This window comes from Streptomyces sp. NBC_01451, from assembly GCF_036227485.1.
Taxonomy (GTDB): domain Bacteria; phylum Actinomycetota; class Actinomycetes; order Streptomycetales; family Streptomycetaceae; genus Streptomyces.
Genome location: NZ_CP109479.1, coordinates 6645329 through 6760671, shown reverse-complemented (window position 1 = coordinate 6760671; position 115343 = coordinate 6645329). Strand labels below are relative to the sequence as shown.

Genomic DNA, 115343 nt, shown 5'->3' with positions numbered 1-115343 from the left:
GATCACGCACGGCTTCCAGGAGGCCGCGCTGATCGCCCTGCGCGGTCTGTTCCGCTCCCCGGACGACGTCCTGCTGTCCGTGTCGCCCGCGTACGTCGGTATCCGGGGCGCCGCCCGCATGCTCGACATCCCGGTCAGGGCCATCACCGAGGGCCCGAACGGACTCGAACCCGAGGCTGTGGCCGCCGCGGTGCGTGCCGTGCGGGCCGAGGGCAGGCGTCCCGCCGCGCTCTATCTGGTCCCCGACTTCTCCAACCCGTCGGGCACGGTCGTCCCGGTCGACGCCCGCAGGCGGCTGCTGGAGCTGGCCGCCGAGGAGGGCTTCACCATCCTGGAGGACAACCCGTACGGGCTCTTCGCCAAGGACGGCGAGCGGCTGCCGACGCTGAAGTCGCTGGACACCCGCGGCGACGTCGTCTACCTCGGTTCCTTCGCCAAGTCGGCTTTCCCGGGTGCCCGGTTGGGCTATCTGGTCGCCGACCGCGAGGTCGTCGGCGAGGACGGCACCAGGCGCACCCTGGCGGCCGAACTGTCCAAGGCGAAGGCGATGTTCAGCGTCGGCTCGTCCTCGCTCTCGCAGGCCGCGATCGGCGGCATCCTCGTCGAGGCCGACCATGATCTGCGCAGCGCCACGCGGGAGTTGACGGCCGTGTACCAGGAGCGGCTCGCGGCGACCCTCGACGCCCTCGCCGAGCACTTCCCGCCCGAGCGCTACGCCGAGCACGGGGTGCGCTGGAACCGGCCGCGCGGCGGCTTCTTCCTCGTCGTCGAGGTGCCGTTCGAGGCGGACCTGGCCGCGATGGGGCGCTCGGCGCGCGACTTCGCCGTCTCGTGGGCGCCGATGCGGATGTTCCACCTGGAGGGCGGCGGCGAGCGGGCGCTGCGCCTCGGCTTCAGCAACCTGCCGCCCGCCGCCGTGCGGGAGGGCATCGCCCGCCTGGCCCGCTTCATCGAGTCGGAGGCCCGTTCATGACCAGCAGCACCCGCCCCGTCGCCGTAGTGGTCGACGGCTACTCCGCCGGCAACTTCTACCCCGCCGCCTTCGCCGCGTACGGCGCGGACGTGGTCCATGTCCAGAGCACCCCGCGGATCAACCCGACGATGCAGGCCCCGGACCTGACCGCGTACTCCCGCAACATCATCTGCGCGGACGAGAGCGAACTCGTCGAACTGCTGCGCCCGTACGGCCCGTTGTGCGTGGTCCCCGGACAGGAGGGTGCCGTCCGGCTCGCCGACCGGCTCAGTGAGGCGCTCGGGGTGCCGTCCAACGGCTCGGCGCTGTCCCGGGCCCGCCGCGACAAGTACGAGATGATCGAGGCGCTGCGCGGGGCCGGTGTGCGCTGCGCAGGCCAGTTCAAGAGCGCGGACCCGGCCGAGATCGTCGACTGGGCGCAGGAGCAGGGCAGTTATCCGGTGGTGGTCAAGCCGCTGAGCTCGGCGGGATCGGACGGCGTCGTCGTCTGCGACAGCGCGGAAGCGGTGCGTACGGCGGCCGAGGCGGTGCTCGGCACCCAGGACATTTTCGGCGGCGCGAACACCGAGATCCTCGTGCAGTCCTACCTCAGGGGCACCGAGTACATCGTCGACACCGTCAGCTGCGCCGGCGAGCGCTATGTGTGCGGGGTGTGGGAGTACGAGAAGGCGCTGCTGCCGTCGGGCAAGAACATCTACAACCGGGACCTCCTCGCCGACCCGGACGCCGACCCCGTACCCGCCCTGACCGCGTACGTCGACGAGGTGCTCGCCACACTCGGCGTCCAGTGGGGTCCGGCGCACGCCGAGGTCATCGTCACCGACGAGGGCCCGGTCCTGGTCGAGATCGGCACCCGCCTCAACGGCAACATCAACGCCCCGTTCCACGACGTGTGCCTGGGCCACAACCAGGCGGCGCTCACGGCACAGGCGTACGCCGGGCCCGACGAGTTCCGGGCGGCGTACGCGGGCCGGGTCTACCGCAGGCTCCAGCCGGCGGTCGTCTACAACACCCCGACCGAGCTCGACGGCGTCGTGACCGCGGTCGACGAGACCGCCGTCGCCGAGATCCGCGGTCTGGAGAGCGTGTTCTTCACCGGCGTGAAGCTGGCGCCCGGCGCCCGCATCCGCCCCACGGTCGACCTGCTGACCAGCTCGATGAGGGTGTTCCTCACGGCCCCGGACGACCACGTCCTGGAGGCCGACTACCAGAAGGTCCGCTCCCTGAAGGACGCGGTGTACCGGGTCTCGTAGCCCGCCGCGACCGGCTCGCACCCCGCCCGACTCCCCGGCCACTCGCCCCGTTCGCCCCCTCGCACCTCTTCTCGCTCGTTCTCGCTCGTTCTCGCGCCCAACTTGCGCCCCATTAACGGTAATTCACCCCTTTCGCGCTCGCTTCCCGGAGGTCTGTTGTGCACAGCCGTATCGGACTCTTCCTCTCGCCCGTCCACGAGACCGGCCAGGACCCGCATCTCGCGATACGCCGGAACCTCGACCTCGTCGAGCTCGCCGACGACCTCAACTTCGACGAGGCGTGGTTCGGCGAGCACCACACGCTCGGCTGGGGCCTCGTCGGCGCCCCCGAGACGATGATCGCCGCCGCCTCGCAGCGCACCAGCCAGATCAAGCTGGCCCACGGTGTGGTCCCGCTCTCCGGCCACCACCCCTTCCACGTGGCCAGCAGGGCCGTACACCTCGACCACCTGACCCGCGGCCGCTACATCCTGGGCGTCGGCCCGGGCGTGCCGTTCGACGCGAAGATGTTCGGCCTGGAGCAGCCGGTGCAGCGCCGCCGTCTTGAGGAGGCGCTGCCCACCGTCCTCGAACTCGTCAACGGCGAGGGCCGGATCAACCAGAAGACCGACTGGTTCGAACTCAACGAGGCCAAGCTCCAGTTGCCCCGCTTCAGCCCGCAGGGCATCGAGGTGGCCGTGGCCACCTCCGGCACCTCGAAGACCAGCCCGAGCCTGATCGGCCAGTACGGCCTGAGCATGACGTCGTTCGCGCTGCCCTTCGCCCTGCTCACACCTGGCGCCCCCGCGCACATCAACCTCGCCCACCAGTGGAAGTACGCGGAGGAGTCCGCCGCCGAGCACGGCCGGACCCTGGACCGCGACAAGTGGCGGATCGCCCTGCCGGTGCATGTCGCCGAGACCCGCGAGGAGGCGTTCGCGGACGTCCGCGAGGGCTACGACCGCTGGCTGTTCGAGTACTTCGGCAAGGCGGCCGGGCGCGAGGTGATCAGCCCGGACACCCCGCGCGAGCGCGCCCTTGAGGCCCGTGTCGAGGCCGGCGGCGCGCTGGTCGGCTCGGTCGACGACGTGGTCAGCGGCATCGAGCGGCTGCAGGAGATCACCGGCGGCTTCGGCTCGCTCCTCGTGTACGTCGCCGACTGGGCGTCGTACGAGCGCACCAACCGCAGCATGGAACTGCTCGCCCGGTATGTCGCGCCGCGCATCACGGGCTCGGCGGCGCGTCCGCAGGAGGCCGTGGACTGGGCGATCGCGAGCCGCGCGAAGTAGTGCCGGCCGGCGTGAGGAGGGCCCCGCCCTCCGATTCGCCCCCCAAGACGGGTGCCGGGCCGGGATGTTCGTTCCCCCGTCCGTTCCGGCCCGGCGCCCTCCCCCGGTCGAGACCCACCCGAGCCCACCCCGGGCCCCACCCACACCTCACGCGAACGGATTCAACTCATGCTGGAGCAGCGCTCGTTCCGCGACATCCTCGGCCGGTTCACCACCGGAGTGGTGCTGGTCACCGCGCACACCGCCGAGGGCCCCAAGGGCATGGCGGTGAACTCCTTCACGTCCGTGTCCCTGGACCCGCCGCTGGTCGCCCTGTGCGCCGCGGACACCTCCACCACCTGGCCGGCCATCCGCGCGGCGGGCGGCTTCGCGGTCACCATCCTCGGTGACCAGCATGCCGAGCTGTGCCGCCTGTTCAGCGCCAGGGGTGCCGACCGGTTCGCCGTGGGCGACTGGACGTCGACCCGGGCCGGGCATCCCATACCGGCCGACGGTCTTGGCTGGCTGGACTGCCGTATCGCCACCATCCATCCGGCGGGCGACCACGAGCTGGTCATCGCCGAGGCCGTCGAAGGAGCCCTGACCGAGCAGGCGGGCCCGCTGGTCTTCCACGCCGGTCGCTTCACCGCCCTCGCAGCCGCCTGACCCGCCCGCCGACCCGGCCCCCTGCCCTGCCCCGGGCCCGCCATGCCCCGCCCCGCGACCCCTGTCGCCACCGGCACCACCGGCACCCGCACCGCCTGCCGAACCGCCGGGGCCCGCTCACCGCCGGACCGGTCCCTGGGCCCTGTCGCCCGATTCCCGTCTGCCCTGCGGCGTCATGCACGCTCACGCTCCCCCGGAGGGGAACCCCCAGAGCACGCACCCGACGCCGCGGGACCCGCCCTCCGGGCGCACGACGGGAGTGTGACGACAGGACCTGGCATCGTTGACCTCCAGAAAGGCAACCTGCGTGTCCGTCACCGATTCCTCACGCATCCTTCCTTCCCCGCCGTATGCCAGGGGCGAGGCCGATCTGCGATTCGTGCGGACCGCTCCGCGCCACCTGGTCGACCGCAGCGCGGTCGCCGAGGTGCTGATCACCGACTGGCTGCGGCTGGGCCCCGACACCTTCCGGCTGGGCGCGCAGTGGCCGCGCGGTCACACCTTCTACGCGCCCATCGCCGGTTCCTGGCACGACCCGCTGCTCGCCGCGGAGTCACTGCGGCAGGCGTCCGTCCTGCTCGGGCAGACGTACTACGGCGTGCCCGCGGACCATCGCTGCGACATCGCCGAGCTGGACGTCGACATCGTCCCCGGGGCCGTCCTCCTCGGCTCCCGCCCCGCCGAGATACGCCTGGACGTCTCCGCCACGGACGTCCGGCGCCAGGCCGGCGCGCTGACCGGGCTCACGCTGGAGGCCGACCTGCTGCGCGGCGAGGTCTTCGCGGGTGCGGGGCGTCTGGCGCTACGCGTGTCACCCATCGGCGACGGGCCCAACTCCCCGGTCGAACCAGGTGACTTCCCCACCCAGCCGGACCCGGTCCCACCCCCGATCGTCGGCCGCCTCGACGAACGGGACGTGGTCCTGGGCATCCCCCGCTCGGCCTCGGCCCGCCGGGGCCTCGAATGGGAGCTGCGGATCGATCCCAGTCACCCGGTCCTGTTCGACCACCCCACGGACCAGGTCCCCGGCATGCTGCTCCTCGAGGCGGCCCGCCAGGCAACCCAGGCCGCGTGCGCCCCGTACCGCGTGCTGCCCGTGGAACTGCGCAGCGCCTTCCACGCCCCGGTGGAACTGGACCTCCGCTGCCGGATCTCCGCGACGCGACTGCCCGTCGAGGACGCGGGCGAGGACGCGGTGGTACGGGTCACGGCGTCCCAGTCGGGCCGCCTGGCGTTCGACAGCCTGGTGGTGGCGAGCCTGTGCGACTGACGCCGGCGGCGGGGGGACACCCGTACGTCCGCCCGACATGACTCGGCCATGACAGCCACTCCTCCCGTCCAGGGACCGTCAGCGCGCCCCCGTCGCCGGCCGGGGGCGGGGCGGTCACGGCACGCCCTTGGAACGAGAGTGGAACGCCGTACCCTTCCGCGTGCGGCCGTCGTCGGCGGCTCGTCGGCCTCGGCCGTCGTCGGCGCAGCCCTGTGGCGCCGGCGTCACGTACCCCGCGCCCGCCCGGCCCGGCACGGGCCCCACGGAGCGCTCGGTTCAACGGACGCGACCAGCATCGGACTGCCGAGCGGGTTCACCGGCCCCGGAACGTCAACGGCCAGGCCGCGCTGGCGGCCCCAGCCGTCGCCGCGCACTTCACCCCGGACCAGGAGGGCACCCCTACTTGCCGCACCGGGGCACCGGTGAGACATGGTGGGCATGCCACTGGGGTCACGTTCCCGGCATCGTCCGGCTGGCGCGTCGCCGTCTCTCATTTCCGGGAGCCTGCCATGTGCAGCAGCGGCGAAATGGCCGTCAGGCCGTGTCGGCGGTCTCCACGATGAGCCCCTGAAGGAAGGTGGCTGTCGCGGCCTCGAAAGCCTCGGTGAAGGCCGGGTGCATGAACGCCAGGCTCGCGTCGGCCTGGAAGGCGGCGAGCAGTGCGGGGGCGGGACGGCTGCGGGTCCACAGGGCACCGACGAGGATGATGACCATGTGCGCGGCGCGGAGCGCCCGTTCGTCGTCGAGTTCGGGAAGCAGGTCGCGGAGCTGCTCCCCGAGCCAGTGGATGGCGTCACGCGAGGCTCTCTTGTACCTGGTCGCGACGTCGACGGAGATGTTGTGCTCCAGGATCACCTGTTGCACGCTCAGTAGTTCGCACAGCATCGGGTGGGCGGCGAACGTGGCGGCCAGCCGCGCCGCGATCTGGCGCACTCGCACCGGAGCCGGTGCCGACGGGTCGGCCCACTCGGAGAACTCATCGGCGGTCTCGGCCCGGTAGCGGACGGCGGCCTCCGTGAGCAGGCCCAGCAGCACCGCCTCGCGTGACTCGAAGTAGAGCGACATGGCGGACTTCGACAGCCCGACCCGGCGGCTGAGTTCGTTGAGGCTCACCGCCGCGACAGGCATCTCGTCGAGCATGCCGGCCGCGGTCCGCAGGATGCTCTGCCGCCGTTCGGCGCGCTGCTCCTCGCTCCGTGCGCGATGGAAGGTTGCCACCCCACGAGAATAACCGACCGCCGGTCCATTGACTGTGGACCGGCGGTACATTAATTTCAATGTACCGCCGGTCCACTATTGAGGAGCGGGCGGATCACGCCGTCGACGACCGAGGGAAGGGACACACCATGAAGGCCACGGAGGCTGTCGACTGGGTCGACCCCGCCCGCTGGCGGGCCACGCCGGCGGCAGAGCGGCTCAGGCTGCTCCGCCTGGTCCAGGCGAACATCGACCGGCACTTCGACGAGCTGGTGGCGGCGGACTGCCGCGCGAAGGGCATCGACCCCGCGAACCCGGCCGACGCCCACCAGGTCGGCACGAGCGTGCAGCGCGTCCTGGTACCGGTGCCCGTGAACGTCGCGGCCGCCATCGACCTGTACGAGGGCCTGGTCCGCGGCCGCCCGATCCGGCCGCTCGCGGTCACCCCTGCCGGGGACGGCCGCTTCGACGTCCGGGTCTCCCCGCGCGGGAAGGACCGCCTGCTCAACGGCGACCGGACCGACGTGCTGCGCGTCGTCGGCGAACCTCGCCGGGTGGACCCCTACGCGAAGCCCGGCGGCATCGTGGCCGTGCTCGGGGCGGGGAACGTCGCGTCGTCGTTCGAGATGATCCGGGCCCTCTTCGTCGACGGCTACGTGGCCGTCCACAAGCCCCACCCCCTCAACGAGGACGCCGACCGGGTGTGGGAGAAGGTCCTGCAACCGCTCGTCGACGTCCACGCCGTCGCCTTCTGCCCTGCCGACGAAGGGCGGGAGCTGACCCAGGACCCTCGCCTCTCCAAGATCTACTTCACCGGCGGGACCGGTTCCGCCAAGGCGATCATGGAGGCCACCGACACCGAGCTGGTCTCCGAGTGCGGCGGCAACAACCCGTGCATCGTCGTTCCCGGCGACCGACCGTGGACCGAGAAGGAGATCCGCCATCAGGCGCTCCAGATCGCCACCATCGTCACGATCAGCGGCGGCTCGATCTGCGGCCGGACGCAGACCCTGGTGACGAGCCTGCACTGGCCGCAGCGGCGGCAGCTCCTGGACGCGATCACCGTCGCCCTGCGGGACCTCACACCCGGCTCCAGCACCAGCTACCCCGGGGTCGACAAGACCTTCACGGCCTTCCGCGACGCCTATCCGGCCGCGCGGATCGTGCAGCCCACCGACGGCCGCCCCGCTTCGCAAGTCATGGTGATCGAGGACGTCGGCACCGAGGGCTTCGCCCTGGAGAACGAGGCGTTCTGCCAGGTCATGAGCGAGGTCGCGCTCGACGTCGCGCCCGACGCCGGGACATTCCTGCCCGCCGCGACGGAGTTCGCCAACGAGAAGCTCCTAGGCACCCTGGCCGCGACGATCGTCATCGACGAGGACACCAAGAAGGCCCACGCCGCCACCGTGGACCGCGCGGTCTCGGACCTCCGCTACGGCGCCATCGGCGTCAACACGATGCCGCCGGTGGTGTGGACGAACCCCTACCTCATCTGGGGCGGGAACGAGGAGGGCCGCGAGTTCGTCTCCGGCCGCGGCAACTTCGGCAACCTCCTGGGCTACGAGAACGCCGAGAAGTCGATCGTGGTCAGCGGCTTCACCTCGCCGGGCCACCTGATCATGACGAGCAAGCGAGGCTGGCTCGACCTGTCGACACGCTTCGCCCGGTACGCCGTCCGCCCCACATGGACACGGCTGTTCGCCCTCGCCTTCACCGCGACGCGCGCGGGCTTCCGTCGCGCCGGTTCCTGACCTCCCCGCCGTCCGCCGAGAAAGGCTTCCCATGAGCAACAAGATCGCCCTGGTCACCGGTGCCTCCTCGGGCATCGGCGAGAGCACCGCCCGCCACCTCCACGACGCCGGCTTCGTCGTCTACGGCGCCGCCCGCCGCGTCGACCGGATGGCTTCTCTGGCCGCCGCGGGCGTGCGCACCGTCGCCCTCGACGTCACCGACGAGTCCTCGGCCGAGAAGGCGGTCGCGGACATCCTCGCGGCGCACGACCGGATCGACGTCCTGGTGAACAACGCCGGATACGGCTCGTACGGCGCGCTCGAAGACGTCCCGGTGTCCGAAGCCCGCTCCCAGATCGAGGTCAACCTCTTCGGCCTCGCCCACCTCACCCGGGCCGTGCTGCCGGCCATGCGGGCCCAGCGCAGCGGCACCATCGTCAACATCAGTTCCATGGGCGGCAAACTCGCCACGCCCCTGGGCGCCTGGTACCACGCCAGCAAGTTCGCGGTCGAGGGACTCAGTGACGCCCTGCGCCTGGAGCTGCGACGCTTCGGGGTCGACGTCGTCGTCATCGAGCCCGGCGTGATCCGCACCGAGTGGGGCGGCATCGCGGCCCGCAAGGTCCGTGCCACTTCGGGCGAAGGGCCTTACGGCGACCAGGCCGAGGCCATGGCCGTGTCACTGGAGAACGCCTCAAGGCCGGACGCGCCCAGGACCTCGTCCCCCGACGTCGTGGCCCGCGCCGTGACCCGAGCCGCCACGGCCCGCCGCCCCCGCACCCGGTACACCGCCGGCTTCGGCGCCCGCCCGATCCTCCTCGTGCGCAGGATGCTGCCCGACCGGGCCTTCGACGCCTTCATCACACGCACCGCGAGCCTGCTCGCCTGACCTCAGCCGAAAGCATGGAGAAGGGCAATTCGCATGGGAACACCGGGACATGGGCGCGCGATAGTGATCGGGGCCTCGCTCGCGGGGCTGCTCGCCGCGCGGGCGCTGCACGAGACCTTCGAGGAGGTCGTCGTACTCGATCGTGACACGTTGCCGGAGCGACCTGAGCCACGCCGCGGGGTGCCGCACCCGGCCACGTACACGGGCTGCTGACGCGCGGCTTGCAGGAGATGGACGGGATGTTCGAGGGGCTGACGGCCGAGCTGATCGACCTCGGTGCGCCAACCTTCGACATGCAGGACGAGATGCAGTGGTGGGTGGACGGGCGGCCACTGGCCACGGGGCCTTCCGCCATGACCGTGCTGGGAGCTGGGCGACCTTTACTGGAGACGGCGATCCGGCGCCGGGTCGCCGCGCTGCCGAACGTGGACATACGTCCGGAGACCGCCGGCACCGACCTGCTGACGACGCCGGACGGCACAAGGGTCATCGGCGTGCGGGCGATCGCCGCCGGTGAGGAGATCACCATCGACGACGCAAGCATGGTGGTGAACGCTTCCGGGCGCGGCTCACGCACCCGCCACTGGCTCGGCCGACTCGGCTACCCCGAGTTCGAGGAGCAGCGGATCGAGACCCAGGTGACCTATGTGACGCGCCGTTACCGGCGCGCGCCGGACCAACTCGACGGCCGATACGGCACCGCCATCGCCGCCTACCCTGGAAACACCCGTGGTGGTTTCGCCCTCGCCCAGGAGAACGACGCCTGGGCCCTCAGCATCAGTGGCTCGTTCGGTGCGGTCCCGCCGATGGACGACGACGACATGGTCGCATGGGCGGGGGAACTGGACTGCCAGGATGTCGCCACACTTCTGCGCACCTGTGCCCCGCTCGGCGACCCGGTGAAGATGCGCTACCCGGCGAGCACCCGATGGCGCTACGACCGGATGAGTCGTTTCCCGGCCGGTTTCCTGGTCACCGGCGACGCGATGTGCCCGTTCAATCCGGTCTACGGCCAGGGCATGACCGTGGCCGCACTGGAGGCGCCCATCCTCGGCCGCCTGCTGAAAGACGGCTCCGACGACATGGCGGCCCAGTTCTTCACCGAGTCGGCGGCTTTCCTCGACGTGCCGCGGATCACGGCCGCGGCCAATGATCTGCGCTTCCCGGACGCGGTCGGCGACCGATCCGCACTCGACCCGGAACCGGGTGCCTACCTGGACCGCCTGCGCGCCACCGCGGTCTCGGATCCGGTACTGGCCACCACGTTTCTCCGGGTCCCCCAACTGATGGACACACCAGCGGCCCTCTTCAAGCCCGAAATCGCCGCACGCGTCCCGACCTGAGATTCGCAATCGGCCAACCAAGGAGTCGGAGGAGTGCGCGTGCGTGGTCAACTCGAACATTTGGAAGGCTGGAGCTTTCTGGTCCATGTGAGCCCGGGCGGAGGGGCCCGGGGCGGTCGATCGCGGACCAGGCCGAGCGGATGGTCGGATGGCTGAAGACAGTCGCAGGAGACTTCGCAATACCGGACCTGTACGTCGTGGACCGCGAAGACTGGGACGCAGTGGCGTCCTTCCCTGTCTACGGAATGCCCCACGAGGCGCCTGACCGCATCGTGGTGGGTCAGGAGCCGGCCGATTTCTGGGACGTGGTGCTCGACTCGATCGACCCGTTCCTCTCCCAGCCCGACCGGGCCGAGCTGGTTCGCGTCTACGGCGACCCGGTCACGCTCGGCAGCTTCGCGTACCTCCCAGGCCCTCGCCATCGCCCCGACCCAGCGGGAGGTGGGAGCCAAGACCAGCGAGACGGCCGCCTTCCGCCTACTGCCGGAACCACTCGACCTGATCGGCACCGTGGTCACCTTCGACGCCCTGCGGAGCGTCAAGGACCAGGTGTGCCGGCTGGTGCACCTCAAGTCCTGGCGGATCTTCCGTCACGCCGACTACAGCCCGAATCGCATGAGGTCACTCACCAAAGCCGTACTCACTCTGGAGCGGCACTGCTGGAGAAGCTCCGCACAGCTCAAGCGTGCGAGCCCCGGACGCACGGTCCGGGGCTCGCCGTGTGCGGTGGCGGTCCAGCGCGAGGCCTCACATCTCGGGCTCGCCTGCGGGGTCCAAGGCGTAGGTGACTCTTTCTCCGACCCGCACCGCGGCCTCGATCATTCTCTGGCGTTCGTCGCCGGTGTAGAGGTCGGCGCAGGCGCTGATCGCCGGGTACAACTCCGAGAGGATGAGGGCGGCGGATTTCGGAACGACCTCGGCCGTGCGCCACTGCTGCCCGAGCCGGTCGATCTGCTTGCACAGCTCGTCCAGCGCGAGCTGATCAAACCCGTCGTTTAGGCGCAGGGGAACGATGAATCCGTCAGCCGCGTCACTTAGTACTCCAGCTGCAGATCGTGATCTTCATGTCTGGGATGCGGCTTGTCGTAGGTAATGGCTGTTCCGTGACCGTGCCTGGTGGCGGCGTCGCCAGTCGGACCAGCCGAGCCGGTGGGCCAGATCGTGAAGAGGCCGGACGGCAACGGTGATGAACAGTCGCTGGATCTCATTGCAGGTCAGCGGGATCAGACCGTCGGGTCCCGGCCGGTGGGCATGCTCGTCGGCTCGGACGACGGCGAGGAAGGCGTGGGCGAGCATGGCGAGGGTGACCCAGCGGCTCCAGGAGGGGTAGCGGCGGACCTGGTGCTCGTCGAGCCCGGCCAGGCCCTTCCCGGTCTGGAAGGCTTCCTCCACTCGCCACCTGGAACCGGCGATCCTAACCAGAGTGTTCAGCGGCACCAACTGGGCGGAATGGCAGCGGTAGTAGGCCAGTTCGCCGGTGGCTCGGTTGCGGCGGATCAGCAGCTGGCGCCCTCCTGATCCCGTGGCGACCAGATCGATCACGGCCCAGTCGTAGAAACGCTGTCCCTTCGCTCCCTGTCCGGCGGACAGCTTCTGCCAGGCCCGCCGGGGCAACTTGGCAGCCAGGGCATCCGCACGAAACTTGCCTGCCCCGGTGGCCACTTCGGCCGAACACGCCACTGCAAGCACGTAGCCCATGCCGCGTTCCTCCAGAGCGGACCACAGTTTCGGGTTGCCGCCATAGACCTCGTCGCCGGTCACCCAGCCGACATGGTGTCCGGCGTCCAGGAATCGTTCGATCATCACGCGGGCCAGCTCCGGCTTGGTCGCGAAGTCGGTGTCCTCGCCGAGTCCGGCCGCCCGGCAACGGTCGGGGTCAGAGATCCAGGAGCGCGGGATGTACAGCTCGCGGTCCACCGCTGCGTGCCCGCGGGCGCCGGCGTAGACAAGGTAGACGGCGACCTGGGAGTTTTCGATCCGGCCGGCGGTGCCGGTGTACTGGCGCTGGACCCCGACGGTGTGAGTGCCCTTCTTCACGTCGCCGGTCTCGTCCACGACCAGCACCGCGGCCTCGTCGTGCAGATGCTCCACGACATACTCGCGCACGTCGTCGCGGACGGCATCGGCGTCCCAGGCCGCCCGGCACAGCAGATGCTGCATGCCATGCGGATTCGCATCCCCGACCCACTCCGCGATCGTCCAGCAGTTCTTGCGCGGCAGGTCCGCCAGCAGTCCCAACACCAATCGCCCGGCCCGCCGCCGGGGTTCGACCCGGGCGAACCGGCCCGCGATACGCCCCATGGCCACCTCGAACGCCTCCCGCCAACGGACGGGATCTATGCTGTGACCTACGGCCACCGTCTGATCTTCTGTCTTCACACACCGATGATCACCGGTGGCCGCACCTGCTCCCGCACCAGCCCGGACCTGTGTGACCGGCTGACGGACGGCGAACTGCCGGAAATCCGGGCGACGGCCACCGCCCCGGCTGACACGCTGGCGCACATGACCACGCCACCGACCGCGAGACAACGACTCGCCGCGCTCCACAGCTATGCGGCCGTGAACGGTGAGGACTTCACCGGCCAGAACCTTGCTTCAGCTCGCACGTCGCAACTGCGGTTCACTCGCTGCTCGTTCATCGGGGCCGATCTACGCCACGCCACCCTGGACGGGTGTTGGTTCAAGTTCTGTGACTTCAGCGGCGCAGACCTGCGCGGGGCTTCACTGCGCGAGGTCAGCCTGGCCGGATGCGATCTACGGGGTGCTGATCTGCGCGACACCGATCTGACCGACGCCAGGTTCGGAAGCGTAAACACTGGCGTGCCCCCGCTCGGGCTGACCAACATCACCGGTGCCCGGTTCGACGGAGCGTCCTTGCGCAACATTCAAGCGGAAGGCGTCATCGGGTGGCCACCCGGGCACGGCGCGAACGAGTAGGCCCTGCCTGGCGGCAAGATCACGATCTACAGCTGGAGTATTAGTTGCGACACGAGTTCCTCATACACTGGGTCATTCCTCATCTTCGACCAATCCGAGTATGGCGTTCGGGTTTATATATCTCTCGACCAGAGCCTCTTGCGATGATTGCGCGTTTGTATTCGCAGACCATCCTCGCAGGTACCTTGCCCTGTTTTCCGCCGAGGTGAGGTCGACCAGCCGCGCCTCGACTTTGTCGCCGTCGATGATAGCGACCCGTTGACCGGGTTGACGCCACTTCTTAATCACATCCCAGCTCTTCGTCACCGAAATCCACTGGGTTCGTACCCGACTCCCCTGACCGATCTGCACGTTGATGGTGTAGTCGCCGTCGACGTTCTTTGCGAACAGCCCCTCTGCTGGATCCTCGTCGGGGCGCAGATTTCTGTACCAGATTCCGGCAGCCGCCGCCGACGGGCCACCACGCAGAACGTCTTTGAGTGACTCTCCCGACGAATCTGACGTAGTCATCGGGAAATACCCGAAGTCGGTGGAGTTGTTGGGTCTGTAAAGCGAGCGGTGTAACTGGGGTTGGTGTGGCTAGAGTTGGCCTGCGGTGAGGCGGCCGTCGAAGGCCAGGTCGAAGGCGTTCATGGCGCCCTTCCAGCGCATGGTCCAGCGTTTGCGGCCGGCGCCGGTCGGGTCGAGGCTCATGACGGCCATATAGACGCACTTGAGCGCGGCCTGCTCCGTGGGGAAGTGCCCGCGGGCACGGACGGCCTTGCGGATGCGGGCGTTGACGCTCTCGATGCTGTTGGTCGTGCACACAATGCGGCGTATTTCCGCGTCAAACTGAAGGAAAGGCGTGAACTCCGCCCAGCTGGACTCCCAGAGGCGGACGATCGCCGGGTATTTCTTGCCCCAGGTCTCGGCGAATTCCAGGAACCGTGTCGTGGCCGCGTCCTCGCTCGGCGCGGTGTAGACGGGCTTTAGTGCCTTCGCGATCTTGTCCCAGTCCTGTCGGGCCGCGTAACGGAACGAGGCCCGCAGGAGGTGCACTACACATGTTTGCACCACAGTTCGCGGCCAGACCTCAGCGACCGCGTCCGGTAGTCCCTTCAGCCCGTCGCAGACCAGCATCAGGACATCATCGACGCCCCTGTTCTTGAGCTCGGAGAGCACTCGCAGCCAGTGTTTTGCGCCCTCACCGCCGTCGCCGGCCCACAGCCCGAGGATGTCGCGGTGCCCCTCGGCGGTGACCGCCAGGGCCACATAGATCGGCCTGTTCGCCACTTGGCCATCACGAATCTTGGTTCTGTCGACGATTTTGTGATCCGGACAGTTCAGACTCACCGTGCGAGTAGGACGCGTTTGCGTAGGAGATCGAGGCTGGCCCGGCCGAACATCTGGCGTTTCAGCATCTTCAGCCGGTTGATGTTGCCCTCGACGGCGCCGGAACTGTGGGGCAGGGACAGTCCGTTGCGGACGGCGTCGAAGTCGCGGCGGAGGTTGCGGGCGAAGCCTGCGAGCGGGGTTAGTGTGTCTTGCTCAGCGTTGGTGATCCAGTCTTCGAGGCGGTCGCCGTGGCGTCCGGTCATCATCGCGGCGAACTTCCTGACGTGGAGGGTGAGCCGGTCGAGCTCGGGATCTCGTTTGCGTAGGCGGTGGAGCTTGTCGGCGTCCTCGTCCCGGAGGTGCTCGGGGTGGGTCATGATCCAGGAGGTGACCTCGCGGACCGATGGCGGCTTGGGGCCGGGGACGGGTGCATGTCCGCGCCCGGTTCGGTAGCGCCGCAGATGACGCTGGACGGCTAACTCGCCACCGGGATAGCCCAGTTGCTGGATCTCGCGGTAGAGCTGGGCGGCGTTTCTGACACCTTCGTTCCAGCGCCGGTGCAGGTGGCCGACGTACGGATCGACGATATGCGCCCGTTGCAGGCTCTTGGCGACGACTTCGTCCGCGGAGCGGGCGTTGACCAGCTTGCGGACGGTGGCCTGGTGCAGCCCGAGTTTCCGGCCGATCGCCGCCTTGGACATGCCCTTCTCCCACAGTTCGTGGGCGGCGGCATGCTGCTCACGCAACCGCGTCACGATCTTCAGCTCCGTCGATGGCTGGACCTCCTCGGGCTCCGCCTCCAGGGCATCGGAGTTACCGTCAGTTGCGGGAACTGGTTCGCTCAGGCGGGAACGATGGGCGTTCACCGACTTCTCGACCGCCTGTCCGAGGTTGGCCCACAGGTGATAGCGATCAGCGACCTGCTCGGCCTGCGGTGCCCCGACCCGTGCACCTTCCGCGTATCCGCCGGAACGGTCACGGCAGATGACCTTCACCTCAGGGTGACCGCGGAGCCAGGCGGTCAGATCCTCTCCCTCACGTCCGTCGTAGAGGTGCAGTGGACGGTGGGTGGCCATGTCGATGAGCACAGTGCCGTAGTGGCGGCCTTTACGGAAGGCGAAGTCGTCGACACCGAGTACCTCCACCTCGCCGATCTCCGGGTCGGGCAGGGCTCTGACCAGCCGCAGCAGCGTGTCCTTGCCCACGGTGATACCGGCCGCGGCCGCGAGTCGGACTCCTGCCCTGCCGGCCAGCGCCAGCCCGACCCGCGTTAACACCCCACGCAGCAGCGGGCTGTAGCGACTGTGCGGGGTGGTCAGCCCCGCGATCTGTTCGGCGAACGTCACCGCTGTGCAGTCAGGGTTCTCGCAGCGGAATCGGCGCACGCACAACTCGATCACCACGCCGAGCCCGCCAACGGCGACATCGCGCAACCTCCGTACGTACCGACCGTGCACCCGAGCCGACCTCTGGCCGCACCGGCAGGCCCCAGCCGTGGCCCGCACCCGCGTCCTCAACACCACCTTTTCCGGCCGTCGTTCGACCTCCTCGATCAGCAGCGCGGACAGGTGCGGAAACAGCTCCAAGAGCACATCACGAGAGCACGCGATGCATGATCGCGAACAGTCGGCACGACCCGTTCAACCGTCCGGATCACAAGATCGTCGACAGAACCCGAATCTTGACGTTGATCGCGTCAATGAAGACGACCGGGTAGACGCGGTCGAGTGGCCTGTTCTGCCATTCGGCCATGCCGTCCATCACCTTGTCGGTGATCGTGCTGATGGTCGTCTTGGACACGCTGGCGCCGTAGACCTCGGCCAGGTGCGCGGAGATCTCGCCGTGGGTGAGGCCCTTCGCGGACAGCGACAGGACCATCTCGTCGACGCCGGTCAGCCGGCGCTGCCGCTTCTTGACGATGGCCGGCTCGAAGGAACCCTCCCGGTCACGGGGGACGTCAATCTCGACCGGCCCGATGTCGGTCAGTACGGTCTTGGAGCGGGTGCCGTTGCGGGAGTTGCCGCCGTCCTTGCCCGCCGGGTCGTGCTTGTCGTAGCCGAGATGGTCGGTGATCTCGCCCTCCAGGGCGGACTCCAGAACCGTCTTGGTCAGCTGCTGCAGCAGCCCGCCCTCGCCGGTCAACTGCAGACCCTTGCTCCGGGCCTGCGCGACGAGCTGGTCGATGAGCTTCTGCTCGACCGCCGCACTCTCCAGCGACGGTTCCGCCAGGTCATCGGCGGTCGCGGACTCGGTCACGGTGTCAGTCACTTGATGTCTCTTCCATGATCATCAATTACACCGGTGAGCGTACAGACCCGCGGGTGGACTCGAACCCACGGCCGACGGATTATGAGTCCTTTGAGGATCTTGGCGACCCTTGCCGATCCATGCTCATCTTGGGCGTTTTCCCAGGTCAGACACGGTTTGGCGCCTCAGTCCCTCTCGGCCCTTGTCAGTCTTTTCCGATCCTTGTGTCCAACCTGCGTCCAGAACGCGTCCCGGAAGGACAAGCCCAACCAGCTTCCGAGACGATCACCCCAGCCCGGGAGTGCGCCTCGAACTCGCCCGCAGCGGATTTCCCTACTGCGACCCGAAGGCAGGGGGAGCGTCCCCTCAAGTACGCAGACCCTCATTCTGGACTCCGTCCTGCCGATTGCCTGGGTGACCGCGGATGCGGCCTACGGGCAGGAGTGGCACTTCCGGCGGATGCTGGAGGAGGCCGGCGTCGGCTACGTCCTGGCGGTGCCGAAGTCCCAGCAGGTCAAGTCGCCAGCGGGCAGCTGAGGTTCCAGCCAGCGTTCGGCCATGGCCTCGGTGATGATCCGCTCCTGGCGCTCATAGTTGGAGTGCTCGCGGGCGGGAAGGGTCTCCGTCGACCGCATCAGCCGGTCGAGTGCTACCGGCTCGGCCGCTCGGGCTCCATCCGGAAGCAGACGAAGCGGGTCTTGGCGGCGGCCGTGCGTAGCTCGTCGTCGGTGGGTTGCCGGTCGCCTGGGAGGCCGAGCATCAGTCCCTTGGCGGCCTTGGGCCCTTTGCGCCGGCCGAACTCACCCAGCAGGGGGGCGACTTCCTCAGGGTCCTCGACGACCGTCGGGACGGCGGCGTGGTCCTGGCCCCGGATGCGCAGCCGGACGGCGGACCCTTCGCGCATGCTGGGGATCCAGCTGAGCTGGGAGGACATGGCGAGCACGGTGCCGGGATCCCAGTCGAAGTAGCCGATGGGGACCGTGAATTGACGGCCCGTCCGGTGCCCCTTGTACGTGAGCAGCATCAGGCGCCCGCTCAGCGGCTTGTGGAAGCGGGAGGCGAGCAGCGGCCGGACGACCTTGTTGGCGGCTCGGAAGATCTTCACCATGGGGGGCGTGGCCGTGTTCGCGGCGGGTGTGCCGGAGGTGCTCACCGGATGCCGCCGGGGACGGTGTGGACGATCTCGGCCTGGTCGCGCTTGGTGTACGCGTCCCAGTAGTGCTCGGCGATGGTCTCGGGCTCGGTGCCGGGACCGCTGCCGATGAACACCCCGATCGCCACGTGTGCGGCGTGCACCCCGTGCTCGGCGAGGTCGATGCCCAGGGCCATGGCGTAGTTGCGCAGGGCCGCCGCCGCGACGCCGACGCTGCCGAACGCGCCGCCGCTCGGCCGGATGGAGGAGGCGCCCGTGGAGAACAGCAGGGTGCCACTGCCGCGTTCGAGCATGGCGGGCAGCACCTGACGGACCGCGGCGACCGCTCCGTACAGGTAGTAGTCGAGCTGCTTGTGGAGGTCCTGCGCCGTGGCGTCGACGGCGGCGGCGCCGGCGAACGTGGGGTCGGCGGGCGAGTACTCCAGTACGTCGACGGCCCCGAACCGGTCGGCGACCGCGGCGAGCGCCGACTGCAGCGAGTCGGGACGCGTCACGTCCGCGGCGAAGCCCGCGGCCTCGATGCCGTCCTCGGCGAGCTGTGCGGCGAGCGCGTCGAGCTTGTCCTGGGTCCGGGAGACCAGGGCGACCTGGAAACCCTCCCTTCCGAAGCGGCGGGCGATGGACAGGCCCAGGCCGGGGCCTGCTCCGATGACGGCGATGACGGGCATGGGTGGTGCTCCTGTGGTCGGACGGGCTGGACGGATGAGGGCATCTCCCGCCACGTCAGCGGTCAGGACTGAAAGTCGAGGGAAGCCTCATGTTCTTGGATCGTAGCAGAGAACATGAGGTATCCCTCCGGTTGGTAGCCTGAGAGACATGGCCATCGACCCACCGTCCGCCTCCGCCGGGAACCCGGCCCCCGTCCGCCCCCTGCGGCGCGACGCACAGCGCAACCGCGAGGCCCTGCTCACCGCGGCCCGCTCCTGCTTCGCCGAGCAGGGCCTGGAGGCCCCCCTGGAGCAGGTGGCCAGGCGGGCCGGGGTGGCCATCGGCACGCTGTACCGGCACTTCCCCACCCGGCTGGACCTGGTGCAGGCGACCTTCGCGGAGAAGCTGGCCGTCTGGCGGGAGGCCGCCGAGAAGGCCGTCACCATGGATGACGCCTGGGCGGGGCTGTGTCATTTTCTGGAGACCATGTGCGAACTCCAGTCACAGGACCGGGGGTTCAACGATCTGGCCTCCATGCGGTTGCCGGAGAGCGCCTGCCTGGCGGGCGCCCAGACCCGCATCCGTGAACTCGGTGTACACATCGTCGAGCGTGCGCAGGAGCAGGGCAGCCTGCGCCCCGACCTCACGCCCGAGGACCTTGCCTTCGTCATCTGGTCGCACAGCCGCGTCACCGAGGCCACCCACGCCATCGCCCCGGACGCCTGGCGCCGCCACCTCTACCTTCTGCTCGACGGCTTCCGAACCGACCGCGCCCACCCGCTACCGGCGCCGCCGCTCACCGAGGAGCAGCTGTACCGCGCCATGATCAGCCTCGGCGGAAACGGTGCCTGCGGCGCCTGACCGTCGAGACGCGCGTTGTCTCAAGACGCCGCGGGGAGCCCCTTCCCAGCGACCAGGCCGAGCCGGTACGCCTCCGTCCCCGCGACGCAGAATTCGCGGAGGCGTTTGGTGACCTCCGCGTGCACCGGCGACACGGCGTGCGTCTCAAAGGCCGCCTCAGGGCTGACCTGAATAGCTCCCCCACAACCGTGCCGCCGATCGCCTCGTGGCCATGGGCCCGCCACCGGCGGGGATAGCTCCTCGAACTGCTTGTCGTACGCGGTCTGAACGGCGTTGGCCCCGCACACGCGGGAAGAGCTCTCCGCCCGTCGTCACCGTCACTGCGCGCACGTAGTGGACCCTGCGCATGCGGGGATAGGTCGTAGTGATGCACCCCGGAGACATCGATCACCGAGGCCAGAAGCCGACAGACGTGTTCCTGCCTCCGGACATCAGGCTCGTGCGTCTCGCTGCTGAACTTCCTTGAGGACTCCGGCCACCGTCGCGAAGTCATTGTCCACGTGGAGGACGGTGTGCCCATGGTGTACAGCTGTCGCACACACCAACAGGTCGATCGCTCCCGCCGCCCGATGCTGGCCCCTCTGGGTCAATTTGTACTGGGCGGTATCGACCCACCGCCAGGCGTTCTTCGGAACCGGAGAGAGCAGACAGAGCGCGTCCAGTTCCTCGGCCAGCTCATCTCGGTGAGACGGGCTGGTCGCCGAGTAGAGGAATTCGGCTCGTGTCGGCTCACAGAGGTGGAACACCCCGGCGGCGATGTGTCCCTCCCAGGGGCGCAGCGCACCTGGGGTACGGAACAGATGCCACAGAGCCGAGGTGTCGACCAGATACGTGATCACTCGAAGGCCTCGCGCCGCGCACGCTTCTCGGCTTCATGGACCGCTGCGGCCTGCTCAAACTCGCCACGCTCACCTCGCGCGGCCAGCTTCTCCGCGGCCTCAAGCCTCCTGATCCGCGCTACGTAGTCCCGAAGGGCCGCGTTGACGGTCTCCTTCTTCGTCGTGGCACCCATGAGCCGCATGGCCTCGGCCAGTGCCTCGTCGTCGAGATCAATCTGCGTGACGGACATCGCACACCTCCAACGTCCACGATGTATGCACCCAGGATACATCACCAACATCGACGCGCCCATAAATCACAAACAGACCACGCAGGGGATGCGCGCCAGCGTCAAGACGTTCACATGGACCCACTTCTCGCTGCGGGACGAGCCAGCGGGGACTTGTCCGACGCTGACACGAAACACCCCATAAGCGCGACGCCCGACTTAACCGGAATCGGCGTCCAGACTTTGTCCAGACGATCAAGAAATCATGATCACCACGGGCCGCCAGGACCCTCACACCCTCGCCCCGACCAGGAAAGTGCCTGGTCAGACGGCTTCTCCCCGCGTAGCGCAGAGTGGGGCGGGTGGGACTCGAACCCACGGCCGACGGATTATGAGTCCGCTGCTCTAACCGGCTGAGCTACCGCCCCATTACGGCGCGTCGCGCACATTTGTGCGCGCCGTCTGCCGCAGCATAGCCGCTCATACGATCTCCTGCTTCGGATGGTCGGCTTCGCATGACCATGAAGACCTCGACGCAGCTCAAGCGGTTCCCCCGGGCATGAAAAAGGACCCCAACGGGGTCCTCGTTCAAGCGCTCTCCCGACTGGACTCGAACCAGTAACCTGCCGGTTAACAGCCGGCTGCTCTGCCAATTGAGCTACGGAAGATCGAAGCTCCCCCGACTGGACTCGAACCAGTAACCTGCCGGTTAACAGCCGGCTGCTCTGCCAATTGAGCTACAGGGGATCGCCTCGTTGCATCGATCGTGACTCCCTGGGTATTCGCCAGGGGGCGTGCGGTCGCTGCGACACATACATTAGCGCAAGCAGGGGGGTGCTCCGCCAATCGGTTCCGCGCGCCTCGCACGTGGCGCCCCTCGTTCGCCGACCGCGGTCCGTCAGTCCATCCGTCGCCCCACCCACCATCCGTCACTCACCACTCGACACTCGTCAAGGAAAGGTGGCCGTCATGCGCTACCGGCTCACGTTCGTCGCCGGACTGGCCCTGGGTTACGTGCTGGGCACACGGGCCGGGCGAGAGCGTTACGAGCAGTTGAAGAAGTCCGCCCGCCGGATCTCGCAGAACCCGGCCGTCCGCAACACCGCCGAGTCGGCCGCGCTGCAGGGGCGGGAGTTCGCCGGCAAGGCGTTCCACACCGTGAGCGAGAAGGTCGGGGACCGGGTGCCCGACTCCGTGGCGGGCCGGGTGCGCTCCCTGCGTGAGCGCAACGCCACGGGAGGTGGCGAGGACGACTGGGGCACCAACAACACCTGAGTGCCAGGGTGTCTGCATGGACACATCTGCGGCACCCGCACGCCCCTGGTCACCCACAACGCACAGGTCACCGCCAACGGAGTGTCGACCCGGCGCGTTCACCTCTCCGCGTACGGCAGAATTTTCGCCATGGGGATAGTCGCCGGGTTGGACAGTTCGCCCGATTTCACTCGTATCGTCGTCTGCGACGCGGACACGGGGTCCGTGCTGCGGCAGGGCTATGCGCCGCATCCGATGGAAGGCGTCGAGGGCGGGGGCGGCGGGCGGCCCTCCGATGTCGATCCGCAGGCCTGGCTGCTCTCCCTCGGTGAGGCGGCCGGCGGCGGGCTGCTCGAAGGTGTGCAGGCCATCGGGGTGTCCGCGCAGCAGAACGCGCTGGTGCCGGTCGACGCGCAGGGCAACACCGTACGGCCGGCGATGGTCGGCGGGGACAAGCGGGCGCAGGTCGCCGCGGCCGATCTGATCGACGCGCTCGGCGGGCGGGAGGCGTGGGCGCAGGCCGTGGGGTGTGTGCCGCAGGCCGCGCAGCCGGTGACCAAGCTGCGCTGGCTGGCGCGCAACGAGCCGGAGGCGGCGCAGCGGACCGCCGTGCTGATGCAGGCGCACGACTGGCTGGTGTGGCAGTTGCTGGGGCGGCCCGTACGGCGGACCACCGACCGGGGCGGGGCCTCGGGGACGGGCTACTGGTCGGCCGCCATGGGGGCCTATCGCGGTGATCTCGTCGAGCTCGCGCTCGGGCGTCAGGCGATGCTGCCCGAGGTGCTCGGCCCGTCCGACGCCGCCGGTACGACGCCCGAGGGGCTGCTGATCTCCGCCGGGACCGGGGAGACCATGGCCGCCGCCTTCGGGCTCGGGCTGGGGCTCGGGGATGTAGTGGTGTCACTGGGGGCCTCCGGGTCCGTGATGGCCGTACATCCCGAGGCGCTCTTCGACTCGACCGGGATGATCACCTCGCTGGCCGACGCGACCGGGCTGCATCTGCCGGTCGTCACGACGCTGAACGCCGTACGGACCTTGCGGGGGACGGCCGAGCTGCTCGGGCTGAGTGATCTGGAGACCCTGTCCGACCTCGCGATGAAGTCGACCCCGGGCGCTCACGGGCTGGTCATGCTGCCCTATCTGGAAGGGGAGCGGACGCCCAATCTGCCGCACACCGCGGGGACGCTCGCCGGGCTGCGGCGGGAGTCCATGAAGGCCGAGCATCTGGCACGGGCCGCCTTCGAGGGGATGCTGTGCGGGCTCGCGGACGCCCTGGACGTGCTGCGGGGGCGTGGAGTCGACGTACAGCGCGTCTTCCTGCTCGGGTCCGCCGCCGAACTGCCCGCCGTGCAGGCCGCGGCGCCGCCGTTGTTCGGGGCGCAGGTCGTCGTACCGCAGCCCGCGGACTACGCGGCCATCGGTGCCGCGCGGCAGGCCGCCTGGGCGCTCGGGGTGTCGCAGGGCACGCTCGACCCGCGCACCCCGCCGGCCTGGCAGGGCGCCGCCGCGCAGGTGCTGGAGCCCGGTGAGGAGCTGGCGGTGGGACAGGCGGTGCGACAGCAGTACGTGTCCGTGCGGGAGCAGACGCATCCCGGGGCATTTCGTAGCTGAGGGGCGCGGGTCGTTCCGCGCGCCCGCGGTTCCTTGGTCCGCTGTTGGATTAATCGGTTGAAGTAACACGGGTGGAGTGTCGGACGATGGGTGCGTGGGGCACTCCCCATCGTCCGTCATGGACAAACCGCCGACTCCGAGAGATTCAGCGTGCTCATACAACTTCTGCGCACTTATCTGCGGCCCTACAAGAAACCCATCGGTCTGCTCGTGCTGCTCCAGCTCCTGCAGACCTGCGCGACCCTCTACCTGCCCACGCTCAACGCGGACATCATCGACAAGGGTGTGGTGAAGGGCGACACCGGCTACATCCTGCTCTTCGGCGCCGTGATGATCGGTATCTCGCTGGTGCAGGTCGTCTGCAACATCGGTGCCGTGTACTACGGCGCCCGTACGGCGTCGGCGCTCGGCCGGGACGTACGCGCTGCCGTCTTCGACCGGGTGCAGTCGTTCTCGGCGCGTGAGGTCGGGCAGTTCGGGGCGCCCTCGCTGATCACCCGTACGACCAATGACGTCCAGCAGGTGCAGATGCTCGCGCTGATGACGTTCACGCTGATGGTGTCGGCACCGATCATGTGCGTGGGCGGCATCGTGCTGGCGCTGGGTCTGGATGTGCCGCTGTCGGGCGTGCTGGTCGCCGTCGTGCCGGTGCTGGGCATCTGCGTGACGTTGATCGTGCGGCGGCTGCGGCCCCTGTTCCGGACGATGCAGGTGCGGCTCGACACCGTCAACCGGGTGCTGCGGGAGCAGATCACCGGCAACCGGGTCATCCGCGCCTTCGTGCGGGACGAGTACGAGAAGGAGCGGTTCGGGAAGGCGAACCACGAGCTGACCGAGGTGTCGCTGGGCACCGGGCGGCTGCTCGCGCTGATGTTCCCGATCGTCATGACCGTCGTCAACGTCTCGTCGATCGCCGTGGTGTGGTTCGGTGCTCACCGCATCGACAGCGGCGGGATGGAGATCGGCGCGCTGACCGCGTTCCTCGCCTATCTGATGCAGATCGTGATGTCCGTGATGATGGCCACCTTCATGTTCATGATGGTGCCGCGCGCGGAGGTGTGCGCCGAGCGCATCGAGGAGGTCCTCGGTACGTCGTCGAGTGTGGTGCCGCCGACCGATCCGGTCGTCGAACTGCGGCGGCACGGGCATCTGGAGATCCGGGGGGCCGGGTTCCGCTATCCGGGCGCCGAGGAGCCGGTGCTCAAGGCCGTCGACCTGGTGGCGCGGCCCGGTGAGGTGACCGCGGTGATCGGGTCCACGGGCAGTGGGAAGTCGACGCTGCTGGGGCTCGTACCGCGGCTGTTCGACGCGACCGACGGGGAGGTGCTCGTCGACGGCGTGGACGTGGCCACCGTGGAGCCGAAACTGCTGGCCAGGACGGTGGGGCTGGTGCCGCAGAAGCCGTATCTGTTCGCGGGGACCGTGGCGAGCAATCTGCGCTACGGCAACCCGGACGCCACGGACGAGGAGTTGTGGCGCGCTCTGGAGGTTGCTCAGGGCAAGGGGTTCGTCGAGCGGCTGGAGGGCGGGCTCGGCGCGCCGATCGCGCAGGGCGGTACGAATGTGTCGGGTGGTCAGCGGCAGCGGCTCGCGATCGCGCGGACGCTGGTGCAGCGGCCCGAGATCTACCTCTTCGACGACTCCTTCTCGGCGCTCGACTACGCCACGGACGCGGCCCTGCGGACGGCGCTCGCGCGCGAGACCGCCGAGGCGACCGTCGTGATCGTCGCCCAGCGGGTGTCCACGATCAGGGACGCCGACCGGATCATCGTCCTCGACGAGGGCCGGGTCGTCGGCACCGGCAGCCACCACGAGCTGATGGCGGACAACCAGACCTACCGGGAGATCGTGCTCTCCCAGCTCACGGAAGCGGAGGCCGCCTGATGGCCGGGCCCATGGGGCGCATGATGGCCGGAGGCGGCCCCGACCAGCACTCGCTGGACTTCAAGGAGTCCGGCAAACGGCTCCTCTCCCAGTTCAGGCCCGAGCGGGCCACGATGCTCGTGATGCTGTGCGCGGTGTTCGTGAGCGTGGGCCTGTCGGTGGTGGGCCCGAAGATCCTGGGGCGGGCGACCGACCTGGTCTTCTCCGGCATCATCGGACGGCAGTTCGACAGCGGCAGTACGAAGGCCGAGGTTCTCGCGTCCATGCGGGAGCGCGGCGAGGGCGGCATGGCCGACATGCTCTCCGGTACGGACTTCACGCCGGGCAAGGGGATCGACTTCGGCGCGGTGGGCGAGGTGCTGGGGCTCGCCCTGGTGGTGTTCGTGTTCGCCGGGCTGCTGATGCTGGTCGCCACACGGCTGGTGAACCGGGCGGTCAACCGGACCGTGTCCCGGATGCGCGAGGACCTGCAGGCGAAGCTGTCGCGGCTGCCGTTGTCGTACTTCGACAAGCGGCAGCGCGGTGAGGTGCTCAGCCGTGCGACGAACGACATCGACAACATCGGGCAGACGCTCCAGCAGTCGATGGGGCAGCTCATCAACTCGTTGCTGACGATCATCGGCGTGCTGGCGATGATGTTCTGGGTGTCCTGGCTGCTGGCGCTGGTCGCGCTGGTGACCGTACCGCTGTCGTTCTTCATCGCCACGCGGGTCGGCAAGCGGTCGCAGCCGCACTTCGTGCAGCAGTGGCGGACCACCGGCAAGCTGAACGCGCACATCGAGGAGATGTACACCGGGCACAACCTCGTGAAGGTGTTCGGGCGGCAGGACGAGTCGGCGCAGCAGTTCGCCGAGCAGAACGACGCGCTGTACGAGGCCGGTTTCAAGGCACAGTTCAACAGCGGCATCATGCAGCCGCTGATGTTCTTCGTGTCGAACATCAACTACGTGCTGGTGGCCGTGGTGGGCGGGCTGCGGGTCGCTTCGGGCGCGCTGTCGATCGGTGACGTGCAGGCCTTCATCCAGTACTCGCGCCAGTTCTCGATGCCGCTGACGCAGGTCGCGTCGATGGCGAACCTGGTGCAGTCGGGCGTGGCCTCGGCCGAGCGGATCTTCGAACTGCTGGACGCGGAGGAGCAGCAGGCCGATCCGGTGCCGGGGGTACGGCCCGAGGAACTGCGCGGGCTGGTCTCGCTGGAGCACGTGTCGTTCCGGTACGAGCCGGAGAAGCCGCTGATCGAGGACCTGTCGCTGGCGGTGGAGCCCGGGCACACGGTCGCGATCGTCGGACCCACGGGGGCGGGGAAGACCACTCTGGTCAACCTGTTGATGCGGTTCTACGAGGTTTCCGGGGGCCGGATCACCCTGGACGGGGTGGACATCGCGTCGATGTCCCGGGACGAACTCCGGGCCGGGATCGGGATGGTGCTCCAGGACACCTGGCTGTTCGGCGGGACCATCGAGGAGAACATCGCGTACGGGGCCGCGCGGGAGCGCGAGGTGACGCGCGGGGAGATCGAGGAGGCGGCGCGGGCCGCGCACGCGGACCGTTTCATCCGTACGCTGCCGGACGGCTACGACACCGTGATCGACGACGAGGGCACGGGGGTGAGCGCGGGTGAGAAGCAGCTCATCACGATCGCGCGGGCGTTCCTGTCCGATCCGGTGATCCTGGTGCTGGACGAGGCGACGAGTTCCGTGGACACCCGTACGGAGGTTCTGATCCAGAAGGCGATGGCCAAACTGGCGCACGGGCGGACGTCGTTCGTGATCGCGCACCGGCTGTCGACGATCCGGGACGCGGACACGATCCTGGTGATGGAGAACGGGGCGATCGTGGAACAGGGGGCGCACGGGGAGCTGTTGGAGGCGGACGGCGCCTACGCGCGGTTGTACAAGGCGCAGTTCGCGGAGGCGGTGGCCGAAGTGGATTAGCAGGCGCCGGGTAGCGGGGCACCGGGGATCCCCAAGGGGGGTGATTTGCAGCCCCCTTGGGGATTTTGGGTATGTTTCGGGTATGCGGGGAGTTCAGTCCAAGTAGCCGCGCAGCTGGTCCGCGAAGGCGTGGTCCCTCAGTTTGTTCAGGGTCTTGGATTCGATCTGGCGGATGCGTTCCCGTGTGACGCCGAAGATCCGGCCGATCTCCTCCAGCGTGCGGGGCCTCCCGTCCGCCAGTCCGTAGCGCAGCTGGACGACCTTCCGCTCCCGCTCCCCCAGCGTCGACAGCACCGCCTCCAGGTGTTCGCGCAGCAGCAGGAACGCCGCCGACTCGACCGGCGAGGCGGCGTCGCCGTCCTCGATGAGGTCACCGAGCGCGACGTCGTCCTCCTCGCCCACCGGGGCGTGCAGTGACACGGGTTCCTGGGCCAGGCGCAGCACCTCGCTGACGCGCTCGGGCAGGAGGTCCAGGTGGGCGGCGACCTCCTCGGGGGTCGGCTCGTAGCCGCGTTCCTGGAGCATCCGGCGCTGGACGCGGACGACCCGGTTGATCAGCTCGACCACGTGTACGGGCACGCGGATCGTCCGGGCCTGGTCGGCGAGGGCGCGGGACATGGCCTGGCGGATCCACCAGGTCGCGTACGTGGAGAACTTGTAGCCGCGCGCGTAGTCGAACTTCTCGACGGCGCGGATCAGGCCCAGGTTCCCCTCCTGGACGAGGTCGAGCATCGTCAGGCCGCGGCCCACGTACCGTTTCGCCACGGACACCACCAGGCGCAGGTTCGCCTCGATCAGGCGGCGCTTGGCCATCCGGCCCATGACGACCAGCCTGTCCAGGTCCAGGGCCAACTGGCTGTCCAGGTCGGAGGCGAGACGCAGCTTCTCCTCGGCGAACAGGCCGGCCTCGACCCGGCGGGCGAGTTCGACCTCCTCGACGGCGGTCAGCAGCGGGATGCGGCCGATCTCGCGAAGGTACTGACGGAACAGGTCGGAGGAAGGCCCGCTGGTGTCGGCGCGGGCCGGGGCGCGGGCGCGGAGCCGTTCGGCCGGCTCGATGGCCTCGATCGGCTCGATGGATTCGATGACCTCGATGGACTCGATCGGTTCAATCGGTTCCGCTGTCTCCGCGGTCTCCGCCTCGTCGGCCGGGGGTTCGTCCAGTTCGGGCGGGCTGTCGGGGTCGGCCGTCTCGGGGTGGTGCGCGGCTCGGCTCTGCGGCGGCACGGCCGCGATGACCTCGGCGACGTCCGTGACGTCGCTGACGTCCGCGATGCCGGTCTCGGCGCCGGGCTTCGTCGCCGTGGTGCTGCTGCTGTCGGTCTGGGCGAGGGTCTGGGTCTGCACGGGGGCGACCTCCAGGATGATCGCTGCTGAGGCGTACGGCAGCGGTACTCGGGGGGCGGAGTGGGCGGCCTCACCGCTGTCCGTCCCGTACGCGTTGAGCGGAATCGCGGGGGTGTCGGACCCGTTGGGGACGGGTCGGCCGCGCTCCGAGGACTCAGGCACCGGAACCCAGTGTGGCGTACGGCACATCGCCGCCACGAGGGGCGTGCGACGACTTTTTGGGTCCGGTCCGTGACCACGTGGTTACCGTGGCGTCAAACCCGAGTCCCTCTTCGGGGTCCGACCTGGCACGATCGGCTCGTGTCCGGTTCTCTTCGCTCAACTCACCTGTACGAAACGCATGTCACCGTCCGCCGCGAAACCTCCGCCGAGGCGGAACTGCTGGACCGCTGGGCGACGGCGACCGGTCTCAAACTGACCCGCATCGTCCTCGCCCGTGGCCGAATACCGGCCCAGCCGATGCTCACCCGCACGGGTTCCCCGTCGTACGCCGGCGAATCGGCCCGCGCGCGGAGCGGGAGTTCACGGACCGGTTGGTGCGGGCGGTGACGCCGGTGTTCGAGGAGCGGTGACTCGGGAGCATGTACTCAGGCATGCTCGGAGGCCTGGTCAGAGGGCTGCCGCGCCTCGTTCTCGGAGGGCCTGGTCGTACTGCTGGAGTACCCACAGCTCGTTCTGTACGGCGGCCAGTTCGGCCGGGTCGCCGTGGGTGGCCAGGCGGGTGTGGGTGACCTGGACCTCCTGGATCCGGCGTTCGACCGCTCTGCGGCGGACCATGACCAACTGGTCGCTCGCGTACACGTCGTCGACCGTCTTGCGCATGATCGCCTCGACGGCCAGCTCCGTGACCATGGAACGGACCGTGTTGTCCGGGGCCGCCTCGCGGACGCGGACCAGGTACTCCTGGGGGTCCTGGGCGCCGTACTCCACGCCGCCCACTTCCATGATCGCCTGGCGTACGGCCGCGTAGGGGGCTGCCGTGAACTCGTCGATGCCGTAGGCGTCGAAGGCCGGGGAGACCAGGTCGGGGCGCTGGAGGGCGAGTTTGAGGAGTTCGCGTTCGGTGGCGTAGACCGGGTTGCGGAGGTTCAGGGCGGGGCCGGAGGGGCCGCCGGGACGGGACGAGGCCGTCTCGTACGGGTGGGACTGGCGTTGCCGGCCGGTGGGGGCCGGGCCCTTGCCGCCGCGGTCGCGGGCCCAACGGGCCAGCTGGGCCACCCTCTTGACGACGAACTGGGTGTCCAGGATGCCGAGCATGCCGGCGAGCTGGACCGCGACCTCGTGCTGTGCGCCGCTGTTCTTGATGCGGGCGACGATCGGGGCCGCCTCGTCCAGCGCCGCCGCGCGGCCCGCCGGGGTCTCCAGGTCGTAGCGGACGGCGATCTGGCGCAGGGCGAACTCGAAGAGGGGGGTGCGGGGTTCGGCGAGTTCGGCGACGGCCTGGTCGCCCTTCGCGAGGCGCAGGTCGCAGGGGTCCATGCCGTCGGGCGCGATGGCGATGTAGGTCTCGGCGGCGAACTTCTGGTCGTCCTCGAAGGCGCGCAGCGCCGCCTTCTGGCCTGCCGCGTCGCCGTCGAAGGTGAAGATCACGCGAGCCGAGCCGTTGTCCATCAGCAGCCGGCGGAGGATCTTGATGTGGTCGGTGCCGAAGGCCGTGCCGCAGGTCGCGATGGCCGTCGTCACACCGGCCAGGTGGCAGGCCATGACGTCCGTGTAGCCCTCGACGACGACCGCGCGACTCGTCTTCGCGATGTCCTTCTTGGCGAGGTCGATGCCGTACAGGACCTGGGACTTCCGGTAGATCGCCGTGTCGGGGGTGTTGAGGTACTTGGGGCCGTTGTCCTCCTCGTACAGCTTGCGGGCGCCGAAGCCGACGACCTCGCCGCCGATGTCGCGGATCGGCCACATCAGACGGCCCCGGAAGCGGTCGATGGGGCCGCGGCGGCCTTCCTGGGAGAGGCCGGACAGCAGGAGTTCCTTGTCCGAGAAGCCCTTGCCGCGGAGGTAACGGGTGAGGTGGTCCCAGCCCTGGGGGCTGTAGCCGACGGAGAAGTGTTCGGCGGCCGACTGGTCGAAGCCCCGTTCCGCCAGGAACTTGCGGCCCGCGTCGGCCTCGGAGCTGGTGGCCAGCTGCTCCACGTACCACTGCGCGGCGATCTTGTGGGCCTCGACCAGGCGGATGCGCTCGCCGCGCTGGCCGGCGGGGTTGTAGCCGCCCTCCTCGTACCGCAGGGTGATGCCGGCCTGGGCGGCCAGTCGCTCGACGACCTCGGAGAAGGAGAGGTGGTCGACCTTCATCACGAACGTGATGGTGTCGCCGCCTTCCTGGCAGCCGAAGCAGTGGAACAGTCCCTTGCTCGGGCTGACCTGGAAGGACGGTGACTTCTCGTCGTGGAAGGGGCAGAGGCCCTTGAGGTTGCCGCCGCCCGCGTTGCGCAGCTGGAGGTACTCGGAGACGACGGCGTCGATCGGGACCGCGTCCCGAACCGCCTTCACGTCCTCTTCGTTGATCCTTCCGGCCACGCAGTGAGTCTACGGGGGCGGGCCGACAGTGCTGCGACAGCCGCGGGCGGTGCCGCCGCTACGGGACCAGGCTGTCCAGTGGTACGTGCGGGTTCCCCAGGGCCTCCGTGTCCACCCGGGACCGCGAACGGATGAGCTGCTGGACGGTCTCTGTGACGTCCCACACGTTCACGTTCATCCCGGCCAGCACCCGGCCCTCCTTCACCCAGAAGGCGATGAACTCCCGCTTGCCCGCGTCTCCCCGGATCACCACCTGGTCGTAGGAGCCCGGGGGCGCCCAGCCCGAGTACTCCATGCCCATGTCGTACTGGTCGGAGAAGAAATACGGCACACGGTCGTACGTCGATTCGCCGCCCAGCATCGCGCGGGCCGCCGCCGGGCCGCCGTTGAGGGCGTTGGCCCAGTGCTCGACCCGCAGCCTGGTGTCGAACAGGGCGTGGTGGAAGGCGGCCACGTCACCGGCCGCGTAGATGTCGGGGTCGGAGGTGCGCAGGCGTTCGTCGACCTCGATGCCGCCGCCGTACGCGCGGTCGGCGAGGGTCAGCCCGGCCGCCTCCGCCAGTCCCGTGCGCGGCGCGGCTCCGATGGCCGCCAGGACGTCGTGGGCCGGGTGCTCCTCGCCGTCGTCCGTACGGGCCGCGAGGACCATGCCGTCCTGGCCGACGATCTCCGTCAGGCGGGCGCCGAAGTGGAAACGGACGCCGTGCTCGCGGTGCAGCTCGGCGAAGAGGTTGCCCAGCTCGGGGCCGAGCACCGAGTGCAGCGGGGTCGACGACGGTTCGACGACGGTCACCTCGGCGCCGTACTCACGCGCCGCCGCCGCGACCTCCAGGCCGATCCAGCCGGCGCCGGCGATGACGATGTGGCCGTTGTCCCGGCCCAGGGCGGCCAGGACGCCCTTGAGGCGCTCGGCGTGCGCGAGGCGACGCAGGTGGTGGACGCCGGCCAGGTCCGTACCGGGGATGTCCAGGCGGCGCGGCTCGGCGCCGGTGGCGATGAGCAGTTTGTCGTAGTGGACGAGGGTGCCGTCGTCGCCGAACCGGACCGTCTTCGCCGTACGGTCGATGGCGTCGACGGTCTGGCCGAGGTGGAGTTCGATGTCGTTGCGCGCGTACCAGGCCGGTTCGTGGACGAAGACGCTGTCGCGTTCCTCCTTGCCGAGGAGGTAGCCCTTGGAGAGCGGGGGCCGCTCGTACGGGTGGTCGCGTTCGTCGCAGATCAGTATCACGCGGCCGGTGAAGCCCTCCGTCCGGAGCGTCTCGGCCGCCTTGGCGCCGGCCAGTCCGCCTCCGACGATGACGAATGTCTGATCCGCGTCGACCACTTCATGCCTCCTCGTAAGAACGGGTGCCACGTGTTGCTCGTGCCGCGTGTTGCTCGTGCCTTCTGTACGGGTGCCCCCTGGGGAGCGTCCCGCACGGAGTGTGATGGGGGAAGAGGGTGTGGCCCGATCAGGCCACGCAGGGTCACATCTGTGTCATATGCGGGTCATATGCCGCCCTTCAGGTGTGCGTGCAGCGAACGCGCCGACGCGTCGGTGAGGGACGCGATCTGGTCGACGATCACCCGCTTGCGCGCACGGTCGTCCGCCGCCTCGTCGAACAGCGCGCGGAACTGGGGGTCGAGGCCGTCCGGGGCGCGGGCGGTGAGCGCCTCGGCGAGTTCGGCGACGACGACGCGCTGGTCGGCGCGGATCAGTTCCTGTTCGGCCCGCTGCATCACGTACCGGTCGGCGACCGCCTTGAGGACCGCGCACTCCAGCCGGGCCGCGCGCGGGACGACCAGTTCCGCCGCGTACCGCGTGAGCCGGCCCGTGCCGTACGCCGCGCGCGTGGCGCCCTCGGCGGCCAGGCAGAAGCGGCCGATGAGCTGGCTGGTGGCGTCCTTCAGCCGGGCCTGGGCGACGGCCGTGCCGTCGTACCCGTGCGGCCACCACTCCTGGTCGAGGAGGCGGTCGAGGGCCTCGGCGAGTTCGGCGGGGTCGGTGTCCGCGGCCACGTAGCGGCCGGTGGCGACCCGGAAGATCTCCTGGCGTTCGGGCTCGGCGTGCAGGCAGTTGGGGTCGATGTGACCGGCGTGCAGACCGTCCTCGACGTCGTGCACCGAGTACGCCACGTCGTCCGCCCAGTCCATGACCTGGGCCTCGAAGGTCGTCCGGGTCCCGGGGGCGCCCTGGCGGACCCAGTCGAAGACCGGCCGGTCGTCGTCGTAGACGCCGAACTTCGGGGAGGCCGGGTCGGTGGGGTGCGCACCGCGTGGCCAGGGGTACTTGGTGGCGGCGTCGAGGGTGGCCCGGGTGAGGTTGAGACCCACGCTGACCAGTTCGCCGGCGGTGCCGGATCCACCCGTGGTCTCAAGGCGTTCGCTGCGCACGAAACGCTTCGGTTCGATCCGGGTGAGGAGCCGGAGGGACTGGGCGTTGCCCTCGAAGCCGCCGCAGTCCGCCGCGAACTCGTTGAGTGCCTGTTCGCCGTTGTGCCCGAAGGGCGGGTGGCCCAGGTCGTGCGAGAGACAGGCCGCCTCGACGAGGTCGGGGTCGCAGCCGAGGGCGGCGCCCAGTTCACTGCCGACCTGGGCGCATTCCAGGGAGTGCGTGAGGCGCGTACGGGGGCTGGCGTCCCAGACCCGGCTGCGGGTGCCGGGCGTCACCACCTGGGTCTTGCCGGCCAGCCGTCGCAGGGCGGAGGAGTGCAGTACGCGGGCGCGGTCGCGTTGGAAGGCGGTGCGGCCCGGGCGTTTGTCGGGTTCGGCGGCCCAGCGGGCGACTGCCGTCGGGTCGTAGGCGGTGGGGGTGGCGTCGTGCTCGGGGGGTTGGGGGGTGTGGGTCGTGTTGGTGCGTGTGCCTTCCATGGTTCGACAGTAAGGGCAGGTGCTGACAATTTGGGCTTGTATGTTTCGCCTGCGCGTCTGCCGAGGGCTGTTTCGTCGGCGGGTGCGGCTCGGTTGTGGCTTGTCGCGCGGTTCCCCGCGCCCCTATATGGCTGGCGCCAGCTCTCGGGGCGAGGACTTTACGGGGAACGCTACGGTCTCGTCGTAGCGGTGGAGGATCAGGTGGGCCATGGACGGGTGGGCGCCCAGGGGGGCCGCGGCGATCCAGGGGGCCGCCTCGGCGCACTCCGTGGCGAAGCGGCCCGGGGCGGTGAAGTACGAGGCCACGGCGACCCGGTGACGGCCACGGGCGGCCAGGGCGCGTACGGCCGCGGGGACGGTCGGCGCGGCGGTGGTGGCGTACGCCGGTACGACGGGCACGCCCAGGCGTTCGGCGAGGAGCCGGGCGGTGCGGCGGGTGTCGCTGTCCGAGTCGGGGTCCCGGGAACCGGCGGCGGCGAGGACGACCGCGCTCGACCGGCGCTGCTCGTCCGTCATCCGGGTGCGCCAGCCGGCCTCGACGAGACGGGCGTACAGGGTCTCGACGAGCAGGGGGTGCGGGCCGAGCGGGGCGGCCACGCGCGTGCGTGCCGATGCTGCCGCGGCCATCTCCGGGATGTCCTGCTTGACGTGGTAGCCGCGGCTGAGCAGCAGCGGTACGAGGACGGCCTCGGCGGTGCCGAGTCCCGCGAGCGTGTCCGGGAGCAGGGGCGCGTTCAGCTCGATGTGCCCCAGGTGCACGGGCAGGTCGGGGCGCAGTTCGCGGACCCGTTCGGCGAGCGCGCCGACGGTGCTCAGGGCGCGCGGGTCGCGGCTGCCGTGGCCCACCAGGACGAGTGCGGGCGGGGCGGGACGGCGGCTGCCGTCGAGCGAGACGAGGCTGAGCTGGCTGCCGAGCTGGCTGGTGATCCGGTCCATGATTTGCGCCGTACTGTCGAGGTGGGCGCCTCCGGGCGGCCGGGGGCTCTGCGGGATCTGCGTGGACTCGTCGTGCGAACGGGGCGACGGCGTCATGCACCGATCGTGACGGTACGAGGTTGCCGCGCCGTTGCGCATGAATGACGGGTCTTTTCCGGGCGTTCACGGTGGGGGGCAAGTGGTGTGTGAGCTTGTCTGACCTGCGGTTTCCTGTGGCCGAGTGAAGCTGGTCACGTCGAGGGCGGCGAACCGGGGCGGTGTCGGCGGCGTCTTCCTTGATCGAAGGCCACCGAGGGCCACCTGGGAGGGACCCGTCCGATGAGCAGTCCGAAGGCGCGTGGATCATGGGCGTCCTTGGTGACCTTGGTGTCCTTGGAGTCTTTGCGTTCGCGTGTGCGTCTGCCTTGTACGCGGGCCGGGCAGCGGCGGGCCGTGCAGGTCGTGATGGCGCTGTGCGTGCTGGCGTTGCTGCCGGCCACGTGGATGTTCGTCGCCACGGGTGACCGGCTGCGTGATGTCGCGGACGCGCCGCGTACCGATGTCGCCGTCGTCTTCGGTGCCGGGCTGTGGGACGGGGAGCCGTCTCCGTATCTCGCGCACCGGCTGGACGCGGCGGCGGAGCTGTACCGGGCGGGGCGGGTCAGGGTGGTGCTCGTCACCGGGGACAACAGCCGCGAGGACTATGACGAGCCGGACGCGATGCGGGCGTATCTGACCCGGCACGGGGTGCCGGACGGGCGGATCGTGAGCGACTACGCCGGGTTCGACACCTGGGACTCCTGTGTCCGGGCGAAGAGGATATTCGGGGTCGACCGGGCGGTGCTGATCAGTCAGGGGTTCCATATCCGTCGCGCTGTCGCGCTGTGCGAGGCCGCGGGGGTGGATTCGTACGGGGTCGGGGTCGAGGCCAGGCACGACGTGACGTGGTACTACGGCGGGGCGCGGGAGATCTTCGCGGCGGGCAAGGCGGCACTGGACGCGGTGTTCGAGCCCGATCCGCGGTTCCTGGGGCCGGTGGAGGTGGGGGTTCAGCGGGCCTTGCGGGCGAGCACGGGGTGAGAACCTCACCGGCGGCACCGGCCTCCCGGGAGGTCCCCGTGCCTGGTGTGTAACGGGGGGCGTTCCGGGGTGTAACACGGGCGCCGCACGCTGACGGTATGGAGACCTCCGTGACGCCCACGCACTGCCCGTACTGCGCCCTGCAGTGCGGGATGAACCTCACGCCGGCAGCAGGCGGTGGCGTCACGGTCTCCGAACGCGTCGACTTCCCGGTCAACCGCGGGGCCCTCTGCGGCAAGGGGCGCACCGCGCCCGCCCTGCTGTCGCCGGCGCTGCGGCTGACCGAGCCGCTGGTCCGGCGCGACGGGGTCCTCGTACCCGCCTCCTGGGAGGAGGCGCTGGACCGGGTGGCCGAAGGACTGACCCGCACGCGTACGGAGCATGGCCCGGACGCGTGCGGTGTCTTCGGCGGGGGCGGGCTGACGAACGAGAAGGCCTACGCGCTGGGGAAGTTCGCGCGAGTCGTTCTCGGGACCTCCCAGATCGACTACAACGGGCGCTTCTGCATGTCGTCCGCCGCCGCCGCCGGGAACAGGGCTTTCGGGATCGACCGGGGGCTGCCCTTCCCCATGGAGGACATTCCCAGGACCGGATGCGTCATCCTCGTCGGCTCCAATCTCGCCGAGACCATGCCGCCCGCTCTCCGCTACCTCACCGAACTCAAGCAGAACGGGGGGACGTTGATCGTCATCGATCCGCGTCGGACCCGTACCGCCGAGCAGGCCGATCTGCATCTCGCGCCGCGTCCCGGTACCGATCTCGCGCTCGCCCTCGGTCTGTTGCACCTGGTCGTGTCCCAGGGGCGCACCGACGAGGCGTACATCGAGGAGCGGACGAGCGGCTGGGAGGAGACCCGGGCGGCGGCGATGGCCCACTGGCCGGAGTACGTGGAGCGGATCACCGGGGTGCCCGTGCCCCAACTCCGCGAGGCCGTCCGGATGTTCTGCGAGCCGGACAACGCGATGGTGCTCACCGCGCGTGGACCCGAGCAGCAGTCCAAGGGGACGGACACGGTGAGCGCGTGGATCAACCTGTGTCTGGCGACCGGGCGTTCGGGGAAGCCGTACTCCGGATACGGGTGTCTGACCGGGCAGGGCAACGGGCAGGGCGGGCGTGAACACGGCCAGAAGGCCGACCAGTTGCCCGGTTACCGCAAGCTGACCGACCCGGAGGCGCGCCGCCATGTGGCCGGCGTGTGGGGCGTCGACCCGGACTCGCTGCCCGGGCCCGGGCTGAGCGCGTACGAACTCCTCGACGCGCTCGGCTCCGACATCCGCTCCCTGCTGTTGATGGGGTCCAACCCGGTGGTGTCCGCGCCGCGGGCCGCGCACATCCAACAGCGCCTCGAATCACTGGACTTCCTGGCCGTCGCGGATGTCGTGCTGTCCGAGACGGCCGCGCTCGCCGATGTCGTCCTGCCCGTGACCCAGTGGGCGGAGGAGACCGGCACGACGACCAATCTGGAGGGCCGGGTGCTCCTGCGCCGACAGGCCGTCACTCCCCCGGACGGGGTCCGCAGCGATCTGTACGTTCTGCATCAACTCGCCGCGCGCGCCGGAGTGGAGAAGGGGTTCCCGGTCGACCCCGAGGAGGTCTTCGAGGAGCTGCGGCGGGCCAGCGCGGGCGGGATCGCCGACTACTCGGGGATCACCTACCGGCGGCTCGCCGAGGAGAACGGCGTCTTCTGGCCCTGCCCGGCACAGGACGACCAGCGGGACGAGCAGCACGAGGAGCAGCGGGAGCGCCCTCGGCACGGGCGCGGCGACCGGTCGCAGGCGGCGCCGCATCCCGGTTCGCCCCGTCTCTTCCTCGACCGGTTCGGGACCGAGGACGGGCGGGCCCGGTTCGCGCCGGTGACGTACCGGCCGATCGCCGAGGAGCCGGACGCCGAGTACCCGGTACTGCTGACCACCGGGCGGGTCGTGGCCCAGTACCAGTCCGGGGCCCAGACGCGGCGGGTCGACGAGCTGAACGCCGCCGCGCCCGGGCCGTTCGTGGAGTTGCACCCCCGGCTGGCCGCACGGCTGGGCGCCGGGGAGGGCGACGCCATCGCCGTCGTGTCGCGGCGCGGGCGGGCGGTGGCGCCGGCGCGGATCACCACCTCGATCCGCGACGACACCGTCTTCATGCCCTTCCACTGGCCGGGCGAGGGCCGGGCCAACACGCTGACCAATCCGGCCCTCGACCCGACCTCACGGATGCCGGAGTTCAAGGCGTGCGCGGTACGGCTGGAGACCGTACGCCCTTGAGGGGAGGGCGAGTTGGAGGTCGTAATGGTCGTACTGCTCGCTCCGGTCGTACTACCAGGTGACGGGGAGGGTGCGTACGCCGTGGACGGCGCGGCCCTCGTGGGCGTACACCTCGGCCGGGGCAGTCAGCCGTAGGCCGGGCAGGCGGCGGAACAGGGTGGGCAGGGCGATCTGGAGTTCGGCGCGGGCGAGGGACTGGCCCAGACAGTTGTGCAGGCCGTGGCTGAACGTCAGATGGTGCTGGGTGTCCCGGGTGATGTCGAAGGCGTCCGGGTCCGGGAACACGCCGGGGTCCCGGTTGGCGGCCTGGAGCGCGACGACGACGCCCTCCCCGGCCCGTACGGTGACGCCGCCGATCTCCACGTCCTGGGTGGCGATGCGCCGCATCCCGACGTGAACGACCGTGAGATAGCGCAGGAGTTCCTCGACGGCTCCCGGCACCAGCTCCGGATCGGCCTGTAGGGCCACCAGTTGGGCCGGGTGGGACAGCAGGGTCACCACGCCGAGCGACAGCATGCTCGCCGTCGTCTCATGGCCCGCGATCAGCAGCATCACGGCAAGTCCGGCCGCCTCGGCGGCGGTTGCCTCGCCGGTGGCCACCCGTTCGGCCGCGAGCCTGCTGAGCAGGTCGTCGCCTGGGTCGGCGGTCTTGGCGGCCAGCAGCTCCATGAGGTATCCGAACAGTGCGCCCCAGCCCGCCCGCATCGCCTCGGGACCGTCGGTCACGGTGGCGAACGCGGCGGCATGGCGATGGATGAACTCCCGGTCCGCGTACGGAACTCCGAGAAGCTCGCAGATCACGAGCAGTGGCAGCGGCAGGGTGAAGTGCTCCACCAGATCGACGTCGGGCCCCTTGGCCACCAGGTCGTCGATGAGCCGGTCGGTCAACTGCTGGATGGACGGGCGCAGTTCCTCGGCGCGACGGAAGGTGAAGTCGGGGATCAGCATCCGGCGCAGCCGGGTGTGGTCGGGCGCGTCCATGGCGAAGAGCTGGCCGGGGGTGCGGGGTGGCGGGGTCGGCTGGAGGCCGGGGAACCCCTCCCGGTGGTTCTCGGAGCTGAAGCGGGCGTCCGCCAGGACGGCACGGGCGTCCTCGTGCCGGGTGACCAGCCAGGGGGTGTTGCCGCCCCAGAGCGCGATCCGGCTGATCCGGCCCTGCTCACGCAGCAGGGTGAACTCTGCGGGCGGGTCGAGGAGGGTGGTGCGGCGCATGGGCAATGGGGGGAACGTCGTCTCGGACATGGTCGATGTCTCCATGTGGTGGGGGTGGAGGTGGGAGTGGAGTGTGTGGTGGGGGTGGGGGTCGGGGCGGGCTGCCGGGACCAGGGGGCGACAGCGGTTGGCGGAGGCGGCGGAGGTAGCGGAGGTCGCCGTGTCCGCGTATCGGCGGCGCCTCCCGCACGGCCGGTGCCTGGACGGCCGTACCCAGGCACAGGCGGTGCGCCCGAGCCCGGCCGACGCCTGCGGCAGGGGCGGGGGCGAGGCTCTGTCGGCGCCAGACCGTGGCCGGTGTCCGCGGCCCGGTCGGGACCGGGCCGCGGTCGGCGCCAAGGCAAGACAAGACCAGGTCAGGTCAGGTCGGTGCCAGGGCGTGGCCGACGAAAACCCGCAGCCGGGCCGGCCGAAGCCGTGGCCGGTGCCTAGGCGTGGTCGGTGGGTGTGGGGGTGGGCAGGCCGGCGAGTTTCAGCAGCAGGGTCTTGACGTCGGTGGCGGCGATGGCCTCGCTGCCGTGCTCCGGTTCGGAACACAGCAGTACGGGGCCGTGGTCGGGGTCGCTCGGGAGGCGGCCGTGGCTGCCGCGGACGCCCGAGGGGTCCAGCGGGACGGTCTGCATGCGGTAACGGAACCCCAGCTTCTTGCGGGCGAGTTGACCGGCCGCATGCAGTTTCACCGACGGGACGGTGTCGTCCCACAGCAGTTCGGCGGGGTCGTAGCCGGGCTTGCGGTGGATCTCGACCTGGCGGGCGAAGTCGGGGGCCCGGTCGTCGTCGAGCCAGTAGTAGTACGTGAACCAGGCGTCGGCGTCCGCCACCGCGACCAGTTCTCCCGAGCGCTCGTGGTCCAGTCCCTGGGCCGCCTTGCCCATCTCGCCCAGCACCTGCTCCACACCGTCGAGTTCACCGACGATCTTGGCGACTTCGCGTACGTCGGCCGGGTCCCGGACGTAGATGTGCGCCACCTGGTGGTCGGCGACGGCGAAGGCGCGCGAGGTCCAGGGGTCGAGGTACTCCATGCCGTCCTGGGTGTGCACCTCCAGCAGCCCGGCCCGGCGCAGGGCCCGGTTGATGTCCACGGGGCGGGAGACCGGGGTGATCCCGTACTCGCTCAGCGCCACCACCGTGGCGCCGGCGGCCAGGAAGTGGTCGATCAACGGGCGCAGGGCGTCGTCGAGTTGGCGGGCGGCACTGATCGACGCCTCGGACTGCGGGCCGGAGCGCTGGGGTTCGTAGTCCATCTGCGGGATGTAGACCAGGGTCAGGTCGGGGTCGTGTTCGTCGAAGATCTGGCGGGCGGCGCCCAGGATCCACTGGGTGGAGGGCATGCCGGCGTTCGGGCCCCAGTAGGTGAACAGGGGGAACGGGCCCAGTCGGTCGGTGAGTTCGTCGTGCAGGGAGGGCGGCCAGGTGTAGCAGTCGGGTTCCTTGCGGCCGTCGGAGTAGTAGATCGGGCGCGGGGTCACCGTCCAGTCGACGTCGGCGCCCATGGCGTACCACCAGCAGATGTTGGCGACCTTGTAGCCGGGCGACTGCTTTCGGGCCGCGTCCCAGATCTTCTCGCCGCCGACGAGGGCGTTGTGCTGCCGCCAGAGGAGTACCTCGCCGAGATCGCGGAAGTACCAGCCGTTGGCCACCGCGCCGTGTGTGGAGGGGAGTTCGCCGGTGAGGAAGGTCGACTGGGCGGTGCAGGTGACGGCGGGGAGCGTGGTGCCGAGGGTGGCCTGGAAGCCGCGGTCGCCGAGGGCTGCGACGGCGGGCATGTGGCGCAGGAGGGCGGGGGTGAGTCCGACGATGTCCAGGACGACGAGTCGGTTGGTGTTCGGGTTCTCGGTCATGAGGGGTTCCTTGCGGCCGGTCATGAGTGGTCCTCCTTGAGCCCCAGGCCGGTCAACCGGTCGCGGGCCCAGGTGAGTTCGGCGGCTATGCCTGCGGCGAGGTCGGCGGGCGGGCGGGGCAGGACGGACCAGGTGTAGGTCTCGACCTCGATGTGGTCGCAGACGGCGTTCGGGCCGCCGAGAAGTCCGGTGAGGACGGTGGTGAGCTGGTCGGCGGTGGTGCGGAGGGGTGGTTCGGGCTCGGCGTGCAGCGGGGCGTGGAAGTGTGTGCGCCAGGGGCTGTCGGGGCCGACCGCCGGAAGCCCGCCGCCGTCCAGGGCCTGCGGCAGGTCGTCCACTCCGACCACCGCGCCGTCACTGACTGTCCGGGTCTGGTGCAGGAACCGTCGTTCGGCCAGTTCGCGCAGGGCTGCGCGGGCACGCGGGTCGGTCGGGTCGGGGGCCTCGACCGCACAGGACGCCTGGAGCTTGACGACCGGCAGACCGGCGTCGGCGAGCCGTCCGAGGGCTTCGCCGGGCTCCTCGAACTGGACGGCGAGATGGCAGGCGTCCAGACAGACACCGAGGAAGTCGCGGTCCACGTCGGCGAACTCACGTACCGCCTGGGCGGTGGTCTCCACGACGCACCCCGGTTCCGGTTCGAAGCCGACTCGGATACGGCGGCCGGTGTCCGACTCCAACTCTGCCAACCCTGAAGCCAGTTGGTCCAGGGCGCGACGGGCCGTGTCGGCGCGCTCCGTCGGCCACGGGGTGCGCCAGCCGAGCGGGAGGGTGGAGACGCTGCCGCGTAGGGCGTCGTCGGGGAGGAGGGCGGCGAGGACGCGGGCGCAGTCGAGGGTGTAGGCGAGGCGGGCCGGGTCGGCCCAGTCGGGGAGGTAGACGTCCTTCTTGACGACTTCGCGGTGGAACCCCTCGTACGGGAAGGCGTTGAGGGTGACGGTCTCCAGGCCGCGTACCGCGAGTTCGTCCTTGAGGGTCTTCAACGCACCCTTGTCCGCGGCGAGTTCGGTGACCGCGGTGCGGGCCAGCCAGAGGCCGATGCCGAGTCGGCCGACACCCAGCCGTTCCCGTACGGGTTCGGCGTGGGCGGCGAGCTGGGCGATGACGCCGGCGAGGTCCTCGGCCTGGTGGACGTTGCTGCAGTACGCGAGGTGGACGGGGGTGCCGTCGGGGTGGCGGAAGCGCACGGGCCGCTCACTCTCCCCCGCGCCGGATGGAGTTGCCCTCGAACGACGAGGTGTCGTCGGGCTTCGGGACGCCGTCCGTGTCGTCCAGGTCGAGGCGTCCGCTCTGGCCGTAGAACTCGACCGGGTTGCGCCACAGGACACGGTCGACGTCGTCGGCCGTGAAGCCGTCGGCGAGCATCGCCAGGCCGGTCTTGCGTGTCTTCAGGGGGTCCGAACTGCCCCAGTCCGCAGCTGAGTTGACCATGACCCGGTCGAGGCCGTGCTCCCGGAGGATGCGGACCATGCGGTCCTCGCTCATCTTGGTCTTCGGGTAGACGGAGAAGCCCGCCCAGCAGCCGCTGTCGAGGACCATGCCGACCGTCAGCTCGTTCAGGTGGTCCAGGACGACGAGTTCGGGGGCGATGCCCGACTCCCGTACGACGTCCAGGGTCCGTCGGGTCCCGGCCGCCTTGTCTCGGTGCGGGGTGTGGACGAGGGCGGGCAGGCCGTGTTCCACGGCGAGTTGGAGCTGACGGGCGAGGACCTCGTCCTCCTCCCTGGTCATCGAGTCGTAGCCGATCTCGCCGACGGCGACGACCCGGTCCTTGGCGAGGTAACGGGGCAGTTCGTCGAGGACGGGGAGGCAGCGCGGGTCGTTCGCCTCCTTCGGGTTGAGGGCGATCGTGCAGAAGTGCTGGATGCCGAACTGGGCCGCCCGGTACGGCTCCCAGCCGAGCAGCGAGTCGAAGTAGTCGTAGAAGGTGTCGGGCGAGGTGCGGGGCTGGCCGAGCCAGAAGGCGGGCTCGACGACAGCCCGGACGCCGGCCGCGTACATCGCCTCGTAGTCGTCGGTGGTGCGGGAGGACATGTGGATGTGGGGGTCGAAGATGCGCATGGTCACACGGTTTCGTCGGTGATGGTGATCGTGCTGGAGGTGGGGGCGAGGATGGAGACGGGAGCGGTGAAGGGGTGCACGAGGGGGGCGATGTCCTCGGGCACCGGGCGTCCGGCCGCCGTCCGTTCACGGGCGAAGTCGCCGAGCATGCGCGCGAGTTCGGCGTCCGCCCGGTCGTCGAGTCCGGCGACGCGGGCGAGCGGGATCTCGCAGAACACGCACTTCAGGACGGCCTGCCGGTACTCGTCCGCCGGGAGGTGGGCCGCCGCGTACGGGCCGAGGGCGGCTTCGATCAGTGTGTTGTCGTTGCCGCGCAGGGTCTGCCGGACGAGGTCCAGGAACCGGCCGGTCCCCTCCTGGTCGAGCTGTGGCAACGCCCGCAGGACGGCCCGCTGTTCGGCGGGATCGCCGTAGCGGTGCAGCGCTGTCACCTCGTCGGCGAGGGCCTGGTCGCGCAGGGGCAGCGCGGCGAGGAGCAGGACGCGGGCCGCTTCGTCGACGGTCCGGCCGTCGGGCAGCGGGGCGCGCCCACAGTGGCGGCGGACGGCGGGGAAGCGGGTGCGGATGGTGGCGGGGTCGGCGACGACCTCCGCCAGGGCGGTGTCGAGCCAGGCACGGGCTTCGGGGGTGAGGGGAAGGGCGGATGCGTCGGAAGGCGGCATGGCTCGGTTCCAGAGTGGGAGTTGGAGCGGAGGACAGCGGTCCGGGAAAGGCCGGAGAAGTCCACAGAAGAACGGAAAATAGATAGCGAACTGTTCGTGAACAAATGGTGGTCGGCAGATTTCGGCAGGTTCAGGAGGCGAGCAGGCTCCTGGCCTCGGCTCGGCGCAGGAACTCCAGGGAGCTGCGGGCGATGTCGGGGGCGTCCAGGGCGCCGCCCTGGATCTCGACGGACACCAGACCGCGATGGCCGAGATCGGTCAGTGCCGCCAGTACCGGCGGGAAGTCGATCTCACCGGCGCCGAACTCCAGATGCCGGTGGACCCCGCGGACCATGTCCTCGATCTGGACGTTCAGCAGGTACGGCGCGGCCAGGTCGACGCAGTCGAGCAGTGTCGGCTCCTCCACGCAGTGGGCGTGTCCGATGTCCAGGGTGATGCCGAACAGCTCGTGTCCGGCGACCAGTTCGCGCAGTCTCACGCACTTCGCGACCGTGTCGACGAACATGTGCGGCTCGGGTTCGAAGGCCAGCGCGACCCCGTAGGCCTCCGCCGTCTCCAGCGCCGCACCGACGCCTGCGGCCAGCCGCCGCCACGCCTCCGCCTCCGGGATGTCGTCCGGGACCGGTCCACTGCACAACTGGACGCTGGGCGAGCCGAGTTCGGCGGCGATGCGGACGGCACGCCGCAGCAGGTCGACGCGGCGGTCCGGGTGGCCGGACATCAGCGTCGGCTGGTGCTTGCACCAGGGGTCGAGGAAGTAGGGCGCCCCGGTCTCGACCGTGACGGTCAGCCCGAGCCGCGCCAGCTGCTGCCGGACACGGTCGACCTGGCGGTCCAGGTCGTCGGCATACGGGTCGAGGTGGTTGTGGTCGAGGGTGAGGGCGACGCCGTCGTAGCCCAGGTCGGCGAGAATACCGAGGACGTCGGAGAGACGGTGATGGGTGAACCCGTTGGTGCCGTAGCCGAATCTCAGGCCCATGGCCCGCCCTTCGCCACAGGTCTCATGCCATGGCCCACGAAACGGCTCATGTCACAGCTCACGACCGGGCGTCTGCCGGAGCGCGTGTCGGGGCTCATGTGGGGGCTCATGTCGGGGACACCCGCCTCGCCAGGCGCTGTGCCACCGGGTGCAGCGCACCCAGGAGCGCGGCGGCGACGGGCGCTCCGGCGCGCGCCGTGAGCGCCGCCTGAAGGGGGACCATGGCGAGGATGCCCGCCCCCACCGCACGGCGTACGGAACTCGCCTGCGGATCGCGTACGGCCCGCACCTGGGCCAGGCCGTATGTCCCCAGGTAGGCGAGGACTCCGGCGGAGGCGACGGCTGTTCGGGCGGCCTTCTCCCGGGTCAGGGCGCGCCGGGGCGGGAGAACCGCCGGGAGCAGGGAAGGCAGCACCGTCGACAGTGCCGTGGCCGACGACACGGCGAGTGTCGTGGCGGGCAGCCGTGCCGGCGCGCCGGAGATCTCGTGGCGGCTGAGGGCGGTGATCGTGTAGGTGTGCACCCCGGTGAGGAGCGCGGGGACGGCGCCGCGTGCGAGCGCGCCGGCCGTGCCACCGCCACGGGACCCGTGCCACGGGGGGTTGCCACCGCCGGCCACCGCGCCCGCCAGGACGTCGAGCGCGCGTGCGCCCGCCATCGCCGCCGGACCGGCCGGAGTCGACTTCAACTTCAGGTCGTACGCCCAGATCAGCGCAGTCAGCGGCAGGGCGACGGCCAGTCCGCGTCTGCCGCCCGACACCGCGGCGAGACCGAGGCCGGCGCCGGTCAGGCCGGTGGCGACGGCCAGCGCGGTCCGGCGCGGCACCCGACCGGAGGGCACCGGACGGGCGGGCCGCTCGACCGAGTCGACGGCGGCGTCGGCGTAGTCGTTGAGGGCCATGCCGGCCCAGTAGAGACAGACGGAGGAGGCCATCGCACCGGCCGTCCGGGGGCCGAGGGGACGACCCGCCGCGGTCGCGCCCGCCAGAATGTCGCCGGGGACACTCAGCGCGGCCGGGGCTCTGACAAGGCTCAACAGATCCGAAAGTGGGGGCAGTTGAAAATTGGCGCTCTGTAGGGATTGGGGGGAACCGGCGGGGGGAAATGCTTTCCGGTCACTCATGGTCCAATCATTACCGAAAATGTTTGAAAGCTAATACTCTTGACCCGTGTTGCTTCTTGTGAGGAACGCGACAACTGGACCTTATTGACATTTCCCTCGCACGACCACCCCTGAACCTTCAGCAACGCGCCCTCCAGTCGCCGCCCTTGATGAGGCTTCCGCGCGCCCGCAGCCGTACGGCGACGACCGGGCCGGCGAGGTACACCCAGGCGCTTACGGCGCTCCCCTCGGCGTCGAGAGTCACCCGCCGCGCCACCCGCTCGTACAGGCTGCGCGGGTCACCCGGCACACACTCCTCCAACTCGTCCAGTTCGGCCAGCAGTTCGTCGTACACCTCCGGCAGCGCGGTGACCAGTTCCCCGTGCACGACTCCGCCGGGTTCCGCCACGGCGTACGGATAGCCGGGCCCGTCGTACAGCACCGCGCCCGTGAGCCGTCCGGGCCGTTCCGATCGCGTACGGCCACGCAGGAAGCGGTCGTGGTTGGGCTCGCCGGGGCGGAGGGTGCCGTAGACGAAGAACGGGAGTCCCACGTGTCGGTCTCGCATTCGTGAGGGTGGGGTTCAGGGGTGCGGGGTTCAGGAGGGCGGGGGCGGGATTCGTGGGGGTGGGGAAACGATTCTCGCCATAAGTCGAGGTGAAGGCACATTCGCTATGGACATGACATGTCGGGATCCCTTAAACCTGAGCGATCCCCGCTGTCTTCATCCCCAAGGAGACCGATGACCTCCCGTCTCGCCGCGGCCGGTACGGCCGCCACCGCCGCCGCCCTGCTGGCCGCCGCTCTCTCCCCCACCGCCGGCGCGGCCGACAGACCCACCCGCGACACCGCGATCAGGAACGCGGTCACGGCACTCGTGGACCAGGCCGCTCACCTGGGCCTGACCTCCGTACAGGGCACCACGGTCCGGGATGTCGTCGTCGACAAGGACGGCAGCCAGCACGTTCGTTACGACCGCACGTACCGTCAACTGCCGGTACTGGGCGGCGACTTCGTGGTCCACCTGACGCCGGGTGGCGCCTACCGGAGTGCGAGCCGCGCCACGACCCGCCCGATATCCCTGTCCACGATCAGCCCGTCGGTGTCGGCCCCGAAGGCCGCGGACCTGGCGGCCTCGGCGCTGCGCGCGGCGAACCGGGGCGAGTCGCTGAGGAAGACAACCTCCAAGCCCCAGTTGGTCGTTGACGCGCTGCACGGCACCCCGAAGCTCGCCTGGCGGACGAACGCGGTGGCGCTGGACTCGGCCGGCAACCCGGTCGCCCGGACCGTGGTGACCGACGCGCGCACGGGCGCCCAGATCGACGCCTGGGACAGCATCGAGACGGCGACGGGTGACGGCAAGTCCCTGTACGGCGGCACGGTTCCGTTGGAGACGACGGTCTCCGGATCGACGTACCAGCTGAAGGATCCGACGCGCGGCAACACGTACACGGGCGACGCCGAGAACGGCACCGACCTGTGCATCTTCGGCATCTGCATCGTCCGCGCCCCCGCGACTCTCTTCACGGACGCGGACAACCACTGGGGCACGGGTGCGACGGCGGACCGGGCCTCGGCGGCGGTGGACGCGCAGTACGGCACCGACGAGACGTGGGACTACTACAAGGACACGTTCGGGCGCAGCGGCATCAAGGGGAACGGGGTCGGCTCGTACAACCGCGTGCACTACGGCAACAACTACAACAACGCGTTCTGGGACAACAGTTGCTTCTGCATGACGTACGGCGACGGTGACGGTACGACGTTCGGTCCGCTGGTCTCGCTGGACGTGGCCGGGCACGAGATGACGCACGGCGTGACGTCGTCGACGGCCAACCTGACGTACTCCGGCGAGTCGGGCGGTCTCAACGAGGCGACGTCGGACATCTTCGGCACACTGGTGGAGTTCAACGCGGCCAACTCCACCGATCTCGGGGACTACTTGATCGGCGAGAAGATCGTCAAGTCGGGCTTCGGACGGTCGGCGCTGCGCTACATGGACCAGCCGTCGAAGGACGGGAACTCGGCCAACTGCTGGAGTTCGGGCGTCGGGAACCTCGACGTGCACTACTCCTCGGGCGTGGCGAACCACTTCGCGTACCTCCTCGCGGAGGGCAGCGGCGCCAAGACGCTGAACGGCGTCAGCTACAACTCCCCTACGTGCAACGGCTCGACGGTCGCGGGGATCGGCCGGGCCAAGCTGGGCGCGATCTGGTACAAGGCGCTGACCACGTACATGACGTCGTCGACGAACTACGCGGGCGCGCGCACGGCCACGCTGAACGCGGCACGTGATCTGTACGGGACGAGCAGCACGGAGTACGCGGCGGTGGGCGCCGCCTGGAGCGCGGTGTCGGTGGGCTGATCAGCTTCGGTCCAGGCCGATCCAGGCCGATCCAGGCCGTTCCGGGGCGATCCGGGCCGATCCGGAGAACGGAGCTGTGCGACTGGCGGCCACCTCGGGAAGTTCGCCGGGGTGGTCGCCGGGTTGCGTGCGGACTCGGGCAAGCGGGATACGTATGGTTGGCCTTGGGCCTTAAGTTGAACCCTGCACCAACGCGTCCGCTGCGACCGAGGAGACGATGCACCATGTCCGAGTCCGAGCAGAGAATCGACACCTCGGTACCGCATTCCGCCCGTATCTGGAACTACTGGCTGGGCGGCAAGGACAACTACCCCGTGGACGAGGCGGCGGGCGACGCGTACACCGCGGTCTTCCCCGGCATCGTCACGATCGCGCGCAGCAGCCGCGCGTTCCTGGGCCGCACGATCCGGCACCTGGCCGGGGAGGCGGGCATCCGCCAGTTCCTCGACGTCGGCACGGGCCTGCCGACGGTGGACAACACGCACGAGGTGGCCCAGTCGGTCGCCCCCGACGCGCGCATCGTGTACGTGGACCACGACCCGCTGGTCCTGACCCACGCCCGGGCCCTCCTCACGTCGACCCCCGAGGGCGCGACGGACTACGTGGACGCCGAGCTGTACGACACCGGCCGCATCCTGGAGGCGGCGTCCAGGACACTCGACCTCACCCGCCCGACAGCCCTGATCCTGAGCGGCATCCTGGGCCACGTGGCGGACCACGACGTGGCGCGCGGCATCGTCCGCGACCTGATGTCGGGTCTGCCGTCGGGCAGTTACCTCTCCCTGAACGAGGGCTCGCGGGGCACGGACCCCGACTACGAACAGGCGCAGGACGCGTACAACGAGACGGGCGCGGTGCCGTACTTCCTGCGGCCGGTGGAGCAGATCGAGGCGTACTTCGAGGGGCTCGAACTGGTCGCGCCCGGGGTGGTCTCGGTGCCGCTGTGGCGGCCGGAGCCGAGCGCGTCGGGGATGGCGGCGCCCGCGATCGGGCAGCACGGGGGGCTGGGGCGGAAGCCCTGACTCCTGGCCGCTGGGCGCTGCCCTCCGTCGCCTGCCCGCTGCCCTCTGCCGCCTGGGGGGGGCACGATCCGTTGCGGCGCGCCAGGGCAGCTACCGCACTGCGGTTCGGCGCGCCGCAAGGATGGACCCAGGAGTGGCGCTCAGTCCTGCTTGGGGGCCGCCTGCTGGACCACTTCGAAGGACCAGAGCGTCGATCCCGAGGCGGCGGGCCTGGGCTGCTCCCCGCCGGGGGACGCGGGGCGGTGCGCCGACTGCATCGGGCCCGCCATCCAGGCCTGGAAGTCCTCCTCGCTGCGCCACCGCGTGTACACCAGGTAGCTGTCGGTGCCCTCGACGGGCCGAAGCAGCTCGAACCACTCGAACCCGTCCGACCCCTCGACGGCCCCGGCCCGCGACGCGAACCGCTTCTCCAGCACCTCGCGCTGCTCTTCGGGAACCGTGAGTACGTTGATCTTTACGATGCTCATGAGGCCAATCTTGCCGCAGGCTGTCGCTGACGGTTCCGCGCGGGGGCGGTGAGAGCCGACGAGGCTGTGACGGGCTCGGGGCGCGGTTCCTGCCGGTCCGTCGCCTGATCCGCGCCGCGTACGACGTCCAGCCCGCCCCGGACGAGCTTGCCGACGGTCGGCCAGGTCACGCCCCGGCGGTCGGCGACGGCACCGGCATTCGTCAACCGTCCTCGCAGGCCCTGGTCTTGAACTCCTCCACCGGGACGGTGACCGCGGATTCGTCGCCCTCGTAGCGGACCGTTCCCGGCGTGAGCCCGTCCCGGTCGGCCGTCGTGAACGAAACGCCGCTGGCCGACCAGGAGTTGTCCTTGGTCCAGCCGTAGAGGGTGTAAGTGGCCTTCGCTGTGAGCGGTTTGAGAGATGTGGTCGCGGTCCAGCCGACGGCGGGCGCATCGAGGGTCCAGGTGGCGAGACCGGCCTTGAGGGGCCGGGCGGCGTCCCATGAACCGACGGTCACATCAATGTCGGCGTCGTCGCCCGCCACGTACAGAGTCGCGCCGTCGATGTGATGTCCGCAGATCATCATGACGCCGAGCAGATGACCGTCGTCGGTCACGGAGATGCCGGTGACGGCGTCAACGGGAACCGTGCACCCCGAGGTTGCGGCCAGGGCCGCACAGGCGGCGAACACCCCGCCGAGGCGCTGGACCAACGGCCACGAAACTGTCGGCTGCACAGCGCCCCCTGACCGGGGCCGATATTCGTACCCCTGTACCCACGGATGGTAGGGGCGATCCGCGTCGAGCTGCCGCGCCGCCACCGACCCGTTGCGGGCTCGTTGTGGCCCCGTAGCCGGTGGAAGGACTCCAATTCCACTGACACCGCACCCCACTTCACAGCCGCTTGAACGAGACGCGCCGTTTCCTATGCGATGCCGGGACCGTCGAGGATGCGGAGCAGGACGTCGGCCTCCGCGCGGAGCCGCGCTGCCCGGTCGGCGTGTGCGGGTGCGGTCAACTGCGCTGCGGCCTCAAGCCGTTCGGCGGCCTCCGCGCGCACGACATCCTCCACATCGCGCTCGCTCAGCTCGCGCCGGGCCGCTTCGGTGGTGCCGGCCCCGACCGGCGACTGTTCCAGGGCCACACCCCGGAGTTCGGCTTCGCCCACGGACACCGCCTCGGCGTTGTCCAGTGCGCCGAGTGTTGCCCGCAGTGCGCTCACCGCGACCTTGTCACGGGCGCGCATCGCTTCCGGAAGTGCTTGACGCATACGAAGACGTAAGGACATGCCGGTGACCTTATGGCGGCGCCCCCGGACACACAAAGCGAAAATCCCGGCCCTGGTCGGCGGCTACAGGGGCGGGATCCGCCCAGGTGCTGGTACGCGGGCACCGGCGAGTCCGGCGAGGATCGTCGAGACCGTCTGCTCCGGCGTATGCCCCGACGTGTCCAGCCAGAGTCCTATGCGTGGGGTCTCCTCGCGAAGGACGCGGTCGAGAGCGTCGACCGACCAGTCCCCGTACCCGGTCTTCGGCCGCTCGGCCTCCCTGTCCCGCACGGTTGCCGCCGAGGGCACCAGGACGACGACGTACAGGGGACTCGTGCGCACCCGCGCCACGTACCGGGACAGGTCCTCGCCCAGAACGACGTCCTGGACAATCGCGGTCCAACCGTCGCGCGCGTACTCGTCGGCCACAAGCGCCGACAGCCGGTGACGCAGGTCCAGTTGGGCCCGGGCCTCCGCCGTCTCCTCGGGCCGCAACTCCTCCCGGCCGGAGACCATCATCCGCCGGAAGAAGTCACCCCGTACGTGGGCGGCCCGGGGGAGCCGTCTGGCCAACAGGTCGGCCACGGTGGACTTTCCGGCTGCCATCACGCCGGTGATCAGGACAACTGCGGGACCCGGTTCGGTGATCACACGGACCTCTCGTCCTCAGGGGCACAGCACAACTCCCCTGCTCTTCCCGCTACTCCGCCCTACAACTCCACCCGCCGCCCCACCCCGATCTCCTCCGCCTCCTGGTCCGACACCACTGCGAACGCCCCACCCGGTACACCCGGCAGCGCGGCCACCCGCGAGGCGACGGCCAGGAGAACGGCCTCCGGGACGCCGGTGACGAAGAAGACATGCGCCCCCTCGCACTCGTCGCTCTCGTCATGTTCCTCCGCCTCCTCCAAGTTCACGAGGAAGTCGTCGACCCGGTCGATCCAGGGGAAGGGATGGGAGCCGTCAGGAGTGGCGGAAACTTTCCCGAGGGGTACGTGAATCTCGACGATGGTGTCCATGACCGGCATTGTCGCTGGTCTTGGCCCGGGCGCGGGGACGGGACCCCGCACCCACTATCCCCCATACGCCCGAGCCGCCCGTCCCTCCCTCAACGTCCGTCCCCACCAGACCACTTGACCCAGCATCGTCCTCGCCGCCGCATCCGGTCCCGACGGGTCCCTCGGTTGTCCCTCCTCGTCGAACGACGCGCCCGCGTTGTGGAACGACACCGTGTCCCGGACCGTCGTCGCGTGGAGTTCCGCGAAGACCTGGCGGAGGTGTTCCACCGCGCGCAGGCCGCCCGACACACCGCCGTACGAGACGAAGGCGACCGGCTTGGCCTGCCACTCGGTGTAGTGCCAGTCGATGAGGTTCTTGAGGCCGGCCGGGTAGGAGTGGTTGTACTCGGGGGTCAGGACGATGAACGCGTCCGCCGACGCCAGCTTCGGGGTGATCGCCGCCAGCTGGGTCTTCGCGTCCTCGTCGCTCGCGAACGTCGTCGGGAGTGCGGCTGTGGCCGCGACGTCCACGACCTCCGCCACGAGGTCGTCGTGGTCTCCGATCCGGCTCAGGAGCCAGTCGGCCACCACCGGGCCGAAACGGCCCTCTCGGTTGCTGCCGACGACCACGGTCACACGTACGGGCTCGACAGGTTCGGTGGATCCGGTGGATCCGGTGTGTGTCTGCATGCAGACAGCCTCATACCTCAAGTTTCCTTGAGGTCAAGTCCCGCATTCGTCCCCGCCGCGGTCACCCGTTCACACCCCTGCTCACCGTCCATCCGGTTCTTTTCGCAACACGCCCGCCGTACGGCGATGACCTGCCCGAATGTCGGCGTGCCGGTCGTTTCCGGCAGCCTCCGGCCACCCGTTCACCGTATTTCTGACGGACCCTCAGGGAGCGCTCCCCGGTCCCTGCCACTTACCTCGGTAGCAGACCACCCCGTTCGCGAGCTCTCGGAGGAGCAAGCCCGATGCGACGTACCGCCGCCGCCCGTCTGCTGACCGGTACCGCGCTCGCCGTCGCCCTCGCCGGGCCCGCTCACGCAGGCACCGGCGGTTCCCTTGAGGTGTACCCGGCGACCGTGACCCCCGGTACCCGGGTCACCGTCAACACCACTGCCTGCGGAGCGGGCGGTACCGCCGCCGGGGATGCCAGTGCGGTGGGCGCCGGGGCCTTCGTTCTCGCGCCCGGTACGCACAAGGAGGTCGCCGTCGGGCAGTTCCGGGTGCCGCCGGGCGCGCAGCCGGGGACGTACGAGATCGTCGCCCGGTGCGACGGGGACGGTGACGGTGACGAACGGCGGGTCAGTGGTGATCTGGTCGTCACGCTCACCTCGACCCGGCCGCCCGCGCATCCTCCGGCGCATCCCAGGGGGAGTGTGAAGACGGGGGTCGGTGGCGCGCTCGGTCCCGACCCCGTGCAGACCGCGGCCGGCGTGGCGGCTCTCGCCGTCGCCGCCGCGGGCGGTACCTGGCTCCTGCATCGCCGGGCGAGAGGCGACAGGATCTGACGGACGTCCTCCGCCGTCCGTCCGCCGGTACCGCACGTCCCCTCCCCTCCGGGCCCGACGCCCCTCGTGGCCCGGAGGGGGGCCAGGATCAACCATCAGAAATATCGGAGACATCAGAAACTTCAGGGTGGGACATCGGGGTGGGACATCAGGGTGGAACAGGGGGCATCCAGGAGGCCGGAGGCCCTCGTGCGCAGATTCGCCAACCTCGCCATAGCCGTCGTCACCGTTGCCGCGCTCTGCTCCGGCGCCTGGCTGGTGCGCAGCGGTGGCGCGACGCACACCCCGCCGCAGCCTTCCGCCGCCCAGGCCCGCACGCAGCCCGGCCACCCGCGGTCCGACCGCCCCGAGTCCGCCACCCCCGCGCTCCCGCCCTCGCCGCCCCTCCGTATCCGCATCCCCACCATCGGTGTGAACGCCCCGCTGATGGGCCTCGGGCTGACCCCCACCGGCAGCCTGGAGGTGCCGCCCGCCGAGCGCGAGGACCTGGCCGGCTGGTACGAGGCCGGTACGGCGCCCGGCGAGACGGGCACCGCGATCGTCGCCGGGCATGTCGACAACGCCGACGGCCCCTCCGTCTTCTACCGCCTCGGTGCCCTGGAGAAGGGCGGCGCGATCGAGGTCGAGCGGCTCGACGGGAGCACCGCTCTCTTCACCGTCGACGCCGTCGAGGTGTACGACAAGAACCACTTCCCGGACGAGAAGGTGTACGGCGCCGCGCCCCGCCCCGAGCTGCGCGTCATCACCTGCGGCGGCGGTTACACACCGGGGACGGGGTACGAGGGCAACGTCGTCGTCTTCGCCCACCTCACCGGCAGCGGCCGACACCCATCGGGCACCGCTTGAGCACCACTGGGCCACCGGGCCACCGGGCCACCGGGCCACCGGGCCACCGGGCCACCGGGCCACCGGGCCACCGGGCCAGTACGCCACTACGCCACTACGCCACCCACTGCTGGTACGCCAGGTTCGCCACCAGCGTGAACACCACCACCAGCAGTACCACCCGTACGAACCCGCTCCCCTTCTTCAGTGCCGTATGCGCCCCCACCATCCCCCCGGCCAGGTTGAACGCGGCCAGCAGCGCGCCCAGCAGCCAGTACACCGTGCCCTGCCAGGCGAAGATCGCGAGGGCGCCCGCGTTGGTGCAGCAGTTGACGATCTTGGCGGTGGCGGAGGCGGTCACGAGGTCGAGGTGGAGCAGCGCGGTGAGCGCGAGGACGAGGAAGGTGCCCGTGCCGGGGCCGACGAGGCCGTCGTAGAAGCCGATGCCCAGGCCCGCGAGGCCGATCGCGGCGAGGACGCGGCGTGCGGAGACCGGGGTGGTCGCCGGGGCCGTGCCGAAGGCGGGCTTGAAGATCACGAAGGCGCCGACGCCGAGCAGGACGACCATGATGACCGGCTTGAGGGTGTCCGTGCTCATGCCGGCCGCGACGAAGGCCCCGGCCGTCGAGCCGGCGACGGCCGCCAGTCCGATGCGTACCGCGAGGCGTACGTCCACCGGCGCCTTGCGTGTATACGTCACGGCCGCGCCCGTGGTGCCGACGATCGCCATGGCCTTGTTGGTGCCGAGCGCGTACTGCGCCACGGAGGACGTGTCCGGGAGCCCCAGCAGCAGTACGGGCATCATGAGCAGGCCGCCCCCGCCCACGACCGCGTCGATCCAGCCTGCCGCGAGGGCGGCGGCACAGAGGGCGACGATCATGGGCAGCGATATGTCGGGCATGATCGCGATTTTAGGTGGCGTTTCCACCGGCCCGGGACACGGGGCGGCTCCCGGCCGTGACGTTCCCGCACCTCACAGCAGTCCGCCCGGCCCCTCCCGAACCCTCACACCCCCTACGGGCTTCCGCTGAGGGAAGCGTGCCCCCCGGGAAACAGACGTGATGCGGCCGGGTAACACCGGCAACGCACGCTGCAGTACATGACCTCGAATGCGCGTGTGGTGGTGATCGGCGCCGGGCTCGCGGGCGTACGGCTCGCCCGGCGGCTCGGCGAGCTCGGCCTGTCCGCCTCGGACGTCGTGCTCGTCGGCGAGGAGGAGCACCGCCCGTACAACAGGGTGCTGCTCGCCGAGGTTCTCGCCGGGCGGTACGCACCCGAGGTGATCGCCCTGCCGACGCCGGACCGGCTGGTCCGGGCCCGGGCCGAGCACATCGACCGCGCCGACCGGACCGTGCACTGCTCCGACGGATCGGTGATCGCATACGACACGCTGGTGCTGGCGACCGGGTCGAACCCTGTACTCCCGCCCCTGCGTGGGCTGTTCACGCCGGATCACGAACTCCCCGAAGGCGTCCACGCGTTCCGCACCATGGACGACTGCCTGGGGCTGTCCAAGGACGTACGTCCGGGGTCCCGGGCCGTCGTCATCGGCGGCGGGCTCCTCGGTGTGTCCGCGGCCCGCGCCCTCGCCGTACGCGGTGCGCAGGTCGTGCTGGCCCAGCAGGCCGAGCGGCTGATGGAACGTCAGCTCGACCCCGGAGCCTCGTCGTTGGTGCTTCGCCACCTCAACGACCTGGGCGTCGAGGTGCACACCGAGTGCCGCGTGCGGAACGTGCGCTGCGTGGGCGGCAGGGTCCGCTCGGTCGAGATGGCCGACCACTACACCCTGGACGCCGACCTCGTCGTACTGGCCTGCGGTGTCCACCCCAGGGTGGGGCTCGCGCGCGACGCGGGACTCGCCGTGCACAAGGGCATCCTCGTCGACGACGAACTCCGCACCTCCGACCCGCACATCCGGGCCCTCGGAGACTGCGCCCAGCACCAGGGAACGATCTACGGGCTTGCCACCCCCGCCCTCGAACAGGCCGAAGTACTGGCCGAGTTGATCGCGAGCGAGACGGGTGAGGCGGGTACCTCCGGTGGTTCCGCCGCCCGCTACACCGGCACCAGGGCCCTCACCCGGCTCACCCTCACCGACTTCACCGCCGACACCGGCAACCCCTTCGATCTCGCCGCCTTCGGCGAGCCGACCCCCCGCCCCGGCGACGACGTCATCCAGCTCGCCGACGCCACCCGGGGCACCTACCGCAAGGTCGTCGTCCGCGACGACCGGCTGGTCGGCGGGGTGCTCGTCGGCGAACTCGGCACCGTCGGCGCCCTCGCACGCGCCTGGGAGGGAGCAGAGCCGCTCCCCACTGACGGCGGTCCACTGCTCCACCTGCTCACCAACGATGGAGGCTCCTAATGACCGCCGCTGATGGGGCCACCCCCACGATCGTGCTCGTCGGCCACGGAATGGTCGGCCAGCGCTTCCTCGAAGCCCTCGCCGAGCGTGGCCTGACCGCCGCGCACCGCGTGGTCGTGCTGTGCGAGGAGCCGCGCCCGGCATACGACCGCGTGGCGCTGACCTCGTACTTCTCGGGCAAGACGCCCGAGGACCTGTCGATGACCGACATGGCGTTCATCGAGCGGGAGGGCATCGAGCTGCACATCGGTGACCCGGCGGAGACCATCGACCGCGAGGCGAAGCGGGTGACCTCGCGCTCCGGGCTGGTCGTCGACTACGACGTCCTCGTCCTCGCCACCGGCTCCTACCCCTTTGTGCCGCCGGTCCCCAACAAGGACGCCAAGGGCTGCTTCGTCTACCGGACCATCGAGGACCTCCTCGCCATCGAGGAGTACGCGAGCACCCGTACGACGGGTGCCGTGGTCGGCGGTGGTCTGCTCGGACTTGAGGCGGCCGGTGCGCTGAAGGGCCTCGGACTCACCTCCCACATCGTCGAGTTCGCGCCGCGCCTGATGCCGGTGCAGGTCGACGAGGGCGGCGGCGCCGCGCTGCTGCGCACCATCGAGGACATGGGCCTGTCCGTCCACACGGGCGTCGGCACCCAGGAGATCGTCGTCGGCGAGGACGGCGCGGTCACCGGTATGAAGCTGTCCGACGGTTCCGAACTCGCCACCGACCTGGTGGTGTTCAGCGCCGGTGTCCGCCCCCGCGACCAGCTGGCCCGCGAGTCGGGCCTCACGGTCGGCGAGCGCGGCGGCATCGCGGTCGACGAACAGTGCCGCACGGTCAGCGACCCGCACGTCTTCGCGATCGGCGAGTGCGCGCTGGCCTCCGACGGCCGGGTGTACGGCCTGGTCGCCCCCGGATACGAGCAGGCGGAGACGGCCGCCGCCGCCATCGCCGCGGACGAGGAGGCCGAGGAGCTGACGTTCACCGGCGCCGACCTCTCCACCAAGCTGAAGCTGCTCGGCGTGGACGTGGCGTCCTTCGGCGACGCGCACGGCGCCACCGAGGACTGCCTGGACGTCGTCTACTCCGACTCCCGCTCGGGCCTGTACAAGAAGCTCGTCATCGGCCGCGACGGCAAGCTGCTCGGCGGCATCCTCGTCGGCGACGCGGAGGCGTACGGCACCCTGCGCGCGTTCACCGGTACGGTCCCGCCGGTCTCCCCCGAGTCCCTGGTGCTCCCGGCGGGCGCCGGCGGCCCGGTCCAGCTCGGCCCGACCGCGCTGCCGGACGCCGCGATCATCTGCTCCTGCAACAACGTCACCAAGGGCACGATCCGCGGCGCGGTCACCGAGCACAACTGCACCACCGTGCCCGAGGTGAAGAAGTGCACCAAGGCCGGTACGACGTGCGGCAGTTGCGTCAAGGTCCTCGGCCAGCTCGTCACCGCCGAGCTGGAGGCGAGCGGTGTCGTCGTCGACAAGGGCCTGTGCGGCTGCTTCTCGCAGACCCGCGAGGAGCTGTACGAGATCGTCCTCGCGCTGCGCATCAACACCTACCAGGACCTGCTGGACCGCTACGGCCGCGACAACGCCAGGGGCGGCGACGGCTGCGAGATCTGCAAGCCGGCGGTGGCCTCGATCATCGCCTCCCTCGCCCCGACGATCGGTGCCGACGTCTACGTCCTGGACGGCGAGCAGGCCACCCTGCAGGACACCAACGACCACTTCCTCGCCAACCTGCAGAAGAACGGCTCGTACTCGGTCGTCCCGCGCATCCCCGGCGGTGAGATCACCCCGGAGGGTCTGATCGTCATCGGCGAGATCGCCCGAGACTTCGGCCTCTACACGAAGATCACCGGCGGTCAGCGGATCGACATGTTCGGCGCACGGGTGGAACAACTCCCGCTGATCTGGACGCGGTTGGTGGACGCCGGCTTCGAGTCCGGGCACGCCTACGGCAAGTCACTCCGTACGGTGAAGTCCTGCGTCGGCCAGACCTGGTGCCGCTACGGCGTCCAGGACTCGGTCCGGATGGCGATCGACCTGGAGCTGCGCTACCGGGGGCTCAGGTCGCCGCACAAGCTCAAGTCGGCGGTGTCGGGCTGCGCCCGTGAGTGCGCCGAGGCCCAGTCCAAGGACTTCGGCATCATCGCCACCTCGGGCGGCTGGAACCTGTACGTCGGCGGCAACGGCGGCGCGACCCCACGCCACGCGGACCTGCTGGCCCAGGACCTGAACGACGCCGAACTGATCAGGCTGATCGACCGGTTCCTGATGTTCTACATCCGCACGGCGGACCGGCTGGAGCGCACGTCGACCTGGCTGGAGCGGCTCCCCGGCGGCCTGGACCACGTACGCGACGTGGTCGTGGAGGACTCGCTCGGCATCTGCGAGGAGCTGGAGTCGCTGATGACCGCGCATGTCGCCCACTACCGCGACGAGTGGGCCGACACCATCAACGACCCCGAGAAGCTCGCCCGGTTCGTGTCCTTCGTGAACGCGCCGGACACTCCCGACCCGGTCGTCGGCTTCGTCCCCGAGCGCGACCAGATCAAGCCCGACCTGCCGTTGCTGTCCATCGGCCTGCGCCCCGCCGATGACGTCCTGGAAGGAAGTGCCCAGCGATGACCCTGGCACCCGAGACGACCGACCTGAAGGTCCAACTGCGGATCGGCGACAGCGCCGACGGCGCCGAAGGCGACTGGTTCACGGTCTGCGACCTGAGCCTCCTGCTGCCGGGCCGCGGCGTGGCGGCCCTGCTGCCGGACGGCCGCCAGGCGGCCGTCTTCCGCGACCGCGCGGGCAGCCTGTACGCCATCGACAACCGGGACCCGTTCGGCGGCGCGGCGGTCCTCTCCCGCGGCCTGACCGGCACCCACCAGGGCCGCCCGTACGTCGCCTCCCCGCTGCTGAAGCAGCGCTTCGACCTGGAGTCGGGCCGCTGCCTGGACGACGAGACGGTGGCCGTGCGGGCGTACGAGGTGCGCGCCGCCGCCTGACACACCCGGGCGACGAGTGCGAGCGGTGCCCCGGCCTCCACTGGCCGGGGCACCGCTCGCACTCATTCCTTCAGGCCCTCGTACGTCACCCCGGTGAGCTGCTCGGAGGCGGCCCAAAGGCGTTCCCCCGCACGGTCGTTGAGCGTCCAGGAAGCCCGCCAGGACCTCGCGGGCGAGCCGCGCCAGCCAAGGAGCTTCGGGCCGATGAACGCGTCGGGCCGTACGCCGGGCGCGGTGGCCGCGTACAGCGTGGGCAGGGCGCCCGCCTCGGCGGACTGGGCGAAGTACCGGTTGCCGATCTCCATGAACCGCTCGGCGCCCTTGCGGCCCTCCATCTTCGCCGCGGCGGTCTGGAGGTTGGTGTCGGCGTACCCGGGATGCGCGGCGGCGACCACGACACCCGAGCCGATCGCGTCCAGCCTGCGCGCCAGCTCGTGCGTGAAGAGCAGGTTGGCCGTCTTGGAACGCCCGTACGCGGTCCAACGCCGGTATTTGCGCTCGCTGTTGAGGTCGTCGATGTCGATGTTGCCGAGTGCGTGGGCGCCGCTGGAGAGGTTCACGATCCGGGCGCCGGACGTGCCGAGCATCCTCGGGAACAGCAGGCCGGTGAGGGCGAAGTGCCCGAGGTGGTTGACCCCGAACTGCGTCTCGAACCCGTCCGCCGTCGTCCCGTACGGCAACGCCATCACGCCCGCGTTGTTGACGAGAAGATCGAGCCGCTCGTACGGGAGCTCGTCCGCGAACTCCCGTACGGAGCCCAGGTCCCCGAGGTCGAGCGGCCAGAACTCGGCGATGGCGTCCGGTACTTCGGCCAGCAGCCGCCCGACCGCCTCGTTCCCGCGCGCCTCGCTCCGGCACGCGAGCACCACCCGCGCCCCCTTGCGCGCCAACTCCCGCGCGGTGACGTACCCGAGACCACTGTTGGCACCGGTGACGACGGCGATGCGACCGCTCTGGTCGGGGATGTCCTGCGTGTTCCAGCCCGGCATGTTCGGGATACCTCCATGAGCGACGAGTCCGACGGGTCCGGCGGACACAGCTACGTGTCCGGACACGTGTCCGGATCCGGATACGCGTCCCAGACTGCGCCGGATCGGCCCCCATGGCCAGTTCCCGGCTCTGTGCGTCAGGGCTTGCGGCCCACTCCGCAGTAGGCGTCGACGGACACGGCGGGACCGGCCGGGCCCCGGAGGTCCGGGCGCCACTCGGGCACCTGGACCACGCCCGGGTCCGCCAGGTCGAGGCCGTCGAAGAAGGCGGCGATCTCCGCGACGCTTCTTACGTAGTACGGCACGGCGCCGCTCGCGTTGTAGGCCTTCGACGCGGCGATCATGCCCTCGCTGGTGGCGGTGCTGTCGCTGATCACCAGATGGCTGCCCGACGGCAGGCCCGCCATCAGGCGGCCCACCAGGTCGCGCGCCTGGTCGTGGTCGGCGACATGGCCGAGCGTGTTGAGGATCATCAGCGCGACCGGCCGGGAGAGGTCGAGGGTGTCGGCAGCCGCTTCGAGGATGGTCTCGGGGGCGTACAGATCGGCGTTGAGGTAGACGGTCCGGCCCTCGGGGGTGCTGCCGAGCAGGGCGTCCGCGTGGGCCAGCACGACGGGGTCGTTGTCGACGTACACGATCCGGGCGTCCGGGGCGGCTCGCTGCGCGACCTCGTGGGTGTTGTCGGCGGTCGGCAGCCCGGTGCCGACGTCCAGGAACTGGCGTACGCCCTGCTCGTCGGCGAGGTAGCGGACGGCGCGTCCCAGGAAGTGCCTGCTGGTGACCGCGACATCGACGAGACCGGGGAAGATCCCCTTGATCTGGTCGCCGATCTCCCGGTCGACCTCGTAGTTGTCCTTGCCGCCGACGAAGTAGTTCCAGAAACGGGCCGAGTGCGGCTTGGAGGTGTCGATGTGCGCCCGTGGCCGAGCACCGGTGCCGGTACCGGCCGAGGGGGTGGGGTCGGCCGAGGGGGTGGGGTCGTCGTCCAACACGGCAGCGCCTCCTGCGTCGTGGTGATGGTGATCATCAGGCACCAACGTAGGTGAACTGGCCTTCGCCGCAACGGAGTTGTGAAGATCCGCGCCCACGCACCGCAGGGTTCCGGCCATCCGGCGCCCGCTGCGCGCAGGCGTGCGTGTCGGGGTCAGCCGCCGTCGGCAGGGGCCTGATACTCCATGCGGGAGAGCCACGTCTTCAGCAGTTCTTCGAGCGCCGAGGCCTCGGCGGGCGGCAGGAGGTCCAGCAGACGCCGCTCGTTGCGCATGTGGTCGGTGAACGCCCGGTCGATGAGGTCCCGTCCGGGTGCGGTGAGGGCGACGATCCGCCCCCGCTGGTCGTCGTCGGACCGGCGGCGGGTGACGAGTCCGGCCTGTTCCAGGCGATCGATCCGCTTCGTCATCGCACCGGTGGTGACCATGGTGTGCGCGGCCAGTTCACCGGGTGCCCGTTCGTACGGCTCGCCCGCGCGCCGCAGGGCGCACAGGACGTCGAACTCCCCCTCGCTCAGGCCGTAGCGCCCGTAGACGAGGCGGAGTTCCTCGCTGAGGCGGTCCGCCAGCCGGTGCAGCCGGCCGATCACCCCTTGTGGCGCGATGTCGATCTCCAGGCGTTCACGGCGCCACTCGTCCTGGATGCGGGCCACGCGGTCCGCCCTCTGCGGTTCTTCCATGACTCCCATATTAGCTTCCCTGGAAGCTATAATGTCTTCCATGGAAGCCAATGCACGCTGGGTGGCACTGACCGCGGTCGCGCCGGTGGCCTGGGGGGCCAACTACTTCGTCACCCGCGAGTTCCTCCCGATGGATCGCCCGCTGTACGGGGCCGCGCTGCGGGCGCTGCCCGCCGGACTCGCCCTGCTGGCTCTGCGCAGGCGACGGCCCCGGGGTGCGTGGTGGTGGCGGTCCGCCGTACTGGGCCTGGTCAACGTGAGCGTGTTCTTCGCCCTCGTCTACGTCTCCTCCCAACTGCTGCCGACGAGCGTCGCGTCGACCGTCATGGCGGCGTCTCCGCTGACGATGATGTTCATCGCATGGCCCCTGGTGTCCGAGCGGCCCCGGCCCGCGCACCTGGCCGGTGCCGTGATCGGGCTCGCCGGCGTCTGCCTGATGCTGCTCGGCGGGGCGGGGGCGGCGAGCGTGGCGGGAATCCTCGCCGCGGCGGCGGCCGTACTCGTGTCGTCCTTCGGCCACATCCTCACCAAACGGTGGAGCGGCGACGCCGACATGATCGCCACGACCGCCTGGCAGCTCACCGCCGGGGGCCTGTTCCTGCTGCCGGTCGCCGCAGTGGTGGAGGGCGCCCCGCCCGCCCTGCCCCCGCCCACGCTCCTCGCCTTCTGCTACGTCGCCCTGATCGCCACCGCGCTGGCCTTCACCGTCTGGTTCACCGGACTGCGGCACCTGCCCGCAGGCACCGTGGGACTGATCGGGCTCCTCAACCCCGTCACGGGCGTGCTGTTGGGCACGGCACTCGCCGGAGAGGTACTGACGGTCCAGCAACTGTGCGGACTGGCCCTGGTACTGGCGGGCGTCACCCTCGGTCGACCCAGGCGTGCGACCAGGCACACCGACCGGCATGCCGACCTGCGCATCGACGGGCATGTCGACCGGCAGCGTCCACGATCAGCCGTCCGGCCGTCTCGCGGTACGGCAGCGAACGACCGCCAAGGCGACACCGCGCGTACATGACAATTCCATCCCGCCGCCCTAGGGTCCCTGACGTCACCGCACGTCACGCCACCCCCCTTTGGAGCGAGAGTGGACGCACGAGTGAACGCACACGTGGAACGCCGTACCCTTCTGCGCGCCGCCGTCATCGGCGGCTCGGCGGCCGTCTTCGGCGGCACCCTGTGGCGCGGCGCCGCCCACGCGGCCCCCGCCCAGCCGGGCACGGGCCCGTACGGAGCCCTCGCCGCACCCGACGCCAACGGCATCAGACTCCCCGCCGGCTTCACCAGCAGGGTCGTCGCCCGCTCGGGCCAGACGGTCACCGGAACGTCGTACACCTGGCACAACGCCCCGGACGGCGGCGCCTGTTACGCCGACGGCACGGGCTGGATCTACGTCTCCAACTCGGAGATCAACCCGTCTGGCGGCGCGAGCGCGGTGAAGTTCTCGTCGACGGGCGCCATCACCGCCGCGTACCGCATCCTGTCGGGCACGCGCCAGAACTGCGCGGGTGGGCGCACCCCCTGGAACACGTGGCTGTCCTGCGAGGAGGTGTCGCTGGGGTACGTCTACGAGACCGACCCGTGGGGCACGACCGCGGCGACGCAGCGCCCCGCGATGGGCCGCTTCAAGCACGAGGCGGCGGCAGCGGACCCGGTCCGCAAGGTCGTCTACCTGACGGAGGACGAGACGAACGGCCGCCTCTACCGCTTCGTTCCCACGACCTGGGGCGACCTGTCGGCCGGCACCCTCCAGGTCCTGGTGGCCGGCACGGCGACCTCTGGCTCGTACACCTGGACCACGATCCCCGACCCGGACGGCTCCCCGACCACCACCCGCACCCAGGTCTCCGGCTCCAAGTCCTTCAACGGCGGCGAGGGTTGCTACTACGCCGACGACAAGGTCTGGTTCACCACCAAGGGCGACAACCGGGTCTGGCAGCTCAACCTGCTGACGAACACGTACGAGTTGGCGTACGACGACTCCCTGGTCACGTCGGGCACGGCCCCCTTGACCGGAGTCGACAACATCACCGGCACCTCATCCGGCGACCTGTTCGTGGCGGAGGACGGCGGCAACATGGAGATCTGCCTGATCACACCGGACGACGTGGTCGCCCCGTTCCTGCGCGTCGACGGCCAGTCGGGCTCGGAGATCACGGGCCCGGCCTTCTCCCCCGACGGCAGCCGCCTGTACTTCTCCAGCCAGCGCGGCACGAGCGGCAGTTCCTCGGGCGGGATCACGTACGAGGTGACGGGCCCGTTCCGCTCGTAGGCACCGCGGCCGTCGCCCGTACTGCGCACCGGCGCCGATGTCAGTGGTGCGCAGTACGTTGCGGTCATGGGCGTTTACCTGGTCGATGTCGGTGCGGAGGACTGGTTCGGTGAGGGTGAGGAGGAGGACGAGGAGGGTGGTGGGCGGGCGGAGATCGCCGCGGGCCTGAACGCGGAGCTGGTCCGCCGCGGCCTGCCGCGGTACGACTCCGTGCCCGCGACGGCGGACTTCGTACGCGGCTCGGGCCGGTCCTTCGAGGAGAAACTGGTCCCGCCCATGAAGAGCTTCCTCACGCTGTGCGGGGCGCACCTCTCGGAGGCGGAGACGGATCTGATCTGCGGCTGGGACGTACTGGTGCCGGTGTCCCTGGACGAGGAGATCGAGTTGCCGGTCGAGTCGTCCTACTCCGACTCGACGGTGATCGCGGGCGCCCCGCAAGTCCTGGCGATCGCCCAGAAGTTGGCGACGGCGGTCGAACTGCCGCCCGAGGCCCCGGAGATGTGCGACAACCTGGACCTGACGAGCTGGTTCCGGGACGGCGAGGCGAAGGAACTGTCGGCGACCCGTCCGGGGCCGTGGGGCGAGGATCTGGACGCCGCCTTCTACGTCGCCCTGTACCTGCGCGCGGCCCAGCACTCGCTCAGACGGGGGTGCCCGATGGTCTACTCCTGAGCGTGCGGTCACGGCTTCCCGCTGCGCTCCGTGTTCTGACGTGCACACATGCGCTCCGCCTGTTGCCGGCGGGGCTCATGCGGTGTGCGGCCTGTGCCCTCACTCACACACTGGGCGGTAGTCCTTGCCGTCGCGACCCCGGCTGGCCAATCTGCCGCCAAGTGTCTTGTGGATGGCGGGAGTTGGTAATGCAGTGTCCGAGGTGCGGCTCCGTGAACGTGCAGCTACTGCGCGGGTACTGGCAGGATCTGCCGGCGGAGTCGCCGAACCGGCGTAAGTTCGCACCGCCGAACGAGGTGGACCCGAGGTTCTGGGCGGTGCTGTTGATGATCGCGTTCGGCATCTTCGTCGCGGTGACGGACGGGGTCCTGATCGGCCTGGGATTCGTCGTGGCGGGTCTTGTGTGGGGGGCGGTCGGGGTCGGCCAGGTGTCCACGTATCAGCGGACCCTGTCGGTGTACGACGCGTCGCTGATCTGCCTGGCCAGATATCACACGTTCTCGGGGTGAGCGCACGAGGTGACGTCGCGCCGCCTCAGCGCGTAGGACACGCGTCAGGCTCCCTGTCGCGCGTGCCGCCGGCGGAGTTCGGGGACGACGAGCGGGCCGCCCGACTGGCGGCACAGGCCGGCTCGCGGGTTGTCGGTCCCGCCGAGTTCGGGTGGTGGGGCGACGGGTGTACGGATCACGCGTCGGCATGAGGACGTACACGAACAGCGAGAGGGCGGCACCCCCCGCACAGGGGTGCCGCCCTCTCTCGTGCTCCGGAGCCGCTGCCGTGCCGCTGAGGGTCGGGGTGGCAGGGCGGCGGTTCCGGCGTCTCCGGGGCTCTCTGGAGCCTCTGGTGGGCCTCAGGGGCGCGGCCCTACCGGTGGTCGCTTCCCGTCGAGGACGAAGCCGCGCGGCCCGCCTCCAGCCTGGCGACCGGGATCCGGAACGGTGAGCAGCTGACGTAGTCCAGGCCGACCTCGTGGAAGAAGTGGACCGACTCCGGGTCGCCGCCGTGTTCGCCGCACACGCCCAGCTTCAGGTCGGGGCGGGTCGCGCGGCCCGCCTCGACCGCCAGCTTGACCAGGGCGCCGACGCCGTCGCGGTCGATCGTCTCGAACGGGGAGACTCCGAAGATGCCCTTCTCCAGGTACGCCGTGAAGAAGGAGGCCTCCACGTCGTCCCGGCTGAAGCCCCACACCGTCTGGGTCAGGTCGTTCGTGCCGAACGAGAAGAACTCGGCGGCCTCCGCGATCTGCCCCGCCGTGAGAGCCGCGCGCGGCAGTTCGATCATCGTGCCGAGCGCCAGCTTCAGGTCCACACCGGTCTGTTCGATGACCTCGGCGATGACCTGCTCGGCCTCGTCGCGCACGATCTCCAGCTCCTGGACGGTGCCCACCAGCGGGATCATGATCTCGGCGCGCGGGTCGCCCTTGGCGTTCCTGCGCTCGGCCACCGCCTCCGCGATCGCCCGTACCTGCATGGTGAACAGCCCCGGGATCACCAGACCCAGGCGCACACCCCTGAGCCCCAGCATCGGGTTCTGCTCGTGCAGGCGGTGCACCGCCTGGAGCAGGCGCAGGTCGTTCTCGTGCGGGTCCTTGCGGGACTCGGCGAGGGCCACCCGTACGGACAGCTCCGTGATGTCCGGCAGGAACTCGTGCAGCGGCGGGTCGAGGAGACGGACCGTCACCGGCAGGCCGTCCATCGCCGAGAACAGTTCCACGAAGTCCTGCTTCTGGAGCGGGAGAAGCGCCTTCAGGGACTCCTCGCGCTCGACGTCCGTGTCGGCCAGGATCAGGCGTTCCACCAGCTCGCGCCGGTCACCGAGGAACATGTGCTCCGTACGGCACAGGCCGATGCCCTGGGCACCGAACCGCCGCGCGCGCATCGCGTCCTCGGCGTTGTCCGCGTTGGCCCGGACACGCAGGCGACGCTTCCGGTCCGCGAAGGCCATGATCCGGTGGACCGCCTCGACCAGTTCGTCGGCGTCGTTGGCGCCCGCGTGCATCCGGCCCTCGAAGTACTCCACCACGGGGGACGGCACGACCGGGACCTCGCCCAGGTACACCTTGCCGCTCGAACCGTCGATGGAGATGAGGTCGCCCTCCTCCACGACGTGACCGCCGGGGACGGTCATCCGGCGCCGCTTCGTGTCGACCTCCAGCTCCTCCGCGCCGCACACGCACGTCTTGCCCATCCCACGCGCGACCACGGCGGCGTGGGACGTCTTGCCGCCACGGCTGGTCAGAATGCCCTCGGCCGCGATCATGCCGTCGAGGTCGTCGGGGTTGGTCTCCCGGCGGACCAGGATGACCTTCTCGCCCGAACGCGACCACTTCACCGCGGTGTAGGAGTCGAACACCGCCTTGCCGACCGCCGCACCCGGCGAGGCCGCGATGCCCCGGCCGACCTGCTTGACCTTCGCCTGGTCGTCGAAGCGCGGGAACATCAACTGGGCCAGCTGGGCGCCGGTGACGCGCTGGAGCGCCTCCGCCTCGTCGATGAGGCCCTGGTCGACGAGCTGCGTGGCGATCCGGAAGGCCGCGCCCGCCGTGCGCTTGCCGACGCGGGTCTGGAGCATCCACAACTGGCCGCGTTCGATGGTGAACTCGATGTCGCAGAGATCCTTGTAGTGGTTCTCCAGGGTCTGCATGATCTGCATCAGCTGGTCGTACGACTTCTTGTCGATCTGCTCCAGCTCCGCGAGCGGGACCGTGTTGCGGATGCCCGCCACGACGTCCTCGCCCTGCGCATTCTGCAGGTAGTCGCCGTACACGCCCTCGTGACCGCTGGCCGGGTCGCGGGTGAAGGCGACGCCCGTGCCCGAGTCCGGGCCCAGGTTGCCGAAGACCATCGAACAGACGTTGACCGCCGTGCCGAGGTCGCCCGGGATGCGTTCCTGGCGGCGGTAGAGCTTGGCGCGGTCCGTGTTCCACGAGTCGAACACCGCGTGGATCGCGAGGTCCATCTGCTCGCGCGGGTCCTGCGGGAAGTCGCGGCCCGCCTCGGTCTTGACGATCTTCTTGAACCTGGCGACCAGCTTCTTGAGGTCCGCGGCCTCCAACTCCGTGTCGACCGCGACCTTCTTGGCCGTCTTCGCCGCGTCCAGCGCGTCCTCGAACAGCTCTCCCTCGACGCCGAGGACCGTCTTGCCGAACATCTGGATGAGGCGGCGGTAGGAGTCCCACGCGAAGCGCTCGTCACCGGCCTGCTTGGCGAGGCCCTGGACCGACTTGTCGGAGAGGCCGATGTTCAGCACCGTGTCCATCATGCCCGGCATCGAGAACTTGGCCCCGGAGCGGACGGACACGAGGAGGGGGTCGTCGGCCTGGCCGAGCTTTTTGCCCATCGCCGCTTCGAGGGCCGCGAGGTGCGCGCTCACCTCGTCACGCAGTGCCGCCGGCTCGTCGCCGCTGTCGAGGTACGTCTTGCAGGCCTCGGTGGTGATCGTGAAGCCCGGAGGCACCGGAAGGCCCAGATTGGTCATCTCGGCGAGGTTGGCACCTTTGCCGCCGAGAAGGTCCTTGAGGTCCTTGTTGCCCTCGGTGAAGTCGTAAACGAACTTCACGTCCTCAACGCTGTTGCCCGGCTGAGCTACGTGGGGATCTTTGTTTTCCGACACGGGTCCCAACTCCTTGAGGACGCGGTGGCTGCCCTGACGGCCAGGAACATACCCAGATCGAAGGCATCTGGGTACGTCCACTTGTGCGTCATGTGCCTGTAACCAGCAGTCAGCCAGCAGATCCAAAGTCAAAGCTTGGCAAGCAGCGGGAGCGGTATGTTTTCACTTCTTGAAGACACTCATCGCCTCATGCGCATTTTGTCGCTCAGGTGAGCGGTCTACGGCACGCCTGAGTTCCATCGATGAACGATCAAAGGGTGGCACTCAGTGCCACCCTTTGAGAAGTGCAGTCGCTCATGATCCGCTCATCTGAGCGCAACCCCTATCAGGGGTGGCGAGAATCACGCACTCCCGGTCGCCGGGATTTCACCATGCGGACACCGACCCGAAAGGGAAACACCCCTGTCACAGGCCCCCGCCGCCCCCCACCGGCTCACGCCCACTCGCACCGGCTCGCACGGGCTCGCACCGGTTCACACTCCGAGCGCCGTCAGCCGCTCCTCCACCCGCTCCGGCGCGTAGAGGTGCTCCACGACCATCGCCCCGGCCCCCACCAGCCCCGCCCGCTCCCCCAGCCTCGACGTCACCACGTCCAGATGAGCGGTCGAGCGCGGCAGCGCCCGCTGGTACAGCAGCTCCCGTACGCCCGTCAGGAACGGCGTGCCGGCCAGGTCGCCCGCGATCATCAGCACGCCGGGGTTGAGCAGCGTCACCACCGTCGCCAGTACGTCCCCCACGCTCCGGCCCGCCTCCCGCGCGAGCGCGAGCGCCCCCGGGTGCCCGGCCGCGAGCAGGTCCCGTACGTCCGAGCCGGACGCCGCCGGCACCCCGGTCTCGGCGAGGCGGCGGGCGACGGCGCCACCGCTCGCGATGGCCGCCAGGCAGCCGTACGACCCGCACCGGCACAGCGCCTCGGCGCCCTGCGGGACGCGGATGTGCCCGATGTCCCCGGCGCCGCCGTCGATGCCCCGGAACACCGAACCGCCGACCACCACGCCCGCGCCGATGCCCGTCGAGACCTTCACCAGGACGAAGGCCGAGCAGTCGGGGTAGCCGGTGCGCTGCTCGCCGTACGCCATGAGGTTGGCGTCGTTGTCGACCAGCACCGGGACCCTCACCGCGGTCGGCTCGCCCGTGTGTTCGGCGAAGGCGCGGGCCAGGCGGGCCCTTATGTCGTAGCCGTCCCAGCCGGGCATGATCGGCGGCTGGACGACGCGGCCGGTGTCCGTGTCGACCGGGCCCGGTACCGCGAGGCCGATGCCGCAGACCTCGGACGGGCGGTGGCCGGCCTTCGTCAGGAGCTCCGCGAACCAGCGGCCGAGTTCGCCGAGTACGACCTCCGGGCCGTCGTCGACCGCCAGCGTGCCCGAGTGCTCCGCGAGAAGTTCACCCGTGAGGGTGAGAACGGCGGCGCGGGCGTGACGGGTGTCGAGGTCGGCGGCGAGGACGACGGCGTGGGCGTCGTCGAACTCCAGGGTGATCGACGGACGGCCGCCGAGCGGCGAGTCGACCGGGCCCGAGGCGCCCTCGCGCAGCCAGCCCGCGCGGAACAGCCGGTCCAGCCGGTGGCCGACCGTCGCGCGTGAGAGACCCGTCACCTGTTGCAGGGCACCGCGAGTCGTGGCGCGTCCGCTGCGTACCAGTTCGAGCAGATCGCCGGCGCTCGCCTGAGCGCGACCACTCATGCGCACCCCCTTGTGTTTCTCAAGCTTGCATTACATATTGAGTTATGCGTGTTAAATAGACGTAACTCTACGGTGGCACGACCGAACAGGTCGGGCCGAACGTCTTCGGGGAGCCCCGAGTGGATCGCACTGCCCAGCTGACCTCCCGTGCCCGCACCACGGGGCACCCCTTCGTATACGAAGCGGACGTTACGACACATGCCCAGCGTGCCCTGCACGTCAGGGCGGCCGAGGTGCTGGAGGGCAACTGGACCGGCACCTCGACGGTGCCCTCGCGCGGCCTGTATCCGCACCAGTGGTCCTGGGACTCCGCGTTCATCGCGATCGGCCTGCGTCATCTGTCGCCCCTCCGCGCGCAGACGGAGCTGGAGACGTTGCTCTCCGCCCAGTGGGGCGACGGGCGGATCCCGCACATCGTCTTCAACCCTTCCGTCCCGCTCGACGCGTACTTTCCGAGCCCCGACTTCTGGCGCTCCTCGACCGCGGGGCGCGCTGCGGGCGCCCCGCGCACCGTACAGACGTCCGGCATCGTGCAGCCACCGGTGCACGCGCTGGCCGTCTGGCTGGTGCACCAGGCCGACCCCGGGCTGTCCCGGTCGCGCGGCTTCCTCGCCCGCGCCTACCCGGCGCTCGCCGCCTGGCACCGCTATCTGCTGCACCGCCGGGACCTGGGCGGGGGCGGCCTCGCGTCGGTCGTGCACCCCTGGGAACAGGGTATGGACAACAGCCCTTGCTGGGATGCCCCGTTGAGCCGCGTCACCCCGGCCCCGGCCCGCTCCTTCCGCCGCGCCGACCTCGACCACGGAGCCGCCGAGGACCGGCCGACCGACCTGGACTACGGGCGGTACGTGCGGCTGGCCACGGACTACCGGGACGCCGGATACAGGGACGGGCTGGGCGGGGGCTACGGAGCCGGGCCGGGCGGGGGCTACGGAGCCGGCACAGGCGGGTTCGCCGTCGAGGACCCCTCCTTCAACGCGCTGCTGATCGCGTCGGAGCACGCGCTGGCCCGTATCGCCCGCGAGCTGGGCGCGACGGGGACGGCCCGGCACGCCCGCGCGGAACGTCTGACGGCGGCCCTGGTGGAGCGTCTGTGGGACCCGGCGGAGGGGATGTTCTTCTGCCGCGACGTGGTGGAGGGCGCCCTCATTCCCGAGCGCAGCGTCTCCGGCCTCGTGCCGCTCCTCCTGCCCACGCTCCCCCGGGACATCGCCGCCACCCTCGTCCGTACGGCGCGCGGGCCGCACTTCGAGGTCGGCGGCGCCGCCCGTCTCGTCCCGTCCTACGACCTGCTCGGCGAGGCCTTCGACCCGCACCGCTACTGGCGGGGGCCGGCCTGGTTCAACACGGGGTGGCTGGTGGAGCGCGGGCTGCGGCAGCACGGCGAGCGGGCGCACGCCGACGCACTGCGCACGGCACTGCTGGAGACGGCCGACGCGACGGAGTTCGCGGAGTACGTGGACCCGTGCACCGGCGAGGCCTGCGGGGCGCTCGGCTTCGGCTGGACCGCCGCGCTCACCCTCGATCTGCTCCACCAACAGCCCTTCGGCGACAGCGACATCACCAACGCGTTCGACAGGTACGACGTGGACGGCATGAGCGACATGAGTCAGATGAGCGACACGAAGGACAAGGGAGGCGAACGGGCATGACGGACCGGCATCATCTGCTCGTGCACGGCGGGACGTTCGCGGCCGTCGGCGACGGCGGGGACATCAGCGGCGTACGCGGGAGCGTCCAGCCCGACGGGTTATTCGTACGCGACGCCCGGCACTTGAGCCGCTGGCAGCTCACCGTCGACGGCGCCGTGCCCGAGACGCTCAGCCCGGTCGCCGACGGGGACACCGCACGCTGTGTCCTCGTACCGCGCGGGGGCCGTCAGGAGCCGCCCGCCTACACCCTCTTCCGTGAACAGGCCGTCGCGGACGGCGCGTTCGTCGAGTCGCTGCGGGTGACCAGCAACCGTCCGGTACCGGTGACGGTCCGGATCGCGGTCACCGCCGACGCCGACTTCACCGACCAGTTCGAGCTGCGCTCCGACTACCGGACGTACGTGAAGTCCGGCGCCGTCCGCAAACGTGAAGTCCTCGACGACGGCGTCGAGTTCAGCTACCGGCGCGGCGAATGGCTGTCCTGTACGACGGTCACCGCCGAGCCTGCCCCGGACGGCGTCGAGGAGACCGGCACCGGCGCCCGGCGCCTGGTCTGGACCCTGAACCTCGAACCGCACGGTTCCGCGGAACTGGCGCTGCGTGTCGCGGCCCGCCCGCACGGCGCGGCCAAGGAGCCGCTGGTCCCCGCCTCCCCCTCCGCCGCCAATGACCAACTCCTCGCCATGGAAGGGGAGTTCGTCGAGGGCGTTGCCTTCCCCACCGGCTGGCCCGAGCTGGCGGCGGCCTGCGCACGCGGCCTCTCCGACCTGGCGTCGATGCAGGTCCCCGCGACCGGACCCGACGGTGAGGAACTGCGCGTACCGGCGGCCGGCGCGCCCTGGTTCCTCACCCTCCTCGGCCGCGACGCGCTCCTCACCTCCCTCTTCGCCCTCCCCTACCGTCCCCAGCTCGCCGCCGCCACCCTCCCGGCGCTCGCCGCGACCCAGGCGACCGAGGTCGGCCCGGACTCCGTGGCCCAGCCGGGCAAGATCGTGCACGAGGTCCGGCACGGCGAGCTGGCGCACTTCGGACAGGTGCCGTACGGCCGTTACTACGGCTCGGTCGACGCGACCCCGCTCTTCCTGGTGCTCCTCGGGGCGTACGTCGAGCAGACCGGCGACACGGCCCTGGCCCGCCGCCTCGAAGCCAACGCCCGTGCGGCGATCGGCTGGATGCTGGACCACGGCGGCCTGACGTCCCGCGGCTATCTGGTCTACCGGGCCGACCAGGGCGGCCTCGCCAACCAGAACTGGAAGGACTCCCCCGGCGCCATCTGCTCGGCCGACGGCACCCGCGCAAGCGGCCCGGTGATGGCGGCGGGGGCCCAGGGCTACGCGTACGACGCCCTGCGGCGTACCGCCCAACTCGCCCGCACGGTATGGGGCGACGAGGTGTACGCCGCCCTCCTCGAACAGGCGGCGGCCGACCTCCGGGACCGTTTCCAGCGGGACTTCTGGATGCCCGAGCACTCCTTCCCGGCCCTGGCGCTCGACGGCGAGGGCAACCAGGTCGACGCGCTGGCCTCCGACGCGGGCCATCTGCTCTGGTCGGGGCTGCTCGACAAGGAGTTCGGCGAGAAGGTCGGTCGGCGCCTGGTCGAGCCGGACTTCTTCTCCGGCTGGGGCGTACGGACGCTGGCGTCGGGCCAGCCCGCCTATCACCCCCTCTCCTACCACCGGGGCTCGGTCTGGCCGCACGACAACGCCCTGATCACGCTGGGCCTCTCCCGGTACGGCCTGCACGACGAGGCCCGTACGGTCGCCCACGCCCTCGTCGACGCGGCGACCGCCACCGGCCACCGTCTCCCCGAGGTCCTCGCCGGTTACGGCCGCGACACCCACGGCGAGCCGGTGCCCTACCCGCACGCGTGCGTACGGGAGTCCCGGTCGGCGGCGGCCCCGTTGGCGCTGCTCACGGCGGTCGGGGGCGCCTGAGGGGACGTACCGAGAGGTGTGCGGCCGGTCGGGCTTGGTGAGGCGTTTGCCCGGTGTTTGCCGGGTGCTTGGGCGCGAAGGCTGAACGGAGGCTGAGGGCCCGCCGTACGGGATGGTGGCGGACCTCGGCTCCCGCGCCGGGTCCGCCGCCTCCTGCACGGCTTCACACGGAAGGACCTCCGGGGTGCCTCTGTTCACTCGCACCAACCCATCGACGGACGCCACCCCCGAGGGACCTTCCGAGGCACCGTCCGAGGTGCCTTCGAGCCAGGGCCAGGCCGTCACTGAAGCAACCGATGCCGCCGGTACGGCGGTCGAGGAGCCGGAGGCGACGGCTCGACCGGCCGCCGAGCCGACTCCCGGACCGGCGGCCGGAAAGCAGCCCACGTCCGCCGTGGACCCCGCCGAGCCCGCCATCGAGCCGGACCCGGGCCCGGACCCGGCCTCGGAAACGCCGGACAAGGCCACCAGCAAGGCCACCGAGGGCACTGACGCCGCTGAGGTATCAGACGCAGCAGACACCGCTGAGGCTGCTGAGGTCACTGAGGTGACCGACGCGCCCGACGCGGCCGACAGGGCAGAGCCCGACCAGGCGGCGACCAAGGCCGACTGGCGTACCCGGCGCCCCGTCGCCGCCCGCAACCTGGGCTGGGCGGCGACCGCCCTCTCCGCGCTTCTCGTTCTCGTCGCCCTGCAGATGCCGAACACCTTCGGCAACCTGCGGATCACCGAGTTCCTGCGGCTCCCGGCCGAGGCGATCGTCGGGGCCGTCGTGCTGCTCGCGATGCCGCGCCGGCCGCGCGTGATCACGGCCGCGTGCATCGGCGTCTTCCTGGGCGCGGTCACCGTGGTGAACCTGCTGGACATGGGCTTCGTCGAGTTCCTGGGCCGGCACTTCAACGTGCTGCTCGACTGGGCGCTGCTGAGCGACGCGCAGTCGTACCTCACCGACTCCTTCGGCGCGGTGGGGTCGATCGCCGCCACCATCGGGGTGTTCCTGCTCGTGCTGTTCCTGCTCGCCGGGACGGCCCTCGCGACCGTGCGGCTCAGCAATCAGCTGGCCCGCCACAACGCCGTCGCCACCAAGGGCGCGCTCATCGCCGGCACCGTCTGGATCACCTGCATGTCCCTGGGCCTCACGGTCGGCGGAGTGCCGATCGCGTCGGACCACACCGCCGGGGTCGTCAAGGTGCACGCGCGGCGGGTGAGCGACACCCTGCGCGACGAGGCGGAGTTCAAGGAGCTGGCGAAGAACGACCCGTTCGCCAAGACGCCGGGTGACCAGCTGGTGCCGGACCTGCGCGGCAAGGACGTCATCTTCACGTTCATCGAGAGCTACGGCCGCAGTGCGATCGAGGACCCGATCATGTCGCCCGGCGTCGACCAGACGCTCGCCGACCAGGCGCAGGCCCTCACGGACGCCGGGTTCGCCGCGAAGAGCGGCTGGCTGACCTCGGCGACGTACGGCGGCAGCAGCTGGCTCGGCCACTCCACGTTCCTGTCGGGCCTGTGGATCAACAACCAGCAGCGCTACCGCACCCTCGTCAACAGCGACCGCCTCACCCTCCCCGAAGTGTTCCGGCGCACCGGCGACTGGCGGACGGTCGGCGTGATGCCGGGCGTGCAGAAGAGCTGGCCGGAGGCGAAGTTCTACGGCCTGGAGAAGAACTACGCGTCGAAGGACCTCGGTTACAAGGGGCCGAAGTTCAGCTGGTCGACCATGCCGGACCAGTACACGCTGGAGGCCTACCAGCGCCTGGAGCACGGTAGGAAGCAGGCCAAGCCGCTGATGTCGGAGATCATCCTGACGTCGAGCCACCAGCCCTGGGCGCCGCTTCCGAAGACGGTGCCGCAGGACGAGCTCGGCGACGGCACGGTGTTCAACGCGATCCAGAAGGCGGGCAAGAACCCGAAGGACGTCCTCTACAACGGCCCCGAGGCCAAGGCGGAGTACGGCAAGTCGATCCAGTACTCGGTCACCAGCCTCATCGACTGGCTGACCCGGTACGGCACCGACAACACCGTCCTCGTCTTCCTAGGCGACCACCAGCCCATGTCCCGGGTCAGCGGCAGCAACGCCAGCCGTGACGTGCCGGTGTCGGTCGTCGCCAAGGACCCGAAGGTCCTCGACAAGATCGCCGACTGGAACTGGACGGACGGCCTGCGCCCCGCCCACAACGCCCCGGTCTGGAAGATGAGCGCCTTCCGCGACAAGTTCCTCACGGCATACGGCTCAACACCGCACCCGTAAACGACCGTCGACGCCCCTGGGTGGCCGGGGCAACGCCCCCGGCCACCCAGGGGCGCGGGGCTGTATCGATGTGCGGCTCCGCCGCGTGGGCGCGACCAGCCACGACGGACCCGCAGCCGAACAACTCACCCCCGGAGGGGAACCTCACCCCCCGGACGTGTCCAACTCCGCGTCCTCGCTCACGCCCGCGCAGTCGTACGGGTCCTTCAGCCAGCCCTCCGGCAGCACCACCCGGTTGTTGCCGGACGTACGGCCACGGGGCCCGTCGGCGCCGAGCGGCCAGGCCTGGTCGAGGTCCAACTCGTCCAGGCCGGCACGGAGTTCCTCCAGGGACGACGTGATCGCGAGGCGCTTGCGCATCTCCGAGCCGACCGCGAAGCCCTTCAGGTACCAGGCGACGTGCTTGCGGAAGTCGATGACCCCGCGCGGCTCGTCCCCGATCCACTCGCCGAGCAGCGTGGCGTGCCGGACCATGATGTCGGCGACCTCGCGGAGGGACGGGCGCGCGATGGCGTCCGTACGTCCCTCGAAGGCGGCCACCAGGTCCGCGAACAGCCACGGCCGCCCGAGGCACCCGCGTCCGACCACGACTCCGTCGCACCCGGTCTCCCGGACCATCCGCAGGGCGTCCTCGGCCGACCAGATGTCGCCGTTGCCGAGGACGGGGATCTCCGGCACGTGCTCCTTGAGGCGGGCGATCGCGTCCCAGTCGGCCGTGCCGCCGTAGTGCTGGGCGGCGGTGCGGCCGTGCAGCGCGATGGCCGTCACGCCCTCCTCCACCGCGATCCGGCCGGCGTCGAGGTAGGTGATGTGGTCGTCGTCGATGCCCTTGCGCATCTTCATCGTGACGGGGATGTCCCCGGCGCCGGACACCGCCTCGCGCAGGATCGCGCGCAGCAGGTGCCGCTTGTACGGGAGTGCCGAGCCGCCGCCCTTCCGCGTCACCTTCGGGACGGGGCACCCGAAGTTGAGGTCGATGTGGTCGGCGCGGTCCTCCTCCGCGATCATGCGGACGGCCTTGCCGACGGTCGCCGGGTCGACGCCGTACAGCTGGATCGAGCGCGGCTTCTCCGTCGCGTCGAAGTGGATCAGCTGCATGGTCTTCTCGTTGCGTTCGACCAGCGCCCGGGTCGTGATCATCTCGCTGACGAACAGGCCCTTGCCGCCGCTGAACTCCCGGCACAGGGTGCGGAAGGGCGCGTTCGTGATCCCGGCCATGGGCGCGAGGACGACGGGCGGCTGCACGGTGTGCGGGCCGATGCGGAGGAGGCTTGCGGGGGCGGTGACGGGCGTGGACATCGGGCCATTCTCGCGCACCGAACGGAGTACAGCCAAAGTCATTAGTTAGCCGTACTATGGACCGCATGTCCGAGCTGAGTCCCCGCCGCCGCATGCTGGTGCTCGCGATCTGCTGCATGAGCCTGCTGATCGTGAGCCTCGACGTCACCGTGCTCAACGTCGCGCTCCCCTCCATGGAGAGGGATCTGGGCGCGAGCGTGGCCGGTATGCAGTGGGCGCTCGACGCGTACACGCTGGTGCTGGCCTCGCTGCTGATGCTGGCGGGCTCGACCGCCGACCGGATCGGCCGCCGCCGGGTCTTCCTGACCGGGCTGGTGCTGTTCACGCTCGGCTCGGTGCTCTGCTCGCTCGCCCCGAGCCTCGACTGGCTCATCGTGTTCCGCATGATCCAGGCGGTCGGCGGCTCGATGCTCAACCCGGTCGCCATGTCGATCATCACCAACACCTTCACCGACCCGCGCGAGCGGGCCCGGGCGATCGGGGTGTGGGGCGGGGTGGTCGGCATTTCCATGGCCGCCGGCCCGATCATCGGCGGCCTGCTCGTGGACTCCGTCGGCTGGCGCTCGATCTTCTGGATCAACCTACCGGTGGGCCTCGTCGCGCTCCTGCTGACCCTGCGGTACGTCCCCGAGTCCCGGGCGCCCAAGGCCCGCCGCCCGGACCCGGTCGGCCAGGTCCTGGTCATCGCGCTGCTCGGCTCGCTGACGTACGCGATCATCGAGGCGCCGAGTTCGCCGGCCACCCACACGCTCGCCTTCGGAGCGGTCTCCCTGGCCGCGCTGCTCGGACTGCTCTATTACGAGCCCCGGCGCACCGAACCCCTCATCGACCTGCGGTTCTTCCGGTCGGCGCCGTTCAGCGGGGCGACCGTGATCGCGGTCAGCGCGTTCGCGGCGCTGAGCGGATTCCTGTTCCTGTCGACGCTGTACCTGCAGAACGTGCGGGGGCTGTCCGCACTGCACGCCGGTCTGTGGATGCTGCCGATGGCGGTGATGTGCTTCGTGTGCGCGCCGCTCTCGGGGCGGCTGGTCGGCAGCCGGGGGCCACGGTTCTCGCTGCTCACGGCAGGGGTCGCGATGACGGTGAGCGGGGTCCTGTTCGCCGGGTTCGACGCGGAGTCGTCGAACGTGACGCTGGTCATCGGGTACTTCGTGTTCGGCCTCGGCTTCGGCTTCGTCAACGCGCCCATCACCAACACGGCCGTCTCGGGCATGCCCCGGTCCCAGGCCGGGGTGGCCGCCGCGGTCGCCTCCACCAGCCGTCAGACCGGCGGCACGCTGGGGGTCGCGGTGATCGGCGCGGTGCTGGCGTCGGGCATCGGGGCGGGCCCGTACAAGGAGGTGTTCGCCGCCGCGGCGCGGCCCGGCTGGTGGATCATCGCGGGCTGCGGTCTGGCCGTACTGGTCCTGGGCGCCGTCACGACCGGCGGCTGGGCCCGGCGGACGGCGGAGCGGGCGGCCGGACGCCTGGAGGACGGAGACGGCGCGAGCGGGAGCGCCTCGCGTGACGACGGAGGCGAGGCCGAGGGCGAGGGCGGGGATGCTGACGTGCGGGGCGCCTCGGAGGCGCGCACCGCGGGGTGAGCCGTCGCTGCGGCACATCGCGGTGGCGGCGGGTGTCCCGGCCGCCCCCTCCGCTCCATCCGCCCCCTCCGCCTCTCAGCTCCCCGCCCTCAGCTCCCGCGCCCCGCTTCCCGCTTCGCGCTCCCCGGCCAGGACCATCGAGTACAGCTTCTCCAGGCGTGCGCGCGTCTCCTCGTCCGTCGGGACCAGGGTCACCAGGCGGGTGCCCAGTTCCGGGGCGAGCCAGAGGTCGGTGTGGTCGACGGTGAGCAGGCCGACGTACGGATTGCGGAACTGCTTGGTCTTGCCCAGGGCGCTGACCACCTCGTACCGCTCCCAGATCGCGCAGAACTCCGGGGACTCGGTGCGCAGCCGCTTCAGCATCAGCTTCCAGGCGGGGTCGCCGAGATGGGCCGCCTGCTGGACGCGGAGCTTGGCCGCCATCACCCGCATCGTCTCTTCGAGCAGGACGACCGACGAGCGCCACTCCTCGTTCGTGTAGACGAGCAGCATGAGGTTGCGGTCCTCGGGCGGCACGGCGTCCAGGTCGCCCATGAGGCGGCTGTAGGTGCGGTTGTACGCCTGGATGTCGTACCGGCTGTTCTGGATGCACGCCGGGATGGGGTCGAGGGCGCGCAGGAGTTCACGCAGGGCGGGAGTGATCGTCGGGCAGCTCGCGGCGGGGGTGGGGTCGACGGCTCCGGCCAGCTGGAAGAGGTGGGCGCGTTCGCTCGCGTCGAGGAGCAGGGTGCGAGCGAGGGCGTCGAGCACCTGTTCGGAGACCTGGATCGCGCGCGCCTGTTCGAGCCAGGTGTACCAGGTGACGCCCACCGCGGAGAGCTGGGCGACCTCCTCGCGGCGCAGGCCCGGCGTACGGCGGCGTCTGCCGCGCGGCAGGCCGACCTGCTCGGGGGTGATGCGCTCGCGGCGGCTGCGCAGGAAGACGGCGAGCTCGTGGCGCCGGATGTCCGAGCCGCGCGCGCCGGGCCGCCGCCGCTCCCGCCGAGCCACGGTTTCCTGGGCGGTGGTTTCCTGGGCGGTGGCGATGCTCGTCGTGGTCACGGTCCTACTTTCCCTTCCCTCGTTCTCCCTCCGGACCCTGTTTCCAGGTGCTGCTACTACCAGGATAAAGAGACTCTGGTACCACCCTCAGGGTAGGCGGACGCTGGTCGGCGTGACCGACACAAGCACCTCACCCACCGCCTCTGTCCGTTCTCCGGCCGGACCGCCCGTACTCGGCGGACTCGGACTGTTCACCGTGCTCCTCGGCGCGGCCCTCCCGCTCATCGACTTCTTCATCGTCAACGTCGCCCTGCCCACCATCGGCCGGGACCTCGCGGCGAGCGAGGCCGTCCTCGAACTGGTGGTCGCCGGGTACGGGGTCTCGTACGCCGTCCTGCTCGTCCTCGGCGGGCGGCTCGGCGACCTCTTCGGCCGACGCCGGCTCTTCCTGGGCGGCATGGCGGCCTTCGCCGTCACCTCGCTGGCCTGCGGTCTGGCGCCGACCGCCTGGACCCTGGTGGCGGCCCGGATCGCACAGGGCGCGGCGTCGGCGGCGATGCTGCCGCAGGTGCTCGCGACGATCCAGTCCGCGACGGCGGGCCCGCGCCGCGCCAGGGCGATGGGCCTGTACGGCGCGACGGCGGGCCTGTCGATGGTGGCGGGCCAGATCCTCGGCGGCGTACTGGTGGCCGCCGACATCGCGGGCACGGGCTGGCGCTCGGTGTTCCTGGTGAACGTGCCGGTGGTGCTGCTCGGTCTGGTCCTGGCCGCCCGGTCGGTCCCCGAGACCCGCTCGCAGCACCCGGAACCGGTGGACGTCCCCGGCACACTCCTCCTGGGGGTCGCCCTGATCACACTGCTGGCCCCGCTCACCGAGGGCCGGGCGGCGGGCTGGCCGCTGTGGACCTGGCTGTCGCTGGCCACGTTCCCGTTCGCCGCGGCGGCGTTCTACGCGATCGAGCGCGGCGCCGACCGCAAGGGCCGCACTCCACTCGTACCGCCGACGCTCTTCGCGCTGACGTCGCTGCGCAGGGGCCTGCTGATGATCGTGCCGTTCGCGATCGGCTTCAGCGGCTTCATGTTCGTGATCGCGGTAGCCCTGCAACAGGGCGCGGGCCTGGGTCCGGTGCGGGCGGGGCTGGCGCTGGCCCCGATGGCGGTGACGTTCTTCGGCGTCTCCCTGGCCGGACCGCGTCTGGTCGCCCGGTACGGCACCCGGGTCGTCACCGTCGGCGGCCTGATCCAGGGGGTGGGCGTGGCTCTCATCGCCGTCGCGGTGTGGCGTTCCTGGCCGGACCTGGGGCTGGTGGAACTGCTGCCGGGTGCGGCGGTCGCGGGTGCGGGGCAGGCGCTTCAGCTCCCCGTGCTGTTCCGGATCATCCTCTCGGAGGTCGAGCCGGCCCGGGCGGGCGTCGGCAGCGGGGTGATGGTCACGACCCAGCAGTCCGCGCTGGCGCTGGGCGTGGCGACCCTGGGCACGCTGTTCCTCTCCCTGGCCCCGGGTATGGGCATGCGGGACGCGCTGGTGACGACGCTGGTGGTGCAGGTGGGAGGCATCGCGCTGACGACACTGCTCAGCCTGCGGCTGCCGCGGAAGATCGGGTGAGCGTCTGCCGCGCCCACCCCGACTGCGTCACCCCGCCGTACGCGCTTTGGCCCCAGGGATGGGCATGCGGAACGCACTGGTGACGACGCCGGTAGTGCAGTTGGTCGTCGGCACCGTCGTTGCCGACCGCGCGTTCCAGCGGGCGGGGCCCCGCTCTCCGATCGGTCGGGCCCCAGGGGGCATGCTGTTGGTCGCCGGGGTGCTGGCCAGCCCGGCGGTTTCTGGCAGCGTCGGATTGCGGAGGAGCACACCCGGTTCTCGGCCGAGTTGCACCGGCCACCTGACGGAGCGGGTGCGCGGCGCCGGGACACCGGTCGTCGTCGCCGTGTCGCTGCCACCCGACCCGTTGCCGCCCGGGGTGGACCTGACGGCGTACCGCGTGGTGCAGGAGGCGCTGACCAACACGATCAGGCACGCACCCGGCGCCGAGGCCTCCGTACTGATCGGCTGGACCGACGACTGCCTCCTGATCGAGGTCGGCAACACGCGTGCCACCGCCCCCAACTCCCCACCGCCGGAAGGCGACAGCCAGGGGAAGGACATCGGGAAGGACAACGGGACGGGCCACGGCCGCGGTCTGATCGGACTGCGTGAACGGCTCGCGGTGTACGGCGGCGAGCTGACCGCCGGTCCGACCCCCGCCGGCGGTTACCGCATCACGGCCAGAGTCCCGTGGCGGACCCCGTGACCCACGACCAGCCACCTCTCCGAGCCGTCATCGCCGACGACCAGGCGCTGGTCCGCACGGGCTTCGGGATGATCCTGGCCGCCGACGGCATCGAGGTGACCGCCGAGGCGGCCGACGGGGCCGAGGCGGTGGCCGCCGTACGCCGTACCCGGCCCGACGTGGTCCTCATGGACATCCGGATGCCGGGCATGGACGGCATCGAGGCCACGCGGCGGATCCTCGCCGACGACGCCCCGGAGGCCGGGGGAACCCGCGTCGTCATCCTCACCACCTACGACCTCGACCACTACGTGTACGCCGCCCTGACCGCCGGTGCCTGCGGCTTCCTCCTCAAGGACGTCACCCCGGAACACCTGGTGGCCTCCGTACACCTGGTCCAGTCCGGCGACGCCCTGCTGGCACCCGCGATCACCCGCCGTCTGATCGAACGCTTCGCGCACCGCCAGGAGCCCTCGCGATCCCCCGCCGGGCACGCGGACCTGTCGGGTCTGACACCCCGTGAGCTGGAGGTCCTGCGGCTGATGGCGACGGGTCTGAGCAACGCCGAACTGGCGGAACACCTGTTCCTGAGCCCGACCACGGTCAAGACGCACGTCGGCCGCATCCTGTCGAAACTGGAGCTGCGGGACCGGGTCCAGGCGGTCGTACTGGCCTATGAGACGGGCCTGATCGCCCCCGGTGGCGAGCCCTGAGCGCCATGACGTGTCAGAGGCATCAACTGTCAACTCTTCACACAGACGTCCCCTGTTGATGTTGCTCTTGCTGCACACTCACACCTGCACGCATCCCCTGGACAGCGGAGAGGTCATGTTGCAGACCAACACGAGCAAGGTGAGCCGCTGGGACCAGCACGGCCGGGAGCATGTCGTCCACGTCACGCGTATCGGGGCGCAGCGCCTCATGAGCTGCGACACGTGCGGCTGGCGCAAGAAGGTGCAGTTCCTGCCCTGGCTGAAGGCGGAGGAACACCTCGCCGAGGAGCACCAGGCGACGGTGGACCCGACAGCGGGCTAGAACCCCAAGTGGCCCCGGAGTCACAGGACTCCGGGGCCACTCTCAGCTTTCAGCCCGTCCGGGGGTCCCCCTCTGGGGGAGCTTGAGGACTCCGGGGCCGCCCTCAGCCCGTCCGGCGTTTGAGGACGAGGCCGTTCAGGCCGAAGCGGGGGTCTGGGGGCGGCAGCCCCCAGGACGGCAGGGCATCGGACCTAGCAGCCGATCAGACGCTGAGCCAGGTACCCCTCGATCTGGTCCAGCGACACGCGCTCCTGCTTCATCGTGTCCCGCTCGCGAACCGTCACCGCGTTGTCGTCGAGCGTGTCGAAGTCGACCGTGACGCAGAACGGCGTACCGATCTCGTCCTGGCGCCGGTAGCGGCGGCCGATGGCGCCCGCGTCGTCGAACTCGATGTTCCAGTTCTGGCGCAGGGCGGTGGCCAGGCCCTTGGCCTTCGGGGACAGCTCGGGGTTGCGGGACAGCGGCAGGACCGCGACCTTGACCGGCGCCAGGCGCGGGTCGAGGCGCAGCACGGTGCGCTTCTCCATCTTGCCCTTGGCGTTGGGCGCCTCGTCCTCGATGTACGCGTCGAGGAGGAACGCCAGCATCGCGCGGCCGACACCGGCGGCGGGCTCGATGACGTACGGCGTCCAGCGCTCGCCGGCCTCCTGGTCGAAGAAGGAGAGGTCCTGGCCGGAGGCCTTGGAGTGGGCCGTGAGGTCGTAGTCCGTGCGGTTGGCGACGCCCTCCAGCTCACCCCACTCGTTGCCGCCGAACTGGAAGCGGTACTCGATGTCGGCGGTGCGCTTGGAGTAGTGCGAGAGCTTCTCGGCCGGGTGGTCGTACCAGCGCATGTTCTCCTCGCGGAGGCCGAGGCCGGTGTACCAGTTCCAGCGCTCCTGCATCCAGTACTCCTGCCACTTCTCGTCCTCGCCCGGCTTGACGAAGAACTCCATCTCCATCTGCTCGAACTCGCGGGTGCGGAAGATGAAGTTGCCGGGCGTGATCTCGTTGCGGAACGACTTGCCCATCTGGGCGATGCCGAACGGCGGCTTGCGGCGCGAAGTGGTCTGCACCTGGGAGAAGTTGGTGAAGATGCCCTGGGCGGTCTCGGGGCGCAGGTAGGCGACCGAACCGGAGTCCTGGGTCGGGCCGAGGTGCGTCGACAGCAGACCGGAGAACTGCTTGGGCTCGGTGAACTGGCCCTTGTTGCCGCAGTTGGGGCAGTTGATGTCGGCGAGGCCGTTCTCCGGGAGGCGGTGGTGCTTCGCCTCGTAGGCCTCCTCCAGGTGGTCGGCGCGGTAGCGCTTGTGACAGGAGGTGCACTCGGTGAGCGGGTCGGAGAAGGTCGCGACGTGACCGGAGGCCACCCAGACCTCGGAGGCCAGGATGACGGACGAGTCGATACCGACGACGTCCTCGCGCGACGTCACCATGTAGCGCCACCACTGGCGCTTGAGGTTCTCCTTGAGCTCGACACCCAGCGGTCCGTAGTCCCAGGCGGCGCGCTGGCCGCCGTAGATCTCACTGCACGGGAATACGAAGCCACGGCGCTTGCTCAGGCTGACGATGGTGTCGATCTTGTCGGCGGCCACGGTGCTCTCTTCATTACGACGATTTACGACGACGGGCGATGAAGCGGACGCGCTCCGGACGGGCGGAGCGGGCGCGCTTCAGAGCGAATGACTCAGGTTACCGGCGGGGCCCGCCCCCCAATCAAATCGGTTCCGGCTACGGGCCTCACGGGTGCCCCGCCAGTACCACGCCCCACACCCGGCACGCGACCGAAAAACCCGCTTGTTGACAATCGTTTCCAGAATCATTGAAAATGACTGTCATGAACGTACGACGACTCATATCGGGCACCGCGATCGCGGCGGCCACCGCGCTCGGCCTCGGCGCCCTGTCCGCCTGCTCCTCGGATTCGAGCGCCGCCGACCGGGACATCAGCGGGAGGCTCGACGTCGTGGCGTCGTTCTATCCGATGCAGTTCCTCGCCGAGCAGATAGGCGGCAGGCACGTCTCCATCAGCACGCTGACCGAGCCCGGCCAGGAACCGCACGACCTGGAGATCAGCGCCAAGCAGACCGTCGACCTCCAGAAGGCCGACGCGGTCCTGTACCTCAAGGGTCTCCAGCCGGCCGTCGACGAGGCGGTGGCGCAGTCCGAGGCGAAGACGAAGATCGACGCGGCGACCCTGACCAGCCTTGAGGACCACGGCGGCACCGAGCACAGCCACGAGGGCGAGGAAGCGCCCTCCGACGAGGAGGCCTCCGCCCTCGACCCGCACGTCTGGCTCGATCCGGTGAAGTACGCCGAGATCGCCGACGGAGTGTCCGCCGCCTTCCAGAAGGCCGACCCGACCAACGCGGCGGAATACAAGCTGAACACCAAGGCGTTGACCGCGAAGCTGGCCTCGCTCGACACCTCGTTCGAGAACGGCCTGAAGAACACCACCACGAAGGTGTTCTTCACCAACCACGCGGCCTTCGGCTACCTCGCCGAGCGCTACGGCCTGACCCAGGAGGCCATCACCGGTGTCGACCCGGACAGCGAGCCGAGCGCCGCACGGATGAAGGAGCTCCAGCAGGAGGCGAAGGCGGACGGAGTGACCACCGTCTTCTACGAGACACTGGTCTCCGACAAGACCGCGAAGACCCTCGCCGAGGACGCGAACCTCACGACGGACGTCCTCGATCCGCTTGAGGGCATCACCGAGAAGTCCCGGGGCGACGACTACATCGCGGTCATGGAGGCCAACCTCAAGGCGCTGCGGACGGCCCTGGGCGCCAAGTGAGCGGTGACCGAGCGGTTACCGAGCGGTAGTTGATGATCGTTACGGAGGATGCAGGCATGGGCGAGCCCGTCATTTCGCTGCGCGGCGTACGCGCCGAGCTGGGCTCGCGCCCGGTCCTGCGGGGCATCGACCTCACCGTGGGCCGCGGTGAGGTCGTCGCGCTGCTCGGCGCCAACGGCTCGGGCAAGTCGACCGCGATCCGCACGGTCATCGGCCAGGTCCCGGTCAGCGCGGGCGAGATCGAGCTGTTCGGCGTCCCCCGCCGCCGCTTCTCCGACTGGCGGCGCGTGGGCTACGTACCGCAGCGGACGACCGCGGCCGGGGGCGTGCCCGCGACGATCACGGAGATCGTCTCGTCGGGCCGGCTCTCGCGGGCCCGTTTCGGCGTGCTGCGCAAGGCCGACCACGAGGCCGTGCGGCGGGCCATCGGCCTCGTGGGCCTCGCGGACCGGGCGAAGGACTCGGTGAACGCGCTGTCGGGCGGCCAGCACCAGCGCGTGCTGATCGCCCGTGCCCTCGCCGCCGAACCCGAGCTGCTGATCATGGACGAGCCGATGGCGGGCGTCGACCTGGCGAGCCAGGAGGTGCTGGCGCGGACACTGCGGGAGCAGGTCGCGGCCGGTACGACGGTGCTGCTCGTGCTGCACGAACTCGGGCCGCTGGAACCGCTGATCGACCGGGCCGTGGTCCTGCGCGACGGGTGCGTGACGCACGACGGGCCGCCCCCCAAGGCGGTCGGCCAGCACGCCCTGCCCGGCCACGACCACGTACACCCGCACGCGGCTCACGACGCCGAACCGATCCGGACGGGACTGCTGAGCTGATGGAATTCCTCGACTACGCCTTCATGCAGCGGGCCCTGCTGGCCGCGGTGCTCGTCGGCATCACGGCCCCCGCGATCGGCATCTACCTGGTCCAGCGCCGCCAGGCGCTGATGGGCGACGGAATCGGCCATGTCGCGATGACGGGCGTCGGCCTCGGCTTCCTGCTGAACACCTCACCGGTGTGGATGGCTACGGCCGTCTCCGTCGTCGGCGCGGTGATGATGGAACTCATCCGCTGGTACGGGAAGACGCGCGGCGACATCGCCCTCGCCATGCTGTTCTACGGCGGGATGGCCGGCGGCGTGATGTTCATCAACCTCGCGCCGACGGGCTCGAACGCCAACCTGACCTCGTACCTGTTCGGGTCGCTGTCGACGGTCAGCGAGTCCGACGTGACGGCGATCTGTGTGCTCGCGGCCTTCGTGGTCCTCGTCACCATCGGTCTGCGCCGACAGCTCTTCGCGGTCAGCCAGGACGAGGAGTTCGCCCGGGTGACGGGCCTGCCGGTCCGGGCCCTCAACCTCCTCACCGCGATCACGGCGGCGATCACGGTGACGGTCGCGATGCGGGTGGTGGGGTTGCTGCTGGTCAGCGCCCTGATGGTGGTTCCGGTGGCGGCGGCCCAGCAGCTCAGCCGGAGCTTCGCGGCGACGTTCGCCATCGCGGTGGCGATCGGCGTGTCCGTGACGATCGGCGGGACGGTGACCTCGTACTACCAGGATGTGCCGCCCGGTGCGACGATCGTGCTGCTGACCATCGGCGCGTTCATCGCGCTGACCGCGCTGGCGACGCCTGTGGCCCGGCGCCGGGCCCGTGCGGCGGCTGCCGCGCAGACGGCCGGGGACCCTGCGGAGTGTGTGATTCCGGCCAGCCGGGAAGCCGCCGGCCGGGCGGGCGTCTGACCGCGCACAGTCCGGGCTGGCACAATGGCCCGGCAAGCGCAGACGTGAGGAGAACAACGGTGACGACGGCCGGTCCGCCCGTTAAGGGACGATCCACCCGCCAGCGTGCCGCTGTGGCGGCGGCGCTGGACGAGGTCGACGAGTTCCGCAGCGCCCAGGAACTCCACGACATGCTCAAGCACAAGGGCGACTCGGTAGGCCTGACGACCGTCTACCGCACCCTCCAGTCCCTGGCGGACGCGGGTGAGGTGGATGTCCTGCGGACGTCGGACGGGGAGTCGGTCTACCGGCGCTGTTCGACCGGTGACCATCACCATCACCTCGTCTGCCGTGTGTGCGGCAAGGCGGTGGAGGTCGAGGGTCCGGCCGTGGAGACGTGGGCGGAGGCGATCGCCGTGGAGCACGGGTTTGTGAACGTGGCTCATACGGTGGAGATCTTCGGTACCTGTGCGGAGTGCTCTGCGGTTGGGCGGTAAGTGGTTCGGTTCCGTTCGGTTCGTTGTCGGCTGCGGGTTCGTTGTCGACTGCGGGTTCGTTGTCGACTGCGGGTTCGTTGTGGCTTGTCGCGCAGTTCCCCGCGCCCCTGAAACCCGTCCCGTCGGATAGTTTCTCGGCGTGGGGCATGTCAGGGAAACGGACGGGCAGTTGGGCGGGGCCTCTTTGGGGGTGCCGTTTCGGTGGTTGTGGGGTGCCTACGCTGGCAGTCTGGCCGGGACCTGGCTCGCGTTCGACTCGTTTCCGCTGATCGCCGTTCTCGTGCTGCATGTGGGGCCCGCCCAGGTGTCGTTGCTGGCGGCGGCCGGGCTGGCCGTCGGGGCGGTGGTGGCCGTGCCGCTGGGGCCCTGGGTGGAGTTCCGGCGCAAACGGCCGGTGATGATCGCGATGGATCTCGTCCGGTGCGGGGCGCTGCTCAGCATCCCCGCCGCCTACGCGCTCGGCGCGCTCTCCTTCGGGCAGCTCGTGGTGGTGGCGATCGTGGTCGCCGCCGCCGACATCACGTTCACCGCCGCCAGTGGGGCGTATCTGAAGGGGCTGCTGCCGCCGTCCCAACTCCTGGTCGCCAACGGTCGGTTCGAGTCGACGATGTGGACGGCCAGCGTGCTCGGGCCGCCGCTGGGCGGGGCCGCCATCGCGCTGTTCGGGCCGGTGACCACCGTCATCGCGAACGCGGTGAGCTTTCTGCTGTCGGCGGCCGGCATCCGGGCGATCGGAGGGCAGCCGGAGGCTCGTCCCGAAGGGGACCGGCGGGCACGGGTGCGCGCCGGTGACCTGGTCGGCGGGTGGCGGTTCATCCTGGCCGATCCGGTGCTGCGGCCCCTGTTCCTCAACACCGTGCTGGTCAGCGGGCTGATCATGGCGACGGCTCCGCTGGTCGCCGTCCTCATGCTCGGCCGCTTCGGCTTCGCGCCCTGGCAGTACGCCCTCGCCTTCGCCGTGCCCTGTGTCGGCGGCCTCATCGGTTCGCGCCTGTCCCGGCCGCTCGTGGCGCGGTACGGGCAGCGCGGGATCATGCTCACCTTCGGGACGCTGCGGGTGTGCTGGCCGGTCGGGATGGTGTTCGTGCACGGCGGCTGGACAGGGCTCGTCCTCGTGATGGTCGTGCAGTTCGGGCTGATCACCAGCATGGGTGTGTTCAACCCGGTGTACGCCACCTACCGGCTCCGGCACACCCCGGCGGACCGGGTCGCCCGCACCCTCTCCGCCTGGTCGGTGTCCAGCAAGCTGACCGTCGCCGCGCTGACCGCGCTGTGGGGGCTGCTGGCGGCGCTCACCACGCCCTTGACGGCCGTCGGCGCCGCCGGAGTCCTGATCCTCGCGACTCCGCTGCTGCTGCCCCGTACCTAGGCCGTACCGAGCCCCGAACCCGGCCCTCCGCGCCCGGGAGCGCGCACAGGGATAACCCTCGACCTCTTATTTTTTGCTGACATGCACTCCTCAATGCTGCCACTCTTCCGGCAGTCACCCCCCACGTCTCATGCACATCACGCACTGCTCAGCTCATCCCGGGCCGCACACCCCCGTTCGCCCGGTTCTGTTTCCGGCCGTGGAAGGCGCGGCCGTCGCAGGAGGAGTCACGAGTGAGACGCAAGTCGAGCAACACCCCCCACAGATCCGGCCGCACCAACAAGGCCACCGCGGCCGGCGCCCTGCTCGCCACCGCCACTCTCCTGGCCGTCGGGGTCCAGACGGTCCCCGCCGCCGCCAAGCCCGCGCCCCCGGCCCCCAGCCCGCTGCGCGCCGGCGCCCTTCAGACGAAGCTCACCCCGGCCCAGCGCACGGCGCTGATCAGGACCGCGACGCAGCGAACGACGCAGACCGCCGGCACCCTGGGTCTCGGCGCCAAGGAGAAGCTGGTCGTCAAGGACGTCAGCAAGGACGCCGACGGCACCCTCCACACCCGCTACGAGCGCACCTACGCCGGTCTGCCGGTCCTCGGCGGTGACCTCGTCGTGCACACCCCGCCCGCCTCCAAGGCCTCGGGCACGGTGAGCAGCACGTTCAACACGCGGCGGGCCATCTCGGTCGCGTCCACGACCCCCACGTTCGCCAAGTCGGCCGCCGAGACGAAGGCGCTCGGCGCGGCCAAGGCGCTGGACGCCGAGAAGGCCACCACCGACAGCGCCCGCAAGGTGATCTGGGCCGGCAGCGGCACGCCGAAGCTGGCCTGGGAGACGGTGATCGGCGGTCTCCAGGACGACGGCACGCCGAGCCAGCTGCACGTCATCACGGACGCGCTGACCGGCGCGAAGCTGTACCAGTTCCAGGCGATCAAGACCGGTACCGGCAACAGCCAGTACAGCGGCACGGTCACCATCGGGACCACGCTGTCCGGCTCGACGTACCAGCTCAACGACACGACACGCGGCACCCACAAGACGTACAGCCTCAACAACGGCACGTCGGGCACCGGCACCCTGATGACGGACGCCGACGACACGTGGGGCACCGGGTCCGGGTCCAACACGCAGACCGCCGGCGTCGACGCGCACTACGGCGCCCAGACGACGTGGGACTTCTACAAGAACACGTTCGGGCGCAGCGGCATCAAGAACGACGGTGTGGCCGCCTACTCGCGCGTGCACTACAGCACGGCGTACGTGAACGCGTTCTGGGACGACTCCTGCTTCTGCATGACCTACGGCGACGGCACGAGCAGCACGCACGCGCTCACCTCGCTGGACGTGGCCGGGCACGAGATGACGCACGGCGTCACGTCCAACACCGCGGGCCTCAACTACTCCGGTGAGTCCGGCGGGTTGAACGAGGCGACCTCCGACATCTTCGGCACCGGTGTGGAGTTCTACGCGGCCAACTCCACCGACGTCGGTGACTACCTCATCGGCGAGAAGATCGACATCAACGGCGACGGTACGCCGCTGCGTTACATGGACCAGCCGAGCAAGGACGGCGGTTCGGTGGACAGTTGGTACTCGGGCGTGGGCAACCTGGACGTCCACTACTCGTCCGGCCCGGCGAACCACATGTTCTACCTGCTCTCCGAGGGCAGCGGCAGCAAGACCATCAACGGCGTCACCTACAACAGCCCGACCTCCGACGGTGTCGCCGTCGCGGGCATCGGCCGGGCCGCCGCGCTGCAGATCTGGTACAAGGCGCTGACGACGTACATGACGTCCAGCACCACCTACGCCCAGGCCCGCACCGCCGCGCTGAACGCCGCCGCGGCGCTCTACGGCAGCAGCTCCACCCAGTACGCCGGGGTCGGCAACGCCTTCGCCGGTATCAACGTCGGCAGCCACATCACCGTGCCGACCACGGGTGTCTCGGTCACCAACCCGGGCAGCCAGTCGTCCACGGTCGGCACGGCGGTGAGCCTGGCGATCACGGCCAGCAGCACCAACAGCGGCTCGCTGACCTACTCGGCGACCGGTCTGCCGACCGGCCTGTCGATCAGCAGCTCGACGGGCACGATCTCCGGCACCCCGACCGCCGCGGGCACCTACAGCACCGTGGTCACGGTGACCGACAGCACGGGTGCCACCGGTACGGCGTCCTTCACCTGGACGGTCAGCGCGACCGGCGGCGGCTCCTGCACCTCGGCACAACTGCTGGGCAACCAGGGCTTCGAGTCCGGCAACACCACCTGGACGGCGTCGAGCGGTGTCATCACCAACTCCAGCAGCCAGGCGGCCCGCACCGGCTCCTACAAGGCCTGGCTCGACGGCTACGGCTCGACCCACACCGACACGCTCTCCCAGTCGGTGACGATCCCGAGCGGCTGCACGGGCACGACGTTCACGTTCTACCTGCACATCGACACGGCTGAGACCACCACCAGCACGCAGTACGACAAGCTGACGGTGACGGCCGGTTCGACCACTCTGGCCACCTACTCCAACCTCAACGCGGCCAGCGGCTACGTCGCCAAGTCGCTGAGCCTGTCCGCCTACGCGGGCACGACGGTCTCGCTCAAGTTCACGGGCGTCGAGGACTCGTCCCTCCAGACGAGCTTCGTGATCGACGACACGGCGGTCACGACCAGCTGAGCCACCCCCCACGGGTACGACAGCGGCACCCGGCGCTCTCCACAGCGCCGGGTGCCGCTCGCCGCTGCCGTGCCTGATCGTCCTGCCCAGGCACCCCCACGCCGGGCCACGTCTACCGGGCGAGCTTCACGCTCGTTCCCTGACCCACCGAACCCGGCCATGCCCCCCCGGGGGGGCGTTCAGGCCCCCGGGTTGCCCTTCATGTCCCGCTGCATTTCGAGCAGTTGCTCATTCGGGACCGCGCCGCCGAACCGCCGGTCGCGGGAGGCGAATTCGACGCAGGCGCGCCACAGGTCGCGCCGGTCGAAGTCGGGCCAGAGCACGTCCTGGAACACCATCTCGGCATAACTCGACTGCCAGATCAGGTAGTTGGAGGTGCGCTGTTCACCACTGGGGCGAAGGAAAAGGTCGACGTCCGGCATGTCCGGGTAGTAGAGGTACTTCTGGATGGTCTTCTCGGAGACCTTGTCGGGGTCGAGCTTTCCGGCGGCGACATCGCGCGCCATCGCCTTCGCCGCGTCGGCGAGTTCGGCCCGGCCGCCGTAATTGACGCAGAAGTAGAGCGTCATGGCGTCGTTGTTCCTGGTCTGCTCCTGGGCGACCTGGAGTTCCTGTACGACGGACTTCCACATCTTGGGCATACGCCCGACCCAGCGAATCCGGATACCGAGTTCGTTCATCTCGTCGCGTCGGCGCCGGATGACGTCACGGTTGAAGTTCATGAGGAAGCGGACCTCTTCCGGCGACCGCTTCCAGTTCTCGGTGGAGAAGGCGTACAGGGAGAGATTCTTGACGCCGAGTTCCAGGCATCCCTTGAGGACGTCGAGGACGACGCCCTCGCCGACCTTGTGCCCTTCCGTGCGCGGGAGCCCGCGCTCCTTGGCCCACCGCCCGTTGCCGTCCATGACACAGGCCACATGGTTCGGTACGAGCTCGCCGGGGAGCTTCGGCGCGGTGGCGCCGGAGGGGTGCGGTTCCGGCGTCCTGTACTCGCGGCGGCGGCTCCCCAGGATTCCGCGTACGGCCATGCGCTTCTCGTCTCCTTGTTGCTGCTGTACCGGTTCTCGTGGTGCTGCTTCTACTTCTCTTACTTCTCTACGTAGCGCAGGGAGCGCAGTCCGCGCTCCAGGTGCCAGTGCAGGTAGGCGGACACCAGTCCGCTCCCCTCCCTGACGTGACGCGGCTCACACGCGTCCGCGGTCGCCCAGTCGCCCGTCAGCAGCGCGCCGAGCAGTTCGAGGGCCTGAGGAGAGGGTACGACGCTGCCGGACACCCGGCAGTCGACGCAGACGGAGCCCCCGGCGGCCACCGAGAAGAACCGGTTCGGGCCGGCCATCCCGCATCGCGCGCAGTCGCTGAAGGTGGGCGCGTAGCCGTTGACGGCAAGGGAGCGCAGGAGGAACGCGTCGAGGATGAGATGGGGTTCGTGCTCGGCGCGGGCGAGGGTGCGCAGCGCGCCGACCAGCAACAGATACTGCTGCACGGCGGGCTCGCCCTCGTGGTCGGTGAACCGTTCCGCCGTCTCCAGCATGGCCGTCCCGGCGGTGTACCGGGCGTAGTCGGTGACGATCCCGCCACCGTACGGAGCGATGGTCTCGCTCTGCGTGCAGAGCGGCAGCCCGCGCCCGACCAGGTCGCTCCCCCGCGAGAAGAACTGCACGTCGACGTGGGAGAACGGTTCGAGTCGGGCCCCGAACTTGGACTTGGTCCGCCGCACCCCCCGCGCCACGGCCCGTACCCGCCCGTGACCGCGCGTGAGCAGCGTGATGATCCGGTCGGCCTCACCCAGCTTCTGGGTACGCAGCACGACACCGTCGTCACGGAACAGGCTCATGGGGCCATTGTCGCGTACGGAACGGGGTGACCGGCCTCACCGCCGGGGACCCTCAAGGCACCTCGCCCCGGCTGCGGGCGTTCGCGTACGCCGTGGCCGCGCTGAGGCGCTCCGCCGGGGTGGCGGGCCGGAGGGCGTCCGGGGCCGCGTCCCACTCCCTGCCGCCGCCGTACGACCTGAGCTGGACGTAGGGCCCCTCGTGCCCCATGACGATGCCGACCTTCCCGGTGCGGCCGTCCATGACGTACGCACCGACCTCCGGCCGCCCCGGCTTTCCCGGCCTTCCCGACTTCGCCGGCCTCACGTCGTTCATCGCAGCGCCGCCGCGATCCGGGCCGCCGTCTCGACGTTGCAGCGCCCCAATTCGATGAGCGGACAGGGCGCTTCCCGGGCCACACTCGCCGCGTCCAATCGGAGCGACGGCAGAGTAATCCCGGCGCTTTTCAACGCCATCCGCAATTCCTTCACAATTTCCTCCGCTTCTTCGACACAGGCCGTCGAGTGTGCCGCCTGCCGTGCCGTCTTTCGTGCCGCCACCGTGCTCCCCTGATCAATCGAGTTTCACTCTTCGCACTTCTACAATGACGTGCTGTGCCTACACTCGGAAGGCTCTGGGCGCAGCAACGGCGGTGCAGTCGAAGGGGGTTCGGCTCGGTTATGGCCAATGGTTCACAGCGGCAGGCGGCTTGGGAGTTCTTCGGAACGGAGTTGAAGCGGCGGCGGGAGGAAGCCGGCTTAACCCAAGTGGATTTGGGGGCGCTGGTCTTCGTCTCCGGGGGCTACATCGGGCAGTTCGAACAGGCTATTCGGAAGCCGCAGTTGGATGTGGCGGTAAGGATCGACGACGTCCTACAAACCGCTGGTTTTTTCGAGCGGACTTGGCGCAAGCTCATCGACGACAAGCGGTACGCGGATTACTTCGCGGCGGTTGTGGAGCTTGAACGGACGGCGACGAAGATCTGCCAGTTCGCGCCGACCGTGATCCCGGGCCTGCTCCAGACGGCCGCCTACGCCCGGGCGGTCACGCTCGCGGCCAACCCGTTCGTCACGGACGACTACGTGGACGAAAAGGTGGGCGCTCGGCTGGAGCGGTCGCGCATCCTCAAGGACGCTACAAGGCCCGAGTATTGGGCGATCCTGCACGAGAACACCCTCCGCACACCGGTCGGCGGGCCGACAGCCATGACCGAGCAACTGGAGCACATCGCGGCCCTCGCCCGCGAGCGGAAAGCCTGGGTGACCGTGGTCCCGTACTCGGCGGGAGCCTTCGCCTCCATGGGCGGGATGGTGCAGCTCATGGAGTTCGATGACGCGCCACCGACCCTCTATACAGAGACCTCGTTTTCGGGTCATCTGCTTGACGATCCGGCAGTGGTGAAGCGGGCACAGCGCGCATACGATCTGCTAAGGGGCGCCGCACTCTCCCCGGAGGCGTCCCTCGCCCTGATCGAATCGGCCGCTGAGGACTACAGACGATGCGCGAGTACGACCTGACCAACGCCCGCTGGCGCAAGAGCAGTTACAGCAACGGCGAGGGCGGCGAATGCGTAGAGGTCGCGTACGACTTCATCGGCGCCGCCCGCTGGCGTAAGAGCACATACAGCAACGGCGAAGGCGGGAGCTGCGTCGAAGTAGCCGACGGAGTCCCCGGCGTCGTGCCCGTCCGCGACAGCAAGGTCTCGGACGGGCCCGTGCTGTTTGTCGGGGCGGGCACCTGGGTGGAGTTCGTCAGGGCCGTGGGCTGACCGAGCCGCTCCCGCCCGGGCGCGGCTCCCCTACACCGCCTTCGCGATGCTGAACTCGGGGTCGAACTGCTGCTTGAACGCCTCCACTTCCTCCGTGTGGATCTGTGCGTCCGCCGGGTCCCAGTAGCGGACCACATCGGGGCGCTGCGGCGCCTTTCCGATGGCCAGCGCGACCACGAAGTGCCCGACGATGGCGACGGCGGCGGGGAAGTACTCCTTGAGCTGGTCGGGGCTCCACTCCGGCGAGTACCAGCGGCCGGTCCTGCGCAGCAGCGGGACCCCGTTCGCCTTGTTGATCGACTCCACCAGCTCGTAGGTCTGCGCGGTGTCCTGACCCTTGATCATGTCGTCGAGAGCGGAGAACTGGGCGGTCGAGCTCCAGTCCATCCCCGCCACCGCGCCCAGACAGTACGCCCAGCACTCCATCGAGCCCGGCGCCTGCCTGCGTGCGGTGTGCGATAACGACTGTTTGCCATAGAACGTGTACGGGTTTTCCTGCCACTGAACAGACATGTTCGCCTCCCTCGCGCCGGCCGTGTCGGTCCCCCGACCCCGTCCGTCGAAGGAAGGGCAGGCGCGCTGCGGGGAACGTACTGCGGCCGGGAGGGCACGGCCACGGGTAGCGGCGCCTCCGGAAAAGTGATGCCTGTGAGGCGTCGACTGCCGTTCCACGCAGGGTGTTTCGCGAGATGCGGGACATCAGGCACCGACAAAAGAACCCGTCCGGGACAGCAAGGTCTCGGACGGGCCCGTACTGCTTGTCGGTGGGGTCAGGGAGTGAGCTGCCAGCTCTGGATGTACCCGACGTCGATCGACGCCCGGTCCTGCACGCGCAGCTTCCACGTGCCGTTGACGGGCTGGGCCGAGGCGTTGATCGTGAAGGTCTGGTCGACGTTGTCGGCCGAGCCGCCGCTCCGGTTGAGGAGCGAGTAGACGGTGCCGTTGGGGCCGACCAGGTCGACGGTCAGGTCACCGCGGTAGGTGTGGACGATGTTGACGTACACCGAGGTGGTGGCCGACGCGTTGCCGTCGCGGCCCCCGATGGTGATGGGGGACTCCACGGCGGCACCGTTGTCGGGAATGTCGACGCGGGTACTGCTGGCGTAGATGTTCGCGATCCGCCAGGTGAAGGTGTCCGTGACCGACGCGCCCGTGCCGTCGGTGACCGTGATGGCGACGTCACTGGAGCCGACGGTGGTCGGCGTCCCGGAGATCAGACCGCTCGCGCTGAGGGTCAGACCGTCGGGCAGGCCGGTGGCCGCATAGGTCAGGCCCGCACCGGAGTTGGTGGTGTACGCGTCCACCTGGAGGCTGACCGCCTGGCCGACGCCGCTGGTCTGGTCGGCGACCGGGGCGACGTTGACGCCGAGGGCTATCCGGCCGCCGACGTTGATGGCGGCCCAGGCGTCGGCGACGGCGAGGTAGGTGGGGCTGTAGGCGCCGAACAGGTCACCGGCCGCCTGGAGGGTGGCGGTGCGGGCGCCCGCGTAGTTGGTCGACGACGTCATGTACGTCGTCAGCGCGCGGTACCAGACGGCGGCGGCGTTCTCGATGCCGATGCCGGTGACGGCCTGGCCGTCGTAGGTCGGGCTGTCGTAGGCGACGCCGTTGACGGTCTTGGCGCCGCTGCCCTCGGAGAGCAGGTAGAAGAAGTGGTTCGCGGGGCCCGAGGAGTAGTGGACGTCGACACTGCCCAGGGTGGAACTCCAACTGTCGCGGGAGGAACCGTCCTTGGAGGGCTTGTCCATGTAACGCAGCGGGGTGCCGTTGCCGTTGATGTCGATCTTCTCGCCGACGAGGTAGTCACCGGGGTCGGCGGCGAGGTTCGAGTGGAACTCGACGGCCGCGGCGAAGATGTCGGAGGTCGCCTCGTTGAGACCGCCGGACTCGCCCGAGTAGGTCAGGTTGGCGGTGGCGGCGGTGACGCCGTGGCTCATCTCGTGGGCGGCCACGTCGAGGGAGGTCAGCGGGTGCGTGTTGCCCGAGCCGTCGCCGTAGGTCATGCAGAAGCAGCTGTCCTGCCAGAAGGCGTTGACATAGCTGCTGCCGTAGTGCGCCCGGCTGTAGGCGGCGACACCGTCGTTGCGGATGCCGTTGCGGCCGTACACGTCCTTGTAGTAGTCCCAGGTGGCGGCGGCGCCGAAGGCCACGTCAACACCGGCGGTCTGGCGGTTGGACGGCAGACCGTTGCCCCAGACATCGTTGTCGTCCGTGAAGAGGGTGCCGGTGCCTGAGGTGCCCTGGTTCAGGTCGTACGTCTTGTGCCCGGCGCGGGCGCCGTCGGTGAGCTGGTACGTCGATCCCGAGAGGGTGCTGCCGAGGGGAACCGTGCCGACGTACTGGCCGGTGCCTTCGCCGGTGTGCACCTTCTCGGCGGCGAGGATCTGCTTGCCCGTGCCCGCGTCGGTGACCACCTGCAGCTCGCTGGGCGTGCCGTCCGGCTGGACGCCCTCGACCACCGTCTCCCAGGCCAGGACGGGCTTGGTGGCGCCGGCCCAGACGACGAGGCGGGGCGCGCGCTCGGTCTCGGTGCCGGTGACGTCTGCACCCTTCGCCGCCGCGAGCGCCTTGCCGCCGGCGTTGGCCGCGGACAGCTTCGGGGTGAGGGACGGCAGCGTGAGGGTCGCTCCGCTCGCCTTGGAAACGGTCGTACGGTTGCTCTTGAGGTGGACGACCAGGTCGCCGCCGAGGACGGGCAGTCCCGCGTAGGTGCGTTCGTAGCGGGTGTGGGTGGTGCCGTCGGCGTCCTGGACGACGTCCTTGACGACGAGCTTCTCCTGCGCACCGAGGGCGAGTTGACGGGCCGTGGTGGCGGACGCGGTCTGCGCGCTCTTGATCAGTGAGGCGCGGCGGGCCGCCGACAGGGGGGTCGCGGCGGCTCCTGCGCGGGGCACGGCGGTGATCTTGGCCGGGCCCGGGTCGGCCGGGGCAGCGGTCGCGGTGCCTGCGGGAGCTCCCAGGGCGAGCAGGGTCCCGATGGTCGTCAGTGCGAGGGTGGTGGCGCTTCTGCGCCGGAGGGTGGAGCGGTGTCGCCGGGGCAACGGGTTCTCCTTCTGTGCGACGGCCGGCCCGTGGTGGGGACCGACGTGGGGGCGGACCGACGGGATGCGGCCGGTCCGGGGCGCTGCACGGCAGGCGGGTGAAAGAGGTGGGGGGTGAGTGGGGGATGCCCCGCGTGATGCGGGTGTGAAGGAATGGTGAACTTCGGCAGCAGCGTGGCACTGCGTGCCTCGTTTTGTCATGAGAATGCCAAGACAACGGCTTGAAATGACCATGCCCAGCTGGGGATCCGCCCTTCCGGGCACACTTTTCAGCCGCGGGAGCGGTCCTCCTCCCGGAAGGGCGAAGGCGGGCGCCCTTCCGGAGCTTCCACAAACGGAGATCGCGCGGCTAGGCTCCCCCGGCGCGCGCATGGGGCGCGAACGCGTGGGGTGGGGGACATCCGAGGTGGGGGACATGACCAACGACATCGACGTACCCAGATCCGCCGAGCCAACTGGAACAGGCGGAGGGGTTGGAGGGGTTGGAGGGGCTGGAGCGAGTGGACCGGGTGCACCGGCGGGAGCGGGTGGACCGGCCCGGCCCGAGAAGGGCATGAGCGAGGGCGCGCAGGTCGTATCGGCTCTGGTAGTGGTCGCCTGCCTCGCGGTGGGCTTCTGGGTGATGGCGAAGTACGAGCCCGACCCCAAGGACAGCCCACCGGCCTCGTGCTCCCGCTCGGACGACGACGTACCACTGTCGAAGCCCGTCTCCGGTGTGCAGCTGTGCGAGGCGCTGAACCGCCCTGACCTGCCGGTGCTCCTCGGCACGCCCAACGACCGCGCACTGGGCGCCTACAGCAACGAAGCCACGTCCAGCGACAAGCAGGACGTCATGCCGACCGACCCCGAGGCCACCGTCCAACTGGAGGGCTACTCGGTGAAGTTGACGGAGGCCGAGGACATCAAGCTCTCCGACCTGACCGACTCCGAATACCTGACGTTCAAGTCAGGAGAGCGGAGAACGGTCCTGGGCCACCCGGCGTTCCTCTACTCGGGCCAGACCATCGGCATCGTCTTCAAGGACGGAAAGGGCTCCAGCGGCTCCGGCGGCATCTCCCGCAACCTCCTGGTCGCCAAGGACCCCAAGGACGGCGGCGGTTTGTACGAGATCTCCATCTGGCGCCAGGACGACCTGCCCCCCGACGGCACGGCACTGCGCCGGCTCGCCGAGCAGGTGCTGCCGACGGTGCCGGGGTGGCCGGCGGGCTGAGTTCAGGTGGTGGGGCCTGGGCCTGTCAGCAAGGCCCGCGCCACCTTGCGGAACGCGGCGAGCAGGCGGCTGCGGTCGTCCGCCCGGGTGGCGAGGACGACATGGCTCGGGTCGATGCCGTGCACCGGGATCGTGGTGAGGTCGGGGCGGAGCCGTTCCATGCCCAGACCTCCCGGAACGATGGCCACCGCCTGTCCGGCGGCGATGAGTTCGAACTTGTCCTCCATCGCCCTGACAAGCGGACCCTCCGGTGCGCGGCTGCCGTCCGGACGCGGATCGATACGCCAGAAGGAGTTCCAGGCCGCGTCCTCCCGCACCCGGGGCAAGGTCTCGTCTGCGATGTCGTCGAGGGTGACCGACTCCTTGCCGACGAGACGGTGATCGAGCGGGACGACCAGGACCCGGGCTTCCTCGTAGAGGACGGTCACCTCCAACTCCTGTGTGGCGAGCGGAAGTCGGGCGAACACGGCATCGACCCGGTGGTCGAGCAGCGCGGTGCGGGGTTCGTCCCAGTTCAGGTGCAGGGCTCGTACGTCGGCTTCCGGATGCCGGCGCCGCAGCTCCCGTACGGCCGGGGTGACGATCAGGTTCGACGTGTAGCCGACGATCAGACGGCTGGGCTCGGCGGCGGCGCGGGTCCGGGAGGCGGCCCGGGTGGCCGTACGGAGCAGCGCCCTGGCATGCGGCAGGAAGACCTCACCGGCCTCGGTGAGACGGCTGCCCTGCGGGGTGCGGTCCAGCAGACGCGCACCCAACTCCTTCTCCAGACGCCGGATTTGACGGCTCAGGGACGGCTGGGCAATGCGGAGCACCTCGGCGGCACGACCGAAGTGCAGGTGCTCGGCGACCACGGTGAAGTAGCGCACGAGGCGCAGATCGAGATCGGGGCCCCCTGCATCACCCGGGTCGCCCAGGCCACCCGGGTCATTCAGGTCACCCGTCGGCCGTGCGGATGGCAGATCGGTCATGTGGCCAGCGTATCGGGACAGTTGGGCACGCGGCTTCCGCAAACCGACTCCGAGCTGCCGTGATGCCTGATCCGTATTGCCTGTTCCGAAACGGGTCTTGGACGCGCGACGGGCTCCGCCCGCACGCTGAAAGCACACCGGCCGCCATCAACAGGCCGACATCCAAGGGGATTTCATCATGCGTGTGTTCGTCACCGGGGCGAGCGGATTCGTCGGGTCCGCCGTCGTACGGGAGTTGCTCGGCGCGGGTCACGAGGTGGTCGGGATGGCCCGCTCCGACGGGTCCGCCGCCTCACTGAAGGAGGCCGGTGCCGAGGTCCACCGGGGTGACCTGGACGACCTCGACAGTCTGCGGGCGGGGGCCGCGGCCTCGGAGGGCGTGATCCACACCGCGTACGTCCATGACTTCCGCGACTTCGCGGAGGCCGCGCGGACCGACCTGCGGGCGGTCGAGACGTTGGGCGAGGCGCTGGTGGACTCCGGGCGGCCTCTCCTCATCTGCTCGGGCACCGCCTTCTCGCCGGGGGTGGTGGCGACGGAGGACAACCCGGGCGACCCCGCGAGGTCCGGTATGTTCCGGCTCGCCTCCGAGGCGGCGGTCATGCGGTTCGCGGAGCGCGGGGTGCGGGCGTCGGCCGTACGGCTGCCGCCCTCCGTACACGGCGCGGGGGACCACGGTTTCGTGCCGCGGCTCGTCGACATCGCCCGCGCCAAGGGCGTCTCCGCCTACCCGGGCGACGGCACCAACCGCTGGGCCGCCGCCCACCGCCTCGACGTCGCCCGGCTGTTCCGGCTGGCCCTGGAGTCGGCCCCGGCGGGGACCCGGCTGCACGGGGTCGCCGAGGAGAGCGTCCCGGTGCGCGAGATCGCCGAGGCCATCGGGCGGGGGCTGGGAGTGCCGGTGAAGTCGATACCGGACGAGGACGTGCACGGCCACTTCGGCTGGCTGGGCGGCTTCTTCGCCCTGGACATCCCGGCGTCGAGCACGGCGACCCGCGAGCGCCTGGGGTGGCACCCCGTGGAGGACGGACTGCTGACAGACCTGACGGCGGACCACTACTTCGGCTCCGCCGAACAGCACCTCTCCAGCCCGTCCGGCGCCTGAGGACAAGGCCCGTTCGGGGTCGAGACTCCGGCGCCGACCCACAACGGTATGCACGCCTTCCGGCCCGGCCGTTCAGCCACTCGACTGTTCGGCCAGGACGTCGGCGTGCGAGCCCGGTTCACCCACCACGGCGCGCGTGCCCCCGTGACCGCTGGCCGTTGGCCGTTGGGCGTTGGGCGTTGGCCGCTGGCCGCTGGCCGCTGGCCGCTGGCCGCTGGCCGCTGGGCTGACAGCGGCACCGCCGTCAGCCGTACGGACAACAAACCCCTACGCGGAGCCCGAACCCGCGCTGGCGGCACCGGGGGCCGCGCCGGGCGCGTTGACGGGTTCCGTGGCGTCCCAGATGACGTTGAACCGGTTGACCCGCTCCTCTATGTGCTCCTTGTCCGTCTTGAGGCTGGTCTCGGCCGGCTTCTGGTCCATGTCCGGCGTCGTCTCGTAGCAGAGTTCACCGTCGAAGACGATGAAGTCGTTCGTCATCCGGAGCCTGGCACTCGGGGCCAGCGACTCCCGGACGGCGATGCGCGTCTGGATTCCCAGGTCCCGGTGGCTCTGGCAGAGCCGTTCCAGCTCCTCGGTGACCTCCGCCTGGGTCCGTACGAGGAACAGCCGCCGCACCGTCACGTTCCGGTTGCGGAACGCGTCCTCCTGCGCCTTCAGATAGCGGCTCGCGGCCTCGCTGTACCAGAACTGCCGGTCGACGTCCGTGCTGGTGGCGTCGATAGAGGTCCCGACACAGGTGGTGAGGTCGATCAGCCAGTCGTTGTTCTCGCCCATGCAGGTCACGCTGCCGGAGCTGAGGCTCTCCATCTGGGTGGCGAGACGGCCGATCTCCTCCTGGGAGAAGGTCTTCACCAGTTCCGACTCCTGGTGCCCCAACTGCGTGTAGGCACGCGCCAGTCGGGTCACCCCGTCGGAGCGCAGCACCGAACGGTCCACCTGACTGAACAGTTCGGTCGCCTCGTTGATCCCCGCGAAGCTCTTCTCGACCGCGGTCCGCAGCTCCCCGTGGTGCGCGGAGAGGCTCTGCTCCATCGAGTTGAGCCGCTCCTCGAAGTCCATCAGGTACTGGACTATCAGGGCCGCGCCGCCGATGACGACGGTCACGGTCAGCTTCCAGACCTCGTCCGCGTTCCGGTTGAGCACGTTGGTGAGTACGTAGGTGCTCGCGGACACCAGAGACGTGATCAGTGTCTTGCGCAGCAGCTTGGAGTTGCGCTCCTGTCGCCCTGCCACGGCCTGCAACTGTGCTTGCTGGGCTTGCTGTGCCTGTTGTGCTCGTAGCGCTTGCTGTGCCTGTTGTGCCTGTTGTGCTCCGTTCACCTCAACCTCCCCCGTCGGGTGTTTCGAAGATTCGGCGTCAGCTCATGGCCAGCGCCTTGTGGAGTAACGGAATTGTCTGGACGGCCAGTTGATCGCGGATGCGTTGAACCAGGGTCTGCCACTGGCGGGTGAAACCCGGCTCCTGTTCGAGTACGTCCCACAGGTGGCCGAGGTCCCGGTCCACCCGGGCGCGCGGCATCCACACGTGCAGCAGGTGGTCGACGGCGGGGCGGAGCGCGAGGATCGACTCCGGCCCGTCCACCGGTCCGGTCCGGCTGCGGTCGAGCATGCGGACCACGGTCGTGAGCAGCCAGTCGTGCAGCGCGAAGTCCTCGCAGAGTCCTGCCACCGCAGCCGTCTCCGTACCGTCCGGCACCCGCAACCGCATCGTCCGCAGGCCCTCGTCGGACACCACGAAACTCTCGATCGACGCCCCCGCGCCGTCCGGAGCCCGCAGTGCCGCCCAACGCAGTTGTGTGCGGCGGGACTTGAAAGGAACCTTCTGGTCGAGCAGCGGGTGCCTCAGCAGCTGGGCGAGCAGGCTCTCGGCGATCATCCCGAGGTCCAGCGCGCCTCGCTGACTGTCTTTCAGAACGCCTTCCACGACCGCCTTTTCGGGCAGCTTCCCGAAGGGTTCGAGAACTCCGGGCCGTACGAGGTAGTGCCCCCACGGCCGGCGTACGTCGGGTCCCGTGGCCGGGATCCGGAAGTAGGCCGTGGTCTGGAGAACACGCCCCTCGGTGAGCGCGGCGCGGGCCGCCACCGTACCGACGGCCCGGACCCTGGCGCCGTTGGCGGTGGGCAGCGGGCAGTCGACGCCGGTGAGTACGTCGGGCGAGAGCGCGTACAGGTTGGGCCGCTCGGAGACCCGGACGCGTTCGTCGGCGCGCAGCCTGAGCAGTTGGGCGGCGGTGCGGCTGTCCAGCGCCTGGAAGGCGGGCAGCAGACAGGTGCGCACCTCGCCGCAGGCGAGGACGGGGGCCGCGATGTCCGCGCGGGGCCTCATGTCAGGGCTCCTCGTAGAAGACGTACGTGGCACGCTGGGCGACCGCCTCGGGCACCGGCACGCCCTCCCGGGCGGAACGCTCGTCGGCCTGGGCCAGTGCGCCGGTGTCCACGTCGACCTGGTCGAGGATGAGCCGGACCGCGTCCTCGACGGCCAGGAACCGGTTCCCCACCAGACTGCAGGTGCGGTAGGCGCTGAACGGCGTTGCGGAGTCGGTGAGTTGCAGCAGCGGGGGCAGTTCGTCCCAGTCGTGGGGGAAGCCACCGGTGGGCCGGGCGCGCGGGACCAGCACAGGTTCCCCGCAGTGGCGCAGCAGTCCGAGGCGGGCCAGCTGCCAGACGGCGGCGAGGAACGGGCAGGACCACAGGCGTCCGCCGTTCCGCTCCGACCACAACTCGACGTCCATGAAGACGGAGTGGACGCGGGCCGCGGTCTCGTGCGGCGGCTGCCACTCGGTGACCTCGGACATGGCGGTGCGTGAGCCGGGGGTGCGCTGTCCGTTGGCGAGCCAACCGGTGTCGCCGACCGGCGGGCGGGAGCCGTAGGTGCCCGGCGGCGGGGACTCGACGAGGCGGTGCATCACGGACTCGGCCAGCTCCACCTTGTCTGCGACGGCGCAGCCCGACTCGCGGGCCAGGTAGTCGATGGTGAGTCCGGCGCGGTCGGACTCGGCGAGGATCTGCGGGATCAGTTCGGCGGGGGTGGAGAAGCGGGTGAAGTAGTCGTCGATGAGGAAACAGGTGCTGATCCGGGGCCGTTTGCCGCCCAGCCGCCGGGCGGCGGAGGCCCTGGCCGCGTCCGCCCAGACCCGTACCTCGGCGAAGTACTCACGCAGCCGCTCGGGGCCGGCCGCGAAGTCCTCCATGTACAAGTGGCCCAGTTCCAGGGAGAGATGGGACAGCGGTACGGACTGGGTACGGGGTTCGGCCGCGGTCTCGCGGAACACCGGGCCGGTCACGGCTGCCCCCAGTACTTGTCGTCGGTGAGCCGTCCGGCGAGGTCGCTCATCGCCTGCCAGGTCTCCATGTTGGCGATCTGGCTGTCGAGGACGTCCTCGTCGGTGATGAGCTGCTCGCGCCACTGCAGGACGGGCTCCAGCGGTACGGAGCCCAGCACTTGCGTGTATCCGATGCCGCGGTTGGAGGCGAGCGCCTGGAGGTCCGCGTCGCACTCGCGCATCCACGCCGACTGGGTGGGCGCCACCTGCGACCACAGGGAGGACTCGGGGTCGGGCACCGCGGCCCGTACGAAGCGGATGGCGCCGCGCAACGCCTCCTCACTGTGACCCCGGGCGATGCCGCCGGCCACGATGCCGCGCGGGCCGAAGACCAGCCCGGCGGCGGCCATCACATGCTGGCGGGTCCAGCGGTGGAAGACCAGCCAGCGGGCGTCGATGCCGCGTAACTGCGATTGCGCGGTGGCATTGAGGGCCATTTCGACGGCATAGCTGCGGCCGGCGCTCAGGTCGACGATTATCAGGTCGAACTCGCCGTTGAGCCGCAGCAGCAGGTCGACGCAGCGACGCAGGTTCTCGCCGGTGATGGAGAACTCGCTGCCGCCCAGGTCACCGGGCATGAGCACGAGGCGGCCCGAGCCGGGTGGCCGGTTGGTCAGCACCCGGTGTTCGGTCTCCGCCCAGACGTCGATGCGGGCCGGTTCGCCGACACCGCCGTCCAGATAGGAGTGCAGGCCGCGGTCGTCGACCTCTAGCTGCGCCAGGTCGACGTCGAAGACGGCGGCGGCGGTGGGCGACCCGAAGTCGAAGTCCAGGTAGCAGACGTCGTCACCGGCGAGCGCCCGGTGGTAGGCGAGATTGGCGCTGGTGACCGAGCGGCCTGTGCCTCCCTTGTCGGAGGCGGCGAAGACGAGCATGCTTCACGCCCCCTGGGTCGCCGCGTCGCGGGCCCGGGCGAGGGCGTCGAGCTGTCCGAGTACATCGAGGGTCAACGCGCAGGCGGTGCCGGGCTGTTCGTCGATGAGCTGCCGGGCCCGGCGCAGTTTGACCTCGATGCCCTTGAGGTCCATGCCGCGCCTACCCTCGGACGCGGGCGCCGGTTCCATCTGTTCGTTGCCCAGCAGGTGGGTCGACTCGCTGAGCAACGCCCTTGCCAGGACGCCCAGTTCGGCACTGCGGATCGGTGGCTGCCGGTACAGCTGGTGGGCACTGACCAGGCACTCGGTGACGCGCTCGGTGACGCTCCAGGACACCGGGCGGTCGGAGGCGGGCGACCCGGGATAGACGGCGTGCACGTTGTCCCACAGGTCGACGCCGTCGCCGTCGCCGATCCGGCGCTTCCACATGTGCCCGAAGATGTCCTCGGCCAGCCGCAGCAGCCGGTCGTGCGAGACGAGGTTGCGGGAGAGCGTGCACAACTGGATGGTCCGCTTGAGGAGTTGGGCGGAGAAGTCGTTCATCCGCCACTGCATGGGCGGCCCTATGCGTTCACTGCCCTGGAGCGGCAGGACGATCCCGGGATTGTGCAGCTCAACGGCCTTGTCGGTACCGGTCATCCGGCTGGTGATGCGCCCGCGCTCGGCGAGCCGCTCCATGATGCCGACCGTGCGGGTCAGGTCGTCGTCGGTGGCACGGCGGCGGACCAGGTCGAATACGAGGATGGCGGCGACGGAGAGGGAGAAGTACTCGGACTCCAGCTTCTGCCCTGTCGTACGCCAGGGAATGTCCTCCAGGGGCCAGCGGTCGGCGTCGAAGCGGGCGATGGCCGACCAGTACTGCTGGGTGATCTCCCAGCGCAGTCGTAACGCCTCGGCGAGCTTCTGCTGTTCGGCGTTGAGCAGGCCCAGGGTCAGGGTGCGGTCGGAGAACAGGTCCGCGATGCCGTCGAGGGCGACGACGGTGAAGTAGAGGTAGGGCACGGCGTTGGCGACGCCGGGCGGCTGGGGGCCGATCGGTTCGTCGGTCTCCACCTCGGGCGCGTCCTTGACCAGGCTCCAGGCCCAGCCGCACTCGAAGAGCTGGTTCTGGTCCGCGAGGCCTTCCTCGACGTCGACACCGAGGACGAGGCTCTCGCTGACGATGGCGCGCAGGGCCTCGAAGCGGCGCTGGAACTTCTGCAGGACCATCCGCTGGGACAGCCGTCCCTGGCCCAGGAGTTCGGAGAGCGTTCTGCCCTGCGAGGAGTCCGCGTCGAAGACGTTGACGGTGAACGACCGCAGCAGACTCACCATGGCCGCCGTCAGCCTGGTGCTGGTGGCCGCCCGGAGTTCCTGGATGAGTTCCAGCACCTCGGTACGGCGCGTCTTCGTCTCGTAGATCTTGAGGAAGCCGAGGGTGGCGAGGCAGAGGGTGACCGACATCGAATAGCTGTCCACCACGCCGAGTTCACGCTGTTCGGGGGTGAGCTCCTGGGCGCTGTCCCGCGAGTGGAAGTAGTAACCGCCCGCGAAGGTCGGCCTCTTGTCGTCCCCGGTGTGGTTGCGCATGAACTCGGCCGTGGCCGTCAGCACGTTCACCGGGATCTCCAGCCGGCCGCCGGCCCGCCGGAGCGCCTTCTGGACGTCGTCCTGTGTCGTGTCCGGGTCGTCGAGCCGGAACGCCGGGATCTCGGTGGCCGGGTAGAGCAGGCAGAGCAGCCGCTCGGCATCGGCCACACTGCTCTGCCCGCCCCACTTGCCCCAGGCCCAGCCGCCACTGTCGAACGAGTGCCGGCCAACCGCCTGCCAGACGTCCAGCAGATGCTGGCGTGGCTTGATCTGCATGCCATGCCCCTCACCAGGCCGCGCTGCCATGTTTTGTTCGGAGTCACCACGGGTTGTTCGCAGGTACTGCTACCTGTCTAGCATTCCGGAATATCGTCATCCGAATCCGAATTTCGGCGGCCATAGGCGACGATCATGCCCGAATAGCCGGCCCGTACTTTTACCGGAGTCCTGAGCCGCCTGACGTGAAGTGTTCCGCTCTTCCCGGCGAACGGCTCCAGGCTTTCCAGCACCTCCGATTCGCCCACGTCACACGCGGGGAAGAACGCGTCACCCGCGTGATACCCCTCCGAATGTTCCATGAACGCCGCGAAGAAAGGAGCTCCGGGCGCGAGCGCACGCATGAAGCACGCCACGCCGCGCCTGAACTCCTCCTCCTCGGTGGTCATCGACTCGGCGACGAAGAACATGGTCCCGACCGACCAGGCCTCCCGCTTCTCGCGGAGCTGTTCACCGAGGTCGGAGGCGAGGATGTTGGCGGGCGCGACCCGGACGACCTCGCGGAACCTTTCCCTCGGGTCCCCCTTGAACTCGGCGTATTCCCGGTTCTCGCGCAGAGCTTCCCAGAACTGGTCCCAGTTCTTGTCGTACGACTCCGGCTCCAGCTGTCTCGTCAGATAGGCCAGGTTCCGGGGTGCGTGCTCGAAGAGCGTGATCTCCTTGCACCACGGCAGCATGGCGAGCGCGGGGTAGAGGTTGGCACCCGCTCCCACATCGACGCCGATGACCGGATCGGGATGCTCAGCGAAGTAGCCACCGAAGTGATCACGCATGATCGAGATGATCTCGGCGTCCGCGGCCTGCAGCTCGTGATAGTTGCCGGCGACGTAGGCGTCCGAGTCGAATTCCGACCAAGGAGCCTGCTCATTGAGCACGACCTCATCGAGCACGACTGGCTCGTGTTTTTCCCCCGGTGTTCCCAAGTCCATGGTTCACGATATCAACATCCCGGGCACTGGGGAGCCCCTCTGACAGAACGTGAACAACCGTCGAAATGACTGCGCCCTTACGTTGGACCTGAATGCGCCTTGAGCGATCGGATCAGATCGCGTAATGCTGGTCGGAATCCGTCGATCACCTGCCGAACGCAGGCGAACCGCAGAGAACGCACCGTCCCGCCCGTACCACCCGTACGGGTGTCAACGTGTCTTTACTTCGCGCCACAGGGGGAAGCATGAGCACTCTTCCGGCAGACGATTTCCGGACACCCGCCACGAACGGATCGCCGCGCATCCGCCAGGTCGAGGAGACCGATCTGCCCGAGCTGGTCCGGCTGGACGCGGAGGCGTTCCCCGAAGGCCCGTACCCCTTCTTCACGCTTCGCCAGCTCTTCGACCTGTACCCCGACCACATGCTCGTCCTCGACGGCGGCGAGAACGGCCTGCACGGTTACGTCCTGGTCGGCATGCCACGGGATCCCGACCGCGGCTGGATACTGAGCCTCGGCGTCACCCGCGACCAGCGCGGTCGCGGACACGGCCGGCAACTGATGGAGGAGGTACTGCGGCGACTGCGCGCCGACGCCGTGCACGAGGTGCTGTTGACGGTCGAGCCGGCCAACACCGCCGCGATAGAGCTCTACAGGTCACTCGGCTTCACGGCTGAATCCGCCCCGCGCAAGGACTACTTCGGGCCGAATGCCGACCGCCTCGTCATGACCCTGCACCTGTGAGACACCCGCCGCCTCACCCGAACCGGCGGACGTACCGCCGCTGCCAGGGCGTCTCCACCGCACGCCGGTCGTACCCCGCCCGCACGTAGGCCACCGCCTCCCCCGCCGGCACCCCGTCCAGCACCGCGAGACACGCCAGCGCGGTCCCCGTACGCCCCCGTCCGCCCTCGCAGGCGACCTCCACCCGCTCGCCGACCGCCCGTTCCCACACCTCGGCCAGGGCCGCGCGGGCGTCCACGCGGTCCTTCGGGAGCCGGAAGTCGGGCCAGTGGAGCCAGCGGTGCTCCCAGGGAACCTCGGGAGGCCGGCTGCCGAGCAGATAGACGCCGTACGAGGGGGACGGCGCCGTCGGGTCGAGGGGGCGGCGCAGGCCGCGCCCCCTGATCAGACGGCCGGACGGCAACCGCAGCACACCCGCGTCCCCCGCGTCCCAGCGCCCGTCGGCCCGGCCGTCCATCCGCGCATCCCCCCGCTCGTCCATCCGTACATTCGAACGCGGTCCCGGAACCAGGGCAACCGATTCCCGGGAAACGGTGGTCTGGTGGGCGAGGGGGTACTCGATGCAGGCCGAACAAGAGGCCCAGTTCCATGAATTCGTCAGAGCGCGGTGGTCCCATCTGGTGCGCACCGCGTATCTGCTGACCGGTGACGCCCACCACGCCGAGGACCTGACGCAGACGGCGCTGGCGAAGGCGTACCGCTCCTGGCGGCGGGTGTCGCGCACCGACAATCCGGAGGCGTACGTCCGCCGGATGCTGGTGAGTTGCAACAGCGACCGGTTCCGCAAGCGGCGCGTGCGGGAGGCACTGACCGACGCGCCGCCCGACGTGGTGGGCAGCGACGAGGCCGTCCAGTGGGCCGACGAACGCAGCGCGCTGCTCGGCGCGCTCGCCCAACTCCCGCCCAAGCAGCGGGCGGTGGTGGTCCTGCGCTACTGGGAGGACCTGTCCGAGAGCGAGGTCGCCGACACCCTCGGCTGCTCCCCGGGCACGGTCAAGAGCCAGGCCTCCAAAGGGCTGGCGAAGTTGCGTACGTATCCGGGGCTGGCGCAGGTCGTGGGCCGGCCCGCGCCCAGTCACGCGTCACACGTTCGGGAAGGCGTCCGGTGAACGGAGAACAGCGGCCGGAGCGGCCCGGGCAGCCGGGATCTTCGGAACAGTCACAAGAAGCTGGACAGCACGTGGGAAACGAGCACGGGAAGGACTTCGAGGCACAGGTGCGCGAAATGATGGCGGAGGACGCCTACACCATCCGGCCCTCGTCGGCGCCGTATCCGGCGATCCGCCGCAAGGGCGCGCTGGAACGGCGACGGCGTGTGGCGGCGGCCGGCGCGGTCCTGGTCGCCCTGGCTGCGGCGCCCGTGGCGGCGTACGCGCTGAACGGGAACGGCGGCGACGGAAGCGTGAACACGGCGGCACCGCTGCCGTCGACCGGCACTTCGCCGGGGACGCCGTCAACTCCTGTTCAGTCGGCGCCTGTTGGACCGGCGGGTCCTGCGACGGCGGGGCAGCTGCTCGACGGGATCACGTTGGCGCAGGCGTCGGACGGGCTGGAGAAGTGCATCGCCTGGCACAGCGAAAGCGGGCAGATCAGGTCGTCCGAGGCGCCGTCACGGCCAGAACTGGGAGATGCCGCCGACTACCGGATCATCCTGGCCCTGAACAGCACCGGCGACTCGAACGCCCCTGGCGACGGCATCTACGTCGTCGCCGTCAAGGAGCAGACGAAGCAGCCGCAGCTGACCCGGCTGGTCTGCAACATCAAGGACGGCAAGGCCGACGGTGTCAACATCAGCGCCGGCGGCCTGAAGTTCGACAACGGCGGCCCGGTCATGTCCGACGACAACGGCAAGCTCGACCGGCAGTCGTTCATCGACAAGGGCAACTGGAAGCTGCCGTTCCGCTGGGGCAGCATCGGTCGGATCGAGCCCTCAGTGACCCGGGTGACCGTCTCCTACGGCGACAGCACCAGCGAAGCCGCCCTGGACCACGGCTGGTTCGTGGCCTCCGGCACCCTCAACGAGCAGGTCACCCTGGCTCCGCACATCAAGGGGTACGACACCACGGGCAAGGTCGTCTACGACTCGGACAACGACTCGGCGTACGCCAGGACGCTGCCGTAGGCCAGGGCCGCGACGGTACGTGACGGGGGCGCCGCACAGGGGTCGGCGCCCCCTTTCACGTCCCGGCTTACCGGCGTGCCCGCACCCACACCCGCTCATCCCACCCCCCGGGACTCCTGCGCCGCCCGCGCCTCGATCCCGCGGAAGTGCACCGCCAGGGCGCGTTGGGCGCTCTCCACGTCGTGGGCGCGCAACGCCGTCACGATGTCCCGGTGCCTGCGGGCCGTCAGCTCCGGCTCCGGGTCGTCGTGCCAGCCGCGGGCGCCCGAGACGCGGCGGAACACCGTCCAGAAGGCGCCGAGCAACTGCGGCACGAGCGCGTTGCCGAGGGGGCCGTACAGCGCCTCGTGGAATTCGCGGTCCAGTTCGGGGAAACGCCGGCCCGTGCGCCCCGCCTCCTCCATCCGGGTGACCACGGACTCCAGCCGGTCCAGCTCCGCGTCGGACAGCACGGCCGCGACCCGCCGGATGAGCCCGTCCTCCAGCACCTCCCTGACCTGGAGTATCTCGGCGAGCGCGGCGCCGTCCCCGTCGTGCCGGGCGAGCGTACGGAACGTCAGTCCGTCAACCAGTGGCGTCAACGAGGCCTGTCCCACGTACGTCCCGTAGCCATGCCTGATCTCCACGATGTCGAGGGCCTGGAGCGCCTTGAGGGCCTCACGGACGGAGTTGCGGCTGACCCCGAGGATCTCCATCAGTTCGACCTCGGTGGGCAGCGGTGCGCCCGCCCGGAGTCTGCGGTCGAGGATCAGCTGCATGACCTCGCGCTGGACCTGGCCGCTCACCCGCCGCTGGGGCCGGCGTCGCTTCCCGGACTCCTGAGACATGCGGCGCATCGTACGCTCGCCGGACATCCCACGTCCCACCTCCAGGCATATCAAAATTCAACTGCCATGAATTCACGGATCTCTTGACGTCATGGTCGGTCGAATTTCATATCGTCATTGGTCGCACCTTTGGCAGATACGCCATTCGTGTGCGATCTCTTGACCGGCCCCACCGCCCCTCTTATGGTCGCGCTGCCCCCTATGACGTAGGACGTCGTATCTCCTCACCTTTTCGGACCCCACCCCGCTGGAGGAATCGTGCGCGACGTGACCCGCGACGTAACCGCCGCTGTATCGACCGCCCCGCACCGCCGGTCGTTCCTGAAGTACACCGGCGCGCTGGGTGCCGCCGCCGCCATTTCCTCCTCCCTGTCGGCCTGTTCGTCCGGGCCTGAGTCGACGAACGACACCGGGGGCGGCGCCGGGGGCGCGAACAGCACGCTCACGGCCGTGATCGGCTACGGCAACGACGGCAGCTGGGACCCCACACAGACGGCTTCCGCCTTCTCCATGGCGGCCAACAACCACATCTACGAGGGCCTGCTCGACACCGACCCGATCTCCCGCGAGCCGTACGCCGCGCTCGCCACAGCGGTCCCCGGTGATCTCAGCAGCACCTCGTGGAAGTTCACGCTGCGGGCCGGGGCGACCTTCCACGACGGAAAGCCGGTCACCGCCGACGACGTGGTCTTCGTATTCGATCGAATCCTCGATCCGAACACGCAGACACTCGCCAAGGGGTTTTTCGCCAGTTGGCTGAAAGAAGTGAAAAAGGTCGACGCGCAGAATGTCGAGCTGGTGCTGAAGTTCCCCTTCCCCGAAGGGGTTTCCCGGCTCACCCTGGCGAAGATCATGCCGAAGCACGTCTTCTCCCTGCCGGGCGGCTGGGACGACGCGATCAAGGGAAAGGCGATCGGCTCGGGACCGTACCGGCAGACGGCGCACCACCCGAAGTCGAACACGACCTTCGAGGCGTTCGCCGCCTACAACGGGCCGCGCAAAGCCGCGTTCAAGAAGATGAACTGGATGACGATAGTGGATGCCGCGCCCCGCGTCGCCAAGATCTCGGGGTCCAGTGCCGGCGCGCAGATCGCCGACAACATCCCGTACGCCAACATCCAGCAGCTCAAGAGCGGGGGGATGGACGTCCAGGGCGGGGCGGGGATGAACAACCTGTTCCTGATGTTCAACACCAAGCACAAGCCCTTCGACGACATCCGGGTCCGCCAGGCCCTGCACTACGCCATCGACACGGAGAAGATGGTGGAGGTGGCCCTCAAGGGCCACGGCAAGCCGTCCTCGTCCTTCCTCAACGAGGCCAACCCCAGCTACCGGCGCGCGAAGACGGTCTACGACTACGACCCGGACAAGGCGAAGGCGCTCCTCAAGGCGGCCGGGGTCAGCGGGCTGAAGATCGAGATCCTGTCGGTGAACGTCAGCTGGATCGTCGACTGCCTGCCCACCATCAAGGCGTCCTGGGACGCGATCGGCGTCGAGACGACCCTCAACCCGCAGGAAACCACAGCGGTGTTCACGAAGATGGACCAGAAGCAGGACTACCAGGTGGTGTCGGCCGCCTCGAACCCCAACCAGTTCGGCCTCGACGCGGACCTGATCATGCACTACAACTACGGCCCGCAGAATCTCTGGATGGGCTACGCCCGTTGGGCCGACAGCGCCGTGGCGAAGCAGCTCTTCAAGGACATGGACCGGGCGACGCAGGAGCCGGACCCCGAGAAGAAGAAGACGATGATCCAGGACTACATCGACGTCGTCGCCGAGG

General features: G+C 69.9%; 102 protein-coding genes, 3 tRNA genes and 4 pseudogenes (2 of these 109 running past the window's edge). 53 read left to right on the top strand and 56 right to left on the bottom strand.

Annotation, left to right across the window (positions count from 1 at the left end; all coding sequences use genetic code 11):
• From OG595_RS29725 to OG595_RS29705, 5 genes are all read left to right on the top strand, one after another.
• Positions 1-973: the 3' portion of an aminotransferase-like domain-containing protein gene (locus OG595_RS29725; RefSeq protein ID WP_329277266.1), read on the top strand. It extends 350 nt beyond the left edge of the window; only the last 973 of its 1323 coding nucleotides appear in the window; its start codon lies beyond the left edge, outside the window; its stop codon occupies positions 971-973.
• Positions 970-2226 carry an ATP-grasp domain-containing protein gene (locus tag OG595_RS29720; protein WP_329277264.1) on the top strand — a complete coding sequence of 419 codons (1257 nt, stop codon included), beginning with the start codon at positions 970-972 and terminating at the stop codon, positions 2224-2226. Before OG595_RS29725 ends, OG595_RS29720 begins: the two co-directional genes overlap by 4 nt.
• A 158-nt stretch (positions 2227-2384) precedes the next feature.
• On the top strand, positions 2385-3494 hold the full coding sequence (locus tag OG595_RS29715; protein WP_329277263.1) for an LLM class flavin-dependent oxidoreductase: 1110 nt from the start codon (positions 2385-2387) through the stop codon (positions 3492-3494).
• Between the two features lie 168 nt (positions 3495-3662).
• Entirely contained in the window at positions 3663-4139 is a 477-nt protein-coding gene (locus OG595_RS29710) for a flavin reductase family protein (RefSeq protein WP_329277261.1), read from the top strand.
• A 307-nt stretch (positions 4140-4446) separates the two neighbouring features.
• A complete protein-coding gene (locus tag OG595_RS29705) occupies positions 4447-5409 on the top strand; it encodes a ScbA/BarX family gamma-butyrolactone biosynthesis protein (RefSeq protein ID WP_329277259.1) in 963 nt (320 codons plus the stop codon).
• A gap of 534 nt (positions 5410-5943) precedes the next feature.
• On the opposite strand, the gene OG595_RS29700 is transcribed toward OG595_RS29705, so the two are convergent.
• Positions 5944-6627 carry a TetR/AcrR family transcriptional regulator gene (locus OG595_RS29700; protein WP_329277257.1) on the bottom strand — a complete coding sequence of 228 codons (684 nt, stop codon included), beginning with the start codon at positions 6625-6627 and terminating at the stop codon, positions 5944-5946.
• 128 nt (positions 6628-6755) lie between these two features.
• Here OG595_RS29700 and OG595_RS29695 point away from each other — a divergent pair, with 128 nt between their 5' ends.
• From OG595_RS29695 to OG595_RS45430, 5 genes are all read left to right on the top strand, one after another.
• Positions 6756-8357 (top strand): aldehyde dehydrogenase family protein, encoded by a 1602-nt coding sequence (locus OG595_RS29695; RefSeq protein WP_329277255.1) that lies wholly within the window; start codon positions 6756-6758, stop codon positions 8355-8357.
• 31 nt (positions 8358-8388) lie between these two features.
• Complete coding sequence (locus OG595_RS29690; RefSeq protein ID WP_329277253.1) at positions 8389-9225, top strand: oxidoreductase; 837 nt, start codon at positions 8389-8391, stop codon at positions 9223-9225.
• A gap of 33 nt (positions 9226-9258) precedes the next feature.
• Positions 9259-9438 (top strand): hypothetical protein, encoded by a 180-nt coding sequence (locus OG595_RS29685; RefSeq protein ID WP_329277252.1) that lies wholly within the window; start codon positions 9259-9261, stop codon positions 9436-9438.
• A gap of 26 nt (positions 9439-9464) precedes the next feature.
• Positions 9465-10568 (top strand): FAD-dependent oxidoreductase, encoded by a 1104-nt coding sequence (locus OG595_RS29680; protein WP_329277250.1) that lies wholly within the window; start codon positions 9465-9467, stop codon positions 10566-10568.
• Between the two features lie 510 nt (positions 10569-11078).
• Entirely contained in the window at positions 11079-11567 is a 489-nt protein-coding gene (locus OG595_RS45430; protein ID WP_443073175.1) for a hypothetical protein, read from the top strand.
• Positions 11568-11630: 63 nt separating this feature from the next.
• Here OG595_RS45430 and OG595_RS29670 read toward each other — a convergent pair whose 3' ends face one another.
• Complete coding sequence (locus tag OG595_RS29670) at positions 11631-12869, bottom strand: IS701 family transposase (RefSeq protein WP_329283141.1); 1239 nt, start codon at positions 12867-12869, stop codon at positions 11631-11633.
• 42 nt (positions 12870-12911) lie between these two features.
• Here OG595_RS29670 and OG595_RS29665 point away from each other — a divergent pair, with 42 nt between their 5' ends.
• Positions 12912-13508, top strand: a complete 597-nt coding sequence (locus OG595_RS29665; protein WP_329275236.1) for a pentapeptide repeat-containing protein — start codon at positions 12912-12914, stop codon at positions 13506-13508.
• A 72-nt stretch (positions 13509-13580) separates the two neighbouring features.
• Here the strand turns inward: OG595_RS29665 and OG595_RS29660 are convergent, their stop codons facing one another.
• The 4 genes and pseudogenes from OG595_RS29660 to OG595_RS29645 form a co-directional block, all read right to left on the bottom strand.
• The gene (locus OG595_RS29660) at positions 13581-14018 is read right to left on the bottom strand and encodes a hypothetical protein (RefSeq protein ID WP_329277247.1); all 438 of its coding nucleotides are present in this window, start codon (positions 14016-14018) and stop codon (positions 13581-13583) included.
• Positions 14019-14087: 69 nt separating this feature from the next.
• A pseudogene (locus tag OG595_RS29655) lies at positions 14088-14798 on the bottom strand (IS256 family transposase); the annotation flags it as partial.
• Positions 14799-14836: 38 nt separating this feature from the next.
• Positions 14837-16327 carry an ISL3 family transposase gene (locus OG595_RS29650; RefSeq protein WP_329283317.1) on the bottom strand — a complete coding sequence of 497 codons (1491 nt, stop codon included), beginning with the start codon at positions 16325-16327 and terminating at the stop codon, positions 14837-14839.
• A 169-nt stretch (positions 16328-16496) separates the two neighbouring features.
• Positions 16497-17036 (bottom strand): annotated as a pseudogene (locus tag OG595_RS29645) (transposase); the annotation flags it as partial.
• 420 nt (positions 17037-17456) lie between these two features.
• Here OG595_RS29645 and OG595_RS29640 point away from each other — a divergent pair.
• Positions 17457-17600: pseudogene (locus OG595_RS29640) on the top strand (transposase); the annotation flags it as partial.
• A 118-nt stretch (positions 17601-17718) separates the two neighbouring features.
• On the opposite strand, the gene OG595_RS29635 reads toward OG595_RS29640, so the two are convergent.
• Positions 17719-18222, bottom strand: coding sequence for a hypothetical protein (locus OG595_RS29635; RefSeq protein WP_329277244.1), 504 nt, complete (start codon positions 18220-18222; stop codon positions 17719-17721).
• A complete protein-coding gene (locus OG595_RS29630; RefSeq protein WP_329277242.1) occupies positions 18219-18890 on the bottom strand; it encodes an SDR family NAD(P)-dependent oxidoreductase in 672 nt (223 codons plus the stop codon). Before OG595_RS29630 ends, OG595_RS29635 begins: the two co-directional genes overlap by 4 nt.
• A gap of 148 nt (positions 18891-19038) precedes the next feature.
• Here OG595_RS29630 and OG595_RS29625 point away from each other — a divergent pair, with 148 nt between their 5' ends.
• Complete coding sequence (locus OG595_RS29625) at positions 19039-19731, top strand: TetR/AcrR family transcriptional regulator (RefSeq protein ID WP_329277240.1); 693 nt, start codon at positions 19039-19041, stop codon at positions 19729-19731.
• Between the two features lie 431 nt (positions 19732-20162).
• Here the strand turns inward: OG595_RS29625 and OG595_RS29620 are convergent, their stop codons facing one another.
• The 5 genes from OG595_RS29620 to OG595_RS29600 all read right to left on the bottom strand — a co-directional run bounded on the left by OG595_RS29620 (position 20163) and on the right by OG595_RS29600 (position 21526).
• Positions 20163-20570, bottom strand: a complete 408-nt coding sequence (locus OG595_RS29620) for a PIN domain nuclease (protein WP_220651769.1) — start codon at positions 20568-20570, stop codon at positions 20163-20165.
• Positions 20567-20800 carry a type II toxin-antitoxin system VapB family antitoxin gene (locus OG595_RS29615; RefSeq protein ID WP_329277236.1) on the bottom strand — a complete coding sequence of 78 codons (234 nt, stop codon included), beginning with the start codon at positions 20798-20800 and terminating at the stop codon, positions 20567-20569. The genes OG595_RS29620 and OG595_RS29615 overlap by 4 nt, the downstream gene beginning before the upstream one ends.
• Positions 20801-21133: 333 nt before the next feature.
• Positions 21134-21207, bottom strand: a tRNA-Ile gene (locus OG595_RS29610).
• Positions 21208-21374: 167 nt separating this feature from the next.
• Positions 21375-21447: transfer RNA gene (locus OG595_RS29605), tRNA-Asn, on the bottom strand.
• A 6-nt stretch (positions 21448-21453) separates the two neighbouring features.
• Positions 21454-21526: transfer RNA gene (locus OG595_RS29600), tRNA-Asn, on the bottom strand.
• A 222-nt stretch (positions 21527-21748) separates the two neighbouring features.
• On the opposite strand from OG595_RS29600, the gene OG595_RS29595 reads away from it, so the two are divergent.
• The 4 genes from OG595_RS29595 to OG595_RS29580 all read left to right on the top strand — a co-directional run bounded on the left by OG595_RS29595 (position 21749) and on the right by OG595_RS29580 (position 27462).
• Positions 21749-22054, top strand: a complete 306-nt coding sequence (locus tag OG595_RS29595; protein ID WP_329277234.1) for a YtxH domain-containing protein — start codon at positions 21749-21751, stop codon at positions 22052-22054.
• A 129-nt stretch (positions 22055-22183) separates the two neighbouring features.
• Positions 22184-23644 (top strand): FGGY family carbohydrate kinase, encoded by a 1461-nt coding sequence (locus OG595_RS29590; RefSeq protein WP_329277232.1) that lies wholly within the window; start codon positions 22184-22186, stop codon positions 23642-23644.
• 150 nt (positions 23645-23794) lie between these two features.
• Complete coding sequence (locus OG595_RS29585) at positions 23795-25528, top strand: ABC transporter ATP-binding protein (protein WP_329277230.1); 1734 nt, start codon at positions 23795-23797, stop codon at positions 25526-25528.
• A complete protein-coding gene (locus OG595_RS29580) occupies positions 25528-27462 on the top strand; it encodes an ABC transporter ATP-binding protein (RefSeq protein WP_329277228.1) in 1935 nt (644 codons plus the stop codon). Before OG595_RS29585 ends, OG595_RS29580 begins: the two co-directional genes overlap by 1 nt.
• A 93-nt stretch (positions 27463-27555) precedes the next feature.
• On the opposite strand, the gene OG595_RS29575 is transcribed toward OG595_RS29580, so the two are convergent.
• Positions 27556-28971, bottom strand: coding sequence for an RNA polymerase sigma factor (locus OG595_RS29575; RefSeq protein ID WP_329277226.1), 1416 nt, complete (start codon positions 28969-28971; stop codon positions 27556-27558).
• A gap of 138 nt (positions 28972-29109) precedes the next feature.
• On the opposite strand from OG595_RS29575, the gene OG595_RS29570 reads away from it, so the two are divergent.
• The gene (locus tag OG595_RS29570; RefSeq protein WP_329277224.1) at positions 29110-29358 is read left to right on the top strand and encodes a hypothetical protein; all 249 of its coding nucleotides are present in this window, start codon (positions 29110-29112) and stop codon (positions 29356-29358) included.
• Positions 29359-29418: 60 nt separating this feature from the next.
• Here the strand turns inward: OG595_RS29570 and dnaG are convergent, their stop codons facing one another.
• The 4 genes from dnaG to OG595_RS29550 form a co-directional block, all read right to left on the bottom strand.
• Positions 29419-31332 (bottom strand): DNA primase, encoded by a 1914-nt coding sequence (gene dnaG, locus OG595_RS29565; RefSeq protein WP_329277222.1) that lies wholly within the window; start codon positions 31330-31332, stop codon positions 29419-29421.
• A gap of 58 nt (positions 31333-31390) precedes the next feature.
• Complete coding sequence (locus OG595_RS29560) at positions 31391-32656, bottom strand: NAD(P)/FAD-dependent oxidoreductase (protein ID WP_329277219.1); 1266 nt, start codon at positions 32654-32656, stop codon at positions 31391-31393.
• Positions 32657-32820: 164 nt separating this feature from the next.
• Positions 32821-34182, bottom strand: a complete 1362-nt coding sequence (locus tag OG595_RS29555; RefSeq protein ID WP_329277217.1) for a deoxyguanosinetriphosphate triphosphohydrolase — start codon at positions 34180-34182, stop codon at positions 32821-32823.
• A gap of 123 nt (positions 34183-34305) precedes the next feature.
• Complete coding sequence (locus OG595_RS29550) at positions 34306-35214, bottom strand: sirohydrochlorin chelatase (protein WP_329277216.1); 909 nt, start codon at positions 35212-35214, stop codon at positions 34306-34308.
• A gap of 348 nt (positions 35215-35562) precedes the next feature.
• On the opposite strand from OG595_RS29550, the gene OG595_RS29545 reads away from it, so the two are divergent.
• Positions 35563-36177 (top strand): SanA/YdcF family protein, encoded by a 615-nt coding sequence (locus tag OG595_RS29545; protein ID WP_329283314.1) that lies wholly within the window; start codon positions 35563-35565, stop codon positions 36175-36177.
• A 98-nt stretch (positions 36178-36275) separates the two neighbouring features.
• Positions 36276-38426, top strand: coding sequence for a molybdopterin oxidoreductase family protein (locus OG595_RS29540; RefSeq protein WP_329277215.1), 2151 nt, complete (start codon positions 36276-36278; stop codon positions 38424-38426).
• Between the two features lie 51 nt (positions 38427-38477).
• On the opposite strand, the gene OG595_RS29535 is transcribed toward OG595_RS29540, so the two are convergent.
• The 8 genes from OG595_RS29535 to OG595_RS29500 all read right to left on the bottom strand — a co-directional run bounded on the left by OG595_RS29535 (position 38478) and on the right by OG595_RS29500 (position 46836).
• Positions 38478-39668, bottom strand: coding sequence for a cytochrome P450 (locus OG595_RS29535; RefSeq protein WP_329277213.1), 1191 nt, complete (start codon positions 39666-39668; stop codon positions 38478-38480).
• 398 nt (positions 39669-40066) lie between these two features.
• Entirely contained in the window at positions 40067-41503 is a 1437-nt protein-coding gene (locus tag OG595_RS29530; protein WP_443073173.1) for an alkaline phosphatase family protein, read from the bottom strand.
• Positions 41500-42666, bottom strand: coding sequence for a metabolite traffic protein EboE (gene eboE / locus OG595_RS29525; protein WP_329277211.1), 1167 nt, complete (start codon positions 42664-42666; stop codon positions 41500-41502). The genes OG595_RS29530 and eboE overlap by 4 nt, the downstream gene beginning before the upstream one ends.
• A 7-nt stretch (positions 42667-42673) precedes the next feature.
• Entirely contained in the window at positions 42674-43540 is an 867-nt protein-coding gene (locus tag OG595_RS29520; RefSeq protein WP_329277209.1) for a TatD family hydrolase, read from the bottom strand.
• 2 nt (positions 43541-43542) lie between these two features.
• Positions 43543-44202, bottom strand: a complete 660-nt coding sequence (locus OG595_RS29515) for an EboA domain-containing protein (RefSeq protein ID WP_329277207.1) — start codon at positions 44200-44202, stop codon at positions 43543-43545.
• A gap of 130 nt (positions 44203-44332) precedes the next feature.
• Complete coding sequence (locus tag OG595_RS29510; protein WP_329277205.1) at positions 44333-45181, bottom strand: sugar phosphate isomerase/epimerase family protein; 849 nt, start codon at positions 45179-45181, stop codon at positions 44333-44335.
• 106 nt (positions 45182-45287) lie between these two features.
• Complete coding sequence (locus OG595_RS29505) at positions 45288-46217, bottom strand: SCO3242 family prenyltransferase (RefSeq protein ID WP_329277203.1); 930 nt, start codon at positions 46215-46217, stop codon at positions 45288-45290.
• Between the two features lie 205 nt (positions 46218-46422).
• On the bottom strand, positions 46423-46836 hold the full coding sequence (locus OG595_RS29500; protein WP_329283309.1) for a gamma-glutamylcyclotransferase family protein: 414 nt from the start codon (positions 46834-46836) through the stop codon (positions 46423-46425).
• Between the two features lie 189 nt (positions 46837-47025).
• On the opposite strand from OG595_RS29500, the gene OG595_RS29495 reads away from it, so the two are divergent.
• Positions 47026-48648 carry a M4 family metallopeptidase gene (locus tag OG595_RS29495; RefSeq protein WP_329277201.1) on the top strand — a complete coding sequence of 541 codons (1623 nt, stop codon included), beginning with the start codon at positions 47026-47028 and terminating at the stop codon, positions 48646-48648.
• Positions 48649-48872: 224 nt separating this feature from the next.
• The gene (locus tag OG595_RS29490; RefSeq protein ID WP_329277199.1) at positions 48873-49670 is read left to right on the top strand and encodes an SAM-dependent methyltransferase; all 798 of its coding nucleotides are present in this window, start codon (positions 48873-48875) and stop codon (positions 49668-49670) included.
• 140 nt (positions 49671-49810) lie between these two features.
• Here OG595_RS29490 and OG595_RS29485 read toward each other — a convergent pair whose 3' ends face one another.
• From OG595_RS29485 to OG595_RS29460, 6 genes are all read right to left on the bottom strand, one after another.
• Positions 49811-50137 (bottom strand): antibiotic biosynthesis monooxygenase family protein, encoded by a 327-nt coding sequence (locus OG595_RS29485; protein WP_329277197.1) that lies wholly within the window; start codon positions 50135-50137, stop codon positions 49811-49813.
• A 202-nt stretch (positions 50138-50339) separates the two neighbouring features.
• The gene (locus tag OG595_RS29480) at positions 50340-50855 is read right to left on the bottom strand and encodes a hypothetical protein (protein ID WP_329277194.1); all 516 of its coding nucleotides are present in this window, start codon (positions 50853-50855) and stop codon (positions 50340-50342) included.
• Between the two features lie 188 nt (positions 50856-51043).
• Entirely contained in the window at positions 51044-51364 is a 321-nt protein-coding gene (locus OG595_RS29475; protein WP_329283307.1) for a hypothetical protein, read from the bottom strand.
• Positions 51365-51469: 105 nt separating this feature from the next.
• Positions 51470-52036 (bottom strand): AAA family ATPase, encoded by a 567-nt coding sequence (locus OG595_RS29470; RefSeq protein ID WP_329277192.1) that lies wholly within the window; start codon positions 52034-52036, stop codon positions 51470-51472.
• A 59-nt stretch (positions 52037-52095) separates the two neighbouring features.
• Positions 52096-52404, bottom strand: a complete 309-nt coding sequence (locus OG595_RS29465; RefSeq protein ID WP_329277190.1) for a hypothetical protein — start codon at positions 52402-52404, stop codon at positions 52096-52098.
• Positions 52405-52458: 54 nt separating this feature from the next.
• The gene (locus OG595_RS29460; protein ID WP_329277188.1) at positions 52459-53073 is read right to left on the bottom strand and encodes an NADPH-dependent FMN reductase; all 615 of its coding nucleotides are present in this window, start codon (positions 53071-53073) and stop codon (positions 52459-52461) included.
• 284 nt (positions 53074-53357) lie between these two features.
• Between OG595_RS29460 and OG595_RS29455 the strand changes: the two genes are divergently transcribed.
• Both OG595_RS29455 and OG595_RS29450 read left to right on the top strand, forming a co-directional pair.
• Positions 53358-53897, top strand: a complete 540-nt coding sequence (locus tag OG595_RS29455; protein WP_329277186.1) for a hypothetical protein — start codon at positions 53358-53360, stop codon at positions 53895-53897.
• A 189-nt stretch (positions 53898-54086) separates the two neighbouring features.
• Positions 54087-54743 (top strand): class F sortase, encoded by a 657-nt coding sequence (locus tag OG595_RS29450; RefSeq protein WP_329277184.1) that lies wholly within the window; start codon positions 54087-54089, stop codon positions 54741-54743.
• Between the two features lie 94 nt (positions 54744-54837).
• Here OG595_RS29450 and OG595_RS29445 read toward each other — a convergent pair whose 3' ends face one another.
• Positions 54838-55623: a sulfite exporter TauE/SafE family protein gene (locus OG595_RS29445; protein ID WP_329277182.1), complete on the bottom strand. Its 786-nt coding sequence runs from the start codon at positions 55621-55623 to the stop codon at positions 54838-54840.
• Positions 55624-55821: 198 nt separating this feature from the next.
• Here OG595_RS29445 and OG595_RS29440 point away from each other — a divergent pair, with 198 nt between their 5' ends.
• The 3 genes from OG595_RS29440 to nirD are packed head-to-tail and all read left to right on the top strand — an operon-like array spanning position 55822 to position 60076.
• Positions 55822-57087, top strand: coding sequence for an NAD(P)/FAD-dependent oxidoreductase (locus OG595_RS29440; RefSeq protein WP_329277180.1), 1266 nt, complete (start codon positions 55822-55824; stop codon positions 57085-57087).
• Positions 57087-59705, top strand: coding sequence for a nitrite reductase large subunit NirB (gene nirB / locus OG595_RS29435; protein ID WP_329277178.1), 2619 nt, complete (start codon positions 57087-57089; stop codon positions 59703-59705). Before OG595_RS29440 ends, nirB begins: the two co-directional genes overlap by 1 nt.
• Positions 59702-60076, top strand: coding sequence for a nitrite reductase small subunit NirD (nirD, locus tag OG595_RS29430; protein WP_329277176.1), 375 nt, complete (start codon positions 59702-59704; stop codon positions 60074-60076). Before nirB ends, nirD begins: the two co-directional genes overlap by 4 nt.
• A gap of 62 nt (positions 60077-60138) precedes the next feature.
• Here nirD and OG595_RS29425 read toward each other — a convergent pair whose 3' ends face one another.
• The 3 genes from OG595_RS29425 to OG595_RS29415 form a co-directional block, all read right to left on the bottom strand.
• Positions 60139-61065, bottom strand: coding sequence for an oxidoreductase (locus OG595_RS29425; protein WP_329277174.1), 927 nt, complete (start codon positions 61063-61065; stop codon positions 60139-60141).
• A gap of 137 nt (positions 61066-61202) precedes the next feature.
• A complete protein-coding gene (locus tag OG595_RS29420) occupies positions 61203-61976 on the bottom strand; it encodes an SAM-dependent methyltransferase (protein ID WP_329283305.1) in 774 nt (257 codons plus the stop codon).
• 233 nt (positions 61977-62209) lie between these two features.
• Positions 62210-62734, bottom strand: a complete 525-nt coding sequence (locus tag OG595_RS29415; protein ID WP_329277172.1) for a MarR family winged helix-turn-helix transcriptional regulator — start codon at positions 62732-62734, stop codon at positions 62210-62212.
• 40 nt (positions 62735-62774) lie between these two features.
• Here OG595_RS29415 and OG595_RS29410 point away from each other — a divergent pair, with 40 nt between their 5' ends.
• The 4 genes from OG595_RS29410 (at position 62775) to OG595_RS29395 (ending at position 66187) form a co-directional block, all read left to right on the top strand.
• A complete protein-coding gene (locus OG595_RS29410; RefSeq protein WP_329277171.1) occupies positions 62775-63752 on the top strand; it encodes a DMT family transporter in 978 nt (325 codons plus the stop codon).
• 93 nt (positions 63753-63845) lie between these two features.
• Positions 63846-65006 (top strand): alkaline phosphatase PhoX, encoded by a 1161-nt coding sequence (locus tag OG595_RS29405; RefSeq protein ID WP_329283303.1) that lies wholly within the window; start codon positions 63846-63848, stop codon positions 65004-65006.
• Between the two features lie 66 nt (positions 65007-65072).
• The gene (locus tag OG595_RS29400) at positions 65073-65678 is read left to right on the top strand and encodes a hypothetical protein (RefSeq protein ID WP_329277170.1); all 606 of its coding nucleotides are present in this window, start codon (positions 65073-65075) and stop codon (positions 65676-65678) included.
• Between the two features lie 212 nt (positions 65679-65890).
• Positions 65891-66187, top strand: a complete 297-nt coding sequence (locus OG595_RS29395; protein ID WP_329277168.1) for a hypothetical protein — start codon at positions 65891-65893, stop codon at positions 66185-66187.
• A gap of 355 nt (positions 66188-66542) precedes the next feature.
• On the opposite strand, the gene ppdK is transcribed toward OG595_RS29395, so the two are convergent.
• Together ppdK and OG595_RS29385 are read right to left on the bottom strand one after the other, a co-directional pair.
• A complete protein-coding gene (ppdK, locus tag OG595_RS29390; protein WP_443073171.1) occupies positions 66543-69290 on the bottom strand; it encodes a pyruvate, phosphate dikinase in 2748 nt (915 codons plus the stop codon).
• A 473-nt stretch (positions 69291-69763) separates the two neighbouring features.
• Positions 69764-70975: an ROK family protein gene (locus OG595_RS29385; protein ID WP_329277164.1), complete on the bottom strand. Its 1212-nt coding sequence runs from the start codon at positions 70973-70975 to the stop codon at positions 69764-69766.
• A 119-nt stretch (positions 70976-71094) separates the two neighbouring features.
• On the opposite strand from OG595_RS29385, the gene OG595_RS29380 reads away from it, so the two are divergent.
• The 3 genes from OG595_RS29380 (at position 71095) to OG595_RS29370 (ending at position 76812) form a co-directional block, all read left to right on the top strand.
• Positions 71095-72627: an MGH1-like glycoside hydrolase domain-containing protein gene (locus OG595_RS29380; protein WP_329277163.1), complete on the top strand. Its 1533-nt coding sequence runs from the start codon at positions 71095-71097 to the stop codon at positions 72625-72627.
• Complete coding sequence (locus OG595_RS29375) at positions 72624-74561, top strand: amylo-alpha-1,6-glucosidase (protein WP_329277161.1); 1938 nt, start codon at positions 72624-72626, stop codon at positions 74559-74561. The genes OG595_RS29380 and OG595_RS29375 overlap by 4 nt, the downstream gene beginning before the upstream one ends.
• Positions 74562-74745: 184 nt before the next feature.
• Complete coding sequence (locus OG595_RS29370; protein ID WP_329277159.1) at positions 74746-76812, top strand: CDP-alcohol phosphatidyltransferase; 2067 nt, start codon at positions 74746-74748, stop codon at positions 76810-76812.
• 144 nt (positions 76813-76956) lie between these two features.
• On the opposite strand, the gene dusB is transcribed toward OG595_RS29370, so the two are convergent.
• Positions 76957-78111: a tRNA dihydrouridine synthase DusB gene (gene dusB / locus OG595_RS29365; RefSeq protein ID WP_329277157.1), complete on the bottom strand. Its 1155-nt coding sequence runs from the start codon at positions 78109-78111 to the stop codon at positions 76957-76959.
• A 65-nt stretch (positions 78112-78176) separates the two neighbouring features.
• Between dusB and OG595_RS29360 the strand changes: the two genes are divergently transcribed.
• On the top strand, positions 78177-79694 hold the full coding sequence (locus OG595_RS29360; protein WP_329277154.1) for an MFS transporter: 1518 nt from the start codon (positions 78177-78179) through the stop codon (positions 79692-79694).
• A gap of 75 nt (positions 79695-79769) precedes the next feature.
• Here OG595_RS29360 and OG595_RS29355 read toward each other — a convergent pair whose 3' ends face one another.
• Positions 79770-80684 (bottom strand): helix-turn-helix transcriptional regulator, encoded by a 915-nt coding sequence (locus OG595_RS29355; RefSeq protein WP_329283301.1) that lies wholly within the window; start codon positions 80682-80684, stop codon positions 79770-79772.
• 163 nt (positions 80685-80847) lie between these two features.
• On the opposite strand from OG595_RS29355, the gene OG595_RS29350 reads away from it, so the two are divergent.
• The 4 genes and pseudogenes from OG595_RS29350 to OG595_RS29335 all read left to right on the top strand — a co-directional run bounded on the left by OG595_RS29350 (position 80848) and on the right by OG595_RS29335 (position 83983).
• The gene (locus OG595_RS29350) at positions 80848-82281 is read left to right on the top strand and encodes an MFS transporter (RefSeq protein ID WP_329277153.1); all 1434 of its coding nucleotides are present in this window, start codon (positions 80848-80850) and stop codon (positions 82279-82281) included.
• A 280-nt stretch (positions 82282-82561) separates the two neighbouring features.
• Positions 82562-82969, top strand: a pseudogene (locus OG595_RS29345) (sensor histidine kinase); the annotation flags it as partial.
• Positions 82954-83661, top strand: a complete 708-nt coding sequence (locus tag OG595_RS29340; protein WP_329277149.1) for a response regulator transcription factor — start codon at positions 82954-82956, stop codon at positions 83659-83661. The pseudogene OG595_RS29345 and the gene OG595_RS29340, both read left to right, overlap by 16 nt.
• Positions 83662-83776: 115 nt before the next feature.
• Entirely contained in the window at positions 83777-83983 is a 207-nt protein-coding gene (locus OG595_RS29335) for a hypothetical protein (RefSeq protein WP_329277146.1), read from the top strand.
• A gap of 191 nt (positions 83984-84174) precedes the next feature.
• On the opposite strand, the gene OG595_RS29330 is transcribed toward OG595_RS29335, so the two are convergent.
• Entirely contained in the window at positions 84175-85557 is a 1383-nt protein-coding gene (locus OG595_RS29330; protein WP_327694770.1) for a glycine--tRNA ligase, read from the bottom strand.
• 242 nt (positions 85558-85799) lie between these two features.
• Here OG595_RS29330 and OG595_RS29325 point away from each other — a divergent pair, with 242 nt between their 5' ends.
• The 6 genes from OG595_RS29325 to OG595_RS29300 all read left to right on the top strand — a co-directional run bounded on the left by OG595_RS29325 (position 85800) and on the right by OG595_RS29300 (position 92990).
• The gene (locus OG595_RS29325) at positions 85800-86759 is read left to right on the top strand and encodes a metal ABC transporter solute-binding protein, Zn/Mn family (RefSeq protein ID WP_329277143.1); all 960 of its coding nucleotides are present in this window, start codon (positions 85800-85802) and stop codon (positions 86757-86759) included.
• Between the two features lie 56 nt (positions 86760-86815).
• On the top strand, positions 86816-87583 hold the full coding sequence (locus tag OG595_RS29320; protein WP_329277141.1) for a metal ABC transporter ATP-binding protein: 768 nt from the start codon (positions 86816-86818) through the stop codon (positions 87581-87583).
• Positions 87583-88485, top strand: coding sequence for a metal ABC transporter permease (locus tag OG595_RS29315; protein ID WP_329277139.1), 903 nt, complete (start codon positions 87583-87585; stop codon positions 88483-88485). Before OG595_RS29320 ends, OG595_RS29315 begins: the two co-directional genes overlap by 1 nt.
• Before the next feature lie 59 nt (positions 88486-88544).
• The gene (locus tag OG595_RS29310) at positions 88545-88961 is read left to right on the top strand and encodes a Fur family transcriptional regulator (protein WP_329277137.1); all 417 of its coding nucleotides are present in this window, start codon (positions 88545-88547) and stop codon (positions 88959-88961) included.
• Between the two features lie 139 nt (positions 88962-89100).
• Positions 89101-90330 (top strand): MFS transporter, encoded by a 1230-nt coding sequence (locus OG595_RS29305; RefSeq protein ID WP_329277135.1) that lies wholly within the window; start codon positions 89101-89103, stop codon positions 90328-90330.
• A gap of 233 nt (positions 90331-90563) precedes the next feature.
• Positions 90564-92990 (top strand): M4 family metallopeptidase, encoded by a 2427-nt coding sequence (locus OG595_RS29300; protein WP_329277133.1) that lies wholly within the window; start codon positions 90564-90566, stop codon positions 92988-92990.
• 179 nt (positions 92991-93169) lie between these two features.
• On the opposite strand, the gene OG595_RS29295 is transcribed toward OG595_RS29300, so the two are convergent.
• The 4 genes from OG595_RS29295 to OG595_RS29280 form a co-directional block, all read right to left on the bottom strand.
• Positions 93170-94018: an isoprenyl transferase gene (locus OG595_RS29295; RefSeq protein ID WP_329277131.1), complete on the bottom strand. Its 849-nt coding sequence runs from the start codon at positions 94016-94018 to the stop codon at positions 93170-93172.
• Between the two features lie 59 nt (positions 94019-94077).
• Entirely contained in the window at positions 94078-94824 is a 747-nt protein-coding gene (gene recO / locus OG595_RS29290) for a DNA repair protein RecO (RefSeq protein WP_329277129.1), read from the bottom strand.
• Positions 94825-94876: 52 nt separating this feature from the next.
• Complete coding sequence (locus OG595_RS29285) at positions 94877-95065, bottom strand: hypothetical protein (protein ID WP_443073368.1); 189 nt, start codon at positions 95063-95065, stop codon at positions 94877-94879.
• 68 nt (positions 95066-95133) lie between these two features.
• Entirely contained in the window at positions 95134-95361 is a 228-nt protein-coding gene (locus OG595_RS29280) for a hypothetical protein (RefSeq protein WP_329277125.1), read from the bottom strand.
• A gap of 120 nt (positions 95362-95481) precedes the next feature.
• On the opposite strand from OG595_RS29280, the gene OG595_RS29275 reads away from it, so the two are divergent.
• Together OG595_RS29275 and OG595_RS29270 are read left to right on the top strand one after the other, a co-directional pair.
• Positions 95482-96318 (top strand): helix-turn-helix domain-containing protein, encoded by an 837-nt coding sequence (locus OG595_RS29275; RefSeq protein ID WP_329277123.1) that lies wholly within the window; start codon positions 95482-95484, stop codon positions 96316-96318.
• Positions 96300-96569 carry a DUF397 domain-containing protein gene (locus tag OG595_RS29270; RefSeq protein WP_329277121.1) on the top strand — a complete coding sequence of 90 codons (270 nt, stop codon included), beginning with the start codon at positions 96300-96302 and terminating at the stop codon, positions 96567-96569. Before OG595_RS29275 ends, OG595_RS29270 begins: the two co-directional genes overlap by 19 nt.
• A gap of 30 nt (positions 96570-96599) precedes the next feature.
• Here OG595_RS29270 and OG595_RS29265 read toward each other — a convergent pair whose 3' ends face one another.
• Complete coding sequence (locus OG595_RS29265; RefSeq protein ID WP_329277119.1) at positions 96600-96956, bottom strand: hypothetical protein; 357 nt, start codon at positions 96954-96956, stop codon at positions 96600-96602.
• 383 nt (positions 96957-97339) lie between these two features.
• Positions 97340-99610 carry a M4 family metallopeptidase gene (locus tag OG595_RS29260; RefSeq protein ID WP_329277118.1) on the bottom strand — a complete coding sequence of 757 codons (2271 nt, stop codon included), beginning with the start codon at positions 99608-99610 and terminating at the stop codon, positions 97340-97342.
• Between the two features lie 553 nt (positions 99611-100163).
• Between OG595_RS29260 and OG595_RS29255 the strand changes: the two genes are divergently transcribed.
• On the top strand, positions 100164-100820 hold the full coding sequence (locus OG595_RS29255; RefSeq protein ID WP_329277116.1) for a DUF6215 domain-containing protein: 657 nt from the start codon (positions 100164-100166) through the stop codon (positions 100818-100820).
• Between the two features lie 2 nt (positions 100821-100822).
• On the opposite strand, the gene OG595_RS29250 is transcribed toward OG595_RS29255, so the two are convergent.
• Positions 100823-101788, bottom strand: a complete 966-nt coding sequence (locus OG595_RS29250; RefSeq protein WP_329277114.1) for a LysR family transcriptional regulator — start codon at positions 101786-101788, stop codon at positions 100823-100825.
• A 178-nt stretch (positions 101789-101966) separates the two neighbouring features.
• Between OG595_RS29250 and OG595_RS29245 the strand changes: the two genes are divergently transcribed.
• Complete coding sequence (locus OG595_RS29245) at positions 101967-102893, top strand: SDR family oxidoreductase (protein ID WP_329277112.1); 927 nt, start codon at positions 101967-101969, stop codon at positions 102891-102893.
• 267 nt (positions 102894-103160) lie between these two features.
• On the opposite strand, the gene OG595_RS29240 is transcribed toward OG595_RS29245, so the two are convergent.
• The 6 genes from OG595_RS29240 to OG595_RS29215 all read right to left on the bottom strand — a co-directional run bounded on the left by OG595_RS29240 (position 103161) and on the right by OG595_RS29215 (position 109829).
• Entirely contained in the window at positions 103161-104129 is a 969-nt protein-coding gene (locus OG595_RS29240) for a DUF6879 family protein (RefSeq protein WP_329277109.1), read from the bottom strand.
• A 124-nt stretch (positions 104130-104253) separates the two neighbouring features.
• Positions 104254-105222, bottom strand: a complete 969-nt coding sequence (locus OG595_RS29235; RefSeq protein ID WP_329277107.1) for an SCO2521 family protein — start codon at positions 105220-105222, stop codon at positions 104254-104256.
• A 1-nt stretch (position 105223) separates the two neighbouring features.
• Positions 105224-106180, bottom strand: a complete 957-nt coding sequence (locus OG595_RS29230; protein WP_329277105.1) for an SCO2522 family protein — start codon at positions 106178-106180, stop codon at positions 105224-105226.
• Positions 106177-107094 carry an SCO2523 family variant P-loop protein gene (locus tag OG595_RS29225; protein ID WP_329277103.1) on the bottom strand — a complete coding sequence of 306 codons (918 nt, stop codon included), beginning with the start codon at positions 107092-107094 and terminating at the stop codon, positions 106177-106179. The genes OG595_RS29230 and OG595_RS29225 overlap by 4 nt, the downstream gene beginning before the upstream one ends.
• Before the next feature lie 3 nt (positions 107095-107097).
• Positions 107098-108939, bottom strand: a complete 1842-nt coding sequence (locus OG595_RS29220) for an SCO2524 family protein (RefSeq protein ID WP_329277101.1) — start codon at positions 108937-108939, stop codon at positions 107098-107100.
• Between the two features lie 77 nt (positions 108940-109016).
• Entirely contained in the window at positions 109017-109829 is an 813-nt protein-coding gene (locus tag OG595_RS29215) for an SCO2525 family SAM-dependent methyltransferase (protein WP_329277099.1), read from the bottom strand.
• Between the two features lie 284 nt (positions 109830-110113).
• Between OG595_RS29215 and OG595_RS29210 the strand changes: the two genes are divergently transcribed.
• The gene (locus OG595_RS29210; RefSeq protein ID WP_329277097.1) at positions 110114-110611 is read left to right on the top strand and encodes a GNAT family N-acetyltransferase; all 498 of its coding nucleotides are present in this window, start codon (positions 110114-110116) and stop codon (positions 110609-110611) included.
• Positions 110612-110624: 13 nt separating this feature from the next.
• Here the strand turns inward: OG595_RS29210 and OG595_RS29205 are convergent, their stop codons facing one another.
• Positions 110625-111092, bottom strand: a complete 468-nt coding sequence (locus OG595_RS29205) for a protein-tyrosine phosphatase family protein (RefSeq protein ID WP_443073169.1) — start codon at positions 111090-111092, stop codon at positions 110625-110627.
• A gap of 79 nt (positions 111093-111171) precedes the next feature.
• Between OG595_RS29205 and OG595_RS29200 the strand changes: the two genes are divergently transcribed.
• Both OG595_RS29200 and OG595_RS29195 read left to right on the top strand, forming a co-directional pair.
• A complete protein-coding gene (locus OG595_RS29200; RefSeq protein WP_329277095.1) occupies positions 111172-111720 on the top strand; it encodes a SigE family RNA polymerase sigma factor in 549 nt (182 codons plus the stop codon).
• 71 nt (positions 111721-111791) lie between these two features.
• Positions 111792-112733, top strand: coding sequence for a hypothetical protein (locus OG595_RS29195; protein ID WP_329277093.1), 942 nt, complete (start codon positions 111792-111794; stop codon positions 112731-112733).
• Between the two features lie 95 nt (positions 112734-112828).
• On the opposite strand, the gene OG595_RS29190 is transcribed toward OG595_RS29195, so the two are convergent.
• Positions 112829-113569 carry a FadR/GntR family transcriptional regulator gene (locus OG595_RS29190; protein ID WP_329283297.1) on the bottom strand — a complete coding sequence of 247 codons (741 nt, stop codon included), beginning with the start codon at positions 113567-113569 and terminating at the stop codon, positions 112829-112831.
• A gap of 249 nt (positions 113570-113818) precedes the next feature.
• Here OG595_RS29190 and OG595_RS29185 point away from each other — a divergent pair, with 249 nt between their 5' ends.
• Positions 113819-115343: the 5' portion of an ABC transporter substrate-binding protein gene (locus OG595_RS29185; protein WP_329277091.1), read on the top strand. Its footprint extends 122 nt past the window's final position; 1525 of the gene's 1647 nt are visible here — the first part of the coding sequence; it begins with the start codon at positions 113819-113821; the stop codon falls past the right edge of the window.

Excerpts from the sequence above, each read along its gene's own strand:
- OG595_RS29720 (WP_329277264.1), top strand. The coding sequence starts at position 970 with ATGACCAGCAGCACCCGCCCCGTCGCCGTAGTGGTCGACGGCTACTCC.
- OG595_RS29710 (WP_329277261.1), top strand. The coding sequence starts at position 3,663 with ATGCTGGAGCAGCGCTCGTTCCGCGACATCCTCGGCCGGTTCACCACC.
- OG595_RS29695 (WP_329277255.1), top strand. The coding sequence starts at position 6,756 with ATGAAGGCCACGGAGGCTGTCGACTGGGTCGACCCCGCCCGCTGGCGG.
- OG595_RS29690 (WP_329277253.1), top strand. The coding sequence starts at position 8,389 with ATGAGCAACAAGATCGCCCTGGTCACCGGTGCCTCCTCGGGCATCGGC.
- OG595_RS29685 (WP_329277252.1), top strand. The coding sequence starts at position 9,259 with ATGGGAACACCGGGACATGGGCGCGCGATAGTGATCGGGGCCTCGCTC.
- OG595_RS29680 (WP_329277250.1), top strand. The coding sequence starts at position 9,465 with ATGTTCGAGGGGCTGACGGCCGAGCTGATCGACCTCGGTGCGCCAACC.
- OG595_RS29670 (WP_329283141.1), bottom strand. The coding sequence starts at position 12,869 with ATGGGGCGTATCGCGGGCCGGTTCGCCCGGGTCGAACCCCGGCGGCGG.
- OG595_RS29660 (WP_329277247.1), bottom strand. The coding sequence starts at position 14,018 with ATGACTACGTCAGATTCGTCGGGAGAGTCACTCAAAGACGTTCTGCGT.
- OG595_RS29630 (WP_329277242.1), bottom strand. The coding sequence starts at position 18,890 with ATGCCCGTCATCGCCGTCATCGGAGCAGGCCCCGGCCTGGGCCTGTCC.
- OG595_RS29625 (WP_329277240.1), top strand. The coding sequence starts at position 19,039 with ATGGCCATCGACCCACCGTCCGCCTCCGCCGGGAACCCGGCCCCCGTC.
- OG595_RS29615 (WP_329277236.1), bottom strand. The coding sequence starts at position 20,800 with ATGTCCGTCACGCAGATTGATCTCGACGACGAGGCACTGGCCGAGGCC.
- OG595_RS29595 (WP_329277234.1), top strand. The coding sequence starts at position 21,749 with ATGCGCTACCGGCTCACGTTCGTCGCCGGACTGGCCCTGGGTTACGTG.
- OG595_RS29590 (WP_329277232.1), top strand. The coding sequence starts at position 22,184 with ATGGGGATAGTCGCCGGGTTGGACAGTTCGCCCGATTTCACTCGTATC.
- OG595_RS29580 (WP_329277228.1), top strand. The coding sequence starts at position 25,528 with ATGGCCGGGCCCATGGGGCGCATGATGGCCGGAGGCGGCCCCGACCAG.
- OG595_RS29555 (WP_329277217.1), bottom strand. The coding sequence starts at position 34,182 with ATGGAAGGCACACGCACCAACACGACCCACACCCCCCAACCCCCCGAG.
- OG595_RS29550 (WP_329277216.1), bottom strand. The coding sequence starts at position 35,214 with ATGACGCCGTCGCCCCGTTCGCACGACGAGTCCACGCAGATCCCGCAG.
- OG595_RS29545 (WP_329283314.1), top strand. The coding sequence starts at position 35,563 with ATGGCGCTGTGCGTGCTGGCGTTGCTGCCGGCCACGTGGATGTTCGTC.
- OG595_RS29540 (WP_329277215.1), top strand. The coding sequence starts at position 36,276 with ATGGAGACCTCCGTGACGCCCACGCACTGCCCGTACTGCGCCCTGCAG.
- OG595_RS29535 (WP_329277213.1), bottom strand. The coding sequence starts at position 39,668 with ATGTCCGAGACGACGTTCCCCCCATTGCCCATGCGCCGCACCACCCTC.
- OG595_RS29530 (WP_443073173.1), bottom strand. The coding sequence starts at position 41,503 with ATGACCGGCCGCAAGGAACCCCTCATGACCGAGAACCCGAACACCAAC.
- OG595_RS29520 (WP_329277209.1), bottom strand. The coding sequence starts at position 43,540 with ATGCGCATCTTCGACCCCCACATCCACATGTCCTCCCGCACCACCGAC.
- OG595_RS29515 (WP_329277207.1), bottom strand. The coding sequence starts at position 44,202 with ATGCCGCCTTCCGACGCATCCGCCCTTCCCCTCACCCCCGAAGCCCGT.
- OG595_RS29510 (WP_329277205.1), bottom strand. The coding sequence starts at position 45,181 with ATGGGCCTGAGATTCGGCTACGGCACCAACGGGTTCACCCATCACCGT.
- OG595_RS29495 (WP_329277201.1), top strand. The coding sequence starts at position 47,026 with ATGACCTCCCGTCTCGCCGCGGCCGGTACGGCCGCCACCGCCGCCGCC.
- OG595_RS29490 (WP_329277199.1), top strand. The coding sequence starts at position 48,873 with ATGTCCGAGTCCGAGCAGAGAATCGACACCTCGGTACCGCATTCCGCC.
- OG595_RS29485 (WP_329277197.1), bottom strand. The coding sequence starts at position 50,137 with ATGAGCATCGTAAAGATCAACGTACTCACGGTTCCCGAAGAGCAGCGC.
- OG595_RS29475 (WP_329283307.1), bottom strand. The coding sequence starts at position 51,364 with ATGCGCGCCCGTGACAAGGTCGCGGTGAGCGCACTGCGGGCAACACTC.
- OG595_RS29465 (WP_329277190.1), bottom strand. The coding sequence starts at position 52,404 with ATGGACACCATCGTCGAGATTCACGTACCCCTCGGGAAAGTTTCCGCC.
- OG595_RS29460 (WP_329277188.1), bottom strand. The coding sequence starts at position 53,073 with ATGCAGACACACACCGGATCCACCGGATCCACCGAACCTGTCGAGCCC.
- OG595_RS29455 (WP_329277186.1), top strand. The coding sequence starts at position 53,358 with ATGCGACGTACCGCCGCCGCCCGTCTGCTGACCGGTACCGCGCTCGCC.
- OG595_RS29445 (WP_329277182.1), bottom strand. The coding sequence starts at position 55,623 with ATGCCCGACATATCGCTGCCCATGATCGTCGCCCTCTGTGCCGCCGCC.
- OG595_RS29440 (WP_329277180.1), top strand. The coding sequence starts at position 55,822 with ATGACCTCGAATGCGCGTGTGGTGGTGATCGGCGCCGGGCTCGCGGGC.
- nirB (WP_329277178.1), top strand. The coding sequence starts at position 57,087 with ATGACCGCCGCTGATGGGGCCACCCCCACGATCGTGCTCGTCGGCCAC.
- nirD (WP_329277176.1), top strand. The coding sequence starts at position 59,702 with ATGACCCTGGCACCCGAGACGACCGACCTGAAGGTCCAACTGCGGATC.
- OG595_RS29425 (WP_329277174.1), bottom strand. The coding sequence starts at position 61,065 with ATGCCGGGCTGGAACACGCAGGACATCCCCGACCAGAGCGGTCGCATC.
- OG595_RS29415 (WP_329277172.1), bottom strand. The coding sequence starts at position 62,734 with ATGGAAGAACCGCAGAGGGCGGACCGCGTGGCCCGCATCCAGGACGAG.
- OG595_RS29410 (WP_329277171.1), top strand. The coding sequence starts at position 62,775 with ATGGAAGCCAATGCACGCTGGGTGGCACTGACCGCGGTCGCGCCGGTG.
- OG595_RS29400 (WP_329277170.1), top strand. The coding sequence starts at position 65,073 with ATGGGCGTTTACCTGGTCGATGTCGGTGCGGAGGACTGGTTCGGTGAG.
- OG595_RS29385 (WP_329277164.1), bottom strand. The coding sequence starts at position 70,975 with ATGAGTGGTCGCGCTCAGGCGAGCGCCGGCGATCTGCTCGAACTGGTA.
- OG595_RS29375 (WP_329277161.1), top strand. The coding sequence starts at position 72,624 with ATGACGGACCGGCATCATCTGCTCGTGCACGGCGGGACGTTCGCGGCC.
- dusB (WP_329277157.1), bottom strand. The coding sequence starts at position 78,111 with ATGTCCACGCCCGTCACCGCCCCCGCAAGCCTCCTCCGCATCGGCCCG.
- OG595_RS29360 (WP_329277154.1), top strand. The coding sequence starts at position 78,177 with ATGTCCGAGCTGAGTCCCCGCCGCCGCATGCTGGTGCTCGCGATCTGC.
- OG595_RS29335 (WP_329277146.1), top strand. The coding sequence starts at position 83,777 with ATGTTGCAGACCAACACGAGCAAGGTGAGCCGCTGGGACCAGCACGGC.
- OG595_RS29325 (WP_329277143.1), top strand. The coding sequence starts at position 85,800 with ATGAACGTACGACGACTCATATCGGGCACCGCGATCGCGGCGGCCACC.
- OG595_RS29320 (WP_329277141.1), top strand. The coding sequence starts at position 86,816 with ATGGGCGAGCCCGTCATTTCGCTGCGCGGCGTACGCGCCGAGCTGGGC.
- OG595_RS29315 (WP_329277139.1), top strand. The coding sequence starts at position 87,583 with ATGGAATTCCTCGACTACGCCTTCATGCAGCGGGCCCTGCTGGCCGCG.
- OG595_RS29295 (WP_329277131.1), bottom strand. The coding sequence starts at position 94,018 with ATGGCCGTACGCGGAATCCTGGGGAGCCGCCGCCGCGAGTACAGGACG.
- recO (WP_329277129.1), bottom strand. The coding sequence starts at position 94,824 with ATGAGCCTGTTCCGTGACGACGGTGTCGTGCTGCGTACCCAGAAGCTG.
- OG595_RS29285 (WP_443073368.1), bottom strand. The coding sequence starts at position 95,065 with ATGGACGGCCGCACCGGGAAGGTCGGCATCGTCATGGGGCACGAGGGG.
- OG595_RS29275 (WP_329277123.1), top strand. The coding sequence starts at position 95,482 with ATGGCCAATGGTTCACAGCGGCAGGCGGCTTGGGAGTTCTTCGGAACG.
- OG595_RS29270 (WP_329277121.1), top strand. The coding sequence starts at position 96,300 with ATGCGCGAGTACGACCTGACCAACGCCCGCTGGCGCAAGAGCAGTTAC.
- OG595_RS29265 (WP_329277119.1), bottom strand. The coding sequence starts at position 96,956 with ATGGACTGGAGCTCGACCGCCCAGTTCTCCGCTCTCGACGACATGATC.
- OG595_RS29255 (WP_329277116.1), top strand. The coding sequence starts at position 100,164 with ATGAGCGAGGGCGCGCAGGTCGTATCGGCTCTGGTAGTGGTCGCCTGC.
- OG595_RS29250 (WP_329277114.1), bottom strand. The coding sequence starts at position 101,788 with ATGACCGATCTGCCATCCGCACGGCCGACGGGTGACCTGAATGACCCG.
- OG595_RS29245 (WP_329277112.1), top strand. The coding sequence starts at position 101,967 with ATGCGTGTGTTCGTCACCGGGGCGAGCGGATTCGTCGGGTCCGCCGTC.
- OG595_RS29235 (WP_329277107.1), bottom strand. The coding sequence starts at position 105,222 with ATGAGGCCCCGCGCGGACATCGCGGCCCCCGTCCTCGCCTGCGGCGAG.
- OG595_RS29225 (WP_329277103.1), bottom strand. The coding sequence starts at position 107,094 with ATGCTCGTCTTCGCCGCCTCCGACAAGGGAGGCACAGGCCGCTCGGTC.
- OG595_RS29220 (WP_329277101.1), bottom strand. The coding sequence starts at position 108,939 with ATGCAGATCAAGCCACGCCAGCATCTGCTGGACGTCTGGCAGGCGGTT.
- OG595_RS29210 (WP_329277097.1), top strand. The coding sequence starts at position 110,114 with ATGAGCACTCTTCCGGCAGACGATTTCCGGACACCCGCCACGAACGGA.
- OG595_RS29205 (WP_443073169.1), bottom strand. The coding sequence starts at position 111,092 with ATGGACGAGCGGGGGGATGCGCGGATGGACGGCCGGGCCGACGGGCGC.
- OG595_RS29200 (WP_329277095.1), top strand. The coding sequence starts at position 111,172 with ATGCAGGCCGAACAAGAGGCCCAGTTCCATGAATTCGTCAGAGCGCGG.
- OG595_RS29190 (WP_329283297.1), bottom strand. The coding sequence starts at position 113,569 with ATGCGCCGCATGTCTCAGGAGTCCGGGAAGCGACGCCGGCCCCAGCGG.